96 protein-coding genes, 2 tRNA genes, 2 other RNA genes and 1 pseudogene (2 of these 101 running past the window's edge) are annotated in these 115,343 nt (G+C 65.6%); 32 read left to right on the plus strand and 69 right to left on the minus strand.

Translation table 11 applies throughout. The features are described from left to right. The 21 genes from infB to tpiA all read right to left on the minus strand — a co-directional run. On the minus strand, positions 1-1,570 hold the 5' portion of the coding sequence (infB, locus tag HG421_RS10905) for a translation initiation factor IF-2 (protein ID WP_169706391.1). Its footprint begins 1,145 nt before the window's first position; the window shows 1,570 of its 2,715 coding nt (coding positions 1-1,570); its start codon is at positions 1,568-1,570; its stop codon lies beyond the left edge, outside the window. 95 nt (positions 1,571-1,665) lie between these two features. Continuing rightward, a complete protein-coding gene (gene nusA / locus HG421_RS10910; RefSeq protein ID WP_169706392.1) occupies positions 1,666-3,177 on the minus strand; it encodes a transcription termination factor NusA in 1,512 nt (503 codons plus the stop codon). Positions 3,178-3,181: 4 nt separating this feature from the next. Next, a complete protein-coding gene (rimP, locus tag HG421_RS10915; RefSeq protein ID WP_064508062.1) occupies positions 3,182-3,772 on the minus strand; it encodes a ribosome maturation factor RimP in 591 nt (196 codons plus the stop codon). A gap of 197 nt (positions 3,773-3,969) precedes the next feature. Continuing rightward, a tRNA-Met gene (locus HG421_RS10920) sits at positions 3,970-4,046 on the minus strand. Positions 4,047-4,252: 206 nt separating this feature from the next. Further along, a complete protein-coding gene (gene nuoN / locus HG421_RS10925; RefSeq protein ID WP_169706393.1) occupies positions 4,253-5,713 on the minus strand; it encodes an NADH-quinone oxidoreductase subunit NuoN in 1,461 nt (486 codons plus the stop codon). Between the two features lie 35 nt (positions 5,714-5,748). Next, positions 5,749-7,251, minus strand: coding sequence for an NADH-quinone oxidoreductase subunit M (locus HG421_RS10930; protein ID WP_169706394.1), 1,503 nt, complete (start codon positions 7,249-7,251; stop codon positions 5,749-5,751). Positions 7,252-7,271: 20 nt separating this feature from the next. Further along, positions 7,272-9,416: an NADH-quinone oxidoreductase subunit L gene (gene nuoL, locus HG421_RS10935; RefSeq protein ID WP_169706395.1), complete on the minus strand. Its 2,145-nt coding sequence runs from the start codon at positions 9,414-9,416 to the stop codon at positions 7,272-7,274. A 7-nt stretch (positions 9,417-9,423) separates the two neighbouring features. After that, positions 9,424-9,729, minus strand: a complete 306-nt coding sequence (nuoK, locus tag HG421_RS10940; protein ID WP_005914274.1) for an NADH-quinone oxidoreductase subunit NuoK — start codon at positions 9,727-9,729, stop codon at positions 9,424-9,426. Beyond that, positions 9,726-10,388, minus strand: a complete 663-nt coding sequence (locus tag HG421_RS10945; RefSeq protein ID WP_211161842.1) for an NADH-quinone oxidoreductase subunit J — start codon at positions 10,386-10,388, stop codon at positions 9,726-9,728. The genes nuoK and HG421_RS10945 overlap by 4 nt, the downstream gene beginning before the upstream one ends. Before the next feature lie 4 nt (positions 10,389-10,392). Next, on the minus strand, positions 10,393-10,881 hold the full coding sequence (gene nuoI / locus HG421_RS10950; protein WP_014508211.1) for an NADH-quinone oxidoreductase subunit NuoI: 489 nt from the start codon (positions 10,879-10,881) through the stop codon (positions 10,393-10,395). Positions 10,882-10,884: 3 nt separating this feature from the next. Continuing rightward, complete coding sequence (nuoH, locus tag HG421_RS10955) at positions 10,885-11,976, minus strand: NADH-quinone oxidoreductase subunit NuoH (protein ID WP_169706396.1); 1,092 nt, start codon at positions 11,974-11,976, stop codon at positions 10,885-10,887. Beyond that, the gene (gene nuoG / locus HG421_RS10960) at positions 11,973-14,207 is read right to left on the minus strand and encodes an NADH-quinone oxidoreductase subunit NuoG (RefSeq protein WP_169706397.1); all 2,235 of its coding nucleotides are present in this window, start codon (positions 14,205-14,207) and stop codon (positions 11,973-11,975) included. The genes nuoH and nuoG overlap by 4 nt, the downstream gene beginning before the upstream one ends. Next, complete coding sequence (nuoF, locus tag HG421_RS10965; protein WP_169706398.1) at positions 14,204-15,538, minus strand: NADH-quinone oxidoreductase subunit NuoF; 1,335 nt, start codon at positions 15,536-15,538, stop codon at positions 14,204-14,206. The genes nuoG and nuoF overlap by 4 nt, the downstream gene beginning before the upstream one ends. A 3-nt stretch (positions 15,539-15,541) precedes the next feature. Further along, positions 15,542-16,069 (minus strand): NADH-quinone oxidoreductase subunit NuoE, encoded by a 528-nt coding sequence (gene nuoE / locus HG421_RS10970; protein WP_011037655.1) that lies wholly within the window; start codon positions 16,067-16,069, stop codon positions 15,542-15,544. Beyond that, the gene (locus HG421_RS10975) at positions 16,066-17,373 is read right to left on the minus strand and encodes an NADH-quinone oxidoreductase subunit D (protein ID WP_169706399.1); all 1,308 of its coding nucleotides are present in this window, start codon (positions 17,371-17,373) and stop codon (positions 16,066-16,068) included. Before HG421_RS10975 ends, nuoE begins: the two co-directional genes overlap by 4 nt. After that, entirely contained in the window at positions 17,370-18,122 is a 753-nt protein-coding gene (locus tag HG421_RS10980; RefSeq protein WP_169706400.1) for an NADH-quinone oxidoreductase subunit C, read from the minus strand. Before HG421_RS10980 ends, HG421_RS10975 begins: the two co-directional genes overlap by 4 nt. Positions 18,123-18,158: 36 nt before the next feature. After that, positions 18,159-18,713, minus strand: coding sequence for a NuoB/complex I 20 kDa subunit family protein (locus tag HG421_RS10985; RefSeq protein WP_016944318.1), 555 nt, complete (start codon positions 18,711-18,713; stop codon positions 18,159-18,161). After that, a complete protein-coding gene (locus tag HG421_RS10990; protein ID WP_003485539.1) occupies positions 18,704-19,060 on the minus strand; it encodes an NADH-quinone oxidoreductase subunit A in 357 nt (118 codons plus the stop codon). The genes HG421_RS10985 and HG421_RS10990 overlap by 10 nt, the downstream gene beginning before the upstream one ends. Before the next feature lie 105 nt (positions 19,061-19,165). Next, positions 19,166-19,250 (minus strand) — tRNA-Leu (locus HG421_RS10995). A 49-nt stretch (positions 19,251-19,299) separates the two neighbouring features. Continuing rightward, positions 19,300-19,776: a preprotein translocase subunit SecG gene (gene secG, locus HG421_RS11000; RefSeq protein ID WP_169706401.1), complete on the minus strand. Its 477-nt coding sequence runs from the start codon at positions 19,774-19,776 to the stop codon at positions 19,300-19,302. A 33-nt stretch (positions 19,777-19,809) separates the two neighbouring features. Continuing rightward, positions 19,810-20,565 (minus strand): triose-phosphate isomerase, encoded by a 756-nt coding sequence (gene tpiA, locus HG421_RS11005; protein ID WP_169708162.1) that lies wholly within the window; start codon positions 20,563-20,565, stop codon positions 19,810-19,812. Between the two features lie 112 nt (positions 20,566-20,677). Between tpiA and HG421_RS11010 the strand changes: the two genes are divergently transcribed. Beyond that, positions 20,678-21,478 (plus strand): SDR family NAD(P)-dependent oxidoreductase, encoded by an 801-nt coding sequence (locus HG421_RS11010; protein ID WP_169706402.1) that lies wholly within the window; start codon positions 20,678-20,680, stop codon positions 21,476-21,478. A gap of 93 nt (positions 21,479-21,571) precedes the next feature. Next, positions 21,572-22,969, plus strand: a complete 1,398-nt coding sequence (locus HG421_RS11015) for a hypothetical protein (RefSeq protein ID WP_248279370.1) — start codon at positions 21,572-21,574, stop codon at positions 22,967-22,969. Positions 22,970-23,025: 56 nt separating this feature from the next. Here the strand turns inward: HG421_RS11015 and HG421_RS11020 are convergent, their stop codons facing one another. From HG421_RS11020 to trpB, 10 genes are all read right to left on the minus strand, one after another. Beyond that, the gene (locus HG421_RS11020; protein WP_169706403.1) at positions 23,026-23,454 is read right to left on the minus strand and encodes a group I truncated hemoglobin; all 429 of its coding nucleotides are present in this window, start codon (positions 23,452-23,454) and stop codon (positions 23,026-23,028) included. Then, positions 23,454-24,326: a DUF3034 family protein gene (locus HG421_RS11025; protein WP_169706404.1), complete on the minus strand. Its 873-nt coding sequence runs from the start codon at positions 24,324-24,326 to the stop codon at positions 23,454-23,456. Before HG421_RS11025 ends, HG421_RS11020 begins: the two co-directional genes overlap by 1 nt. After that, positions 24,326-26,689, minus strand: a complete 2,364-nt coding sequence (locus HG421_RS11030; RefSeq protein WP_169706405.1) for a putative bifunctional diguanylate cyclase/phosphodiesterase — start codon at positions 26,687-26,689, stop codon at positions 24,326-24,328. The genes HG421_RS11025 and HG421_RS11030 overlap by 1 nt, the downstream gene beginning before the upstream one ends. Continuing rightward, a complete protein-coding gene (locus tag HG421_RS11035) occupies positions 26,686-27,369 on the minus strand; it encodes a methylamine utilization protein (RefSeq protein WP_169706406.1) in 684 nt (227 codons plus the stop codon). The genes HG421_RS11030 and HG421_RS11035 overlap by 4 nt, the downstream gene beginning before the upstream one ends. Positions 27,370-27,608: 239 nt before the next feature. Beyond that, positions 27,609-28,547, minus strand: coding sequence for an isopenicillin N synthase family dioxygenase (locus HG421_RS11040; RefSeq protein ID WP_169706407.1), 939 nt, complete (start codon positions 28,545-28,547; stop codon positions 27,609-27,611). A gap of 113 nt (positions 28,548-28,660) precedes the next feature. Further along, a complete protein-coding gene (gene glmM / locus HG421_RS11045) occupies positions 28,661-30,010 on the minus strand; it encodes a phosphoglucosamine mutase (protein WP_169706408.1) in 1,350 nt (449 codons plus the stop codon). Between the two features lie 136 nt (positions 30,011-30,146). Then, entirely contained in the window at positions 30,147-31,031 is an 885-nt protein-coding gene (gene accD / locus HG421_RS11050) for an acetyl-CoA carboxylase, carboxyltransferase subunit beta (protein ID WP_169706409.1), read from the minus strand. Between the two features lie 339 nt (positions 31,032-31,370). Then, positions 31,371-32,177, minus strand: a complete 807-nt coding sequence (trpA, locus tag HG421_RS11055; protein WP_169706410.1) for a tryptophan synthase subunit alpha — start codon at positions 32,175-32,177, stop codon at positions 31,371-31,373. Between the two features lie 43 nt (positions 32,178-32,220). Continuing rightward, a complete protein-coding gene (locus HG421_RS11060) occupies positions 32,221-32,601 on the minus strand; it encodes a hypothetical protein (protein ID WP_169706411.1) in 381 nt (126 codons plus the stop codon). 44 nt (positions 32,602-32,645) lie between these two features. Then, a complete protein-coding gene (gene trpB / locus HG421_RS11065) occupies positions 32,646-33,863 on the minus strand; it encodes a tryptophan synthase subunit beta (protein WP_169706412.1) in 1,218 nt (405 codons plus the stop codon). Positions 33,864-33,970: 107 nt separating this feature from the next. Between trpB and HG421_RS11070 the strand changes: the two genes are divergently transcribed. Beyond that, positions 33,971-34,882 (plus strand): LysR family transcriptional regulator, encoded by a 912-nt coding sequence (locus HG421_RS11070; protein ID WP_169706413.1) that lies wholly within the window; start codon positions 33,971-33,973, stop codon positions 34,880-34,882. 149 nt (positions 34,883-35,031) lie between these two features. Here HG421_RS11070 and HG421_RS11075 read toward each other — a convergent pair whose 3' ends face one another. From HG421_RS11075 to prmB, 8 genes are all read right to left on the minus strand, one after another. After that, positions 35,032-35,700: a phosphoribosylanthranilate isomerase gene (locus tag HG421_RS11075; RefSeq protein WP_064508041.1), complete on the minus strand. Its 669-nt coding sequence runs from the start codon at positions 35,698-35,700 to the stop codon at positions 35,032-35,034. Continuing rightward, on the minus strand, positions 35,697-36,470 hold the full coding sequence (truA, locus tag HG421_RS11080) for a tRNA pseudouridine(38-40) synthase TruA (RefSeq protein ID WP_169706414.1): 774 nt from the start codon (positions 36,468-36,470) through the stop codon (positions 35,697-35,699). Before truA ends, HG421_RS11075 begins: the two co-directional genes overlap by 4 nt. A gap of 196 nt (positions 36,471-36,666) precedes the next feature. Then, positions 36,667-37,050, minus strand: a complete 384-nt coding sequence (locus HG421_RS11085) for a VOC family protein (RefSeq protein ID WP_169706415.1) — start codon at positions 37,048-37,050, stop codon at positions 36,667-36,669. Next, the gene (locus tag HG421_RS11090; protein ID WP_169706416.1) at positions 37,047-38,984 is read right to left on the minus strand and encodes a FimV/HubP family polar landmark protein; all 1,938 of its coding nucleotides are present in this window, start codon (positions 38,982-38,984) and stop codon (positions 37,047-37,049) included. Before HG421_RS11090 ends, HG421_RS11085 begins: the two co-directional genes overlap by 4 nt. Positions 38,985-39,285: 301 nt before the next feature. Continuing rightward, entirely contained in the window at positions 39,286-40,311 is a 1,026-nt protein-coding gene (locus tag HG421_RS11095; RefSeq protein WP_169706417.1) for an aspartate-semialdehyde dehydrogenase, read from the minus strand. An 84-nt stretch (positions 40,312-40,395) separates the two neighbouring features. Further along, positions 40,396-41,454: a 2-hydroxyacid dehydrogenase gene (locus HG421_RS11100; protein WP_169706418.1), complete on the minus strand. Its 1,059-nt coding sequence runs from the start codon at positions 41,452-41,454 to the stop codon at positions 40,396-40,398. Next, positions 41,447-42,550 carry a chorismate synthase gene (aroC, locus tag HG421_RS11105; protein ID WP_169706419.1) on the minus strand — a complete coding sequence of 368 codons (1,104 nt, stop codon included), beginning with the start codon at positions 42,548-42,550 and terminating at the stop codon, positions 41,447-41,449. Before aroC ends, HG421_RS11100 begins: the two co-directional genes overlap by 8 nt. Before the next feature lie 10 nt (positions 42,551-42,560). Further along, complete coding sequence (gene prmB / locus HG421_RS11110; RefSeq protein ID WP_169706420.1) at positions 42,561-43,487, minus strand: 50S ribosomal protein L3 N(5)-glutamine methyltransferase; 927 nt, start codon at positions 43,485-43,487, stop codon at positions 42,561-42,563. 80 nt (positions 43,488-43,567) lie between these two features. On the opposite strand from prmB, the gene HG421_RS11115 reads away from it, so the two are divergent. Continuing rightward, a complete protein-coding gene (locus HG421_RS11115; RefSeq protein WP_169706421.1) occupies positions 43,568-44,218 on the plus strand; it encodes an SCO family protein in 651 nt (216 codons plus the stop codon). Further along, on the plus strand, positions 44,215-45,063 hold the full coding sequence (asd, locus tag HG421_RS11120) for an archaetidylserine decarboxylase (protein WP_169706422.1): 849 nt from the start codon (positions 44,215-44,217) through the stop codon (positions 45,061-45,063). The genes HG421_RS11115 and asd overlap by 4 nt, the downstream gene beginning before the upstream one ends. A 380-nt stretch (positions 45,064-45,443) precedes the next feature. On the opposite strand, the gene HG421_RS11125 is transcribed toward asd, so the two are convergent. Then, on the minus strand, positions 45,444-47,027 hold the full coding sequence (locus tag HG421_RS11125; protein WP_169706423.1) for a transglycosylase SLT domain-containing protein: 1,584 nt from the start codon (positions 47,025-47,027) through the stop codon (positions 45,444-45,446). A 282-nt stretch (positions 47,028-47,309) separates the two neighbouring features. Between HG421_RS11125 and HG421_RS11130 the strand changes: the two genes are divergently transcribed. From HG421_RS11130 to HG421_RS11140, 3 genes are all read left to right on the plus strand, one after another. Beyond that, the gene (locus tag HG421_RS11130; RefSeq protein WP_169706424.1) at positions 47,310-48,815 is read left to right on the plus strand and encodes a helicase HerA-like domain-containing protein; all 1,506 of its coding nucleotides are present in this window, start codon (positions 47,310-47,312) and stop codon (positions 48,813-48,815) included. Positions 48,816-48,841: 26 nt separating this feature from the next. After that, a complete protein-coding gene (locus HG421_RS11135; protein ID WP_169706425.1) occupies positions 48,842-49,363 on the plus strand; it encodes a hypothetical protein in 522 nt (173 codons plus the stop codon). Positions 49,364-49,482: 119 nt separating this feature from the next. Next, positions 49,483-49,553, plus strand: a non-coding RNA gene (locus HG421_RS11140) — sX9 sRNA. A 147-nt stretch (positions 49,554-49,700) separates the two neighbouring features. On the opposite strand, the gene nudK is transcribed toward HG421_RS11140, so the two are convergent. Next, complete coding sequence (gene nudK, locus HG421_RS11145) at positions 49,701-50,300, minus strand: GDP-mannose pyrophosphatase NudK (RefSeq protein ID WP_169706426.1); 600 nt, start codon at positions 50,298-50,300, stop codon at positions 49,701-49,703. A gap of 425 nt (positions 50,301-50,725) precedes the next feature. On the opposite strand from nudK, the gene HG421_RS11150 reads away from it, so the two are divergent. Next, positions 50,726-52,000, plus strand: a complete 1,275-nt coding sequence (locus HG421_RS11150) for a DUF4013 domain-containing protein (protein WP_169706427.1) — start codon at positions 50,726-50,728, stop codon at positions 51,998-52,000. Between the two features lie 103 nt (positions 52,001-52,103). On the opposite strand, the gene HG421_RS11155 is transcribed toward HG421_RS11150, so the two are convergent. Continuing rightward, positions 52,104-53,570, minus strand: a complete 1,467-nt coding sequence (locus tag HG421_RS11155) for a rhomboid family intramembrane serine protease (RefSeq protein ID WP_169706428.1) — start codon at positions 53,568-53,570, stop codon at positions 52,104-52,106. Positions 53,571-53,680: 110 nt separating this feature from the next. On the opposite strand from HG421_RS11155, the gene greB reads away from it, so the two are divergent. Next, positions 53,681-54,196, plus strand: coding sequence for a transcription elongation factor GreB (gene greB / locus HG421_RS11160; RefSeq protein ID WP_169706429.1), 516 nt, complete (start codon positions 53,681-53,683; stop codon positions 54,194-54,196). A 201-nt stretch (positions 54,197-54,397) separates the two neighbouring features. On the opposite strand, the gene rimO is transcribed toward greB, so the two are convergent. Then, positions 54,398-55,771 carry a 30S ribosomal protein S12 methylthiotransferase RimO gene (rimO, locus tag HG421_RS11165; protein ID WP_169706430.1) on the minus strand — a complete coding sequence of 458 codons (1,374 nt, stop codon included), beginning with the start codon at positions 55,769-55,771 and terminating at the stop codon, positions 54,398-54,400. Between the two features lie 182 nt (positions 55,772-55,953). On the opposite strand from rimO, the gene HG421_RS11170 reads away from it, so the two are divergent. From HG421_RS11170 to HG421_RS11185, 4 genes are all read left to right on the plus strand, one after another. Further along, positions 55,954-56,616, plus strand: a complete 663-nt coding sequence (locus HG421_RS11170) for a dienelactone hydrolase family protein (protein ID WP_169706431.1) — start codon at positions 55,954-55,956, stop codon at positions 56,614-56,616. Continuing rightward, positions 56,613-57,041: an HIT domain-containing protein gene (locus HG421_RS11175; RefSeq protein WP_169706432.1), complete on the plus strand. Its 429-nt coding sequence runs from the start codon at positions 56,613-56,615 to the stop codon at positions 57,039-57,041. The genes HG421_RS11170 and HG421_RS11175 overlap by 4 nt, the downstream gene beginning before the upstream one ends. Positions 57,042-57,069: 28 nt before the next feature. Next, positions 57,070-57,237 (plus strand): LiaI-LiaF-like domain-containing protein, encoded by a 168-nt coding sequence (locus HG421_RS11180; RefSeq protein ID WP_003486900.1) that lies wholly within the window; start codon positions 57,070-57,072, stop codon positions 57,235-57,237. A gap of 389 nt (positions 57,238-57,626) precedes the next feature. Continuing rightward, complete coding sequence (locus HG421_RS11185) at positions 57,627-57,812, plus strand: LiaF transmembrane domain-containing protein (RefSeq protein WP_169706433.1); 186 nt, start codon at positions 57,627-57,629, stop codon at positions 57,810-57,812. A gap of 22 nt (positions 57,813-57,834) precedes the next feature. On the opposite strand, the gene dcd is transcribed toward HG421_RS11185, so the two are convergent. Both dcd and apbC read right to left on the minus strand, forming a co-directional pair. Beyond that, positions 57,835-58,404 (minus strand): dCTP deaminase, encoded by a 570-nt coding sequence (gene dcd / locus HG421_RS11190; protein WP_169706434.1) that lies wholly within the window; start codon positions 58,402-58,404, stop codon positions 57,835-57,837. 97 nt (positions 58,405-58,501) lie between these two features. Further along, positions 58,502-59,353 carry an iron-sulfur cluster carrier protein ApbC gene (gene apbC / locus HG421_RS11195; protein ID WP_169706435.1) on the minus strand — a complete coding sequence of 284 codons (852 nt, stop codon included), beginning with the start codon at positions 59,351-59,353 and terminating at the stop codon, positions 58,502-58,504. 277 nt (positions 59,354-59,630) lie between these two features. Here apbC and HG421_RS11200 point away from each other — a divergent pair. Then, positions 59,631-60,044, plus strand: a pseudogene (locus HG421_RS11200) (TonB-dependent receptor); the annotation flags it as partial. A gap of 373 nt (positions 60,045-60,417) precedes the next feature. After that, positions 60,418-63,495: a TonB-dependent receptor gene (locus tag HG421_RS11205; RefSeq protein WP_169706436.1), complete on the plus strand. Its 3,078-nt coding sequence runs from the start codon at positions 60,418-60,420 to the stop codon at positions 63,493-63,495. A 115-nt stretch (positions 63,496-63,610) separates the two neighbouring features. Here HG421_RS11205 and HG421_RS11210 read toward each other — a convergent pair whose 3' ends face one another. Continuing rightward, positions 63,611-65,206 (minus strand): phytoene desaturase family protein, encoded by a 1,596-nt coding sequence (locus HG421_RS11210; RefSeq protein WP_169706437.1) that lies wholly within the window; start codon positions 65,204-65,206, stop codon positions 63,611-63,613. 211 nt (positions 65,207-65,417) lie between these two features. On the opposite strand from HG421_RS11210, the gene HG421_RS11215 reads away from it, so the two are divergent. Both HG421_RS11215 and HG421_RS11220 read left to right on the plus strand, forming a co-directional pair. Next, positions 65,418-67,520, plus strand: coding sequence for a M13 family metallopeptidase (locus HG421_RS11215; protein ID WP_169708164.1), 2,103 nt, complete (start codon positions 65,418-65,420; stop codon positions 67,518-67,520). Positions 67,521-67,770: 250 nt separating this feature from the next. Then, on the plus strand, positions 67,771-69,786 hold the full coding sequence (locus HG421_RS11220; RefSeq protein ID WP_169706438.1) for a M13 family metallopeptidase: 2,016 nt from the start codon (positions 67,771-67,773) through the stop codon (positions 69,784-69,786). Between the two features lie 171 nt (positions 69,787-69,957). On the opposite strand, the gene HG421_RS11225 is transcribed toward HG421_RS11220, so the two are convergent. The 7 genes from HG421_RS11225 to HG421_RS11250 form a co-directional block, all read right to left on the minus strand. Beyond that, entirely contained in the window at positions 69,958-70,647 is a 690-nt protein-coding gene (locus HG421_RS11225) for a rhomboid family intramembrane serine protease (protein ID WP_169706439.1), read from the minus strand. Between the two features lie 40 nt (positions 70,648-70,687). Further along, positions 70,688-71,095: an MGMT family protein gene (locus HG421_RS11230; RefSeq protein WP_169706440.1), complete on the minus strand. Its 408-nt coding sequence runs from the start codon at positions 71,093-71,095 to the stop codon at positions 70,688-70,690. A 299-nt stretch (positions 71,096-71,394) separates the two neighbouring features. Beyond that, positions 71,395-72,765: a glutathione-disulfide reductase gene (gorA, locus tag HG421_RS11235; RefSeq protein ID WP_169706441.1), complete on the minus strand. Its 1,371-nt coding sequence runs from the start codon at positions 72,763-72,765 to the stop codon at positions 71,395-71,397. Continuing rightward, entirely contained in the window at positions 72,762-74,012 is a 1,251-nt protein-coding gene (locus HG421_RS11240) for an NAD(P)/FAD-dependent oxidoreductase (RefSeq protein WP_169706442.1), read from the minus strand. Before HG421_RS11240 ends, gorA begins: the two co-directional genes overlap by 4 nt. A gap of 6 nt (positions 74,013-74,018) precedes the next feature. Next, positions 74,019-75,263, minus strand: coding sequence for a DUF418 domain-containing protein (locus tag HG421_RS11245; RefSeq protein WP_169706443.1), 1,245 nt, complete (start codon positions 75,261-75,263; stop codon positions 74,019-74,021). 233 nt (positions 75,264-75,496) lie between these two features. Next, positions 75,497-75,575: non-coding RNA, sX9 sRNA (locus tag HG421_RS21615), on the minus strand. A gap of 55 nt (positions 75,576-75,630) precedes the next feature. Beyond that, on the minus strand, positions 75,631-76,110 hold the full coding sequence (locus tag HG421_RS11250) for an FKBP-type peptidyl-prolyl cis-trans isomerase (RefSeq protein WP_169706444.1): 480 nt from the start codon (positions 76,108-76,110) through the stop codon (positions 75,631-75,633). 110 nt (positions 76,111-76,220) lie between these two features. On the opposite strand from HG421_RS11250, the gene HG421_RS11255 reads away from it, so the two are divergent. Together HG421_RS11255 and HG421_RS11260 are read left to right on the plus strand one after the other, a co-directional pair. After that, a complete protein-coding gene (locus HG421_RS11255; protein ID WP_169708165.1) occupies positions 76,221-76,763 on the plus strand; it encodes a C40 family peptidase in 543 nt (180 codons plus the stop codon). Between the two features lie 109 nt (positions 76,764-76,872). Next, positions 76,873-77,622 (plus strand): C40 family peptidase, encoded by a 750-nt coding sequence (locus tag HG421_RS11260; protein WP_169706445.1) that lies wholly within the window; start codon positions 76,873-76,875, stop codon positions 77,620-77,622. A gap of 228 nt (positions 77,623-77,850) precedes the next feature. On the opposite strand, the gene HG421_RS11265 is transcribed toward HG421_RS11260, so the two are convergent. The 3 genes from HG421_RS11265 to HG421_RS11275 all read right to left on the minus strand — a co-directional run bounded on the left by HG421_RS11265 (position 77,851) and on the right by HG421_RS11275 (position 80,783). Next, a complete protein-coding gene (locus HG421_RS11265) occupies positions 77,851-78,342 on the minus strand; it encodes an acyl-CoA thioesterase (protein ID WP_169708166.1) in 492 nt (163 codons plus the stop codon). Between the two features lie 263 nt (positions 78,343-78,605). Further along, positions 78,606-79,433, minus strand: a complete 828-nt coding sequence (locus HG421_RS11270) for a class I SAM-dependent methyltransferase (protein WP_169706446.1) — start codon at positions 79,431-79,433, stop codon at positions 78,606-78,608. Positions 79,434-79,442: 9 nt separating this feature from the next. Next, the gene (locus tag HG421_RS11275; protein WP_169706447.1) at positions 79,443-80,783 is read right to left on the minus strand and encodes a dicarboxylate/amino acid:cation symporter; all 1,341 of its coding nucleotides are present in this window, start codon (positions 80,781-80,783) and stop codon (positions 79,443-79,445) included. Positions 80,784-80,930: 147 nt separating this feature from the next. Here HG421_RS11275 and HG421_RS11280 point away from each other — a divergent pair, with 147 nt between their 5' ends. From HG421_RS11280 to HG421_RS11300, 5 genes are all read left to right on the plus strand, one after another. Continuing rightward, complete coding sequence (locus HG421_RS11280; RefSeq protein WP_169706448.1) at positions 80,931-82,631, plus strand: alkaline phosphatase; 1,701 nt, start codon at positions 80,931-80,933, stop codon at positions 82,629-82,631. A gap of 203 nt (positions 82,632-82,834) precedes the next feature. Then, positions 82,835-84,133 (plus strand): tRNA lysidine(34) synthetase TilS, encoded by a 1,299-nt coding sequence (gene tilS / locus HG421_RS11285; protein WP_429001874.1) that lies wholly within the window; start codon positions 82,835-82,837, stop codon positions 84,131-84,133. 31 nt (positions 84,134-84,164) lie between these two features. Beyond that, positions 84,165-84,428 carry an exodeoxyribonuclease VII small subunit gene (locus HG421_RS11290; protein WP_104540163.1) on the plus strand — a complete coding sequence of 88 codons (264 nt, stop codon included), beginning with the start codon at positions 84,165-84,167 and terminating at the stop codon, positions 84,426-84,428. A 1-nt stretch (position 84,429) separates the two neighbouring features. After that, a complete protein-coding gene (locus HG421_RS11295) occupies positions 84,430-85,305 on the plus strand; it encodes a polyprenyl synthetase family protein (RefSeq protein ID WP_169706450.1) in 876 nt (291 codons plus the stop codon). 419 nt (positions 85,306-85,724) lie between these two features. Further along, positions 85,725-86,822, plus strand: a complete 1,098-nt coding sequence (locus HG421_RS11300; RefSeq protein WP_169706451.1) for a M35 family metallo-endopeptidase — start codon at positions 85,725-85,727, stop codon at positions 86,820-86,822. Between the two features lie 69 nt (positions 86,823-86,891). Here the strand turns inward: HG421_RS11300 and HG421_RS11305 are convergent, their stop codons facing one another. Next, the gene (locus HG421_RS11305) at positions 86,892-87,278 is read right to left on the minus strand and encodes a DUF4870 domain-containing protein (RefSeq protein WP_169706452.1); all 387 of its coding nucleotides are present in this window, start codon (positions 87,276-87,278) and stop codon (positions 86,892-86,894) included. 225 nt (positions 87,279-87,503) lie between these two features. Continuing rightward, positions 87,504-88,871 (minus strand): metalloprotease PmbA, encoded by a 1,368-nt coding sequence (pmbA, locus tag HG421_RS11310; protein ID WP_169706453.1) that lies wholly within the window; start codon positions 88,869-88,871, stop codon positions 87,504-87,506. A gap of 199 nt (positions 88,872-89,070) precedes the next feature. Between pmbA and yjgA the strand changes: the two genes are divergently transcribed. After that, positions 89,071-89,649 (plus strand): ribosome biogenesis factor YjgA, encoded by a 579-nt coding sequence (gene yjgA, locus HG421_RS11315; RefSeq protein ID WP_169706454.1) that lies wholly within the window; start codon positions 89,071-89,073, stop codon positions 89,647-89,649. A 263-nt stretch (positions 89,650-89,912) separates the two neighbouring features. On the opposite strand, the gene tldD is transcribed toward yjgA, so the two are convergent. Beyond that, a complete protein-coding gene (gene tldD / locus HG421_RS11320; RefSeq protein WP_169706455.1) occupies positions 89,913-91,358 on the minus strand; it encodes a metalloprotease TldD in 1,446 nt (481 codons plus the stop codon). 99 nt (positions 91,359-91,457) lie between these two features. On the opposite strand from tldD, the gene HG421_RS11325 reads away from it, so the two are divergent. Further along, a complete protein-coding gene (locus HG421_RS11325) occupies positions 91,458-92,213 on the plus strand; it encodes a DUF6065 family protein (RefSeq protein ID WP_169706456.1) in 756 nt (251 codons plus the stop codon). A gap of 138 nt (positions 92,214-92,351) precedes the next feature. Here the strand turns inward: HG421_RS11325 and HG421_RS11330 are convergent, their stop codons facing one another. From HG421_RS11330 to HG421_RS11340, 3 genes are all read right to left on the minus strand, one after another. Further along, positions 92,352-96,251 carry a YhdP family protein gene (locus HG421_RS11330; protein WP_169706457.1) on the minus strand — a complete coding sequence of 1,300 codons (3,900 nt, stop codon included), beginning with the start codon at positions 96,249-96,251 and terminating at the stop codon, positions 92,352-92,354. A 169-nt stretch (positions 96,252-96,420) separates the two neighbouring features. Further along, positions 96,421-97,920, minus strand: a complete 1,500-nt coding sequence (gene rng / locus HG421_RS11335; protein ID WP_169706458.1) for a ribonuclease G — start codon at positions 97,918-97,920, stop codon at positions 96,421-96,423. Next, positions 97,920-98,492, minus strand: coding sequence for a Maf-like protein (locus tag HG421_RS11340; RefSeq protein ID WP_169706459.1), 573 nt, complete (start codon positions 98,490-98,492; stop codon positions 97,920-97,922). Before HG421_RS11340 ends, rng begins: the two co-directional genes overlap by 1 nt. 129 nt (positions 98,493-98,621) lie before the next feature. Between HG421_RS11340 and HG421_RS11345 the strand changes: the two genes are divergently transcribed. From HG421_RS11345 to HG421_RS11360, 4 genes are all read left to right on the plus strand, one after another. Further along, positions 98,622-99,356 (plus strand): SIMPL domain-containing protein, encoded by a 735-nt coding sequence (locus HG421_RS11345; protein WP_169706460.1) that lies wholly within the window; start codon positions 98,622-98,624, stop codon positions 99,354-99,356. Between the two features lie 710 nt (positions 99,357-100,066). Beyond that, positions 100,067-103,138 (plus strand): TonB-dependent receptor, encoded by a 3,072-nt coding sequence (locus tag HG421_RS11350; RefSeq protein WP_169706461.1) that lies wholly within the window; start codon positions 100,067-100,069, stop codon positions 103,136-103,138. Positions 103,139-103,262: 124 nt separating this feature from the next. Beyond that, a complete protein-coding gene (locus HG421_RS11355; RefSeq protein ID WP_169706462.1) occupies positions 103,263-104,828 on the plus strand; it encodes a tetratricopeptide repeat-containing sulfotransferase family protein in 1,566 nt (521 codons plus the stop codon). A 338-nt stretch (positions 104,829-105,166) separates the two neighbouring features. Further along, positions 105,167-105,841, plus strand: coding sequence for an energy transducer TonB (locus tag HG421_RS11360; RefSeq protein WP_169706463.1), 675 nt, complete (start codon positions 105,167-105,169; stop codon positions 105,839-105,841). 126 nt (positions 105,842-105,967) lie between these two features. Here HG421_RS11360 and rlmH read toward each other — a convergent pair whose 3' ends face one another. Next, positions 105,968-106,438 (minus strand): 23S rRNA (pseudouridine(1915)-N(3))-methyltransferase RlmH, encoded by a 471-nt coding sequence (rlmH, locus tag HG421_RS11365; RefSeq protein ID WP_169706464.1) that lies wholly within the window; start codon positions 106,436-106,438, stop codon positions 105,968-105,970. A 120-nt stretch (positions 106,439-106,558) separates the two neighbouring features. Here rlmH and HG421_RS11370 point away from each other — a divergent pair, with 120 nt between their 5' ends. Continuing rightward, positions 106,559-108,094, plus strand: coding sequence for a PhoX family protein (locus HG421_RS11370; RefSeq protein WP_169706465.1), 1,536 nt, complete (start codon positions 106,559-106,561; stop codon positions 108,092-108,094). Positions 108,095-108,392: 298 nt separating this feature from the next. Here HG421_RS11370 and HG421_RS11375 read toward each other — a convergent pair whose 3' ends face one another. The 6 genes from HG421_RS11375 to leuS form a co-directional block, all read right to left on the minus strand. Then, positions 108,393-109,535 carry a J domain-containing protein gene (locus tag HG421_RS11375; RefSeq protein ID WP_169706466.1) on the minus strand — a complete coding sequence of 381 codons (1,143 nt, stop codon included), beginning with the start codon at positions 109,533-109,535 and terminating at the stop codon, positions 108,393-108,395. 9 nt (positions 109,536-109,544) lie between these two features. Beyond that, positions 109,545-109,955, minus strand: a complete 411-nt coding sequence (gene rsfS, locus HG421_RS11380; RefSeq protein WP_169706467.1) for a ribosome silencing factor — start codon at positions 109,953-109,955, stop codon at positions 109,545-109,547. A gap of 56 nt (positions 109,956-110,011) precedes the next feature. Further along, a complete protein-coding gene (gene nadD / locus HG421_RS11385; RefSeq protein WP_429001875.1) occupies positions 110,012-110,923 on the minus strand; it encodes a nicotinate-nucleotide adenylyltransferase in 912 nt (303 codons plus the stop codon). Beyond that, the gene (holA, locus tag HG421_RS11390) at positions 110,920-111,948 is read right to left on the minus strand and encodes a DNA polymerase III subunit delta (RefSeq protein WP_169706468.1); all 1,029 of its coding nucleotides are present in this window, start codon (positions 111,946-111,948) and stop codon (positions 110,920-110,922) included. The genes nadD and holA overlap by 4 nt, the downstream gene beginning before the upstream one ends. A 168-nt stretch (positions 111,949-112,116) precedes the next feature. Further along, on the minus strand, positions 112,117-112,758 hold the full coding sequence (gene lptE, locus HG421_RS11395; protein WP_169706469.1) for an LPS assembly lipoprotein LptE: 642 nt from the start codon (positions 112,756-112,758) through the stop codon (positions 112,117-112,119). Positions 112,759-113,132: 374 nt separating this feature from the next. Further along, positions 113,133-115,343 carry the 3' portion of a leucine--tRNA ligase gene (gene leuS / locus HG421_RS11400; protein ID WP_169706470.1) on the minus strand. It continues 432 nt past the right edge of the window, so 2,211 of the gene's 2,643 nt are visible here — the last part of the coding sequence; the start codon falls outside the window, past its right edge — the gene reads right to left on this strand; it ends in the stop codon at positions 113,133-113,135.

Consider the following 115,343-nt stretch of genomic DNA (forward strand, 5'->3'; position numbering starts at 1 on the left):
CCCGCAACGGATCGGCGCCGGTCTTGTCGATCTTGTTCACCGCCACGATCAACGGAACACCCGCCGCCCTGGCGTGCGCCACCGCTTCCTTGGTCTGCGGCATCACGCCGTCATCGGCGGCAACCACCAGCACCACGATGTCGGTGATCTTGGCGCCACGCGCACGCATCGAGGTAAACGCGGCATGGCCGGGCGTATCCAGGAAGCTGATGACGCCACGGCCGGTTTCGACGTGGTAGGCACCGATGTGCTGGGTGATGCCGCCGGCTTCGCCGGAGGCGATCTTGGTGCGGCGGATGTAATCCAGCAGCGAGGTCTTGCCGTGATCGACGTGACCCATGATGGTCACCACCGGCGGACGCGGCGTGGCCTCGCCCTGCGCGTCTTCGGCATGCGCCAGCAGCGCATCCTCGAAGTCGGCATTGTCGGCGCGCACGGCCTTGTGGCCGAGCTCTTCGGTCACCAGTGCCGCAGTGTCGTGATCGATGGTCTGGGTGATGGTCGCCATGACGCCCATCTTGAACAGCGCCTTGACCACGTCGCCGCCCTTGAGCGCAAGCTTCTGCGCCAGATCGGCCACGGTAATGGTTTCGCCGATGGCCACTTCACGCACCACCGGTGCGGTGGGACGCTCGAACCCGTGCGGACCGGTGTTGCCCTGGTTACCACCACGGCCACCGTCATTGCCGCGACGCGACGACGACGAACCCGGACGACCAGTTGGCTTACCACGCACATTGGAACGGCGCGCACGATCGGCTGCAGACAGATGCAGCTGACCGGCAAAGCGCTTGGTCGCATCGTCGTCCTCGACGCCAGCCACCATGACGTGCGAGCCGCGCGTCTTGTGCTTGGCGGCATTGCTGCGGTCGTCCGCACGTGCCGGCGCTGCCGGACGCGAGGCCGGGGATGCGCCGGCCGGGCGCGCCGCACGCGGTGCGGACGACGGCGAAGCAGCAGAACGTGCAGCTGGCGCCGCGGCAGACGGCGTCGGCGCGTCAGCAACCGGGGCCGGCGCACTGGCAGCCGCAGCGGCTTCCTCGGCAGCCTTGCGCTCGGCTTCTGCACGGTCCTTGGCGGCCTGCTCTTCCTCGCGCTTGCGCTGAATCGCTTCGTCGCGCACACGGTCGCTTTCCGCCAGGCGCTGCTGCTCTTCGAGGTTGCGCTGACGCGACTCCTCGAGCTTGCGCAGGATATCGGCGCGCTCTTCGTCCGGTGTCATCGGCGCGGCGCGGCCGCTGCCTTCGTTCTCGGACTTCACATAGGTGCGCTTCTGCCGCACTTCCACATTGACCGTGGTCTTGGTGCGGCCGGCGTTGACAGTGACTTCCTGCAGCTTGCGCCGATTGAGCGTGATTTTCTTGGCTGCTTCGCTCGCCGCTTCGGCAGGCGTGTCGGCCTTGCCATGCGTGCGACGCAGGAAGCCAAGCAGTTTCATCTTCTCGGTGCTGGTCACGACCTGGTCGGGACCGCTGAACTTCATTCCGGCCTCGGCCAGTTGAACCAGCAGTTTATCGACCGGCGTATTGACCAGTTCGGCAAGCTTGCGGATGGTGGTTTGCTGCGACATTCGGATCCTATGATCTGGTTGGCGCCCCCTCGCCCAGAGCAAGGGATACGCTGATTCTAAGCCCTGATGGGGTCAGGGCGCGGTTCATTGCCGGCTCATTCGCCGCGCTCCAAACGGGCGATCTCCTCGGCGCGGGCCGCCAGGATCAGCGCCGCGGCGCGCTCCTGGGTCATGCCCTCGATGCCGAAGTCGACGATCTCGTCCGCGGCCAGGTCGGACAAGTCCTCGCTGGTACGCACGCCGTGCTCGGCCAGAGCAAAGGCCGTCTCCTCGTCCATCCCCTCCAGCGCCAGCAGGTCCTCGGTGGGCTGAGTTCCTTCCAGGCCTTCTTCCTCGGCCAGCGCGGCGTTGAGCAACGCATCGCGGGCGCGGGCACGCAGTTCTTCGACGATGTCTTCGTCGAAGCCTTCCACCGCCAGCAGTTCGCCAACCGGGACGTAGGCGATTTCTTCGACCGTGTTGAAGCCTTCGGACACCAGGATGGCGGAGATTTCCTCGTCCACTTCCAGGCGATCCATGAACAGCTGGCGCGCCGATGCCTGTTCAGCCTCGGACTTGGCGGCCACTTGGTCGGCGGTCATCACGTTGAGCTGCCAGCCGGTCAGGCGGCTGGCCAGGCGCACGTTCTGGCCGCCCTTGCCGATCGCCTGGGCCAGGCGGTCTTCGGCCACGGCCAGGTCCATCGAATGCTTTTCTTCGTCAACGATGATCGACTGCACTTCGGCAGGCGCCATCGCATTGATCACGAAGTTGGCCGGATTTTCGTTCCACAGCACGATGTCCACGCGCTCGCCATTGAGCTCGTTGGACACCGCCTGCACGCGCGAACCACGCATGCCGATGCAGGCGCCGATCGGATCGGTGCGGGTGTCGTGCGCAATCACCGCGATCTTGGCGCGATCGCCCGGATCGCGTGCGCAGGCCTTGATCTCGACCAGGCCCTGCCCCACTTCCGGCACTTCCAGCTTGAACAGCTCGATCATGAATTCGGGCGCGGCGCGGCTGATGAACAGCTGCGGACCACGCGGCTCCGAACGCACTTCGGCCAGGTAGCCGCGCACGCGGTCGCCGGGGCGCAGCACGTCGCGCGGAATGCCCTTGTCCTTGGGAATGAAGGCTTCGGCATTACCGCCCAGATCGACAAAGATATTGCCGCGCTCGGCGCGCTTGACCACACCGGTGATCAGCTCGCCGACACGATCCTTCCACGCATCGACCACCTGCTGCCGCTCGGCCTCGCGCACGCGCTGCACGATCACCTGCTTGGCAGCCTGGGCGGCGATACGACCGAAATCCGGGTTTTCGATCTGTTCTTCGATGTAGTCGCCCACTTCCACGCCATCGGCTTCGTCGATGGCATCCATCAGGCGCACCTGGCGGTCCGGCGACTCCATCACCACGTCGTCGGCCACCACTTCCCAGCGGCGGAAGGTCTCGTAGTTACCGTCCTTGTGATCGATGGTCACGCGGGTCAGCACGTCCTGGTCGGGATAGCGCTTCTTCGCTGCGGAGGCCAACGCGGCCTCGATCGCTTCGAAGATCACTTCGCGCGGCACGCCCTTTTCGTTGGCGACCGCATCCACTACCAGCAAAAGTTCCTTGCTCATTTCGTCACTCCGCGCGCGGCTTGCCAGCCGCCGACTCGTTGGATGGTTTCTTCTTGTCGTGCCCGGGTTTTTTCGGGCCGGGCTTATTCGGTTTTTGCGGTGCCAGACCCAGCGCAACCCAATCCGGCACGATGCGCGCCTTGTCGATGTTGTCGAAGCCGATCTGCACGTCCTTGCCATCGATGGCGAACACCACCGCGTCCGCGGCGGGCTCGATCCGCACGATCTGGCCCTGGAAGCGGCGCCGACCATCCTGCGCCAGCTTCAACACGATCTTGGCCGACTCGCCGGCATGGCGGGCGAACTGCTCGAGAGTGAACAAGGGGCGATCGACACCCGGCGAGGACACTTCCAGGGTGTAGTTGCCGCTGATCGGGTCTTCGACGTCGAGCTGGGCAGACACTTCGCGGCTCACGCGCTCGCAGTCGTCGACGTTGATCACGCGCTCGGGCTGTTCGGCCAGCGGCACATCGATGTAGAGACGCAACGTGGCGCCACCTGGAGCGGGAAGATATTCCACGCCCAGCAGTTCCAAGCCCAGGGACTCAACCGTTGGACTCAGCAGATTCGCGATTTCAGTCGCTTTTTCGCTCACAGACTGCCCTGATCAGATGATTGCCAGTAAAACCCCGGCAACCGGCAGCAAACTTTCCGGTTCCGGAAAAAACAAGGGGCCCGATGGGCCCCTTGCGTGAAAAAAGCCCGACCTCGCAGGGTCGGCGTAAAGACGGGAACATGCGTCCTTACGATCCAAGAAGTTGAATCACTGCGGCAAAGCAACAATTCGAAACTTGGTAGCGGGGGCAGGATTTGAACCTGCGACCTTCGGGTTATGAGCCCGACGAGCTGCCAGACTGCTCCACCCCGCAGCAGAAGCGGAATTATGAAGAACTTGAGCGGCAATTGCAAGCCCTAGTTTTTCATCTATTGAACACCGTGGTGGCTGTTCAACGTCGCGGCGAATGATAACCGCAATGCAACAAAAACGAAACACTAATCACAACATTCATTCAGTGGGCCGCGTATCGGCCCGGTACGACGTGCCCGCAGGATGCGCAGGCACGCAACTTACAGCTTAGGCCAGGCCCGCAAACGCGCGCTGGCACCACACCATGATCGGATTCCACGCCACGCCCAGTGCAAGCAAGGCCAGTGCATTGACGCCCAGCACGGTGCCCAGCACGCGATCGTCGTTGGCCGGCAGCGGCTCGCCGACCGGCTCATCGAAGTACATCACCTTGATGACGCGCAGATAGTAGTACGCGCCGATCACTGCACAGATCACGCCGACCAGGGCCAGCCACAACATGTCGCCACGTACCGCGGCACCGAGCACGGCCAGCTTGGTCCAGAAGCCGAGGAACGGTGGAATGCCTGCCAGCGACGCCATGATGCACAGCACCAGGCCGGCCATCCAAGGGTTACGCGCGTTGAGGCCCTTGAAATCGTCGATGTTCTCGGCCTCGAAGCCATTGCGCGACAGCGCAATGATGGCGCCGAACGAGGCAGTCGACATGATGGTGTAGCTCACCGCATAGAACATCGCGGCCGAATAGCCCTCTTCCCCGCCACCGGCTACGCCCATCAGCAGGAAGCCGATGTGGGACACCGTCGAGTAGGCCAACATGCGCTTGAGGTTGCTCTGCGCAATGGCCATCAGGTTGCCGATCACCAGCGACACTGCCGACAGACCGCCAATCAGCAGATTCCACTCCGGCGACAACGGACCCATGCCCACTTCAAGCAAGCGGTACGCCATACCGAATGCAGCCAGCTTGGGGGCCGAGCTGATGAACAGCGCGATCGGCGCTGGCGCCCCCTGGTAGACATCGGGCAGCCACATATGGAACGGCGCGGCGCCCAGCTTGAAGGCCACGCCGGCGATCATGAAGATGGTGCCGGTCAGCAGCAGCGTGCGCTCGCCCGAGCCTTCGATGGCATCGTGGATGCCGGCCAGGCTCAAGGTACCGGTGGCGCCGTAGACCAGCGACATGCCGTACAGCAGCAGACCCGACGCCAGCGAACCCAGCACGAAATACTTCATCGCCGCTTCGGTCGCCAACCCGTTGTCGCGGTTGGATGCAACCAGCGCATACGAACACAGCGCCAGCAACTCCAGACCCAGATACACCATCAACAGGCTGCCGGCCGAGGCCAGCAGCATCATGCCGGCGGTCGCGAACAGCACCAGCACCGGGATCTCGCCCTGATAGAGACTGCGCTCGCGAAGGTAGGTCCAGCCATAGACCAGACTCAACCCGCTGACGAGCACGATGACGGTCTTCATCACGTCGGCGGCGGTATCACGCACGAACATGCCGCTGAAGATCTCGCCCTGCCCGCCTGTTCCGGTCGCCAGCAACGCCAGTACCACGGCCAGGACGGCGACGGAGAACAGGTGGGTCCAGACCTTGTTCCGCTGGCTCACGAACAGGTCGAGCAACAGCAGGGCAAAGGCGCCGCCGATCAGCACCAGCTCCGGTACGAGCGGAGCCAGGTCAGCGGTGGTCAACGGCGCGAGCGTTGGCGTGGTCATCATCAAATCCTGAATTCAAAACGGACGGCAAGCCGTTACAGCTTGGTCGCAGCAATCTGGGTCGCCAGCTTGGCGATCGACGGTTCCATCAGATCGGTCAGCGGCTTCGGATACAGGCCCAGGGCCAGCACGCCAGCGGCGAACACCCCCAGCACGAAGGCCTCGCGGCCATTGATGTCCTTCAGCTCAGCCACATGCGCATTGGCCACTTCGCCGAAGAACACGCGCTTGTACAGCCACAGCGTATAGGCAGCAGTGATCACCAGCGTGGTGGCGGCGGCAAAGGCGACCAACGGGTGTTTCTGGAAGCTGGCCAGGATCACCATGAACTCGCCCACGAAACCGCTGGTACCCGGCAAGCCGGCATTGGCCATGAAGAACAGCATGGCGAAGGTGGCGAACCACGGCATCACGTTGACCACACCGCCGTAATCGGCGATGCGACGAGTGTGCATGCGGTCATACAGCACGCCAATGCAGGAGAACATCGCGCCGGAGACGAAACCGTGCGAGATCATCTGCACCATCGCGCCCTGCAGGCCCAGGCGGGCAGCATCGGTGCTGCCGTAGTCGCGCACCAGGGTGAAGGCGATGAAGGTGCCCAGGGTGACGAAACCCATGTGCGCGATGGACGAATAGGCCACCAGCTTCTTCATGTCGTCCTGGACCAACGCCACCAGGCCCACGTAGATCACCGCGATCAGCGAGAGCGTAATCACCAGCCAGGCGAACTCATGGCTGGCATCCGGCACGATCGGCAGGTTGAAGCGCAGGAAGCCGTAGCCACCGATCTTCAGCGCGATCGCGGCCAGGATCACCGAACCGGCGGTCGGCGCTTCCACGTGCGCGTCCGGCAGCCAGGTGTGCACCGGGAACATCGGCACCTTGACCGCGAAGGCGATCAGGAACGCGAAGAAGATCCAGGTCTGTTCCTTGGCGGTCAGTTGCAGCGCGTACAGGTCGGCCAGCTGGAAGCTGCCACCCTTCAGGTACAGGTAGACCAGACCCACCAGCATCAGCACCGAGCCGAGGAAGGTGTAGAGGAAGAACTTCATCGCCGCGTAGATACGCCGCGGGCCACCCCAGACGCCGATGATCAGGAACATCGGAATCAGCATGGCTTCGAAGAACACGTAGAACAGCATCGCGTCGGTGGCAGCGAAGATACCGACAGTGACGCCTTCCAGAATCAGAAACGCAGCCACGTACTGATTGACGCGCTTGTCGATCGAACGCCAGGCGCCGATCAACGCCAGCACCGTCACCAGCGTGGTCAGCACGATCAAGGCGACCGCGATGCCGTCCACGCCCAGGTTGTAGCCGATGTTGTAGGCCGGAATCCAGGCATGCAGTTCGATGAACTGCATCGCGTCATTGGCCGTGTCGTAGCCCAGCAGCGGCAGACTCAGCACAAAGGTCGCCACCGCCACTGCCAGCGATGCCCAGCGGGCAGTCTCGGCGTTGCGCAACGCAAGGATCAGGGCGCCACCGATAATCGGCAGCCAGATCAAGATAGACAGTAAAGGCCAGTTCGACACGTTTTCTTATTCCGTACAGGTCAACGCCAGAAATGCATCAGTACCGCCAACAAGGCGATCAAACCGATGATCATTGCGAAGGCGTAGTGATAGAGGAAACCGGATTGCGTGCGACGCAGCAGATTTGCAGCCAGGTCGATCAGTCGGGCAGAACCATTGACGACCGCACCGTCGACCACATGGGTATCGACTGCACGTGACGCCTTGCCAAGGACGACGCCGCCACCGGCGAAGCCATTGATCCACAGCTTGTCGAAGCCGTACTTGTTTTCCAGCAGCCACACGATCGGCGCGAACGCCTTGCGCGACTTGGTGGCCAGCTCCGGCTTCCACAGGTAGAACAGCGCGGCGAGCAGCAGACCGGCGACGGTCAGGAAGAACGGTGCTGCCATCATGCCGTGCAAGGCAAACGCGACCGGGCCGTGGAACTCTTCGGCCAGGGCGCCGACGGTATCGCGCGCCGGGTCGTAGAAATCGACGATGCCGGTGAAGAACGAGACCGCCTGGCCCTGCAGCGCATGCGCGGCGTGGTGGCCCTGCCAGTCGGTACCGAACAGCATCGGGCCGATGGTGAAGAAGCCGATCGCCACAGACGGGATCGCCAGCAGGATCAACGGCAGCGTCACAACCCACTTGGACTCATGCGGCTCGTGCGCACCGTGGTGGCCATGGCCATGATCGTCGTGGCCATGCGCATCGTGCGAGTGAACCTGCGCTTCGGCATCGGTATGCGCACTGTCGTGATGCGCATGCGCGTCGTGCGCACGGGCGTCGCGGAAGCGCTCCTTGCCGTGGAAGGTCAGGAACAGCAGACGGAAGCTGTAGAAGCTGGTCACCAATACGCCGCCAAGCACCGCCCAGTAGCCATAGGTTGCGACCCAGCCATGCGACTCATGCGCGTGGTGCGCAGCGGCTTCGATGATGGTGTCCTTCGAGTAGAACCCGGAGAAGAACGGCGTACCGACCAGGGCCAGCGTACCGATCACGCTGGTCCAGTAGGTCACCTTCATGTACTTGCGCAAACCGCCCATCTTGCGCATGTCCTGCTCGTGGTGCATGCCGATGATGACCGAGCCGGCCGCCAGGAACAGCAGCGCCTTGAAGAAGGCGTGGGTCATCAGATGGAACACTGCCGCCGAATACGCCGACACGCCCAGCGCCACGGTCATGTAGCCCAGCTGCGACAGCGTGGAATACGCGACCACGCGCTTGATGTCGTTCTGCACGATGCCGATCAGGCCGGTGAAGAAGGCCGTGGTCGCGCCGATGAACAGGATGAAGTTCAGCGCGGTCTCCGACAGCTCGAACAGCGGCGACATGCGCGCCACCATGAAGATGCCGGCAGTGACCATGGTTGCGGCGTGGATCAGCGCCGAGATCGGGGTCGGGCCTTCCATCGAGTCCGGCAGCCACACGTGCAGCGGCACCTGCGCCGACTTGCCCATCGCACCGATGAACAGGCAGATACAGATCAGCGTCATCACGCTCCATTCGTGGCCAGCGAGCAACTGCACCTTGGCGCCAGCCATGGTGGTCGCGTTGGCGAACACGGTGGAGTAATCCAGCGAACCGAACCACAGCAGCACACCGGCAATGCCGAGGATGAAGCCGAAGTCGCCGACACGGTTGACCAGGAACGCCTTCATGTTGGCGAACACCGCGGTCGGACGCTTGAACCAGAAACCGATCAACAGGTAGGACACCAGGCCCACCGCTTCCCAGCCGAAGAACAGCTGCAGGAAGTTGTTGCTCATCACCAGCGTCAGCATTGAGAAGGTGAACAACGAGATGTAGCTGAAGAAGCGCTGGTAGCCCGGATCTTCTTCCATGTAGCCGATGGTGTAGATATGCACCAGCAGCGACACGAAGGTCACCACGACCATCATCATCGCGGTCAGGCGATCAACCATGAAACCGACATGTGCCGAGTAGTTGCCGACGTCGAAGAAGGTGTAGAGGTTCTGGTTGAACGGGCTGGCGCCCTGCTCCACCAGTTGGTACAGCGTCAGGCACGACAGTACGCAGCTGACCGCAACACCAAGGATGGTGACGTACTGTGCGCCCTTGCGCCCCACCTGACGACCGAACAGGCCGGCGATGATGCTGCCGACCAGCGGTGCGAGCACCACTGCGATCAGCAGACTCTTGGAGAGAGTGATTTCCATCTACGGGTCAGCCCTTCAACGTGTCGACTTCGGCCACATTGATCGTGCGGCGCGTACGGAACAGAGTCACCAGGATCGCAAGACCGATGGCGGCCTCCGCGGCGGCAACGGTCAGGATGAAGAACACGAACAACTGACCGGCGGTGTCGCCAAGCTCGCGCGAAAACGCAATGAAGTTGACGTTGACCGACAGCAGCATCAACTCGATCGACATCAGCAACACGATGACGTTCTTGCGGTTGAGGAAGATGCCGGCCAGGGAGATGCAGAACAGCACCGCGCCCAGTCCAAGCAGGTGGCCCAAGGTAATCAAGACTTTGCCTCCTGTCCGTCGACCGCATCCGGTTGCGGCGCGACCTGTACCGGCGTTTCAACCGCCATTTTGACCATGCGCAGGCGATCGCCAGCCTTGACCCGCGATTGCTCGGATGCATTCTGCATCTTGACGCCGGTGCGCTTGCGCAGGGTGAGCATCACCGCCGCCACCACCGCCACGGTCAGGATCACTGCCGCAAATTCGAACGGCAGCAGGAACTCGGTGTACAGGCTCTTTGCCAGCCAGGTCAGGTTGGAACTGTCGGCGGCCTGCGCCGCCGCGTTGTCGGCCGGGAACGGCGTGGTGCTGCGCGCCTTCACGCCGATCAGGGTGACCATCTGCGCCAGCATCGCCACGGCGACGATGACGCCGACCGGCATGTACTTGACCCAGCCCTCGCGCAGGCGACTGGTGTCGATGTCAAGCATCATCACCACGAACAGGAACAGCACCATCACCGCGCCGACGTAGACCAGCACCAGCGTGACGCCAAGGAACTCGGCACCCACCAGCAACCAGATGCAGGCCATCGAGAAGAAGGTGAGGATCAGGCACAACACGGCGTACACCGGGTTGCGCACGCTGATCACCGCGCCGGCGGAAACGACCGCGATGGCGGAGAAGGCGTAGAAAGCAATAGAGACCCAGTCCATCATGACCTCAACGGAAGGCGGCATCGGCAGCGCGACGCTCGGCGATCTCGGCTTCAAGCCGGTCTCCGATCGCCAGCAACTGCGGCTTGTTGACAATGTTCTCGCCACGCTTCTCGAAGTGGTACTCGAGGATGTGCGTCTCGACGATCGAGTCCACCGGGCAGCTTTCTTCGCAGAAGCCGCAGAAGATGCACTTGAACAGGTCGATGTCGTAGCGCGTGGTGCGGCGGGTGCCGTCTTCGCGCTTGGCCGAGTCGATGGTGATCGCCAGTGCCGGGCAGACCGCTTCGCACAGCTTGCAGGCGATGCAGCGCTCTTCGCCGTTGGGGTAACGACGCAGGGCGTGCAAGCCACGGAAACGCGGCGACTGCGGGAACTTCTCCATCGGGTACAGCACGGTGTACTTGGGCTTGAACGTGTATTTCAACGTCAGCCACAAACCGCCGAGCAATTCGAGCAGCAGCAGGCTCTTGAAATAATGGGTGATCTTGTTCATCGGTTACACGCCCTTCTGGATCACGCCGTAAAACACCATCAATGCCGTCACTGCAATCCACACGATCGTGAGCGGAATGAACACCTTCCAGCCCAGACGCATGATCTGGTCGTAGCGGTAGCGCGGGAAGCTGGCGCGGAACCAGATGTAGGCGCTGGCAAAGAAGAACACCTTCATCAGCAGCCACGGCCAACCGCCCTTCCACAGCCAGTCGATCCACGGCGAGACATCCGCAGTGACCCAGCCCTGGATCGGGCTCAACCAACCGCCGAGGAAGAAGATCGAGATCAGGAAGCTGACCAGGATCATGTTGGCGTATTCGGCCAGGAAGAACAGCGCGAAGGCGCCGCCTGAGTATTCCACCATGTGGCCGGCGACGATTTCCGATTCGCCTTCCACCACGTCGAACGGCGCGCGGTTGGTCTCGGCGACGCCGGACACCCAGTACACGATGAACAACGGGAACAGCGGAATCAGGAACCAATCGAGGAATCCGGAGTTGCCTGCCTGCGCGAACACGATCTGGCTGAGGTTGACGCTGCCGGAGGCGATCATCACGCCGACCAGCGCAAAGCCCATCGCGATTTCGTAGCTGACCACCTGCGCGGCCGAGCGCATCGCACCCAGGAAGGCGTACTTGGAGTTGGATGCCCAGCCCGCCAGGATGATGCCGTACACGCCCAGCGAGGTCATCGCCAGCAGATACAGCAGGCCGACGTTGGCATTGGACAACACCAGCTGCGCATCGAACGGCACCACCGACCAGGCGGCGAACGCCGGCGCCAGCGTCAGCAGCGGCGCGATGACGAACATCGCCTTGTGCGAGCTGGCCGGCTGCAGGATTTCCTTGAACAGCAGCTTGAAGACGTCGGCGAAGGCCTGGAAGATGCCCATGCCCACGTACATGGGCCCGTGGCGCACATGCATCCAGCCGATCAGCTTGCGCTCCCACACCACGTAGAAGGCCACCGCCACGATCACCGGCACGGCAATCAGCAGGATCTTCAGCACGGCCCAGAGCACCACGCCTCCGTCGCCCAGCCCGAGAAACCACTGGTGCAGGGGGTCGACCACGTTCAACAGCAATTCGTTCATGCAGCCACCACCGTTACGCGACCGGCACCGAGCGGCGCGGTTGCGCCATGGCCGGACTCAATCCACACCGTGCCCGGTGCAACGCGCTTGTCCAGCACCACCGGCAACGTCGCCTTGCCCGCGTCGGTACCAACCTTGACCATCTGCCCTTCGCCGACCTGCAACTGCGCGGCCTGTTCCGGATGCATCGCCACGCACGGGGCGATGTTGAGCGGGTGCGATTGCAACGCGGTAGCGCGGCGCACGACGGCATCGGTGCGATAAATCGCCGCGGTTGCCGCCACTTCCAGACCTGTGCCGGAAACAGCTGGCTGCGCCGAAGCGACCGGGCTCACCGTGCGGTTCTGCATGCCGGCACGCAGGCCGACCAGATCGATGAATTCGAAACCGGCCAGGCCCAGCTCACCGCCGAGCGCGCGCAGTACACGCCAACCCTCGCGCGCTTCGACCGGCAGGCGGCCTGCGGCACGTGCGGTCTGCACGCGGCCGTCGAGATTGGTCAGCGAGGCATCGATTTCCGGCAATGCGCCGATCGGCAGAATCACGTCCGCCACATCGCGCGTGGACGCACAGGCGAACTGACTGAAGGCAACGACCTTGGCACCGGCCAGCGCGCTGCGGGCAGCGGCGGCGTCGGCAAAATCCAGGCCCGGCTCGATGCCGTACAACACGTAGGCCTGACGCGGTTGCGCCAGCATGCCGGCCACATCGCGTGCGGTCGGCAGCACTCCTTGCGACACCAGGCCCACGGCGTTGGCACCCTGCGGGATGCGGCACAGCGAGGCGCCGGTTGCAGTAGCGAATTCACGTGCAGCTGCACGCAGCGCCGCAGCCTGCGGATGATTTTCGGCCAATGCGCCGACCACGATCACCGCGCGTGTCGCACCCTTGACGGCGTCACGCAGGGTGGCGTCGTCGAGCGCAGCTGCCAGCTGCGACGGCGCGACCACGGTGCGGCTGGCCTGGGTGAAGGCGAAATCGAAATCGACCGGATTGACCGAATGGATCTGCGTGCGGTTCTGGATATGCGCCTTGCGCAGGCGTGCATGCAGCAATGGCAGCTCATGCCGCACATTGCTGCCGAACAACACGACTACGTCGGCCTGCTCGATCTCGGCCAGCGGCGTTGCAAACGGCTCGGCCACCGCCGCGTCGGAGAAGTCGCGGTTCAGCAGACGGTGATCCAGATTGCCGCTGCCCAGCCCTTCGGCCAGACGGGCAAGCAATGCGCCCTCCTCGTTCGAGGTGGACGGATGCACCAGCATGCCCAGCTGATCGCCGGCGTTGTCGCGCAGGATCTGGGTCGCGGCAGCCAGACCTTCGGCCCAGCTCACCTCGGTCCACTGCCCGTTGATCTTCTTCAGCGGCTTGACCGCACGGTCTTCCGAATACAACCCTTGATGCGAGTAACGATCGCGATCGGACAGCCAGCATTCGTTGACCGCCTCGTTCTCGCGCGGCACGGCGCGCAGCACTTCGCCGCGACGCACATGCAGGAACAGGTTCGAGCCCATCGCATCGTGGTAACCCAGCGATTCGCGCGCCATCAGTTCCCATGGACGCGCACGGAACTGGAACACCTTGTTGGTCAGCGCGCCCACCGGGCACACGTCGATGACGTTGCCGGAAATTTCGGTGGTCAGCGGCTTGCCGTCGTAGGTGCCGATCTGCAGGTTCTCGCCGCGATACATGCCGCCCAGCTCGTAGGTACCGGCAATGTCTGCAGTGAAACGCACGCAGCGGGTGCACTGGATGCAGCGGGTCATCTCGGTGGCGACCAGCGGCCCGATATCCTCGTCCGGCACCACGCGCTTGCGCTCGTTGAAGCGGCTCACCGAGCGACCGTAGCCGAGCGAGACGTCCTGCAGCTCGCACTCGCCGCCCTGATCGCAGATCGGGCAATCCAGCGGGTGATTGATCAGCAGGAATTCCATCACGCTGCGCTGGTACTTCAGCGCCTTTTCGCTACGCGTGGTGACCTTCATGCCATCCATCACCGGCGTTGCGCAGGCAGGAGACGGCTTGGGAGACTTTTCGACATCGACCAGGCACATGCGGCAGTTGGCAGCGATCGGCAGCTTTTCGTGGTAACAGAAGCGCGGGATCGGAATGCCGGCCTTGTCGGCGGCCTGGATGATCATCGAGCCCTTCGGTACGACCAGGCTCTGGCCGTCGATCTCGACGGTGACGTGATCCGGCGGCACGTTCGGGTTCATTGGTTGGGCGCTCATGCGGCCACTCCGACTTGCGTGTCGACGATCGAACGACCGTTGACGATGTAGTACTCGAACTCGTCCCAGAACTGGCGCAGGAAGCCTTGGATCGGCCACGCCGCCGCTTCACCGAACGCGCAGATGGTGTGGCCTTCGATCTGGCCGGCGACGGTGCGCAGCTGATGCAGGTCTTCCATCGTGGCCTTGCCGGCAACGATGCGCTCCAGCACGCGGTGCATCCAGCCGGTACCTTCGCGGCACGGGGTGCACTGGCCGCAGGATTCCTTGTGGAAGAACTGCGAGATGCGGCAGGCGAAACGCACGCAGCAGACGCTATCGTCCAGCACCACGATGGCGCCCGAACCCAAGCCGGTGCCCAGCGCACGCAAGGTGTCGTAATCCATCGGCAGGCCAGCGACCTGGTCGGCCTTCAGCACCGGCATCGACACACCGCCGGGCACCACGCCCTTGAGGGTGCGACCCGGGCGCAGACCACCGGCCATTTCCAGCAGTTCGTCGAAGGTGGTGCCGAGCGGCACTTCGAAGTTGCCGCCCTTCTGCACGCAGCCGGACACCGAGAAGATCTTCGGGCCGCCGTTCTTGGTCTTGCTCAGGCCGAGGAACCACTCCGGGCCGTTGCGAATGATCGCCGGCACCGACGCATAGGTCTCGGTGTTGTTGATGGTGGTCGGCTTGCCGTACAGGCCGAAATTGGCCGGGAACGGCGGCTTGTAGCGTGGCTGGCCTTTCTTGCCTTCCAGCGATTCCATCAATGCGGTTTCTTCGCCGCAGATGTAGGCGCCGGCGCCCAGCGCACCGTAGATATCGATATCCACGCCGCTGCCGAGGATGTTCTTGCCCAACCAGCCATTGGCGTAGGCATCGGCCAGCGCCAGCTCGAAGTGCTCGAACGGCTCATGGTGGAACTCGCCACGCAGGTAGTTGTAGCCCACGGTCGAACCGGTGGCGTAGCAGGCGATCGCCATGCCCTCCACCACCGAGTGCGGGTTGTAACGCAGGATGTCGCGGTCCTTGCAGGTGCCCGGCTCGGATTCGTCCGAGTTGCACAGGATGTACTTCTGCATCGTGCCCTTGGGCATGAACGACCACTTCAACCCGGTCGGGAAGCCCGCGCCGCCGCGGCCGCGCAGGTTCGACGCCTTGACCATCTCGATGACGTCGGCCGGCGGAATCTTTTCTTCCAGGATCTTGCGCAGCGCGGCGTAGCCACCGGTCTTGAGGTAGCTCTCGTACGACCACGGGGTGTCGTAGTGCAGGGTCGTGTAGACGACCTGATGCGGCAACGGCGCCGGACCGACCGGACCTGTAGGTGCGTGATGATGTGCCATGTCTTATTCCAGCCCGTCCAGCAGCGCGTCGACCTTCTCTTTCGTCAGGTGCTCGTGGTAATGGCCGTTGATGACCATCATCGGCGCTGCGGAGCAGGCCGCCAGGCACTCTTCTTCGCGCTTGAGGTAGACGCGGCCATCGGCCGTCGACTGACCCAGCTTGCAACCCAGCTTCTTTTCCGCGTGCGCCAGCAGATCTTCGGCGCCGTTGAGCCAGCAGCTGATGTTGGTGCAGAACGCCACATTGTGGCGGCCGACCTTTTCGGTCTCGAACATCGAGTAGAAGCTGGCGACCTCGTAGGCCCACACCGGCGGCAGTTCCAGGTACTTGGCCACGCCGACGATCAACTCGTCGGTCAGCCAGCCCTGGTTCTGTTCCTGCGCAGCGTGCAGGCCCTGCAACACGGCCGACCGCTTGCGGTCGGGCGGGAACTTGCTCAGCCAATGATCGATGTGCGCGCGCGTCTTGTCGCTCAGCACCACCTGCGGATCGACGTCGCGCGCCGCTTCGAAATTACCCGTCGCCTTCATCGGTCAACCTCACCGAAAACCAAATCGTAAGTACCGATCATCGCCACGACGTCGGCCAGCAGATAGCCACGCACCACCGCGTCCATCGACGACAGATGCGCAAAGCCCGGCGCGCGCAGATGCACGCGGAACGGCTTGTTGGCGCCATCGGACATCAGGTAGCAGCCGAACTCGCCCTTGGGCGCTTCGACCGCGCTATAGGTTTCGCCGGCCGGCACGCAATAGCCTTCACTGAACAGCTTGAAGTGATGGATCAGCGCTTCCATGTCGTCCTTCATGCCTTCGCGGCTGGGCGGAGCGACCTTGAAATTGGGCACCATGACCGGGCCGGGGTTGGCCTTGAGCCACTTCACGCACTGCTTGATGATGCGGTTGGACTCGCGCATCTCGGCCACGCGGACCAGATAGCGGTCGTAGCAGTCGCCGTTGGTGCCGACCGGGACATCGAACTCCACTGCGTCGTACTTGGCGTATGGCTGCTTCTTGCGCAGATCCCATTCGATACCCGAACCACGCAGCATCGGACCGGTCATGCCCCAGGCACGCGCCAGATCCGGGCTGATGATGCCCACATCCACGGTGCGCTGCTTCCAGATGCGGTTGTCGGTCAGCAGGGTTTCGTATTCGTCCACACGCGACGGGAAGGTGTTGGTGAACTCCTCGAGGAAGTCCAGCATGCTGCCTTCGCGACCGGCGTTGCGCTTCTTCAGCGCCCCGCCCTTGTGCCAGCGCGATTCCTTGTACTGCGGCATGCGATCGGGCAGATCGCGGTAGACGCCACCCGGGCGGTAATAAGCCGCGTGCATGCGCGCGCCGCTGACCGCCTCGTACACGTCCATCAATTCTTCGCGCTCGCGGAATGCGTACAGCATCACCGCCATCGCGCCCAGATCGAGTGCGTTGGAACCGACCCACATCAGGTGGTTCTTGATGCGGGTGATCTCGTCGAACATGGTGCGGATGTACTGCGCACGCTCGGGCGCTTCGATTCCCATCAGGGACTCGATCGCGCGCACATAGGCGTGCTCGTTGCACATCATCGACACGTAGTCCAGACGGTCCATGTATGGCACCGACTGGTTGAACGGCTTTGACTCGGCCAGCTTCTCGGTGCCACGGTGCAGCAGGCCGATATGCGGATCGGCACGCACCACGGTTTCGCCGTCCATTTCCAGGATCAGGCGCAACACACCGTGCGCCGCAGGATGCTGCGGGCCGAAGTTCATCGTGTAATTGCGGATTTCCTGCTTGCTTTCGACAGGATTGCTCGCGAAGGCATCGGTTGCCTGGCGGAACTCACTCACTTGGCAGTCTCCGACTTGCCCACTTCACCGGCGGCAGTCTCATAACGGGCGTCGTCGCGGATCACGCGCGGCACGCCGACGCGTGGCTCGACCGAGGTCACCGGCTCGTACACCACGCGCTTGCGCTCTTCGTCGTAACGCACTTCGACGTTGCCGATCAGCGGGAAATCCTTGCGGAACGGATGGCCGACGAATCCATAGTCGGTCAGGATGCGGCGCAGGTCCGGGTGACCATCGAACACGATGCCGAACAGGTCGAAGGCTTCGCGCTCGAACCAGTTCACGCCCGGCCAGATGTCGGTCACCGACGCCACCACCGGCACCTGCTCGTCCGGTGCGTAGCAACGCACGCGCAGACGTTGGTTGTGCTGGTAGGAAATCAGCTGCGCGACCACCGCGAAGCGCTGCTTGGGCAGCTGCTGCGGCTGCGCGCCGTCGGAGCTTTCCTGGCTGGGGAACTCACCCCAGGCAAAACGGCCGACCGCCTTGCCTTCGACGCCGCGGCTGAAGCCCTGCGAGGACACGTCGGCGGTGTCCCACTCGGCACTGCCATAACCCAGGTAATCGACGCCGCACAGGTCGCTGAGCTGTTCGAAACCAAGCTCGTCGCGCAGCGCAAGACAGGTGGCGTGCCAATCGGCGGCAGCGACTTCCAGCGTCACTTCGCCGCGCGGCAGGGCCACGGCGATCTGCGCACCAGCGAAACGTGCCGCAAGTCGGTCAGTGAAGGAAGATGCTTGCTCTGCCATGGGGGCTTGGCTGCTCTCGGTAGGAGAAGACGGGTGTCAGCGTGCGATCGTCTGGGTTCGCCAGATCTTCTTCTGCAGCTGCAGGATGCCGTAGACCAGCGCCTCGGCGGTCGGCGGGCAGCCCGGGACATAGATGTCCACCGGCACGATGCGGTCGCAACCGCGCACCACCGAATACGAATAGTGATAGTAGCCGCCGCCATTGGCGCAGCTGCCCATCGAGATGACCCACTTCGGATCCGGCATCTGGTCGTAGACCTTGCGCAGCGCCGGGGCCATCTTGTTGACCAGCGTGCCGGCCACGATCATCACGTCGGACTGGCGCGGCGACGGGCGGAACACCACGCCGTAGCGGTCGAGGTCCAGACGCGCGGCGCCGGCATGCATCATCTCGACCGCGCAGCACGCCAGGCCAAAGGTCATCGGCCACATCGAGCCGGTGCGTGCCCAGTTCAGCAGCGCGTCGACACTGGTGGTCACGTAGCCCTTTTCCAGCAGCGGGTTTTCGCCTTCCGGGCGCAGGATGTCTTCCACCCGGCCTTCCGGCATCGGGTTGGTCATCAGACGATCCAGGGTCTGAATCACTCCCATTCCAGCGCTCCCTTCTTCCACACGTAGATAAAGCCGAGGAACAACATGCCGACGAACAGCCCCATGGTGACCAGCGAGCGTGCGCCGATCTCCATGAACACCTGCGTCCACGGCACGATGAAGATGATTTCCAGGTCGAACACGATGAACTGGATCGCAATGAGGTAGTAGCGCACATCGAACTTCATGCGCGCGTCTTCGAATGCCTCGAAGCCACACTCGTACGGCGAGAGCTTGCGCGGGTCCGGGCTACGCGGACCGAGGAATCGACCGACCAACATCAGCACGATGCCGATACCGGTGGCGACGATCAGAAACAGCAGACTCGGCAAATATTCGGCCAGCACAGCGATTCTCTCTTGCCTCTGCCCGCACGCGCCGCGTGCCGGCATGGGGTATAGGCAGGCCCCGCGCGCGGCAAACCGCAATGCGCAGGAACTGCAGCCAAACAATGGTGCCCAAGAGGGGACTCGAACCCCTACGACCTAAGTCGCTACCACCTCAAGGTAGTGCGTCTACCAATTCCGCCACCTGGGCATACGTTGCGCCGCTGGGCATCCCAGTGCGCAGCGTATTGTAACCGGCTTCAGCGTTTTTGTGCTGGTTCTGAAGCGTTTTCTTCGCTTGCCGCAGGCGCCGGCTGCGTGGCCGCTGGCTGGGCCGGCGTTGCGGCCGGTGCCGCGACGGGCGCGGGCTGCGACGGAGCGGTCGGCACTGCACCGCTGGCGGGCGCCTGCGGCAGCGGCTGGGCCAGCTCACCAGCAGCGGCGGCCGGTGCGGGGGTTGCCGCCTGCGACATCACGCCCAGGTTCTGGTCGGTGGGACGGGCGCCATGGGTGGCGTACCAGGCCATGAACAGACTGATGCTGAAGAACACCACGGCCAGCCACTTGGTCGACTTGGACAGGAAGTTCGACGCACCCTGCGACCCGAACACCGTACCCGACGCACCCGCGCCGAAACCCGACCCGGCCGCAGCACCGGCACCGCGCTGCATCAGGATCAGCGCAATCATCGCCAGCGCGACCAGTACGTAGACCACATTGAGGATCAACATCAGCATTTCGAAATCCGTCCCCGGACAAAACTTAATGGGTTAACGAGCGGCCGCCGCACGCGCGATGGCCAGGAAGTCTTCGGCAACCAATGATGCGCCACCGACCAGCCCGCCATCGACGTCGGGCTGCGCGAACAGCTCGGCCGCATTGTCGGGCTTGACACTGCCCCCGTACAGGATGGGCAGGGAATCGGCGATTCTAGCATCCGCCTTCGCGACTTCGCCACGCAGGAAGGCGTGCACGGCCTGGGCCTGGGCGGGACTTGCGGTGCGCCCGGTGCCGATCGCCCAGATCGGCTCGTACGCGAGCACGGCCCGTTCGAAGCCCTGGCTACCGACCAGGGCGATCACCGGCTCGAGCTGGGCACGTAGGATTGCCTCGGTCTGACCGGCTTCACGCTGTTCCAGCGATTCGCCCACGCACAGCACCGGGATCAACCCGGCATGGATGGCGGCGGCGAACTTGCGCGCCACCAGCTCGCTGCTCTCCTGGTGGTACTGGCGGCGCTCGGAATGGCCGACCAGGCCGTACTCGGCGCCGACATCCACCAGCATCGTGGCCGAGACCTCGCCAGTGTAGGCGCCCTTCTCGTTACTGCTGACGTCCTGGGCTCCGAAGGACAGGTGGTTGGCCTCGAAATCCTCGATCAGGTCGCCGAGGTAAGGCAGTGGCGGCAGGATGACGACATCGACACCCTCCAGGGGCATGTGCGCGGCGACCTTGGCCACCAGGTCGGTGGCGAAGGCGCGGCTGCCATGCAGCTTCCAGTTTCCAGCAACGATTTTGCGACGCATCAGGCGCAGGTTCCTGAGTTGAAGACGGGCGACAGAATAGCCCATGCCCTGTCGGCAACCGGCACACTTGTGTCCTGCAACTGTCCTATGCCTCCCTCAACAGGAATCCGCCATGTCCGATTCGCCTGTCTTCGCGCTGATCACCGGCGCCTCCAGCGGCATCGGCCGCGAGATCGCACGGGCGTATGCCAGACGGGGCGTACCGTTGATCCTGACCGCGCGACGGGTGGACCGGCTGCAGGCGCTGGCCGCCGAGCTGGGCACGCGGGTACGCGTGGAAATCCTGCCGGCCGACCTGGCCGACCCGGACGCGGCGCAGATGCTGGTTGCGCAGATCCAGCGCGCGGGCTGGACGGTGGGCACCCTGGTCAACAATGCCGGCTACGGCGTGCCGGGCCGGTATCTGCGCAACGATTGGGCCACGCATGCGCGCTTCCTGCAGGTGATGATCGGCGCGGTGTGCGAACTCACCTGGCGGTTGCTGCCGATGATTCGCGCCAGCGGCCAGGGGCGCATCCTCAACGTGGCCTCGTTCGCCGCGCTCACGCCCAGTGCCGATGGGCAGACCCTGTATGCGGCCAGCAAGAGCTTCCTACTGCGCTTCAGCGAATCGCTGGCGCTGGAAAATGCCGACTGCGCGGTAAAGGTCTGCGCGCTGTGCCCGGGCTTTGCATGGTCGGAATTCCACGACGTCACCGGCACCCGTGCAGCGATGTCCACCCTGCCCCGCTGGGCCTGGCTGCAGGCCGATGCGGTGGCCGAGTACGGCATTGCCGCGCTGGAGCGTGGGCAGGTGCTGGCGGTGCCGGGCTGGCGCTATCGCCTGGTCAATGCGGCATTGCGGCTGTTGCCGCACGCGCTGGCCTTGCGCCTGATGGCGCGCGGCTCGCATCGGGTACGGCCGCGGGACTGAGCACGCATGCATCATCAGTAAGAGACGCTAAAGCGACACGCACGGCCGAAAGCCGTTGCATGACATCACCATCAAGGACACAAGCAAAAAGCGATGACCAGATTCGACACAACATCAGCGCATGCACAAGAGGTAACGCGCAATGACGCAAGCGCACTTCCATTCATTGTTGCTGCAGCGATCTTTCTCACAGTTCAACTAATCAGTGATGCCAGGGACTTCACGGGCGATGCTGGCGCTTACTGGGCAATAAGCTCAGCCATCATCGAGGGCACCTTTCCGCAAACGATCAGGGGCTACGCTTACCCGCTCTTGCTGACCCCTTTCAGGCTTGTCTTCGATCACTCGGAGCCCGCAGGGCTACTATTCCTAAAAATAGGGCAATCGATCGGATATGCCTACGCATTTTCCATATTGCTTCCGAATCTGTACAGGTCGATATTTGGTGGAAAGCTCTCTACAGCAAGAAGGCTTATCCCATCGATCCTGATTGCATCAGTATTCCCAGGGTTGATTTCCTATCCTCTGAGCGATGCGCCATCACTTGGACTGATGGTATTAGCCCTGTGCATCACGGTAAATTCGATCAGGTCAAAGTCGTTCTACGGCTTGTTCGCCGCGGGGGTGATCTGCTATTTGACATACAACATCAGAACCATCTATCTTTTTTCATTCATTGCCCTCGCCATCCTTGCCACAACTCTTTTTGCCAAGGACATTCGACGCAGGGCTTTTGCGCTCACAACTTTTTTAGCGGGCTCACTGGTAGGCGCCTTGCCGCAGATGGCAATCAACTACACACACCACGCCACAATATCGCCGCTTGTAGTGACCGATGTCCGCGGCGCATCACTTTTTGCCAGGCAGCTGACTTGGGGCATGGTCGTTGACAGGTATGAGACCTACATTGACCCAAACACTGGACAGGCAACCCCGACCTTCTACGCCAACAAACGCGGCGCGGCGGTACTGCAGAATAATGGCGGATTTGTCGCCAACCAGTCTTTCACGAAGATACTGGCGATGATAGCGGACCACCCAATCACGTTCGCTGAAATCTATCTGCGCCATGTCGCCTCAGCGCTTGATGCTCGGGATGGAGAAGTCTATACCAAGCGACCATCTGACGAAAAAAATCCACGCTCGGTCCTTTTTCTTATCATCGTCACCTTCGGCATCACTCAGTTGGGCAAGGCTATCTTTATTGTGTCACCTCAGAAGTCAGTAAGCGTCAGGATGCTATACACCTTGACCTTGCTCGCACCTTGTATGGCCATCATCCCTGGCGCAATCGAGACGCGATTCTTTCTACCCCTCTATTGTTTGGCTTATTGCGCATTGGCTATTCAAGAAATCAGCAGGAGGGCACTCATCATCCAACTGGGGTTGGCGGCGATCCTGACGGCGGCCATTTATTCCTTCGTTGCAGACTCCGTCAAAAGTCCGATTCATGCCAGGCCCGAGTCATACATCCTCGGCAACCCGGGTTGAAACCGCCATGATCGCCAAGCGATGCGACGCGCAGCATCGCTCTCGCCAAATGCCACTCAGTGATTGACGATCTCCCCGTGCATCGCGGCCAGCCGCGCCAACAAGCGGTTCTGGGTGCGACGCGGGATCTTGCGTTGATCCATCGCCCAGTTCAGATCTTCCACCAGGGCGTTGAAGTCCCCTTCGCGGATGGCCAGATGCTGGTGCGCCTGCTGCATCGACTTGGCGGTATCCGGGCACGGGCCATCGGCAACGTGACAGAACTTCTGCACCAGGCGGGCGTTGAGCATGACGATGTTGACGCGCGCGAACTTGTCGACGATGCGCTGGTCGTCGGCGACGCGCGACAACATGGTCTCCACCAGGGCCTCGATGCCGGCCTGCCCGCCAAGCTCGTCGTACAACGTCGGCGGTGTGCGCGTGGTGGCGCAGGCGCCGAGCAGGCACAGCATGCACATCAGGCAACCACGCAGCCATCGATTCATCAGAACGCCACTTGCAGGGAGAGATAGGGGCCGCGCTGATCGGTCAACGTGGCGATGTCGCCCAGATCGGCCCAGGCTGCGGTGAGCGAGACATGCTTGTTGGGAAACCAGGCCACGAAAGCGTCCGCCCAGGCCTGTTCGCGCGCAAAGCCCAGGTTGTCCGGCTTGTCGCGATACTCCACCCCGACCGCCCACGACGGCGAAAGCACGATGGCGGCGCTGGCTTCGGCGACCAGGCGGTAACTGTCGCGACGATCGCCGCCAAAGCCGAGCAGACCGGTCTGGTTGGCGCGCGTCGCACGCAGCGTGCCGTTGAGCAGTAGCTGGTAGCCGCCAGCGCCTTGCAGCAACAAGCGGCTGGCACTGACGTAGACGTCGGTACCGTGGTCGTCGCGGGCACCGATCGCCAGTGGCAGCGTGCCATCGCGCAGACGCTTGTACTGCACGCCCACGCTGACCTGCGGGCCGCGGCCGTAAACCAGATCGCCGGACACGCGCAGCTTGGCGCCGAATACATCCTGGCCCAGCGCATTCCACGGCAGCGCCAGACGATCCTGCAAGGTGCCCAGGTCCAGGCGCTGACGCGCAAGCGACAGCTCCAGCCGGTTGCCGACGGTCAATGCAGCGCCCTGTACATCGAGCCGGTAATCGCCGCTGTCGACATGGGTGGCGAACAGCACGGTGCCGAGCTCATCGCGGGTGCCGTAGCCGGACAATGTCGCCCACGGCACGATGCCGCCACCGCTGCTGCCTTCGATCATCGATACGCCACCGGTGGCCAGCAGGCGCCCCTCTCCGGCGGCGGCCAGTGCCGGGATCAGCGCGACACCGACCGCCGCAACGATGACCGGGCCACGGATGCCGAATGTCATCAGTGCGCTCCTGATTGCGCTGGCGAAGACGTGCCGAGTTGACGCATGCACCACGCCACCAGCGGCGCCTGTTCCAGCGGCGGCGCGTACAGATAGCCCTGCACCATGTCGCAGCCATAACCGCGCAGCAGCTCCAGTGCGGCCGCGTTCTCGACGCCTTCGGCGATCACGCTCAGACCGAGGTTGTGTCCCAGATCGATGGTACTGCGCACGATGAAGGCGTCGTCGGTACCCTCGGCCAGTTGCATGACGAAGCTCTTGTCGATCTTCAATTCGTTGACCGGCATGCGCTTGAGTTGGGCCAGCGAGGAATAGCCGGTGCCGAAGTCGTCGATGGACAGGCGCACGCCGACGCTGCGCAACTGGTGCAGCATGTGCAGCGCAGATTCGACGTCGCGCATCAGCGCGCTTTCGGTCAATTCCAGGGTGACCGTCTGCGCCGACGCCGCATGCTGCTCCAGGCGCGCGCGCACGTAATCCGGCAGGCCGGGATCGGACAGATCCAGCGCAGACAGATTGATCGCCATGCCCAACTCCAGCCCCTGCGTGCGCCACTGCGCCTGACAGCGCAGCGCCTCGTCCAGCACGAAGCGGGTCAGCGGATGGATCACCCCGGAATGTTCGGCCAGCGGGATGAACTCGTCCGGACCGATCGGGCCCAGCGTGGGGTGATGCCAACGCACCAGCACCTCGACCTGCTCCACCCGATCGCTGCGCAGGCAGAGCTTGGGCTGGAAGCGCAAGGTCAACTCATTGCCACCGATGGCCTGGCGCAGATCGCCGGTGAGTCGCAGCCGCCGCAGATGCTGCTCGTCCTGCCCCATGCGGTAGACGCTGGCGCCAACGGTGGTGGCGTCGCCCAGCTGACGTCGCGCAATGTCGGCGCGGCGCAACAAGGTGTCCGGGTCGGCGCCATGCTCGGGAATCAAGGCGATGCCGATGCTGGCTTCGAGCTGGATGCGCGCCTGCGGCAACACCAGCGGACGACGCAGCTGCAGCAGCAGGCGCTGCGCGTCCTGCTGCACGGTCGAGGCATCGGCCTGCGCCACCACCACCATGAATTCGTCGCTGCCGAGCCGGCCCACCAGATTGGGCGCCTGCACCACATCGGCCAGGCGCTGCCCGACTTCGACCAGCACCTGGTCGGCGAAATCGTGGCCGAGGCTGTCGTTGAGTTCCTTGAACCGCTCCAGATCCAGGATCAGCACTGCCGCCGTACCGCCCGAGGCCACCGTCTGTTCCACCACGTCCTTGAGTCGCTCCAGCAGCCAGAGGCGGTTGGGCAGACCGGTCAATGCATCGTGCCGGGCCTGGTGCAGGATGTGCTGCTCGCGGCTTGCAATCTGCTGCTGCATGCGCCCGAAACTATCGGCCAGCTCGGCCAGCTCACGGCCCGGCGGGACCTCGACCGCGGTCTGGTAATCGCCTTGCTGGATGCGTCGCGCCGCCTGCACCAGTTGCGCCACCGGCTTGCTGACGCCACGCGCCAGAAACAGCGCCACACCCAGGGCCGCGGCCGTGGCCAGGCCGGCAAGCAGCAGGATGCGCAACTTGAGGATGCGGTACGGCGCCACGGCGCGATCCAGCGATGCCTGCAGCGCCACCCGCACATGACTGTCGCCCTGGATCGATTGCAGCTTGACCAGGTAGCGCGACTGGCCCAGCGTCAACGGAATCGCCGCCACCTGCGTGCGCTCGGCCGCCGGCAATTGCTGCGCAAATTCGTTGCGTGCGGCCGGCTCCAGGGTGGATGCCAGGACGCGGATGGGTGGCCCATCGGTATAGAACGTGGCATCCAGCCCGGTCGTCGTGCGGAAATCCTGCGCCAGGCCTTCGCCGGATTCGTTGCCGATCGCAATCCAGCCCACGCGGCTTGGCGCCAGCACCTGCACCACCGCCAGCCGCACGATCTGCCGATCCAGCGCGACCACGCCGACGGCGCGCCCGTCCCGCTGCGCCTGCTGCAACAAGGCCTGTACTGCGCGCAATTGCTCGGCCTGCGGAAGATCGGCCAAGCCGGTCAGAAATTCGCCATCCGGCGAGAGCAACAGCGCGGTCTGCGCGGACATGCGCGCCGCATGATTGCGCAGCGCCGATTGCATGGTGGGGACATCGCCACTGGCCACCGCGGCGCGAAATCCGAAGTCGTCTGCCAGCACCGATGCCGACTGCAGCAGCTGTTCGTCGCGGCGCAGGTTGATGCGCTGCCAGACGCGCTCGCCGATCTGCAGCTCTTCGCCAAGTTGCGCCTTGACGCTGCGCTCGGTTGCCAATTGCACCGCGATGAAGGTCAGCGCCTGCGTGGCGAGCACGACCAGCACCAGCAATGCCGCAATGCGCGTATGCAGCCGCATCGCTTTCATGGGTGCGGCTTCTTGGGCTCGGCGCGGCGGAACTTGTCCTGCAGCGCGCGCACCCGATCGTCCACCGGTGCCACCGCCGGGGCAGCGCCCGTGGTCTGCAGGGTGACGCGGCGCTGCACCGCATCGCGTGCGACCTGCAGCGGCTCGGTGGCCGCTGCGCCCTTGATGCGCGGATGCCAGACGCGCAACGTGTACGCACCTGCCGGTGCATCGAGCTGCACGCGGCCATCGCTACCGGTCTTGCCGAAATACGGGGTATCCAGCACCACGATGTAGCCCAGCATCCAGTCGTGGATGTTGCAGCCCACCGTCACCAGACCCGCTTGATCGAACCGTACCGGCGCCGCCGTGGTGCCCTGGAACAGCGGCAATTCGAAGCGCTTGGCGGGAGAGAACGAATAGACCTGATGGCGGATCTGATCGTTGTTGGGAAACCGCACCGCGGTCCCGGCGCGTATGGCCAGCACCGCAGGCACGAACTGCGAATTGACCTGATCCATCTCAACGGTCTTGCCGGCCGTGGCAGCAGCCGGACGCGCCAGCTCCAGGCTGACCACCGCATCGACCAGGACACCATTGGCATCGGTGACGGTCACGCTGACCGGCGTTGCCGCCACAGGCGCCATCACGCCACAGAGTGCAAGCGCCGATACCGCACCTGCTTGTTTGATCCACCGCATCCGTATGCGCCCCCCTTACCTCATGCAATCGGCAGCGGGCGCCAGGCGAGTCCGACGTCGCGCTAGCGATCAGACTGATTTATCGGCGCGAGTGAACGCAAGCTTTAACCAGACGCGAGCAGAATTTTATGAATGGAAGTGTGGCCCGTGTCATGGCTGTGTTGCAGGCGCGGCAATGCATCGCAGCGCCCTCGACTGCTGGCAGCAATGGCACCGCAGACGCCACGACGCCGCCGCGATTACTTCAGCTTGATCTCGCGCAGGCGCTCTTCCAGGAATCCGTGCGCGGTGATCGGCTCGGGATAGCGGCTGGGGTTGTCGGCGCTGATGCACGAGGGCAGCACGTCGATCAGGAAATCCGGATTGGGGTGCAGGAAGAACGGCACCGAATAGCGCGGCTTGCGCGCGGCTTCGCCCGGGGGATTGACCACGCGGTGGATGGTGGACGGGTACACGTGGTTGGTGAGCCGCTGCAGCATGTCGCCGATATTGACCACGATGGTGTCGGCGTCTGCGGTGAATGGCACCCACTCGCCATCGTTGGAGCGCACTTCCAGCCCGGCGGCACTGGCACCGACCAGCAGGGTGATGAAGTTGATGTCGCCGTGCGCACCGGCCCGCACGTTGGGAATGTCGTCGCTGGTGATCGGCGGGTAATGGATCGGGCGCAGGATCGAATTGCCGTTGTTGGTCTTGTCGACGAAATAGTCCTGCGGCAGGCCGATATGCAGCGCCAACGCCGAAAGCACGCGCGAGCCGAGCTGGTCGAGCTGCTGATACAGCTGGTAGCCACGCTCGCGGAAGCCGGGCACTTCGGCCGGCCACAGGTTCGGCGCCATCACCTCGCGGTACGGCGAATCGTCGGGAATCTCGCGGCCGATATGCCAGAACTCCTTCAGATCGAAGTGTTTGGAGTCCTTGGCAGTCTCCACGCCAAAGGCGGTGTAGCCACGTGCGCCACCGCTACCCGGCACGTGGTAGCGGCGCTTGACCTCTTCCGGCAACGCAAAAAATGCCTTGAACACATCGTAGGCCGCATCGATCTCGCTCTGCGCGATGCCGTGATTGCGGATGCCGGCAAACCCCCACTGCCGATAGGCCGCACCGAGCTCGGCGACGAAGGCGTCGCGGTCACTGTCGAAACGGGTGATGTCCAGGGTCGGGATGCGGGCGCTCATACGAATGTCTTGGTCGAAGTAAGGGAAGGCCTGCCGATCAGATCAGCAGGCGATACAACAGGTAGAACGTCGCGGCCTTGGCCACGACCACGCACACGCCAATGATCAGCGACTCACGCCGCGTCACGCACCGCTCCGGAAAGACGGTCGAGCGTGGCCTGCATCAGGCCGGCATCGTCGGCTTCCACGGTCACGCGCACCACCGGTTCGGTGCCCGAGGGGCGCAGGAAGGCGCGTCCGCGCCCCTGCACCGCCGCCTGCGCCTGCTGCAACGCCTGCTGCACACCGGGCGCCTCCACGATCGCCTTGGCGGCGCCGCCATCCAGACGCACGTTCACAGTCTTCTGCGGCACCTTGACCAGATCGCGCAGCGCTTCGCGCAGGCTATGCCCGTCGCGGCCCAGCGCTTCGAGTACCTGCAGCGCGCTGACGATGCCATCGCCGGTGCTGGCACGGTCCAGGCACAGCAGGTGGCCGGAGGTTTCCCCGCCCAGCGTGCCGCCGCCTTCGACCAATGCCTGATGCACGTAGCGGTCGCCGACCTTCGCGCGCTGGAACGGGATCTGCAGCGCGGCCAGCGCCGGTTCCAGCCCGTAATTGGTCATCAAGGTGCCGACCACCGTGCCGGTGAGCCGGCCACTGGCCTGCCACGACCGTGCCAGCACGTACAGCAGGTCGTCGCCGTCGACCGGGTTGCCCTGGTCGTCGGCCATCAGCACACGGTCGCCATCGCCATCGAAGGCAATGCCCAGATGCGCCCCGCTCTCGCGCACCTTGGCAGCGAGATTGTCGATATGCGTCGACCCAACGCCATCGTTGATATTGAGCCCATCCGGTGCGGCGCCGATCACCACCACCTCGGCGCCCAGCTCGCGGAACAGCATCGGTGCGATGTGATAGGTGGCGCCATGCGCGCAGTCCAGCACCATCTTCAGTCCCTGCAGGGTGAACCCGCGCGCCACGCTGGCCTTGCAGAACTCGATGTAGCGGCCGATCGCGTCGCGGGTGCGGATCGCCTTGCCCAGGCGCTCGGATTCCACGGTGTGGAACGGCTCGTCCAGGGCGGCTTCGATCGCCGCTTCGGTGGCGTCGTCGAGCTTCTCGCCTTCGGCGGAAAAGAACTTGATGCCGTTGTCGTAGTGCGGGTTGTGCGAGGCACTGATCACCACCCCGGCATCGGCGCGCAGGGTGGTGGTCAAAAACGCGATCGCCGGTGTCGGCATCGGCCCGATCATCTGCACGTCGGCACCGGCCGCGACCAGGCCGGCCTCCAACGCCGCTTCGAACATATAGCCGGAAATGCGCGTGTCCTTGCCGATCAACACCAGTGGACGCCTGCTGCGGCCCTGGGTGAGCACACGACCCAGCGCATTGCCCAGGCGCAGCACGAAATCGGCCGAGATCACGCCCTGCCCGACCCGCCCGCGGATGCCGTCGGTACCGAAATATTTGCGGGCGCTCATGGAGCTGGGACCGAAGAAGCCGGGATCGGGGACCGGGGACCCGGGACCCGGGAAAAGCGCGGCCTTCTAGCTGTGGACGTCCGAGGACTGCTTCTTCCGGGTCCCCGGTCCCGGGTCCCGGGTCCCGTCCCCGCCTTCACGCCAGCGCCTCCTGCGGGCGCGCCTGCCGCATCATCATGGCGGTGAGCTCGGCGATGCGGTCGCGCATCTGGCGACGGTCGCAAATCTGGTCGATGGCGCCGTGGTCGAGCAGGAATTCCGAGCGCTGGAAACCTTCCGGCAACGTTTCGCGCACGGTCTGCTCGATCACGCGCGGGCCGGCAAAGCCGATCAGCGCATGCGGCTCGGCGATGTTGATGTCGCCCAGCATGGCAAACGATGCCGACACGCCACCGGTGGTGGGATGGGTCAGCACCGAGATGTACGGCAGGCCGGCTTCGCGCAGGCGCCCGAGCGCCGCAGAGGTCTTGGCCATCTGCATCAGCGAGAACAGGCCTTCCTGCATGCGCGCACCGCCACTGGCGGAAAAGCACACGAACGGGCAACCCACTTCCAGCGCCACTTCGGCCGCACGCGCAAAGCGCTCGCCGACCACCGACCCCATCGAGCCGCCCATGAAGGCGAAGTCGAAGGCGGCGGCGACTAGCGGATTACCCTTGAGCGTGCCGCGCATGGCGATCAGCGCGTCGTATTCGCCGCTGGCCTTCTGGCTGGCCTTGATGCGTTCGCCGTAACGCTTCTGGTCCTTGAACTTGAGCACGTCGACCGGGCCCAGCTGGGCGGCGATCTCGGTGGTCGCGGTCTCCGGGTCGAACAGCGAGTTCAGCCGCGCGCGGGCGCGAATGGCCATGTGGTGGTCACACTTCGGACACACCTCCAGGTTCTCCTCAAGCTCCGGGCCGTACAGCGCGCTGCCGCAGTTGCTGCACTTTTCCCACAGACCCTCGGGAACGCTGCGCTTCTTGGCCGGGGTGTTCTCGGTGCGGATGCCGGAGGGCATCAATTTGCTGAGCCAACTCATGCGTGTATGACAATCCATGCAGGGCGGCCTTGCGGGCCGCAGAGGGGCAACAGTCTAACGCAGCGCCCCAGGCTGGTGCAGCGCGCGCCCGACACGGCGGGTTGCCGTTGCGGCGCAGCGTTGGGGTACAGCGCTGTGGTGCAGGCTGTCGGGCGATGTGCAGCAGGTTGGCTTGCTGTGGGATGCCGTGTGTCGATAGCCGTCATCACCTTCGTTCAGCAAGGCGCTGCTTCGCCCGTACCCTCACCCCAACCCCTCTCCCGCAGGAGAGGGGCTTTGATTCCTTCCCCCGTCGGGACATTGGCCTACTTCATGTGGGAGAAGGTCCTTGGCCTGGCGTCAGCGGCGATCCAGCGCCTGCCGAAGCGGGGCCAGGAAGGCTTCGGCGCGTTCGCGGGCGCTGCGGACATCGCCCGCTTCGGCCAGGGCCGCCACCAGGGCGCTGCCGACCACCACGCCGTCGGCATCGACGGCCATCGCGGCCGCGCTGGCAGCATCCTTGATGCCGAAGCCGGCCACCACCGGCGCACCTGCGCGCTGTCGCAACTGGCGCAGGCGATCGCTGGCGGCGTGGGTATCGAGCCGGTCCGAAGCCCCGGTGACGCCTGCGAAACTGACGTAGTACAGATAGCCCTGCGCGGTACTGCACAGCATGTCCAGGCGCTGCTCGCTGGTGGTCGGCGAGGCCAGCGCGATCAGGGCCAGCCCGACGTCGCTGAAGATGTCGCGGGTTTCGTCGGCTTCCTCCGGCGGCAGGTCGACCAGCAGCAGGCCGTCCACGCCAGCGGCGACCGCGGCTTCGGCGAAACGCCGGGTGCCGTGGATCTCGATCGGGTTGAGGTAACCCATCAGCACCACCGGGGTGGTGGCGTCCTCGCGGCGGAATTCGTGCACCGCTTCCAGCACGTAGGCCAGGCCGGCGCCACGCCCCAGCGCACGCTCGGAACTGCGCTGAATGGTGGGGCCGTCTGCCATGGGGTCGGAGAACGGCACGCCCAGTTCGATGACGTCGGCACCGGCGCGCACCAGCGCATGCATCACCGGCACGGTGGCTTCCAGCGATGGGTCGCCGGCGGTGATGAAGGGGATCAGTGCTTTGCGCCCATTGGCACGCAGCTCAGCGAAGCGGGAATCGATACGACGCATGAAATCACTCGAACAAGGGGGGGAAACCAGCCGCCATGGAACCTCAGGTGGCAAAGAAATACCGCATCAACGCAAAGCACAGCGCAAACAGGTAGCCATAGGAAAATCGATCGATACGGAACACCGGGTCGCCGCGCCGCGCTCGCCACGCACCAAGCGCGGCCATCAGCCCGCCGGCGACCAGTGGCGCGATCACTACCGCTGCCAGTCGCGCGCCGTGGGTCGCCGTGAGGTGCTGGGGCAGCAGCCAGAGACTGACACCGCCAAGCAGTGCACCCAGGATGGCGTAGCCCACTGCCGCCAGCCATGGCGAGGGCCTACGCTCGAACGACTCGGCGACGGAATGCAGGCCGAGTTCGATCAGCATCTCGGCCAAGGCCTGCAGCAGCACCTCGGCCACCAACTGGATCAGTCCTTCGAGCATCGCCTCGTCCCTGCATCCGGATAGAGCGTTAGCCACAGCCGCGCCTAGAGCGCGATTCCCTCGCGCGCGGCGATGGTGTGCACATCCTTGTCGCCGCGCCCGGACAGGTTGCACAACACCAGCGCATCCTTGGGCATCTCGCGTGCCAGCTTGATCGACTGCGCCACCGCATGGCTGGACTCCAACGCCGCCAGAATGCCCTCGGTGTGCGCCAGCAGGTGGAAGGCGGCCATCGCCTCGTCGTCGGTGATGCCCTGATACACCGCGCGGCCGCTATCGGACAGGAAAGAGTGCTCCGGCCCGACGCCGGGGTAATCCAGGCCGGCGGAGATCGAGTGGGTTTCAGTGATCTGGCCGTCGTCGTCGCAGATCACGTAGGTGCGGTTGCCGTGCAGCACGCCCGGGCGACCTGCGGCGATGGATGCGGCATGCCGGCCGGTGGCGATGCCGTCGCCCGCCGCCTCGGCGCCGTAGATCTTGACGCCGGGGTCGTTGAGGAAGGCGTGGAACAGCCCGATCGCATTGCTGCCGCCACCGACACAGGCGCTGATCGCATCCGGCAGCCGGCCGTAGTCCTGCAGCATCTGCTCGCGTGCTTCGCGGCCAACGATGGCATTGAAGTCGCGCACCATGCGCGGATACGGGTCCGGGCCGGCCACGGTGCCGATGATGTAGAACGTGTCGCGCACATTGGTCACCCAGTCGCGCATCGCCTCGTTGAGCGCATCCTTGAGCGTGGCAGAGCCGGAGGTCACCGGGATCACCGTCGCGCCCAGCAGCTTCATGCGGTAGACGTTGATCTTCTGCCGCTCGATGTCGGTGGCGCCCATGTAGACCACGCACTCCAGGCCCAGCCGCGCCGCCACCGTGGCACTGGCCACGCCGTGCTGGCCGGCGCCGGTCTCGGCGATGATGCGGGTCTTGCCCATGCGGCTGGCCAGCAGGGCCTGACCGATGGTGTTGTTGATCTTGTGCGCGCCGGTGTGGTTCAGGTCTTCGCGCTTGAGCAGGATCTGCGCGCCACCCACTTCACGACTGAGCCGCTCGGCGTGATAGATCGGGCTGGGCCGGCCGACGTAGTGCTTGAGGTCCTTGTCGTACGCGGCGATGAAGCCCGGATCCTGGCGCGCCTGGTCGTAGGCGGCAGCCAGTTCCTGCAGCGGGCCGATCAGGGTTTCGGCGACGAAGCGGCCGCCGAACTTGCCGAAGTGGCCGGCAGCATCCGGGTAGGCGTAAAAGTCACTGATGGGCTGGGCCGACATGGGAATCCTCTGCAGCAATGCGGTCATACGCGAAGCCGCAACTCTACCGCAGGCCGGCAGCGCGATAAATCGATAAGATGGCCGCAACCTGTGATCTGGACTCACACATGACGGTATCGCTCCCGCCGCTGGCCGCCTTGCGCGCCTTCGAGGCCGCCGCCCGCCTGCAGAGCGTCAGCCGGGCCGCACAGGAGTTGCACGTGACCCATGGCGCCATCAGCCGCCATGTGCGTTCGCTGGAACAGGCACTGGGCGCGGCCTTGTTCGCCCGCCAGGGCCGCGGCCTGATCCTCACCGCCGCCGGGACACGGCTGCGCGACGCCACCGGCGAAGGATTTGCCCTGATCGGCGATGCCTGGGCGGCGCTGCGTCACCCGGCCAGCGAGGCGCCACTGGTGTTGGGGTGCTCGGGCAGCCTGCTGGCGCGCTGGGTCATTCCCCGCCTGGGCCGGCTGCAACGCGACCTGCCCGACCTGCGCCTGCACCTGTCGGCCAACGAGCAACCACCTGGCCCGGACCTGGACGGCCTGGACGCGGCCCTGCTGCTGGAATCGCCACCGTGGCCGGGCGAGTGGCAGGTGCACGAGCTCGGCGTGGAATGGATCGGCCCGGTGCTGAGCCCGCAGCTGGCAGCGACCTTGCAGCTGGATCACCAAAGCCCTGAGGCACTGCGCGATCACCCAGTCCTGCACACGCGCTCGCGCCCGCAAGCATGGCCGGAATGGGCCCAGGCGCACGACATGGCGCCCGACATCTTGCGCCTGGGCACCGAATTCGAACATCTGGTCTATCTGCTGGAGGCGGCCGCCGCCGGCCTGGGCGTGGCGATCGCCCCGCAACCGCTGGTGGCCGCGGACCTGGCGGCCGGACGCCTGCTGGCGCCGTGGGGATTCACCCCAACCAACGGACGCTGGGTGCTCTGTGCCGCAAGACGCAACCCGGACCCCCGCATCGCGCGACTGGCAAACTGGCTGCGCACCGCACTTGCCGAGGATCAGCACGCGTCACTGATCACCTGAGCGCCATCCTGTGGCCATCCTGATGCTGGATGCGAGCTCAGCGCCGCTAGAAACATCAAAGTCTCAAGCCTTCTGATCGCCCACTGGAAAAATTCGCCAACGGCGCCCACCGCTTTTCGATTCCCAATTCCCGATTCCCGATTCCCGACTCACCCCAACTCGTGACAGTCGGCGCGGCGCACTTCTTCGACGAACTTGCGCATCTTGTGGCCGTCCTTGATGCCGGGGGCCAGTTCGACACCACTGGACACATCCACGCCCCACGGCAAGGTGGCGACGATGGCATCGAAAACATTGTCGGCATTGATGCCGCCGGCGAGCAGGAACGGGCGGTGCAAGCCGGTGGGCAGGCGCGACCAGTCGAAGGTCTTGCCGGTGCCGCCGCCAGCACCCGGCGCATGGCTGTCGAACAGGAAACCGGCGGTATTTGGATAGGCCAGCTGCAAGGTGCGTGCGTTGGCATCTTCGCCGTTGACGCCAGCGCTCCCCATCGGCACCGCCTTGAGATACGGCAGGTTGAAGCTGCGGCAGAACGCGTCGTCTTCCTCTCCATGGAATTGCAGCAAGGTCGGGCGCACGGTGCGCACCACCTCGCGCACCTCTTCCTTGGAATTGTTGCGGAACAAGGCCACCACATCGACCATCGGCGCGGTCGCCTGGCGCATCGCGCGTGCCTCGGCCGGCGCCACGCGGCGCGGGCTGCCGTGCGCAAAGATGAAACCTACCGCGTCCACACCCAGCTCCCCGGCCAGTCGGATATCACCGGCGCGGGTCATGCCGCAGAACTTGATACGGGTGCGGTACAGCGATCGATTCATTGGGTCACCTCGGCAGGCAGATGCCACTCTGCAGGATACAGAGGCCCGATAAACACCAGGCCTTGTGGCGGCGCTGTCGGGCCGGCAACCGTGCGGTCGCGTCCGGCCAGCAACGTCGCGATCCAGTCGGCCGGTTGCTCACCGGACCCGACCAACATCAGCGAGCCAACGATATTCCGCACCATGTGATGAAGGAATGCATTGGCCTGGACCTCCACTTCCACCACCTCGCCATCGCGCCGCACGCTGATCGCCTGCAGGTTGCGACGTGCATGCAGCGCCTGGCATTGCACGCTGCGGAACGCGCTGAAGTCGTTCTCGCCCTGCAGCGCCTGTGCGGCGAGATGCATGGCGTCGGCGTCGAGCGGGCGACGCTCCCAACTCAGGGTCTGCCGATGCAGGGCTGGACGGATCTGGCGATTCAGCAGGCGGTAGCGGTAGCGCCGCGCGCGCGCGGAAAAGCGCGCATGAAAATCGTCGGCGGCCGGCACGCACCAGCGCACCGCGACCGATGCAGGAAGCCGCGCGGTGGTGCCCAGCGTCCAGCCACGCGGCTCGCGCCGCGCATCGCTGTCGAAATGCACCACCTGGCATTGCCCATGTACGCCGGCATCGGTGCGGCCGGCACACACCACCTGGATCGGCGCATCGGCCACCGACGACAAGGCCGCCTGCAGGCTGGCCTGCACGCTGGGCCCGCCGTGCTCGCCCAGCTGCTGCCAGCCCTGGAATTCGCTGCCGTCATACTCCACGCCCAGCGCGTAACGCATCGGTACCTACCTGTGTGTTCAATCGGTCAACCTGCCGCACGTGCGGCAAACGCAAGCTGACCGGGGTCAGTTCGCAGCAACCCGGTTAGCAGCAACATCGCTGGAGCGCCAGATGCCTGGCATCAACGTCCAGCCTGCACTTCGGTCTGCGCGCACGCCTGGCCATTCCAACGGCGCAGCACCGCAGTGACCTGCCCTACGCGACGGACCGCTCCGACCACACCGCCAGCGTGGAACCGCCCGGCTCGCGGAAATGGAACCGGCTGCCACCCGGGAAACCGAACACCGGCTTGACGATCTCGCCGCCGGCCGCGCGTACGCGTTCGAGCATCGGCGCCAGATCGTCGGCATACAGCACCACCAGCGGGCCACCCTCGGCAGGGGCCGGGACCGCAGTGCGGTAGAAGCCACCGTCCAGGCGGCCGTCGTTGAAGGCCAGGTAATCCGGCCCATAGGCCTGGAACTGCCAGCCGAATACGGCCTCGAAAAAGGCACGACTGGCGTCCGGATCGGTCGAGCCGAACTCCACGTAGTCGATACGGCGCTCGCGCACGGCCATGCTGTCCATGGCCGGGCTCATGCCAGGCGCTCCAGCAGCTGTGCCGCTTCGGCGCGGGTGGCGTCGTCGCTGCTGGCGGCGACCTCCAGCAGCAGCCCGCGCGCAGTGTCCTTGTCGCCCAGGTCCATGTAGGCCACCGCCAGTTCCAGCCGATCGCGTCCGGCCGAGGCGAACTGCCGGTCGGCGACCGGATTCGGCGCGGCGACCGGGGTTACCGGTGCCGGCTCGAAATCCAGCTGGCTTTGCGGCGCGTGGTGTTGCGCCGCGTGATCCGGATCCACGCGGCTCTCATCGGCGCTCGGCGCCGCTGACGCGGGCACAGGCTCGGCGACGGCCGGATGCGCAACGTCGCGCTGCGTGTCGGATGGCCCGGCTGCCGACTCGGGCTCGGGCTCGGCCGGCGGCGTCGGGGCGGCACGCAGCGCGCGCCACTCATCGCTGTTGACCACCACCGGCGCAGCCACCGGTTCGGCCCACTGCGGCTCGCGGCGCAGCACCTCCGACAATGGCGGCTGCGGCGCGGGGGCACGCTCGTCCTCGCGCAGATCGGCCTGTTCGAACTCGGTCTCAGGCAGCACCTCGCGCTCGCTGGGCTCGGTCGCCAGCGCATCGTCCTGTGCGGCGCCTGCAGCGACCGCTGGGGCGGGCGGCATGAAGTCGAACTGGCGCCGGGGCAACGGCGGCAGCGGCGAGGGTTTGCGGCGCCGCGCGGCCAGCCACGCGACCACTGCCGCCACGATCAGCACCAGGCCACCGATCAACCACAGCGGGAAACCGCCGCCTTGCGGCGCGGCCTGCGGCGCCTCGGCCAGGCGCTTCTGCGCCGCGGCCAGGTCGGTGTCCTTCATCGCGATCAAGGCTTGCTGCTGCTGCTTGAGCTTTTCCAGATCGGCCACGCGCGAGCGCAGATCCTGCAATTCCGCATCGCGGGTGGCGATGTCTTCCTTGGCCTGTTGCAACTGTTGATTGGCCGCCATCTCGCCCTCGCCTTCGGCACTGGTGCCGGACGTTGCGCCGGCAGTATTGGTCTGACTCGCCACTGCCGGGGCGATTTCGAGCCGCGCGCCATTGCCGGCGGCAGGTGTCGCCGGGGCCGGCGTCGCTGCAGCGGCAGCACCGGCGTCGGCCGGCTGCGGAATGGCCGAGCGCGCCTGCCGCCACTGCGCGGCCTGCTCGCGCACCATCACGGCCGCTTCTGCGGCACCGACCTGCGCCAACGCATCTTCCTGCGGCGTGCGCAGGACTGCGCCCTGCTTGAGGCGGTTGATGTTGCCGTTGATGAAGGCGTCGGGATTGGTGCGCAACAGCGCCAGCATGGCCTGATCCAGCGAGTGCCCGCTGGAGCGCGCCACGGATGCGGCGATTTCGGACAAGGTCTGGCCCGCGCGCACCGCCGGCAGCGTATCGCCGGCAGCCGGTGTGGCCGCAGCCGTACCGGCCGCCGGGCGCGCAGGGGGCGCGGCGGTGCCGGCATCGGTGCCGCTGCGCTCGCCTGCCGCCACGAGTGCGGCAGCAGGTTCGCGGGCGATGGTATTGCTGGCGCCGGCCTGCGGCGCGTCGATGGCCGGTTCGGCGATGGCTGCAGCGGTATTGGGCGCATCCACCAGCGCCGCGTATTCGCGCACCAGGCGGCCCTGGGCCCACTCCACTTCGATCAGGAAGTTGATCGCCGGCCGGTCCACCGGCTGGCTGCTGGTGACGCGGATCACCGCGCGCCCGCGCGCATCCTGTGCGAACTGGAACTGCAGGTTGCTGACCAGCCCCTGCGGCCGCTCCAGGCCGACACGCGCGAAGGTGGTGGCCGAGGCCAGCGCCACGCGTGCATTGTCGAGCTCGCCCGGCTCATTCGAGATGACCGGAATTTCTGCCACCAGCGGTTGCCCGGGCTTGGACAGCACCCGGATATCGCCCAGCCCCAATGCCATGGCTGCGCCGCTGCATGCCATCAGCAGCAACGCACCTATCCCTTGTATCGGACGCATCGCGCCCCTGCCCCTATGTTTCATGGGCATCAATATAGCCGCTGGATGAGCGAAAAAGTCGCTGCGGTGCCATGCGACATCACGCGAATGGCACGCTGCCGATAGAACCGACCAAGCTGCGGCCCGACGTATGGCCGCGGCATGCAGCCGGCGGCGCGCGCCCTATGCGAGCCGGCCTTGCGCGCACGCGCGCGTAGGAGCGCGCCTGAGCGCGATGAGGCGTTATCGGTAACGCCCGTCGCGCTCGGCGCGCTTCTACGGGTGAACCGCTGGCTCAGCCTTCCTGCGCCACCAGTTCGGCCAGCTGCACGGCGTTGAGTGCGGCGCCCTTGCGGATGTTGTCGGCCACGATCCACAGGTTCAGGCCACGCGGGTGCGAGACGTCTTCGCGGATGCGACCGACGAACACCGCATCCTTGCCTGAGGCATGCGTGACCGGGGTCGGGTAGCCGCCGGGGGTGCGCTCGTCCACCACTTCCACGCCGGGCGATGCTTCCAGCAGCGCACGCGCCGCTTCCACGCTGATCTTGTCGCGGGTCTCGATCGCCACCGCTTCGGAGTGGCCGTAGAACACCGGCACGCGCACTGCCGTCGGGTTCACCTGGATGCTGTCGTCGCCGAGGATCTTGCGGGTTTCCCAGACCAGCTTCATCTCTTCCTTGGTGTAGCCGTTGTCCTGGAAGTCGTCGATGTGCGGGATCAGGTTGAAGGCGATCTGCACCGGAAAGCGCTGCGGGTCGATGTCCTGGAAGCTCAGCAGCTCGCTGGTCTGCTTGCCCAGCTCTTCCATCGCCGAACGCCCGCCGCCGGAGACCGACTGGTAGGTCGCCACGTTGATGCGCTCGATCCCGTAGGCGCGGTGGATCGGGCCCAGCGCCACCAGCATCTGCATGGTCGAGCAATTGGGGTTGGCGACGATGCCGCGTGGGCGCTGCTTCAGCGCTTCCGGGTTGACTTCGGAGACCACCAGCGGCACGTCGTCGTCGTAACGGAAGGCCGAGGAGTTATCGATCACCACCGCACCTGCCGCGGCGAACTTGGGGCCGTACTCCTTGGACACGCTGCCGCCTGCGGAGAACAGCGCGATGTCCACGCCGGTGGGGTCGAACTCGGCCAGGTCCAGCACATCGACCTTGCCGCCGTTGAATTCCACCTGCCCGCCGGCCGAACGCGACGACGCCAGCGCATACAGGGTGGCGACCGGGAACTGGCGCTCGGCCAGGATGCTCAGCATGGTCTCGCCGACAGCGCCGGTGGCGCCCACGACCGCGACGTTGAAACGACGGTTTTCGTTGCTCATGAGATTGTCTTTATCGAAGGGGGAAAGAAGGGGAGCACTGCGCGCTGGGTTCGGGGAACCTCCAAAGCTGGCCGCGGAGGTTCCCTATCGTTTGATCGACACGGTTTTTTTCGCGCCCAGGATCGCGCCGCCGTGTTTGGCAGCGGCAATCGCATCGGCATTGAGCGCGCTCGGCGGATGCCCGGCCTGCGGGCCCTTGCCCAGGGCGGCGATCAGGTTGTCCACCGCCAGTTGCACCATCGCGCGGCGGGTGGCCAGGCTGGCGCTGCCGATATGCGGGGTGAGCACCACGTTGTGCAGCGCCAGCAACTCCGGACGCACACGCGGCTCGCCTTCGTAGACATCTAGGCCGGCACCGGCCAGGCGGCCGTTGGCTAATGCATCGGCCAGCGCCAGCTCATCGACGATGCCGCCGCGGGCAATGTTCACCAGCGTGGCGGTGGCGCGCATCTTGCCCAGCGCCGCGGCATCGATGATGTGGTGTGAGTCCTTGGTGTACGGCAGCACCAGCACCAGGTGATCGGACTGCGCCAGCAACGTCTCGAAATCGACGTACTGCGCGCCCAGCGCCTGCTCGGTGGCGGCCGGCAACTGGCTGCGGTTGTGATAGAGCACGCGCATGCCGAAGCCGTGTGCGCCGCGCCGCGCGATGCCCTGCCCGATCCGGCCCATGCCCAGGATGCCGAGCGTGCTGCCGTGGATATCGGCGCCGAGCATGGTCTTGAACGACCATTGCCCCCACTGCCCATCGCGCAACCAGCGCTCGGATTCGGTGATGCGGCGCGCGGTGGCCATCAGCAGCGCGAAGCCGAGATCGGCAGTGGTTTCGGTGAGCACGTCCGGGGTGTTGCTGGCCAGGATGCCGGCCGCACTCAAGGCGTCGATGTCGAGATTGTTGTAGCCCACGCCGACATTGGCGACGGCGCGCAGCTGCGGTGCGGAGGCGATTTCTGCCGCACCAACCCGCTCGTTGAGCGTGATCAGCGCGCCGTCCAGCGATGCCAGCCGCGCGGCCAGCTCGGCCGGCGACCAGGCGGTGACACGCTCGGTGGTGGTCAGCTCGAAATGCTCGCCCAGTTGCGCAACCACGTCGTCGAACAGCGGCTGGCTGACCCACACCCTGGCGCGACGCGAGTCAGACATCGACCTGACCGGGAATGCGCGGCGCCACCTCACCGACATCGCCGCATTGCGCACGGTGACGCAGCGCCTGGTCCATCAGCACCAGCGCCATCATCGCCTCGGCGATCGGGGTGGCGCGGATGCCTACGCACGGGTCGTGCCGGCCGGTGGTGATCACATCGACCACGTTGCCGTCGGCATCCACCGTGGCGCCAGGCAGGCGCAGGCTGGAGGTCGGCTTGAGCACCATCGAGGCGGTGACCGCCTGGCCGGTGGAAATGCCGCCGAGAATGCCGCCGGCGTGGTTGCTGAGAAAGCCTTCCGGGGTGATCAGGTCGCGGTGCTCGGTGCCTTTTTGCGCGGCACTGGCGAAGCCATCGCCGATCTCCACGCCCTTGACCGCATTGATGCTCATCAAGGCAGCGGCCAGTTCGGCATCGAGCTTGCCGTAGATCGGCTCGCCCCAGCCTGCGGGCACACCGCCGGCCACCACGTCCACGCGCGCGCCGACCGAATCGCCGGACTTGCGCAACGCATCCATGTAGCTTTCCAGCTCCGGCACCTGTTCGGCATGCGGCCAGAAGAACGGGTTGTCTTCCACCGCATCCCAGTCGAAACCGGTCGGGCGGATCTGGCCCAGCTGCGACAGGAACCCGCGCACCAGCACGCCATACCGCTGCTTGAGCCACTTCTTGGCGATCACGCCGGCGGCCACGCGCATGGTGGTCTCGCGTGCCGACGAGCGACCGCCGCCGCGTGGATCGCGAATGCCGTATTTCTGCCAGTAGCTGTAGTCCGCATGGCCGGGGCGGAACTGCTGGGCGATGTTGGTGTAGTCCTTGCTGCGCTGGTCGGTATTGCGGATCAGCAGCCCGATCGGCGTGCCGGTGGTGCGGCCTTCATAGACGCCGGAAAGGATCTCGATTTCGTCCGCTTCGCGGCGGGCGGAGGTATGCCGGCTCTTGCCGGTGGCGCGCCGCTGCAGATCGTGGGTGAACTCTTCCGGCGCCAGCTCCAGGCCTGGAGGGCAGCCGTCGACGACGCAGCCGATCGCCGGCCCATGCGACTCGCCGAAGGTGGTGACGGTGAACAGCTTGCCGAACGAATTGGCACTCATGCGCGCAGCCTCATCGCTGCGCGGCCAGCTCGCCGATGCGCGCGTGGTGTGCGATCAGCTCGCGGCATTCCACCGCAAAGATGCCCATCTGCCCGACCTTGAACTCGACCCAGGCCAGGTCCACTTCCGGCAGCAGCTTGATCAGGTGCTGCTCGGATTCGCCGACTTCGCAGATCAGCAGACCGTCTTCGCTCAGGTGCTGCGGCGCATCGCGCAGGATCTTCAGCACCAGGTCCAGGCCATCGTCACCGGCACGCAGCCCCAACTCCGGCTCGTAGGAGTATTCCTGCGGCAGCGCGTCGGTCTCCTCGTTGGTGACGTACGGCGGATTGGTCACGATCAGGTCGTACTGACGCCCGCCCAGGCCGGAGAACAGATCCGACTTGAGCAAGCTGACGTTGTCGGCATGCAGGCGCGCCTTGTTTTCGGCGGCCAGCGCCAAGGCGTCATCGCTGATATCCACGCCATCCACATCCCACTGCGGGTTGTAGTGGCCCATGGCGATCGCAATGCAGCCCGAGCCGGTGCACAGGTCCAGCGCACGGGTCACCTCGCGGCCGCCCAGCCACGGCTCGAAGCCGGCCTCGATCAGCTCGGCGATCGGCGAGCGCGGCACCAGTGCACGCGCATCGCTCTTGAAACTCAGGCCGGCGAACCAGGCCTCGCCGGTGAGATAGGCCGCCGGCACGCGTTCAGTGATGCGACGCTCGAACAGGCCCAGCACCCGCTCTTTTTCCTCACGCAGCAGCCGTGCCTGGCCATACGCCGGGCCCAGGTCGTGCGGCAGGTGCAGGCTGTGCAGCACCAGCTGGGTGGCTTCGTCCAGCGCGTTGTCGTAGCTGTGGCCGAAGGTCAGACCGGCTTCGTTGAAACGGCTGGTGCCGTAGCGGATCAGGTCGATGATGGTGTGCAGTTCGTCGGCCGCGGCGGCAGTCATGGCAACAACTAAAAAGGAATCGGGCCCCGATTATAGAGGTCGGATCGGTATCATGAGCGTCCGTTGCACTGGAAACCGCCATGTTCAATCGCAATACCGGCATCGTGCTGCTGGTGGCGCTGGTCGCCGGCCTGGGGCTGTTGCTGGGCCAGAAGTTTTTCGGCAGCGCGCCCAGCTCACCGTGGCCGCCCACCCGGACCATCACCTTCTATCCGCAGCCGCGCCCGCTGCCGCAGTTCAGCCTGCGCCAGTCCGACGGCACCCAGCTGGTGCCCGGCGAACTCAACGGCCACTGGACCCTGGTCTTCCTGGGCTTCACCTTCTGCCCGGATGTCTGCCCGACCACGCTGACCGATCTGGCGGTGGCGCAGCAGCAGTGGGAAAGCATTCCTGATGGGTTGCGCCCGCGGGTGCTGTTCGTGTCGGTGGACCCGCAGCGCGACCCGCCGGCGCGGCTGGGCGAATACGCCCACGCCTTCCACAAGGACACCCTGGCTGCCACCGCTGACGTACCGGCGCTGCAGCGCTTTGCCACCGCACTGGGCTTCGTGTTCCAGAAGGTGCCGGGAAAGGGCTTCGAGCAGAATCCCAACGACTACAGCATGGATCATTCGGCCGGCATCGCCGTGCTCGATCCGCAGGGCCGCCTGGCCGGCCTGATCCGTCCCCCGCTCGATCCGAAGGCGATTGCCGCCGACCTCCAACAGCTGACCAAGGTAACCGCTCCGTGAGTTTCGTCACTTCCCTGACCTACGTGCTGCCGCATCGGTTGCTGTCGTCGATGGCGCGCGCGCTGGCGTACTCGCAGACACCGTCCACCAAGCAATGGCTGATCGATACGGTGACGCGCAAGTTCGGCGTGGACCTGAGCGAGGCGCAGGAACCCGACCCGCGCGCCTACCCCACCTTCAACGCCTTCTTTACCCGCGCCCTCAAGCCCGGCGCACGCGTGCCCGACCCGGACCCGGCCGCCTTGCTGATGCCGGCCGATGGCCGCATCAGCCAGCTTGGCCCGATCGAGAACGGCCGCATTTTCCAGGCCAAGGGGCAGTCGTTCACCGCCGCCGAACTGCTGGGCGACGAGGAAGCCGCAGCGCCGTTCAACAACGGCCTGTTCGCCACCGTGTACCTGTCGCCGAAGGACTACCACCGCGTGCACATGCCGTGGACCGGCACCCTGCGCGAAACTGTGCACGTCCCCGGCCGGCTCTTCAGCGTGGGCCCGGATGCGGTGCGCAATGTGCCGCGCCTGTTCGCGCGCAACGAGCGGCTGGTGTGCCACTTCGATACCGAATTCGGCCCGATGGCGTCGGTGATGGTGGGCGCGCTGCTGGTGTCCGGCGTGGAAACGGTGTGGAGCGGCGTGGAGATTCCACGCTATGGCGATCGCATTACGCGCAAGGATTATCGCGGCAAGGGCATCGTGCTGGAGAAGTTTGCGGAGATGGCCAGATTCAACTACGGCTCGACCGTGATCGTGCTGCTGCCGCCGGGTGTCGCCCAGCTCGATGGCGGACTTGCGGCAGAGACATCGGTGCGGCTGGGTCAAGCGCTCGCACGTCGCCAGATGAGCTGATCACCGCGGCACGCTGACAATCCCCCGCGTCGGTGCGCATGACGACAGAGCTGTGTCGTGGCGGGTCTTCCGGTGATTGGACGTTCTCGATAACGCCTCGCGCGACAACGCGCGTCGTGCCCAATCCGGCAATCGGCCAACTGTGGCGGCATGCAGCGACGCAGCTGCAGGAGCGGACCTGGCCGCAACAGGGCGTTCTCGATGGCGCTTCGTGCGCAGGCGCGTGTCGCACTCCCAGCTTTCGATGTAGACCCAGCCTTCGACGTAGAGCGCCCTCGCTTACGCAGGAGCTAGCGGGATCGCTTCGTCGCGGCCAGGTCCGCTCCTACAGGAGCGCGACCCGGCTCGGGGCGTGCCGACGCGGCACCGCTTGACGCAAGTCAGCGATCGCAACCGGCCAGCTTGATGCTCTGCCCCGGCTTGAGCGCATACGACGGTGCCTTCAGGCCGTTGGCCTTGGCCAGCTCCTTGATCTCGCACTGGTACTTGTTGGCGACGCGGCCCAGCGTGTCGCCCTTGGCGATGGTGTAGCTGCGCACCTGCCTGGCCTTGGGCTTGGCGACCGCCGGCTGGCCGGTGGCCACGGTGGTCGGCACGCCGGCCATCGGGCTGAGGTCGCCCACCGCCACGCTAGGGGTGTATTCGGGGGCGCTGCTGCTACGGACGATTGCGCTGTTGAGATCGGCAGTGACCAGGGTGCGCGCCAGGTCCGCGCGCGGGCCGTTGACGCAGTAACGCGTGTACAGGCTGGCGATGCGGTTGGTGGCATTGATCACGGTGCCGGCCGGCATCCAGCCATCGGGCTCGTAACGCGGATTGAGATTGCGCAGCGCGCGCATGTAGCCATCGCGCGTGCCCATGCTGCCCAGGCAAATGGTGAGCTCGTAGATGGAGCTCGACTTGGCCAGCTTGATGGTGGCCGGTTGCGCGTCGAGCTTGGCAAAGTCCACGCCGTACTGGCGCGGGTGCAGGAAGATCCACGCCGCGGCGATCACCATCGGCACGTAGTCCTTGGTTTCGGCCGGGAACTGGTTATAGACGTCCTGCTCCCAGAAACCGCGTCCGCCGGACTGCGCGAACACGCGCGCCGCGCGACCTTCACCGCCGTTGTAGGCAGCCAGTGCCAGCTCGATGCTGCGGTTGAGCCCGGCCATGCGCTCGTTGAGATAGGCGGCGCTGGCTTCGGCCGCGCTACGCGCGTCGAAACGAGTGTCGAAGCCGGTGCCATCCGGGCCCAGTCCGAAGCGCCGGCCGGTGGCGGGCATGAACTGCATCAGCCCGGCGGCGCCGGCACGCGAGTTGGCGTGCACCTTGCCGTTGGATTCCTTGGCCATGATGCCGAACAGCAGCGCCTCGGGCAGGCCGCGCTTCTGCCATTCCGGCCACATCACCCCACGCAGGTTGCTGTAGTTCTCGTAGCTGGTCATCAGCGCCGGCCGCATGTCGGTCAACCAGCGACGGATGCCGGCCTGCACGGCCGGGTTGTATTGCACCATCTTGTCGAAGGCGTGGCGCTGGTCGTTGAGCAACGAGGCGGCACGTGCGGCCTCGGGCACGCCGTTGGCAGCCGGGCCGAGATGGTCGGGGTCGGCCTGCAGCAAGGTGTCGTCGTCTTCCGGGTCCTCTGCGGCCTGCGCCTCTGCGTCGGCGCGCGCCTTCAGCAACCGCTTGTATGTCGCCAGCTGGTTGGAGACCAGGCAACCGCGCTGCTTGATGCAGGCGTCGATGACATCCTCCATGTCCTCCAGCGCGGCGTCGCCTTCGGCGGTGCCCTTGGGGTCGGCGTTGTTCACCAGCACCAGCGCGTCGCGGTAGCGCTTCTCGGCGGCGGCCATGCGTGCGTCCAGCGCGGCGACCTTTTCGGTATCGCGCTTGGACAGGGCCTGGGCGGAAGGAGCGAGAGACAACAGCGCCAGCACGGCCAGAACAGGCCATGGGCGCAAACCAGAATGAGCGAGCGGCATCGTCGGCAGTACAGCGGAAAGGCAGGCAGGGTAGCCGCCGGGGCAACACCGGGGCAAGGCGCGGCAGCCGCCAGGGTCAGTGGCCCGTTAGCTTGGCGAGCATCCCGGCCGCGACGATCGTCTGCAGATCGGGGTATTTCGACGCGCGGCGGGCAGGTCGATGGACCCGCTGCCCGGGTCTGCTCCTTCGTCCGCACATTCGGGCGAGTCATGGGTGGCCCGTCCGGCTGGCCTGCCACCGTTGCCCGCTAGAATCCGGTCTTTCTTCACCGGATCAGTGCAATGGCCTCGTTCCTGCTCGGCAAAGGCGTCACCGACGACATCCCGGTCATCCTGGAAGGCCGCTTCGGCAATCGGCATGGCCTGGTGGCTGGCGCCACCGGCACCGGCAAGACGGTGACCCTGATGACCCTGGCCGAGGGCTTCTCGCGGCTGGGGGTACCGGTGTTCCTGGCAGACGTGAAGGGCGACGTGGCGGGCCTGGCAGTGGCCGGCGACGGCGCGCGCGGCGTGCTGCAGCGCGCCACGGATGTGGGCATTGCCGACTACGCGCCGGCCGCCAGCCCGGTGGTGTTCTGGGACCTGTATGGGCAGCTCGGTCACCCGGTACGCACCACCGTGAGCGAGATGGGCCCCACCCTGCTCGCGCGCATCCTGGAACTCAACGACACCCAGTCCGGCGTGCTGGACATCGTGTTCAAGCTCGCCGACGACCGCGGCCTGTTGCTGCTGGATCTGGACGACCTGCGGGCACTGCTGGCGCTGGTGGTGGAAGAACGCAAGGAGTTGTCCACCAGTTACGGGCTGGTGTCGGCGCAGTCGGTGGCCGCGATCCAGCGCGCACTGTTGCGCCTGTCGCAAGACGGCGGCGAGCAGTTCTTCGGCGAACCGGCGCTGGAGCTTGCCGAGCTGATGCGCGTGGCACCGGACGGCCGCGGCGTGATCGGCATCCTGGCGGCCAACCAATTGGTGCTCAAGCCCAAGCTGTATTCCACGTTCCTGCTGTGGCTGTTGTCCGAGCTGTTCGAAGGCTTGCCGGAAGTGGGCGACGTGGAACAGCCCAAGCTGGTATTCGTGTTCGACGAGGCGCACCTGCTGTTCGACGATGCGCCAGCCGCGCTGGTGCAGCGCATCGAACAGGTGGTGCGGCTGATCCGTTCCAAGGGCGTGGGCATCTATTTCTGCTCGCAGTTTCCCGACGATATTCCCGACACCATCCTCGGCCAGCTCGGCAATCGCGTGCAGCACGCACTGCGCGCCTACACGCCGCGCGACCAGAAGGCGGTCAAGACGGCGGCGCAGACCTTCGTGGCCAATCCCAGGCTCGATGTGGCCTCGGCCATTTCCAGCCTCGGCACCGGCGAAGCACTGGTTTCGCCGTTGCAGGGCAAGGGTGTGCCGGCGCCGGTGCAGCAGACCCTGATCGCCCCGCCGCGCTGCCGCATGGGTGCCATCAGCGCGCCCGAACGCGCACAGGTGCGTGCGGCCAGCCCGGTCGGCACGCGCTACGACACGGCCATCAACCGCGAATCGGCCGCCGAACTGCTGGCACGCCGCGTCGAACAGGTCGCGGAGCAGACTGCCGCCCCGCCTGCCCGCACCCGCGAGGACGAGGAAACGCAGGACAGCGGTTTCGGAAAAGCGGTCAAGGACGCCGTGTTCGGCACCGGACGTCGCCAGGGCATGCTGGAAACGATGGCCAAGCAGACATCGCGCACCATCGGTAGCAAGATCGGCCAGCAGATCGTGCGTGGCATTTTTGGAAGTATTTTTGGTGGGAAGCGTTGAGTGCGACACTGAGAAGAGGAAGCGCCATGAGCAAGGATGCAATGAAGACCTTACTGGCTTGCACGATCGCCACCGCAATCGGCGTCGCCAGCACGGCCTCAGCTGAACAGACAAACCCGAATGACCTGTGGCCTCTACAGCGTCAGCAGCTGCTGACCGGTACGTACATAGGGAAACTCAGCTCCTACACGCAAGACTGCCAGACTGTCAGCGCCGAGCTTTTTCTTTCGATGCCGACGCCGAGCAGAGACATGCAGCGCTATACGTTGAAAACCATCTGCATCGCTGGCGGCCAATTGAATGATCCACCGCGGACGATTACCGGCTTCTGGGACCTGGACGAGAACAGCGGTAGCTGTCTGACACTTAACTTCATGGACGTCAACGATCCGATGGTCGGACCGAACATTTACGGGTTTGCCGTTGAAGAAGATCAACTCACTTCAGACCATAAACACCCCATATATCTTCTCGCTCAGGACGGCAATAACTGCCACAGTGGCAGATCACCAGAATACGACGACAAGGTGCTTAGAAAAGTGCACTAATTACGACGCGCCTTCTATTTGCGCGAAGGACTACGGCAAGTGACAAGCGTGCCTCTTTGAGCATTTAACAAAACTACTGCGCCGCCGCCAGGCGGGCGCGGTGGGTGCTCGGGATCGGCATGTACCACTTATGCACTCCGGCTCCTCCACGCCGCCCTACCTGACGACCGCTAGCGACGTTTTGTTAGCCGTGCTTAGTGGCTTGGCCGTTACAGTTCCACTTCTACGGATCTGCCACTGTGACACGCAACGCCCGGGATTTAGCAGCGCTTACGGGCGCCAACGCAGTACACGCACCGTCTAGCAACGCTGCGCTCAAAGGATGCGCATACGCTGCCTATACCAGCACCCCGTGCAACTTGGCGTATTGCAGCAGCATGATGGTCTTGGCATCGGCAATCTCGCCGGAGCCGATCATCGCCAGCGCATCGTCGAGTGACAGTTCCAGCACCTCGATCTCCTCACCGTCCTCTTCGACGCCGCCGCCGTCGCTCACCTTGTCCCCGTCGAAGTATTCGCCGACGAAGAAATAAAGCCGCTCGGTGACTGAGCCCGGGCTCATGAAAGCCTCAAAGACCTTGCGCACGTTGTCGATGCGGTAGCCGGTTTCCTCTTCGGTCTCCCTGCGGATACAGGTCAACGCATCGTCCTGATCGAGCAGGCCGGCACAGGCTTCGATCAACATTCCGTCCGGGTTGCCGTTGAGCAGCGTCGGCAGGCGGAACTGCCGTGTGAGCATCACCGTCTGCCTGGCGCGGCTGTAGAGCAGGATGGTGGCGCCATTGCCGCGGTCGTAGGCCTCGCGCGACAGGGTCTGCCAACGGCCGTCCTTGCGCTGGAAATCGAAGGTGACCTTGCGCAGCACATACCAGTTGTCGGACAGCACATCGATGCTGCGCAGGCGGACCTGGGGGTTGCCGGTAGCGGTGGGATCCAAAAGAGACTCCTTGTGGAACTAAGTGATTGTCGTGCGGCGCGGCAATATTGCTATCGCGCCGACCGCGACAACTGTTGAGAGAAACGTGCCATCGCCGGCAGATGCGGCACGGCACCAAGGAGGGAGTTTACGTGGGCCATCGACCCACCCGCGTCGGCCACAACAGGGCGCGCGACGGACAGGCTCGTCCTCGCAGGCCGCCCAGGGACGTGCAATCTCGGCGAAACTGCCCTGCCGGCGGCCGCCGCACCGGTCTCCGGGCACCAGGCAACCCGGTTTCCAACTAGGTCGAGCGCTGCCGCAGCCAGCGCGCCGCTGCCAGTTCCGGGCGTCACCAAACTCCGCCGTCCGCGGCGGCACGCTCCAATTGCATGGCGCCACGCGGCACCGCACAATCCCTTCACATCACACGCTTGGGGAGCGTCATGGAAGATCGTTTTCGCGCACGCACGGTTGCCGCGCAGGCTGCGCCCGCACCGTTCTGGACCCGCATTCCGTCCATCGCCACCTACCCGCTGCGTGGCTCGGCGCTCTACGCGTTGATCGCGCTGACGCTGTGCAGCGCACTGCTCGTGCTGCCGGGCATCCTGACTCTGGTGGTCATGGGCGTGCTGGGCATGGCGACCTACACCTACGCCTTCGACATCCTGCGCCATACCGCCGACGGTCAGCCCGACGCCCCCAGGCTCGGCTACGACAGCTTCGACAGCGCGGTGCTGCGCCTGATCCTGCTGGCCATCGCACTGGGCGTCGTGATCGGCGTGGCCGCCGCAATCGCCGGCCCGTTCGGGCTGACCCTCGCCTATCTGGGCACCATCCTGCTGTTGCCCGGCATGCTGATCTCGCTCGCCATCGACGGCAGCCTGCGCCGTGCACTCAACCCGGCCGTCTCGATCGACATGGCGCTGCGCATCGGCTGGCCGTATCTGGCTGCCTACGGCCTGCTCTACGTGATCCAGGGCAGCGGCACGGCTGCGGTGTTCTTCGCACTGAAATTCCTGCCCCCGCTCGTGCGCGAGGCAACCGTGATGATGACCTCGATCTGGGCCCTGTTCGCCAGCTTCCACCTGCTGGGGTATCTGGTGTACCAGTACCACGAAGAGCTGGGCTACGTGCCCAGCGGCGGGGCTGCGCACGAACGCACCGACCCGGACCAGCGCCTGCTCGACGAGGCAGACCAGTACCTGCGTGACGGCCATTCCGACGAAGCCTTCCAGGCCTTGCGCGGTGCGGTGCGCTCGCGCGCAGTGAGCCTGGCAGTGCACGAGCTGTATCAGCGCCTGCTCCGTCAGCATCACCGCAACGACGAGTTGCGCGAACACACCCGCCAGTACATCAACCGCCTGCTGCAGGAAAAACAGGAGCGCCGCGCGCTGGCACTGCAACGCGAGGCGCTGGATCTGGATGCAACGTTTACGCCGTTGACGCCGGAGCAGGCCACCCTGCTGGCCGAGCGCGCCAAGATGGCCGGCCAGTTCCAGCTGGCCACCGATGGCCTGATGGCCGCCATCGCCGCCTGGCCGCGCGAGCGCATGCTGCCGGCCTGGTCGCTGGACGCAGGCCTGATGCTGGCCGAGCGTTTTGGTCGCGACGAGCAGGCACGTGCGGTGCTGCAGCAGGCGCTGGAACAGTGCGACGACGCTGCCCAACGTACCAAGCTGGAAGCGGCGTTACGTGCGGTGGCCATCCAGCCGGCGTGATCGGTCAGTTCGATTCGCAACCAGCCAGCAGGGTGCGCGCAGCGTTGTGACCGCAGCACGCTGCAGGGGCTCGTCTACGCTTCGCCCTTGCAGCGCCGCCGGCTCAGCCGTTTTCCAGCAGAAACCGCGCCTTGCTCGCCTGCCCCTGTTCGGGAAATTGCTCCAGCACCAGCCGTAACAACCGTGCGCGCTGTTCGCCAGCCTGCAATTCGCCGTGGCGCAGCGCCAGCACGAACCAGCGCTGGGCAAGCTCGGCGCGCGGCGCGGTGCTGTCGCACTCCTTCAACAGGCGCTCGGCATCGGCCAGCAAGCCGTTGCGCAGGCAGGCATCCACCAGCGCCAGGCGCGCCGGCAACTCCAGCTCGGCGCGGTCCTTGCCGAGCTCCGCGGCCACGCCCAGTTGCAGGCGTGTCTGCTCGGCAGTGTGCGTGGGCAGGCACATCAGCATGTGCGCGTGTCGCACGGCTTCCTGCTGGCGGCCGGCATTGCGTGCCACGCGATAGCGGGCCAGCGCGATCTCCAGACTCTGCGGGCTCTCGCCGGCCAGCTCGGCCAGCAGGCGTTCGGCCTCCTGGTTTTCCATGCGTCCCAGATGCCGTTGCGCGCGCTCCCAACGGTCGTCGCGCTGCGCGGCATCCTGCTCGTCCATGAAAGCCGGCCGGGTCTGCCGCACCGCGACCAGCACCGCACCAAGCAATGCACCGCTGACCAGGCCGCCGGCATGCGCTTCGAATGCGACCCCCTCGCTGCCGCTGCCCAGCAGGCTGTACAGCTCCCAGCCCAACCACAGCGGCAGCAGCAGGATGGCCGGCCCGCGCACGTAGTTGAACACCACGAAGAACCAGTAGAAGAACCGTACCCGGCGCCGCCCCCAGACCACGCAGAACGCGCCCATCAGGGCGGCGATCGCACCAGATGCCCCTAGCCCACCACCGGGCTCGCCCCAGCGCCACCACAGGCTGGCCGCACTGGCGCCGAAGCCGCCCAGCAGATACAGCAGCAGGAACCAGCCGCTGCCGATCGCCCCTTCCAGCAAGGTGCCCAGCGCCAGCAGGAACACCATGTTGCCGAACAGGTGATCGGCGTTGGCATGCAGGAAGGTGGCCGAGAGCATCCGCTGCGGCGACCACTCCGAACTGCGTTGCAGATGGCGCAGGGTGAACACCCGCGCCAGGCGCGCGTCGTAGGGCGCACGCAGACCGCGCCACTCGCGCCGCTGCTCGTCGTCCTTGAACAGCGTGCCTTCGCGCAGTGCCTGCCCGAAGGCGACATCGTGCAGGGTGAGGTGCGCCAGGTAGGCGACACGCTGAGGTGCGGGCAGCGCCTCCAGCCTGGCCTGGCGCGCCGTGCGCAGCCTGGCATCGGCGGTGCGCTCCAGGTAGCGCGCATGCGCCTGCGCTTCCAGCGTGCCCAGCCCGGAGTCGACGTAATACCGCACGGCGTTCTCGACCAGGTCGTCGTCCTTGCGCTGATAGCCGACATAGACGACGACATTGATCAGCACCAGCAGCAGCGTCACCCACGGGATGTTGTGACGCGACCAGGGTTTGTGCAGCGGCATGATCACCATAACGACGTCCGTGTCTTGAGAATGGCGCAAAGCTTCGCCGTGCGGCGACAGATGCGCAAGTGGAGCATGCGCGCTAGCATCGCGCCCCTCCCTTCCCCCCAAGCCTGCCCATGAGCCGCTGGCGCCCGCCCGCTGAAAAAAGCACTGCGCTGATCACGCCCGAAGGACATGCGCGCCTGAAGGTCGAGCTGGAGGAGCTGTGGCGCGTGCGTCGGCCGGAGGTGGTGCGCGCCCTGGCGGCGGCGGCCGCCGAGGGCGACCGCTCGGAAAATGCCGAATACACCTACCGCAAGAAGCAGCTCGGCGAGATCGACCGCCGGGTGCGCTACCTGAGCAAACGCCTGGAAGCGCTGCGGGTGGTGGACACCGCGCCCACCGACCCACAGGCGGTGTTCTTCGGTGCGCAGGTGGAGCTGGAAGACGCCGACAGCGGCGAGCTGCTGCGCTATCGCATCGTCGGCCCGGACGAAACCGACGCCGCGCGCGGCTGGATCAGCATCGATTCGCCACTGGCCCGCGCGCTCCTCAAAAAACGCGTGGACGACGAGTTCGAGGCGCAGTTGCCGGCGGGCAAGCACACGTTCGTGGTGGTGGCAGTGGAGTACGCGGCGCTTCAGGGCGGTTGAGAAAACGACTGCGCTGACCGCCACGCGAGCGCGGCCGGCGCCGGGAATCGGGGTGTACGCCTCACTCCGGTTCTGCGTAGCAAGCCCCGTCGCGCGCAGGCACGCTCCTGCGGGCTGACGTGCCCATGCAGCGTATGCGCCGATGGCTCTGCACCCACGAGAGCCTTGATCGCCCGGCCCGCCGCTGGCAGGCCACGGGGGCTAGACCATTTGCAGGTTCAACGCGCGGCCTGGCTGCACCGCACGATCCGACGGCAGCGCATCGCCAAACAGGTCGTGCTCGTCGCTGTCGGTGATCTCCACATCGACCAGGTCGCCGACCTTCAGGCCAAGCTCGCCGCCGTTCTGGATATGCACCAGGCCATCGATCTCCGGCGCATCGGCGCGCGAACGCGCCACGGCGATGTCGTCTTCGATCAGGTCGACCAGGCATTGCTGCACGCTGCCGATCTTGGCTTCCAGCCGCGCGGCGGAAATCTCCGCCTGCCTGGCCATGAAGCGCGCCAGCCGCTCCTGCTTCACCTCCTCCGGCACCGGATCCGGCAGCGCATTGGCACTGGCGCCATCCACCGGCGAATACGCGAACGCGCCGACGCGATCCAGCTGTGCGTGATCCAGGAACTCCAGCAGCGATTCGAACTCGGCATCGGTCTCGCCAGGGAAGCCGACGATAAAGGTCGAGCGCACGGTGATCTCCGGGCACATCGCCTTCCAGCGCTGCACGCGCTCCAGCGTCTTTTCCACCGCGCCTGGGCGCTTCATCAACTTCAGGATGCGCGGGCTGGCGTGCTGGAACGGGATATCCAGATACGGCAGCAGCTTGCCTTCGGCCATCAGCGGGATCACGTCGTCCACGTGCGGGTACGGGTAGACGTAATGCAGGCGCGTCCACACGCCCAGTTCCGACAGGCCTTCGCACAACGCCTTCATGCGGGTCTGGTACATGCGGTCGCGCCACGGGCGCTCGGCGTACTTAAGATCCACGCCGTAGGCAGAGGTGTCCTGCGACACCACCAGCAGTTCCTTGACCCCGCCACGCACCAGCCGCTCGGCCTCGCGCAGCACCTCGTCCACCGGGCGCGAAGCAAGGTCCCCGCGCATCGAGGGAATGATGCAGAAGCTGCAACGGTGGTTGCAGCCCTCTGAAATCTTCAGGTAAGCGTAATGCCGCGGGGTCAGCTTGATGCCGTAGTCGGGCACCAGATCCACGAACGGGTCATGACGCGGCGGCAGCGCCGCGTGCACCGCTTCCATCACGCTCTGGTAGTCCTGCGGGCCGGACACCGCCAGCACCTGCGGGTAGGCCTCGCGAATCCGCTCCGGGCGCTTGCCCAGGCAGCCAGTGACGATCACCTTGCCGTTGGCATTCATCGCCTCGCCGATGGCGTCCAGCGATTCGGTCACCGCCGAATCGATGAAGCCGCAGGTATTGACCACCACCACGTCGGCGGCGTCGTAGCTGGGCACGATGTCGTAGCCCTCCACGCGCAGCTGGGTGAGGATGCGTTCGGAATCGACGAGCGCCTTCGGGCAGCCAAGGCTGACGAAGCCGACTTTGGGGTTCAGCTGGGACATGGAAGCAGGAGCCTGGGAGTGGAGCGGCCTGGGGCCTGGGCAAAGCCAATTATAGCGGCGTGCGGGCAGCGCCCTGAACCGCCGCGCCGCCCCAGCCCTGCCGGCTTTGCGAAACCCTCACTTTTCACGATGCCGGTCCGGTCGATAATGCGCGCCTCCCTCGCTGCACATCAGGAATCCCCATGGGTCACTGGACTACGCTCGACACCCCCGACGGCCAGGTCGCCGCCTGGCACGCCACCCCCGCCTCCAGCCCGCGCGGCGGCCTGGTGGTCATCCAGGAAATCTTCGGCGTCAACGAACATATCCGCGCGGTGGCCGACGACTATGCCGCGCGCGGCTACGAGGTGCTGGCGCCGGCCTTCTTCGATCTGGAAGAAAAGGATGTGCAGCTGCCCTACGACCAGCAAAGCCTGCAGCGCGGCCTGGCACTGGCCAATGCGGTCGGCCTGGAGCGGGCTGTGGAGGTGGTGAAATCCGCCGCCACCCTGCTGACCCGCGCCGGCAAGGTGGGCACGGTGGGCTACTGCTGGGGCGGCTCGGTGGCGCTGCTGTCGGCCATCCGCCTGGGGCTGCCGTCGGTGAGCTACTACGGCGGCCGCAACACCCAGCTGCTGGACGAAACCCCCAAGGCACCGGTGATGTTCCACTTCGGCGAGCGCGATGCCAGCATCCCGCCGGAGGCGATCCAGGCGCACCGCGAAAAACTGCCGCAGATGGAGACCTTCGTGTATCCCACCGGCCACGCCTTCAACCGCAGCATCGACCCGAACCATTACGACGCCGACAGCGCCGAGCGGGCACTGGAGCGCACGCTGGGCTTCTTCGCGGCGCACCTGGGATGAGCGAGCCGTCGCCGGCGGCCACCGGTTTCGAGCTAGATGCACGCCTGGCGGCCGACAGCGTGTTCGTCGCCGACGGACCGCTGTCCCAGGTGCGGCTGATGGACGACGCCCGCTTCCCCTGGCTGGTGCTGGTGCCGCGGGTGGCCGATGCCAGCGAGTGGATCGATCTGGATGGCGGCCAGCAGCGTTTATTGCTGGCCGAAATCAACCAGCTCTCGCAGTTGCTGCGCGCCGAACCTGCGGTGAGCAAGCTCAACATCGGCGCGCTGGGCAATATCGTGCGCCAGCTGCACGTGCACCTGGTCGGCCGTCATCCCGACGATGCCGCCTGGCCGGGGCCGGTGTGGGGCAGCGGCAGTGCGCAGCGCTTCGACCCCGACGCCCTGCAACAGCGTGTCGCTGCGTGGGCGCAGCGGCTACGATAGGCGCCCGTTCGCCACCTGCCTCTCTCGCATGAAATCCAACGTCGTTGCCGCGCTGATCCTGATCCTCGTCGGCCTGCTGTTCCTGGCCAACAACCTGGGCTGGACCAACCTCAGTCTGGGCCGGCTGATCGCCACGTGGTGGCCTGCCGCGCTGGTCGCCTGCGGCATCGGGATGCTGTTCGGGCGCGGGAAGTAGGTGGGGCTGGGATTCGGGAGTCGGGATTGGGGAGTCGCAAAACAGTGGCGCCTAGGTGCTGATGGCTAGCGTGACCGTTCTGCGGCAGCGACATGGCGCCTGCCCTTCTCCCCTCGGGAGAAGGTGCCCCGCAGGGGCGGATGAGGGTACGGGCGAAGCCTCGGGCATTTACCGACGGCCAGTCTGAGCCGACACTCCCGGCCCCGCCCAACATAACCGAACACCGACAGCCCAGACCCGCATCGCCTGCCCTGATCACGCATCACCGCACTTGAGGCGCTCACTGGCGAGACAACATGACGACTGTCATCTGCAACTGTTGACTTCCGGCACCTGATTGACGGGCGCCGCGGGCGCAGCATGGCCTCACACCAACCGAGGATGTCGCCATGAACTACCGTCTGATTCCTGCCCTGTTCCTGATCGTCCTGGGCGCGTTGTTTCTGCTGGACAACCTGGGGTTGGCGCAGTTGGATGTGGGCAACCTGATCGCGACCTGGTGGCCGGTGTTCCTGATCGCCGCCGGTGTGCGCCAATTGCTGCGCTACCGCGAGAAGGCGGCCGCGACCTGCTGAAGGCCACGGCCGCGCCAACCCGTCAGGTCCGCGGCAGGGTCACGCCGGTCTGGCCCTGGTACTTGCCGCCGCGATCCTTGTACGAGGTTTCGCACACTTCGTCGGACTGGAAGAACAGCATCTGCGCCACGCCCTCGTTGGCGTAGATGCGCGCCGGCAGCGGCGTGGTGTTGCTGAATTCCAGGGTCACGTGCCCTTCCCACTCCGGCTCCAGCGGAGTCACGTTGACGATGATGCCGCAGCGCGCGTAGGTGCTCTTGCCCAGGCACACCACCAGCGTATCGCGCGGGATGCGGAAGTATTCCACCGTACGTGCCAGTGCGAAGCTGTTGGGCGGGATGATGCACACATCCGATTCGATATCGACAAAGCTGCCCGGATCGAAATGCTTCGGGTCGACAATCGTCGAGTTGATATTGGTGAAGATCTTGAATTCGCGCGAGCAGCGCACGTCGTAGCCATAGCTGGACGTGCCGAAGCTGACGATGCGCTGCCCGGCGGCATCGTGCTTGATCTGGCCGGGTTCGAACGGCTCGATCATCGCGTGCTGTTTGGCCATGCGCTTGATCCAGCGGTCGCTCTTGATGCTCATGCGGTGTTCCTTGAAGACGGAAGGCGGCAGGCCGGGCGGCCCGCGCGAAAGACGGCGAATTCTAGCAAGCGGCCGGCATCGACGGCCGGCCGGCGTACTACAGCAGCGAGGCCGAAATCGGAATGCTGGCGCGCGGGCGCTTGCCCAGTTCCTCAGCCAGGCGCGTGGCAGCGGCCAGGTAAGCCTGCGCCGCGACCGACTCCGGCGCCGCCACCACGATCGGCCGGCCCGCATCGCCCTGTTCGCGGATACCGATCTCCAGCGGCAGCGACCCCAGCAACGGCACGCCGTACTGCGCCGCCATGCGCTCGCCGCCGCCTTCGCCGAACAGATGCTCGCGATGCCCGCAGTTGCTGCAGGTATGCACCGCCATGTTCTCGACGATGCCCAGCACCGGCACCTCCACCTTTTCGAACATCTTCAAGGCCTTGCGCGCATCCAGCGTGGCAATGTCCTGCGGGGTGGTGACGATCACCGCTCCCGCCACCGGAATCTTCTGCGACAGCGTCAGCTGGATGTCGCCGGTGCCCGGGGGCAGATCGATCAGCAGGTAGTCCAGATCGTCCCACAGCGTGTCGTTGAACAGCTGGGTCAAGGCGGACGTGGCCATTGGTCCGCGCCAGATCATCGGGGTGTCCTGATCGACCAGCAGGCCGATCGACATCGCCTCGATCCCGAACGCGCGCAGCGGCTCGATCGACTTGTTGTCCGGGCTGTCCGGTCGCCCGCTCAGGCCCAGCATGGCCGGCACGCTGGGACCATAGATATCGGCATCCAGCACGCCCACGCGGGCACCTTGCCGCTGCAGGGCAAGCGCCAGGTTCACCGCAGTGGTCGACTTGCCCACCCCGCCCTTGCCCGACCCCACCGCAATCACGTTGCGAATGCGCGGATGCGGCGCCAATGCGCCCTGCACCGCATGCGCGGGAATCCTGCGTTCTGCGCTCATGCGCCGCCGTCCTGCGCGCCGCCGGCGCGTGGGCACGCTTGGTTTTCGATCATCGTTGCCATTGCTTATCCAGTGTCTTCGTAGGCGGTTGCGAGGGATGACGCCCGTGGGTGCACCCGCGACGCCTCCCAGTTTACCGGCTTGAGTCCACGCCCCGCCCTCTCGGTACCGCCGCAGGCCAAAGCCGCTCATTGCCGCGTCTCGACGTATTTCGCAAATGCGGACGTGATTAAAGTGCTTGGTAAATTCGAGACCTGGTTCAGCCGCTACTCAGCGAACGCAACTGATCGATCCAGTGCGCAACTGGGTCTTCCAGGACTTCCCGGCCGAGTACGAGTACGTGACCTACGTGACCGACCCGCGCTGGCGTGCGCAATTCCAGACCAAGTACAACTGGAACGCATGGCGCGCCTCCTGGGACATGAACTATGTGGACGGCAACCTGCGCGTGACTCCGGAGAGCTACAACAGCAACCCGGGCTCGGCCAGCCCGATCAAGAACGGCTCGTACACCTACCACAACTTCCAGTTCGGCTATCGGTTCCCCGGCTCGAAGATCGATGTCTACCTGGGCATCGACAACGCCTTCGACAAGGATCCGCCGCGCAACTACTTCGGCTCGGACTTCACTTCCGCGCTGTACGACAACGTTGGTCGGTTCTTCTATATGGGAACCACGGTCAGGTTCTGATCTGCGCATGATGGCCCTGGAAGAAGCCCCGCTGGTCGGGGCTTCTTCTTTTGTCCGGGCCCGAATGGCCTTGAGAGGCCGCATGGATGTCGACCTCAGGAAGTGCAGGATTCGCCTATTTAGTTTCAACAAAACCACAATTTTTCGTCTCATGGAGCCCGTGCTGCCACCCATACGGCAGCGGTCGCTTTCATGCAGATCGATTGCACGATGACTGTGCGGACTTCCGCACTTCTCGTGCGGATCGCACCTAATTTGTGAATGAATAGCCATAACTGCTTGCGGCCAAAAGCACATTTTCATTACGTTCGAGTTAAGGCCATCCATCACCCCGATGACCGTCCCTTAACTGGTTTCACTCGAAAGGTCAGTAATGAGCAAGCAATTTCGTCGCCATGTTCTCAAACGCACCGCCCTCGCCGCCGTTCTCGGCGCCTGCCTCAGCAATGGCGCGGTCTATGCACAGAGCACCACCGGCAGCATCTACGGTAGCGCTCCCTCTGAGGCCGGTAGCACCATCGTTGTGCAGAGCGACACCGGCCTGAGCCGCACCATCACCGTCGATGCGAATGGCCGTTACAACCTCGGCTCGCTACCGGTGGGCGCCTACACCGTCATCCTCAAGCGCGGCGACCAGGTCATTGATACCCGCAAGAATGTGCAATTGCGCGTGGGCTCCGGCACCGAAGTCTCGTTCGCTGACGCCAGCGCAGCGGGCAGCAATGCCGATGCAACCACGCTCGGCGCGATCACCGTCACTGCCGCCAACGAACCCAAGATCGATGTCAGTTCCACCAGCTCGCGCTCGGTAATCACCTCCGAACAGCTGGCGACACTGCCGCTTGGCCGTAGCGCCGAAGCGATTGCGTTGCTCGCGCCGGGCGCAATTTCCGGAAGCGGCGCCTTCAACAATGGCTCACGCTCCACTATCTCGTTCGGCGGCGCTGGCGTGACAGAAAATGCCTATTACATCAACGGCGTTAACGTCACCAATCCTTTCAACAACCTTGGCGGGCTAAGTCTTCCGTACGGCGCGATCGACCAGCAAGAAACCTATACGGGTGGCTATAGCGCGAAGTACGGCCGCTCGACCGGCGGCGTCATCAGCCAAGTGGGCAAGCGCGGCACCAACGAGTGGCATTTCGGAGCGCAGGCGGTATGGGAGCCGAAATCGCTTGCGAGCTCACGCGGCGATGCCTGGTATCCAAATAGCCAACTTCCGGCGAACTACGGTTATGAAGATGATGATCTGCCCGGTACGATCTATCGTCGTGGTAAGGGCGACGTGCAGAACAGGACCGTTTACAGCGCATACGCAGGTGGCCCACTGATCGAAGATCGGTTGTTCATTTTCGTGGCAGGTGAATCCGACAAAGTCGACGGAGCAACCACCAATATCGCGACTGCGGCCCGCGATCAGGGACGGAGCCATTACGAAAATAGTTCGCCAAAGTTCTACGGCAAGCTGGACTGGAATATCAACGATAGCAATATCCTCGAATATACGCGCATCCAGAACAATGACAGACGCTCGGGCGTGTACAACAATTACGACTATGCGTCGTATACCGATCAGGGTCCGTCCGGGCTGTTCACCGATACGTACAAGCTGAAAGACAGTGTCGATATCCTGAAGTTTACCAGCTATATCACCGACGACCTGACCTTGAATGCGACCTGGGGACGCGACACCCAGCACAACCAGCAATGGAACCCCGGAGCGTCGGATCTTCCCAACATCGCCAATCCGACTCTGCAGGATCCGTCAATCACTGGTGGCAGGCGCATTACCAACGGGCAAGCCACGACCTCAGTCAAAGCGAGCGATCCGATCAACAAGAGCCGCAACCTTCGGCTGGAATTGAACTACCGCTTGGGCGACCACGACCTCACCGCTGGCGTAGACAATATGTACTTCAACGCCTACGACGAAGGTGTCTTTACTAGTGGACCGGGGTATCGTTGGATCTACGGAAGTCAGGACGATCCAAGCGAACCAATCAACGGCGCGCTTGGTGTTGGCCCATCCGGTGGCGACGGCTACTTTGTAAACCGCCGCATCCTCACGACGGTAACCAGCATGTCCGTCGAACAAAAGGCCTACTACCTTGAAGATCGTTGGCAGGTCAGCGACAACTGGCTCCTGACGCTGGGTATTCGCAACGACAAGTTCACCAACTACAACAGCGACCACGTGGCCTATGTGGACAGCGGCGACCAGTGGGCCCCGCGCCTTGGCGCAAGTTGGGACGTCTTTGGCGACTCTTCTTTCAAGGTGTTCGCCAACATCGGCCGCTACTATCTGGCTTTACCCAATCAGGTGGCCATCCGCGGAGCGTCCGCTTCGACATTTACAAACGAGTACTTCACCTACTCGGGGATCGATGCCAATGGTGAGCCGACCGGCTTGACTGCACTCGGCCCCGGCCCGGTGTCCTCCAATGGAGAGTATGGCCAGGCGCCCGATCCGAATTCATTCGCACCGAGCGATCTCAAGTCGCAATATCAGGACGAATTCCTGATCGGATTCGAAAAAACACTCGGCGAGAAATGGAATTCGGGCGCCAAGGTCACCTATCGCAAGCTGCAAACTGCAATCGATGACGTCTGCGATCCAGGCCGTATGTCCGATGCACTCACCGCAGCGGGGGGGGATGCCAGCAGCGTGACTATTCCGGGTTGCGTGATGTTCAACCCAGGCGAGACCAACACCTACAACCTTGCCAACAACGACGGCTCTGGCTATACCCAGCTGCGTATGTCGCAGTCCGACTGGGGCTTTACAGACAAGGCCAAGCGTAATTACGTCGCCGTGGATCTGTTTATCGAGCATCCCTTTGACGAAAAGTGGTATGGCCGCGTCGACTACACCTGGTCGCACCTGTACGGCAACACCGAAGGACAGGTGAAGTCGGATCTTGGGCAAGCAGACATTTCCAAAACCCAGGACTGGGATGCGGCGCAGTTGATGTACTACGCGGGTGGCAACCTGGCCAACGACCGTCGGCATCAGTTGAAGGCATTTGGCGCCTACCAATTCACTCCAGAGTGGCTGGCGTCTGCGACGGTGCGGGTGATGTCCGGCACGCCGAAATCCTGCCTGGGCTATTACGCAGGACCTAACGCAGAAGAGTTGAGTTACGACCCGGTCGGTTATGGGTCTTCGTATCACTACTGCTACGGGCAACCGGTTCCAACAGGCAGCGTCGGCGAGACCCCTTGGATCAAGAACCTGGATCTGGGCGTCACCTATCGGCCAGCATTTGCCGATCACAAGCTGGCATTTGCATTGAATGTGTTTAACGTGCTCAATGACCGCTCGGTCAATCGCGTGTCCAGCACTAACGAAGTCAGCCGCCGGACCGTGTCCAACATCTATGGGCTTGGCACCGAAGCTTGGAGCTATAACCAGCCGCGCTACATGCGTCTGACTGCGTCGTACGACTTTTGATTGCACGGGTATCGAAGGCGGCCTCGTCTCTTCGATACCGCGCTCAGCCACGCACAGGCCCCGGCTCGTCCGGGGCTTTTTGTGCTGCCCTGACGCAGCCTGCCCTGCCCCTGCATCACCCGCCCAAAATCACCCGCGCCGCATTATGCCCAGGCGCGCCGGTCACCCCGCCGCCCGGATGCGTGCCGGACCCGCACAGATAGAGCCCGGGAATCGCGCCGCGGTAGGCGCCCTGCCCCAGCAGCGGGCGTGCGCTGAAGAGTTGATTGAGGCTGAGGGCGCCGTGGAAGATGTCGCCGCCGATCAGCCCGAAGGTCCGTTCCAGGTCGAGCGGGCTCAGACTTTGTCGGCCCAGTACCGATGCGGCAAAGCCGGGCGCGTAGCTTTCGACGGTTGCGATCATCAAATCCGCTACTTCCTCGCGATGGTCGTCCCAGTGCCGCCCGTCCGGCAGCACCGGTGCCACGTGCTGGCAGAACAGGCTGGCCACGTGCTGGCCCGGCGGTGCAAGGCTGTCGTCCAGGGTGCTGGGGATCAGCAGCTCCACCACCGGCTCACGCGACCATCCCGATGTCCGCGCGTCGTGCCAGGCGCGGTCCATGTAGTCCAGGCTCGGCGCCAGGATGATGCCGGCGGTGAGATGGTCGCCCTCGCCCGGCAGCGCGGTGAAGTCCGGCAGGCGCGACAGCGCGACATTCATGCGAAAGGTGCCCGAGCCGCAGCGGTAATGCGCAATGCGCTCGCGCGTGTCGTGAGGCACGTCTTCGGTGCGCATCAGCCGCTGGTACAACAGTTTCGGATTGACGTTGGCCACCACGCACGCCGCGCGGATGGTCTGGCCATCGGCGGTGACCACGCCCACTGCGCGGCCGCGTTCCACCAGTACGTGGTCCACCGCGCACGCCGTGCGGATCTGCGCGCCGGCTGCACGGGCGCTGGCCGCCATGGCCTGGGTGATCGCACCCATCCCGCCGATGGCATGCCCCCAGGCGCCCTTGACGCCATTGCTTTGACCGAACACATGATGCAACAACACGTACGCGGTGCCCGGCGTGTACGGACTGGCGTAGTTGCCGACGATGCCGTCGAAGCCGAACAGCGCCTTGATCGGTGCGCTCTCGAACCAGCGATCCAGATACTCGGCGGCGGAGACGGTGAACAGGTCGAGCAACTCGCGTCGTAGCGCCAGCGGCAACCCCTGCAGCTGCAGTCCGACCTTGCCGGCGCGCCATAGCTGCGGCAATGCCTGCAACCAGCCGCCCTCGGTCACATCCGGCGGTGCCTGCAGGGCCAGGGAACGCAGGACATCGGCCAGTTGTTCCAACCGCGCTTCGTAGGCAGGCAATGCCGCTGCATCATGCGCAGAAAACTTGGCGACTTGCTGCGCCGTCCGCCCCGCGCCTGCCAGCAGATAGCGGCCATCGGGGAGCGGCAGGAAGTTGTTGATGCGTCGCGGCACCACGCGCAAGCCGTGCCGTTCCAATGCCAGTTCGTCGATGACCCTGGGTTGCAGCAACGACACCGTGTACGCCGCGACGGAATTGCGAAAGCCGGGATGGAACTGCTCGGTAACCGCCGCACCGCCGACCACCTCACGCGCCTCCAGCACCAGCACGCGCTTGCCGGCGCGCGCCAGGTAGGCCGCGCATACCAGGCCGTTGTGACCGGCGCCAATGATCAGCGCATCCAGGGATGGGTCGCGGGTCGACATACCCTTCTATATAGCATCGCGACTTCCCGCGGGCCACGCGTCGGATCTGGATCCTCCCGGGCAAAGATGGGCTCCACCACCGGCATCCATGACCTTCGACACCCATGCGCCGAATCGTACAGAACGGTAGAGTGCCGTCACGGCTCTGTGGTGACGGAGCCCCCAATCGACTGTTGCTCCTGGAGCCTTTGTGATTCGAACACCTCATCTATTGACGCTGACCCTGGCCGTGGCCGCCGCGCTGAGCGGTTGCAAGAAGTCCGACGACACGGCAGCTACCGCCCCTGCGGGAGACGCTGCGGCCACCACGCCTGCCGCGCCCAAGACGCTGACCCTGGACCAGAGCAAGCTGCCGGCGGTGAACCAGTTCACCGCGGCCGATCTGGACGCCAACGGCAATGCCTGCACCGACCTCAATGCCTACGCCAACGCCAAGTTCCTGGCCGCCAACCCGGTGCCGGGCGACCGCACCAGCTGGGGCGCGTTCGAAATGCTCGACGAGCGCTCCAATGCGATCCAGCAGCAGCTGGCCGAACAGGCCGCCGCCGATACCGGCGCCACCGGCGTGGAAAAGATCGTCGGCGACCTGTGGTCCACCGGCATGGACGAAGCCAAGATCAATGCCCAGGGCATGGAGCCGCTGAAGCCGGAACTGGCCGCCATCGACGCGATCAGCGACCAGGCCAAGTTGGTGGACTACCTGCGCAGCAGCGCCGCCAAGGGCAACAACGATCTCTTCAGCTTCGGTGCCGAGGCGGACTTCAACAAGTCCAGCCAGAACATCGCCTACGCCATGCAGGGCGGGCTGGGCCTGCCGGATCCGGAGTACTACACCAGTGCCGGCAACAAGGCCAAGCTGGAAGCCTACCAGGCGCATATCGCCAAGGTGCTGGAGCTGTCCGGCGTGGCCGCGGCCGATGCCGCCACCCAGGCCAAGCAGGTCGTGGCCTTCGAGACCCGCCTGGCCAAGGTCTCCAAGACCAGCACCGAAATGTCGCGCGACGCCAAGCTGGCCTACAACCCGGTCACCCCGGCCGAGGCCGACAAGCTGACCCCGAACTGGTCGTGGACCGAGTTCTTCACCTCGCAGGGCGTGGCCACGCCGGAGATGTTCTCGCTGGCCATCCCGGCCTTCCACCAGGAAGTGAGCAAGATGATCGCCGATACCGACCCGGCGATCTGGCGCGCGTACCTGCGCTTCCACACCGTCGATGGCGCCTCGCCGTTCCTGAGCCAGCCGTTCGTGGATGAGAACTTCGCGTTCTACAACAAGACCCTGCGCGGCCAGAAGGAAATCAAGCCGCGCTGGAAGCGCGTGCTGGCCACCATCAATGGCCAGGCCGGCGAGACGCTGGGCCAGATGTACGTCAAGGTCGCCTTCCCGGCCGATTCCAAGGCCAAGATGGAAACCCTGGTCACCAACCTGCGCACCGCGCTCAAGGCCCGCATCGAAAAGCTGGACTGGATGAGCCCGGAGACCAAGGCCAAGGCGATCGCCAAGTGGGAAAGCTTCACGCCCAAGATCGGCTACCCGGAAAAATGGCGCGACTGGAACGGCTTGAGCACCGGCCGCGATAGCTACCTGGGCAACGCGCTGGCTGTGCAGGAATTCAACTACAAGTGGAACCTGTCCAAGATCGGCAAGCCGGTGGACAGGACCGAATGGGGCATGAGCCCGCAGACGGTCAACGCCTATTACAGCCCGCTGCAGAACGAGATCGTGTTCCCGGCCGCCATCCTGCAGCCGCCGTTCTTCGACCCGAACGCGCCGGAGGAAATGAACTACGGCGGGATCGGCGCGGTGATCGGCCATGAGATGACCCACGGCTACGACGACCAGGGCAGCCGCTTCGGTGCCGATGGCAACTTCATCGCCGATCCGGGCTGGTGGACGCAGAAGGACCTGGACGCATTCAAGGCCCGCACCGGCAAGCTGGTGGCGCAGTTCGACAGCTACCGCACGCCGGCAGGCGACAAGGTCAAGGGCGACCTGACCCTGGGCGAGAACATCGCCGACCTGGGCGGCCTCAACACCGCCTATGACGCGATGAAGGCCGCCACCGCCGGCAAGGACGATCCCAAGACCGACGGCATCACCCGCGACCAGCGCTTCTTCCTCAACTGGGCCACGGTGTGGCGCCGCAACTTCACCCCGGAAGAACTCGTTGTGCGCCTGAAGACCGACCCGCATGCGCCGGCCAACTTCCGCGCCATCGGTGCGCCGTCGAACATGCCGGCCTTTGCCGCCGCGTTCTCGTGCAAGCCGGGCGATGCGATGGTGCGTCAGGGCGACAAGCAGGTGGTGATCTGGTAATTGCGCATTGGCTGTAAATGATGCGGGCGGCGATCGAAAGATCGTCGCCCGTTTTTTTGCAGGCAATATGGCGCTCGATAAGCGGCTGCAAGCGCTTCCAATGCGACAACACCGGACAGGCCCGCACGCGCGGGCCTGTCACGTTCATGCAAACGGCCGTTGGCGAGGACGAAGGGCAGCAGGCGCCTGCCTGCACGGCCCCCGGCCTTGCTAAACTCCGCCGACTTTACTCTGGCCACCCTTCGTCTCGATGCCCACCATTCGTCCGCTTGCCCTCGCTCTTGGCTTCAGCCTGATCTCGCTGCTGTCCGCCCCCGACGCCGACGCCGCTCGCAAGAAGAAGGCCGCAGCGCCCAAGGCTCCGGCTGTCTCGGCGGCCTGCACCAATTTCTACGACTACGCCAACGCCAGCTGGCTCAAGTCCAACCCCGTGCCGCAGGCCGGCGCCGTCACCGCGCTGGGTCAATTGTCCGAGCGCGCCCTGCAGCAGCAGCGCGAGTTGCTGGATGCATCGATGAAGGCTCCGCAGGGCAATGTGCAGAAGTTGCTCGGCGATTTCTGGGCCAGCGGCCTGGACGAAGCTGCCGTCGAAAAGGACGGCTCCAACCCGATCGCGCCTCTGCTCTCGCGCATCGACGCGATCAAGAAGGCCAAGGATGTGCCCGCCTCGATCGCCGCGCTGCACCAGGTCGGTATCCCGGTCGGCTTCAACTTCGGCCCGGACGTGGACCTGAAGGCGCTGGACCGCCATATCGGCTACTTCATGCAGGGCGGCATGGGCCTGCCCGACCCGGCCTTCTACACCCGCACCGACGCCGACACCCAGGCGCTGATGGGCCGCTACCGCGCCTACGTCAAGCAGATCCTGGCGCTCACCGGCACCGCCGCCGACAAGCTCGACGCCGATGCCGCTTCGGTGCTGCAGATCGAAACCGCACTGGCACGTAGCGCGCAGTCGGTACAGGGGATCAACAACCCGTTCAACAACTACGCCCCGATCGCCACCAAGGAACTGACCAAGCAGTACAAGAACCTGCGCCTGGCCGATTTCCTGGAAGCGCAAGGCGTCAAGGACGACCTGGTATCCATGGCCGACCCGGCCATGTTCAAGCAGCTCGACAGCATGATCGTCAGCATCAAGCCGGAACAGTGGAAGGCCTACCTGCGCTGGCGCGTGGGCGATGCCATGGCGCCGTACCTGTCCAAGAGCTTCCACGACGCCGAATACCAGTTCCGCGGCCGTCTGCTGCGTGGCGACGCCGTGCCGCCGCAGCGCTGGCAGCAGGTGCTGGACGCGATCAACGTGGCCGCCGGCCCGATGCTCGGCCGCGAATACGTGGCGCGTTACCTGAGCAGCGATACCCGCCGCCAGGCCGAAGCCATCGCCGACCAGGTGCGCGATGCGCAGCTGGCCGCGCTGGACCGCACCGGCTGGGGCAATGGCCAGGCGGTTGCCGAAGCCAAGGCCAAGCTGGCCGCGACCAAGATCGAAGTCGGCGCGCCGCGCCGCGACCTGGACTACACCGTGCAGCCGATGGGCCGCGGCAGCTTCGGCGGCAACATGCTGATCGCCTCGACCTGGCGTCACCGCGAGGAAATGAAGCGCATCGGCAAGGGCAACGCCGACCGGCGCTGGGACGTGCTGCCGCAGCAGCCCGCCGTGGCCTACGACATCGCGCAGAACCGCCTGATCGTCACCGCTGCGGTCCTGCAGGCACCAGTGCTGGGCGCCGGCAGTACGCCGGCCGCGCAGTACGGTGCCTACGGCGCACTGGTGGCGCACGAACTCACCCGTGCCATCGATGCCAAGGGCGCACTGGTCGATGCCAAGGGCGAACTGCGCAACTGGTGGACCCCGGCCGAGAAGGCGCTGTGGACCCAGCTGACCGGCAAGGTGGCCAACCAGTTCGCCGCCTATCCGTACCCGGGCGTGCCCACTGCCAAGGTCAATGGCACCCAGACGGCCGAAGAGAACCTGGCCGACCTGGCCGGCGTCGAACTGGCCTGGCAGGCCTTCAGCAAGGCGCAACCCGCCACCACCGAGGCCGACAAGCAGGCCTTCTTCACTGCCTGGGCCGGCCTGTGGGCCCAGCAGCTGTCGCCGAACGAGGCGGTGCAGCGCGCCAGCGCCGACATCCGCGCACCCGGCCAGTGGCGCACCAACGGCCCGCTGTCCAACCTGCCGGAATTCGGTGCAGCGTTCAGCTGCAAGGCCGGCCAGCCAATGCAGCGCGTGGACGCGGACCAGATCAAGATCTGGCGCTGATCATCGCGCTGGTAGTAATGAAAAAGAGCGCGGAACCCGCGCTCTTTTTTTGTCCACTGTCTGCCCGATCCTGTAGGAGCGGCCCCGGCCGCGACAGCAGCACCGATAACGCCCATCGCGGCCTGGGCCGCTCCTGCCGATGAAGCATCTCCGCCACCGTGCCGCTTGACCTCAGCGCACCACGCGCAGCGGCGGCTTGCGCCCCTTGTGGCCGCCCTTGCCACCACCGAACGGCGGCTGGCCACGCCAATAGCGGATCATCAACCAGCCGAACAACATGCCGCCCAGGTGCGCGAAATGCGCCACGCCCGGCTGCCAGCCGGTTGCGCCCAGGAACAATTCGATCGCACCGAACACGATGACGAAGGTGCGCGCCTTCATCGGGATCGGTGGGAACAGCAGCATCACGCGTTGATTGGGGAACAGCATGCCGTAGGCCAGCAGCAGACCGAACACGCCACCGGATGCTCCGACCACCGGCGCACCGCTCTGTGTAAACCACGCCATCAGCAGTTGGCACACACCGGCGCCGGCCACGCTCACCAGGTAATAGGTCAGAAAGCGCTTCTGCCCCCAGGTCTGCTCCAGCGGCGCACCGAACATGAAAAGCGCCAGCATGTTGAAGAACAGATGATTGAAGCCGCCATGCAGAAAGGCGTAGGTCAGCAACTGCCATGGCATGAAACTGGCGCCCGGGGAGAACGCATCGAAGCCGTTGGACAGCGGCCACAGCATCAGCCATGACAGGACGCTATCGGATGGCAGCACGCCGGCGCCCAGGTCGCCCACCGCCCATTGCAGCAGGAACAAGCCGATGTTGGCGATCAATAATGCTTTGGTGACGGGCGGCAGTTGAGGCATGGCGGCATCCTTCGGAATGCTACCCATGATACCGGCAGGCTTATGAAGGTCCCCACACGGCCGCATCCAACCGCTGCGCGGCCGTGGCACGCCGCACACGCCCCTGCACCACTGGCACGCCTTCGGCACGCAGGCGCTGGCATTGCTCATCGTAGCCGGGCGAGTCAGGCGCAAAGGCGATCCGGCCATCACTACGCAGCACCCGGTGCCAGGGCAACTGCGGGTCGTCGTTGCCGCTGAGCACGCGTGCCACCAGCCGCGCACGGCCCGGCAGGCCGGCGCGCTGAGCAACGTCCCCGTAACCGGCGACCGCGCCCGCCGGAATCGCGTGGATCACCTCGAGAATTCGCAGCCGCGCCTGCTCGCCGGACAGTGCCTCTCCCTTGGAAGCGACTCGCCTGGCAGGGCTGGCAGATGGGGGCGGCATGGAACGGCGAGACTTCGACATCGCGCAAGCATGCCAGCTGACGGGCATGGGTGTGCGTATCGAATCCTTCCAAGCGAAGGGAAGTGACAAGCCTCGCAACGGAAAAACTACAAGCCCCTCTCCCCCACGGGAGAGGGGTTGGGGTGAGGGTACGGGCGCAGCCACGCAAGCCACAATCACCTGGATGCAGCGGCCGATGAGGGCGTCCGGGGGGCAACATCAGCTCAAGGTTGACCGACCCATCGCTTGGATACCGACCCCCACCCCAACCCCTCCCCCGCAGCGGGAGGGGCTTGACTCCGGCTACCGTCTACACTCACTCACTGCATCAACACGATCTCTTCGGACGAGGTGGGATGGATGGCCACCGTCTCCTCGAAGTCGCGCTTGGTCGCGCCCATCTTCACCGCCACCGCAAAACCTTGCAGCATCTCGTCGGCGCTCTCGCCCAGCAGGTGCACACCGACCACGCGCTCTTCCTCGCCCACACAGACCAGCTTGAACAGGCTGCGCTGCGGCGCGTCGGCCAGTGCATGCAGCATTGGACGGAAGTTGCTGCGGTACACGCGTACCGCACCGGGGTAACGCGCGCGCGCCTGCTCTTCGGTCAAGCCAACATGGCCGAGCGGCGGATGCGAAAACACCACGCTTGGCACATTCTCGTAATCCATGCGCGCATCGGGCTGGTTGCCGAACAGCCGATCCATCAACTTGCGCCCCGCCGCGATCGCCACCGGCGTCAGGCCGACCTTGCCCGCCACATCGCCGATCGCGTGGATATTCGGCACGTTGGTGGTCTGCGCGTCGTCCACCAAGACCTCACTCTTGTCGCCCACCCTCACGCCAACGGTCTCCAGTCCCAGGCCGGCGGTATTGCCGCGCCGGCCTACGGCGAAGAACACCTTGTCGAACACGTCGTTGCCCTGCTCGCCGGGGTGCACGGGATGGCCATGCACGCGCAAGCCGCCCTGCGCATCGCGTTCCAGGCCGGTGGTGGTGAACCCGAAGTGCAGGCGTACGCCCAGGTGGCGCAGATTGTCGGCCAGTTGCAGGGTGAGTTCGGCATCGAAGCGCTCCAGCAAGCGCTCACCCTGCACGTAGAGATGCACACGACTGCCCAGGGCCTGCAGCAGGCCGGCGATTTCCACCGCGATGTAACCACCGCCGATGATCGCCACCTGCGCCGGTGCATGGCAGAGATTGAAGAAGTCGTCGGACACTTCGCCGTGTTCGGCGCCGTCCACGTCCGGGCGCATGGGATGCGCGCCGGTTGCGATCACGATGTGCTCGGCAGTCACTGCGATGCCATCGCCGCCCATCACCGTATGGCGGTCCTGCAGGACGCCGCGTTGCGGGATCAGCACCACGCCGTCGTCGTTGAGGCGGCGCCGATAACTGGCGTGGATGTTGGCGATATAGCCCTGCCGATGCGTGACCAGTTCTTTCCACGCCAGTGTCGGCCGCGGCACGTCGAAGCCGAGTGCGCTGGCCAGTTCGATCTTGCCGGCCAGGTCTGCGGCCAGCCACATGGCCTTTTTCGGCACGCATCCGAGATTGACGCAGGTGCCGCCCAATTCCCCCGGCTCCATGATCGCCACACGTGCGCCATGCTTGGCAGCGCGAAATCCTGCGGCCAGGCCGCCGGAGCCGCCGCCCAGAACCAGCACGTCGTAGTCGTAACGTGCACTCATGCGTAGCGCTCCGCCCGGTAGGGATGCGGGTCCAGCGCAGGTGCGCGGCCCGTGATCAGGTCGGCCATCAATTGTCCACTTGCAGTGCTCATGCTGATTCCGAGCATGCCATGTCCGGCTGCGAGCCAGACGTGAGGACGGCCCGGTATTGCGCCCAGCACCGGCACATCGTCCCAGGTCATCGGCCGCCATCCATACCAACGCTCGATCAGCGCCGGCCCGCGGGGTGCATGCAGATACTCGGCCGCCGCGCGCTCCAGCGCTGCCAGGCGGGTGGGATTGAGCTGCGTGTCGTGACCGGAAAATTCCATCGTGCTGCCGATCCGCAAGCGGTCGCGCCAGGGCACCACGAACACCCAGCGATCCTTCAGCACCACCGGGCGACGCGGCATCAGGGCTGGCGCGCTGTAGGTGATGGAATAGCCCTTGCCGGCCTGCACCGGCAGACGCAGGCCGAGCTGTGCCGCCAGCAACGGCGACCATGGCCCGGTGGCGATCACCACCTCGCGTGCGTGCAGCGTGCCATGTGCGGTGCGCACGCAGACCGCCGAGGGCTCGGCGATCACCGCCTCCACGCGACAGTGCGCATCGAGTTGCGCACCTTGCGCGCGCAATACCCTGGCCAGTTCGGCGGTATAGCGCTCCGGGCGCAGATGCGCGTCGCCCGGAAAATGGATGGCACCGGCAATCCCCTCGCGGAACGCCGGATCCTGCCGCGTGTACTCTGCGCCTTCGATCACCTGCGCCTGGATTCCCCACTGCGCCAGCAGCGCGCATTGATCGCGGTACTTCGCAAAGCCGCGCGCATCGCCGAAGACATAATCCAGCCCGTCGGTGCGGAACTCGCACTCCAATGCATAGCGCGCCACCCACTCGTCCAGGCGCTGGCGCGCATCGTGCAGCAGGGCCGCACGCGCCTGCGCACTGGACTGCCAGTCGCGTGCATTGCAGCGCCGCGCAAACCGCAGCAGCCAGTGCCACAGCGCCGGGTCCAGACGCGGCGGGATGTACAGCGGCGCATCCGGTGTCAGCATCCACTTCAGCGCCTGCGCGATCATGCCCGGTGCCGCCAACGGCGGCGCATGGCTGGGCGTGATGGTGCCGCAGTTGCCATGCGAGGTGGCAGCGCCCAGCGCTCCGGCATCGACGACACGCACCTGCCGGCCCGCCTCCAGCAACGCCAGCGCCGTGGCCAGCCCGATCGCGCCGGCGCCGATCACCACAACATCCTCGCGCCCGCCAGCCACTGGGCGCTAGCGGCCGCGCGCGTTGCCGCGCCGCATCGGCGGCACCCGCAGATAGGTTGCGCTGCGCCACACCCATTCCACCGGACCGAAACGGAACCAACGCAACCACGCCTGGCTCGCCACTACCTGCAGGGCGAACAGCCCTAGCGCGAACGGCAGCTGCCACACGCGCGGCAGCCGTTCGAAATAGCCCAGCCCGTAGCCGTAGAAGATCCAGGTGCACAGCAGCGACTGCAGCAGATAGTTGCTCAGGGCCATACGCCCGGCAGGCGCAAGCCAGGCCAGGTGCGATGCAAACCGGATGACCCACGCGGCGTAGCCAAGACTCATCAACGGCCCGGCCACCAGCGCCAGCGCGAACGCTGCGCAGACACGCATGCCCAGATCCGTCGGGTCCATCCACGGCGCCAGCATGTAGCTCAGCAGCATCACGCCCAACCCGAGCGGCAAGGCGCCGTAGCGCAACGCGCGGAACAGACGTGGAAAACGCGCGGGCGCGGCGATCGCACCACTGCGCACGAACCAGCCGCCCAGCAGAAACATGCCGAGCATGGCCGGGCCGTTGATGCTGAGCCCGCTCAGCGCCTGGCGCAGGTCGTGCCAGCGCTGCGCGGTGGCCTGCAGATAACTGCCGCTACCGAAGGCGGCGCGTTGCGCCTGCACATTGGCCGCGCTCTGCTGCGCCACCTCCGCCATGGCGGCCTTCCATTCCACCGCCGATGCCGGGTCGGCGTGCAACATCGCACTGACCAGACCGGACACCAATGCCAGCGCGGGCGCGCAGGCGTAGACCAGCGCGGCCAGCCACGGCAGTGCCACTGCCGGCGCGCTGCGCGTGCCCAACAGCACGACCGCCAGCAACGCATAGGTCACCAGGATGTCGCCGGACCACAGCAGCAGCGCATGCACAAGGCCAATCACCAGCAAGCCGACGGTGCGGCGCAGATACATCGCGTAGAAGCCACGCCCGGCCTGTTCGGCACGCTGCGCCATCAGCGCAAAGCCCATGCCGAACAATAGCGAGAACAAGGTGTAGAACTTGCCCTGCACGAAGATGTAGACCAGCGCGTCGGCCATGCGGTCGGCGCCATGCCAGTGCGGCTCCACGCCACCGATGGCCAGATCCAGCGGACCGACGAAGGCTTCGATGTTCATCAGCAGGATGCCGAGCAGCGCAAAGCCGCGCAGCACATCCAGCACGGCGATGCGCTCGTGCAAGGCAATGGGGAACAGCAGGTCGCGTGACGTCATCGCAGCTCAGACATTCGGACACAGGTGGCGCCGCGCGCAATGCAAACGGCCCGCCAGTCGGCGGGCCGTCGGAACCATGGCTGCGACCGGCGACGCTCGACCAGGCATGACGCAACGGATGGCAGGCACCGGCCACGTCGGAACGCCTGCGTGCAGCCGTGGTGCAGGCAACACCAGATCCGCCGCCGCCCCATGAGTGGCTGCGCAAGCGAACTGTTCGTGGTGTCTGAGGTTGCTGACAAAACGTGGCGAGCGGTCTGCAAATGGGTGTGGGCGGCGCACAGGAACCGGCATGGACACGGCACTGCCGATTCCGCGCACCGGCCGCGTCCTCCTGGCGGCGGCGCAGCCGTCCTGATCGCCGCTGTTAGTGGTGATGCCCGCCGTCGCCGTGGACATGTCCATGGTCGCGCTCTTCCTGCGAGGCCTCACGCACGTCGATGATCTCCACGTCGAAGTGCAGGTCCTTGCCGGCCATCGGGTGATTGAGGTCGACATCGACCACGCTCATGCCGACCTTCTGCACGGTGACCGCGCGCGGGCCGAAGTTGGTCTGCAGCACCACCTGCGTGCCCGGCACCAGCTTGGTGGCACCGAAGTGCTTCTTGGGCACGCGCTGGCTCAGGCCTTCGCGGTATTCGCCGTAGGCCTCGGTGGCCTTGACGTCGACGCCGAAGCTTTCGCCGGCTTCCTTGTCCATCATGGCCGCTTCCAGGCCGGGAATGATGTTGCCGTGGCCGATCAGGATCGCCAACGGATCGCGTTCCTTGGAGCTCTCGATCGGCTCCTGGCCGATCTCCGAAACGGTGTAGTGGAAGCGGACGACGCTGTCTTTTTCGATCTTCATGCGTAGCTCTGAATGAGGCTGCCCGGTGGCAGAGGGTGGAGGACGGCTTGTCGGCCGCCGGGTGCGCCGCCATCATGGCGACCTTCCGAACCGCCCATTATCCCGGCTCCATGCATATCACGCCAGTTTTCGCCGTCCGCGCGCATCGCGCGACGGCCTGTTTGCTGCTGGGCCTGCTCCTGCTGGGCGGCTGTTCGACCAAGCCCCCGGCGCGCCGCCCGTCCGCCCCGCCTCCGGCGGCGCGGGTGTGGCCGCAGGTGCCACCAGCCGACCCGGCTGCCGCCAACAATATCCTGATGCGTGCGCTTGGCCTGGTTGGCACGCCCTACCGGTACGGCGGCAACACGCCGGACACCGGTTTCGACTGCAGCGGCCTGGTCACGTATGTCTATAAGGACGTCCTGTCGCTGTCGCTGCCGCGTACCTCGCGCGAGCTGGCCGCCATCCAGGGCCCACGGATTTCACCCGAAAAGCTGGCGACAGGCGACCTGGTGTTTTTCAGCTCGGGTGGGAGTGTGACCCACGTCGGTATTTATGTGGGGGAAGGCCGCTTCGTGCATGCCCCGACCACCGGCGGCACAGTTCGCTTGGATTTCCTCGACGGGGCCTACTGGCGTGACCATTATTCAGGTTCGAAGCGGGTTTTGCACTGAAATGTGATGCTCATCACAAGTAATAAAACGGAAAGTTAACTTTTTTTGAACGTAACGAATCGTTCACCAGGGCATCATCCCGCATCGACAGCAGAATTGTGATTCCCGCGTGACGAACGACGAACAGATCAAGCCTGGCGCCGCCCCGCTTCCGCTCCGGAAACCGCTCCGCCTGCTTTGCGCTACCGCCCTCTGGATTGCCGCACTGCCCGCGCTGGCGCAAACCGCCGCTGGCGCCCCATCCGCTCCGCAGACGACCACGCCAGACAGCGCCGTCGCCGCCGAGAAAGCCGCTACCCGCAGCCGCGCCGACGCCGCTGCCACCGCTACCCTGGCCGCCCTGCTTCCGCACCTGGCTGCCAATGACGCCATTCCGCTGATGGACCGCTCGGCGATGTTCGCCGGCGACCTCAGCCGCCTGCTTGCCAACTACGACGTGTCGCAGAGCGCGGCCAATGCTGCGCAGAACGCCGTGGCCGACAGCCGCGTGCAGGTGATCCTGCAGCGCGCCATGGCGCTGCTGGGCACCCCGTACGTCTGGGGCGGCGAATCCACCGAAGGCTTCGACTGCAGCGGCCTGGTGGGTTACGTGTTCAAGACCGCGCTCGGCATCGACCTGCCGCGTGTTTCGCGCGACATCGCCCGCGACGAATCGGCCGAACTGATCAAGGACCCGAACGCACTGAAGGCTGGCGATCTGGTGTTCTTCGGCAGGCGCGGCCGCATCGATCATGTCGGCCTGGTGGTCGGCGACGGCAAGTTCCTGCATGCCCCCAGCCGCGGCAAGGACGTGCGCGTGGATTCGCTCGCCAGTGGCTACTGGAGCGAGAAGTTCATCCAGGCGCGCCGGGTGCTGTAACGTCCCCGGGTACCCTGCGTCGATGACAAAAGGCCGCGGCATTCCCGCGGCCTTTTTATGCGTTGCGCAATGCAGGCGGGCCACTGGTCATGTGACTGACATTTGGCGCCCCCTCCGACATCTGCTGGCGCCCCAGCTGCCAGCCCGGCAAGGCGAGCCGAGCACCACGCGATGTATCCCCACTGGCCCGCCGACGGCCGGAGGATTCCTGGCCGCGCAACCTGTCGATCACCGCGAGGTGTCGGCCTTGTAATGGGCCATGGTGTCCTCGATACCCTTGCTCAGCTCCATCACCTTGAGCGCATACTCGGCCAGGCGCTGGTCTTCGGGCGTATCCGGCCGCCAGGAAGGCACTTCCACCGGTGTGACGCCGTCCGGATCCATCGCCACGAACACGATGATGCAGTGGGTACACAGGCGCGAGTCGCCGCCCATCGGGCTGCGCGCACGCACATCGATGGCGAGATGCATGCTGCTGCGGCCGGTGTAGACCAGCTTGGCCGACACCGCGACCAGATCGCCGATGCGCACCGGTGCCACGAAGCGGATGCCGCCCACCGCAACGGTCACGCAGTAATGTCCGCTCCAGCCACTGGCCGCGGCAAAACCGACCTGGTCGATCCATTTCATCACCACCCCGCCATGCACCTTGCCGCCGAAGTTGACGTCGCTGGGCTCGGCCAGGAAACGAAATGTCAGATCACGCTGTTGGCCAATCACTGCACGCTCTCGCTGGGGGATGGGCGGGAAGTGTGCCATGCGCGCGCTGTCCGGCCCACGCGTCACGCGCAATGCAATCGCAGTGGTCGAGGAACGGCTCACGGCGGACACCGCGGACTGCGGCTCGCGCAGCATCTTCCATGCAGGCATTCGGAGCGCCAGTGCGCTTCCGCCTTTGCCATTACAGGCGAGGATCTCTGCAGTGCCGGGCCATACACCACCGAGCGAGGCCCGGTCAGGGTGTGGCCGCCGCGATCAGCGAGCTACCGCCCCGGGTTGTCCTGCTTGCGAAGACACAGCCAGGGAAAGTGCGGCTGTCGCCGCCTGAGCACTCGCCCAAGTCGCGCGGCGGGCCGACGCGGATCGAATAGCCAGCGCACCTGGAACGGGTCGAAGATGGCGTAGGTGTGCTGGTGATATTGCTCGGCCAACGCAGGCACGCCCAGCCCGGTGAAATAGCGCAGGCTGCGCGCGGCGCTGTCGGCGGCGCGTTGCCGGTCCGCGTAGAGAGGGCTGTCGAGAATATGCAGTTCGCCGTCATCGCGCAGTTGGGCCAGCAGGTGACACACCAAGGCGGCCGGATCCTGGAAATACTGGATGCAGGCAGGCACCACGATGACATCGAACACATCGCGTGGCAGCGCCAGGGTGTGGATATCGGCGGCGACGAAACTGAGGCGTTGCTCGTGGCCGAATACGCGTGCGGCCTGGGCAAGTTCGGTGCGGTTGACGTCGATGCCGCAGACATCGCGTTGCAGCGCCTGTGCCAGCAGGTGCGACAGCCAGCCGTTGCCGCAGCCCAGTTCCAGAATGGCGCCCTCGCCCGCCCGCGTGTGCAGGTGTTGCACCAGCAACGCGCTGGACAGCGCGCGCACCTGCCATTCGAGGCTGGCGCCCAACGCGCCGCCAGGATGCGGCAGGCTGCGGACCTGGGTATCGGTATACATCCGGCCTTCCTGCCGCCGCACCTGCAGGTAGCGGTCCTCGAACGGATCGGCGGCCAGGCTGCGCTGCACGAACACCCCGTCGACGGTCTCCAGTTCGGACAATTGCGCCAGGCGCTCGCGTAACACAGCAAATCCAACCGTCATCGGCCGCGCTCAGCGAAGCGGCTTGGCGCTGTCCGCCGGTGGATCTTCCAGCCCGACATTGGTGGACGCGGCGTCGTACACCGTCTTGTCCAGCAGGCCGGTTTCCTTGGCCACCAGCACCGGCACCAGCATCTGCCCGGTCACATTGGTCATGGTGCGCATCATGTCGAGCACGCGATCGATGGCATACAGATAGCCAATCACTTCCAGCGGCAAATTGGCCGCGCTCAGCACCACCGTGGCCATGATCACCGCCGTGCCCGGCACGCCGGCGGTGCCGAAGCTGCCCAGCACCGAGGCGATCAGCACCACGAAATACTGGTTGGCGGTCAACGGTACGCCGGTGTACTGGGCGATGAACACCGCGCACAGCGCCGGGAAGATCGCACCGCAGCCATCCATCTTGATGCTGGCGCCCAGCGGCACCGCAAAGGCCGCGTAGTCTTTGCTCACGCCCAGGTTATGCGTGATCGAACGCATCGCCACCGGCATCGCGGCAAAGCTCGACGAACTGACGAACGCCACCTGCATGCCGGGTGCGGCGCCGCGGAAGAACTTCCACGGGTTCAGCCCATGCACCAGCAACAGGCTGCTGTAGACCACCACGATGTGGATGGCGCAGGCCAGATACAGCGCCAGCACGAAACTGCCGAACGGCAGCAGTTTCTGGAAGCCGTAGCTGCCGACCAGGCCGGCGATCAGGCCGAAGGTGCCGAGCGGGGTCATCTCCAGCACGAAGCGCGTGACCTGGATCATGATCTCGCTCATCTGCGCGGTGAGCTTGCGTGCCTCGGCCACGCGCTCGCCGAGCTTGACCATCGCAAAGCCGAGCAAGGCGGCAAAGAAGATCACCGGCAGGATCGAGCCGCGCCCGGCCGCCAGCACGGTTTCACCGGCGGCGTTGGTCTTGGTGCCGATGCCGGTCAGCGCATAGAACGGATTGGACGGCACCACGTCCAGCAGCACCTTGATCGGGCTGGGCACATCGCGCGGTTTCCAGCCGGAGTCCACGCTCAGATTGAAGTGGCCGGCGCCCGGCTGCAGCAGCGTGCCCACCGCCAGCCCCACCCCAACGGCCAAGGCCGCGGTGATCACGAACCACACGAAGGTACGCCCGCCCAGCGCAGCCACCGACTTCTGCCCATGCAACGAGGAGATCGCATTGATCACCGCGAAGAACACCAGCGGCACGGCGATCATCTTGATCAGGGTGACGTACAGATCGCCCAGCGGACCGAACCACACCTCGGCCGCCGGCCCCATGGCCCAGCCAGCCAGTGCGCCCAGGACGAAGCCGGCCACCACGCGCTGCCAGAACGGAATGCGCAACCAGGCCGCAACCAGTCTCATGTCGTCGAATCATCCGGGGGAGAGTGCATGCACCTTAGCGCAGGGGCGCGCAACCGGCGAGGCCACGACTGGAACAGCGGCGTGTCATCTGTGCGACGGGCGCCGGCCGGCATAATGGGCACTGATTCAGCCACGAGTTCGAACCCGATGCGTTATCGCCTGCCTGCCCTCGCCGCCCTGACCACGCTGTGCGTGGCCGCCTGCGCCTCCACCTCCGGCACCACCGCCCCTGCACCTGCTGCGGTCAAGGTGGACGTGCCGCCAGTGGCGCATCCGGCCGGCGAGACCCCGCAGTGGTGGTACCGCTCCGGCGCGGCGCGTGCGGCCGGCAATGGCGCCATGGCCGGAAAGGCGCGCAACGTGATCCTGTTCCTGGGCGATGGCATGAGCCTGACCACCGTGGCCGCTGCGCGCATCCTGGATGGCCAGCGCAAGGGCGGCCCGGGCGAAGAAAACCTGCTGTCGTGGGAACAGTTCCCCGCCACCGCCTTCAGCAAGACCTACAACACCGATTCGCAGACCCCCGATTCGGCCGGCACCATGACCTCCATCACCACTGGCGTGAAGTCGCACATGGGCGCGATCGGCGTCGGCAGCGGCAGCCGCAGCGATTGTGCCGACAGCCTGGGCAAGGGCCTGCTGAGCTGGCTGCAGCTGGCCGACAGCGCCGGCATGGCGACCGGTATCGTCACCACCACCCGCATCACCCACGCCACCCCGGCGGCCACCTACGCCCATTCGCCGGAGCGCAACTGGGAAAACGACACCGACCTGCCCGAGGCCGCGCGCGCTGCCGGCTGTCAGGACATCGCCCAGCAGTTGCTGTCCACCGCCCGCTATGGCCGCGGCCCGCAGGTGGTGCTCGGCGGTGGCCGTAGCCAGTTCCAGACCGTGCAGGAGCGCGACCCCGAGTACGACGACAAGGTCGGGCTGCGCCTGGACGGGCGCGATCTGGTCGCCGAATGGAAGCAGGCGCACCCGCAGGGCGCCTATGTATGGAACCAGCAGCAGCTGCAGGCCGCAGCCGGTGCACCGGCATTGCTGGGGTTGTTCGAGCCCGATCACATGCAGTTCGACCATGATCGCAACCGCAGCCCGCAGGGCGAGCCCAGCCTGACCGAGATGACCCGCACCGCCATCCAGTCGCTGTCGCGCGACCCCAACGGCTTCGTGCTGATGGTCGAAGGCGGCCGCATCGACCACGCCAACCATGCCGGCAATGCGTATCGCGCACTGGACGAAACGGTGTCGCTGTCCGATGCGGTACGCACTGCCGTGCAGACCGCACCACCGGACACGCTGATCATCGTCACCGCCGACCATTCGCACACGCTCAACTTCGTCGGTTACCCGGTGCGCGGCAATCCGATCCTGGGCAAGGTGCGCGGCACCGGCGGCGAGGAAGGCGACCGCACCCAGCTGGCCACCGACATGGCCGGCCAGCCCTACACCACGCTCAGCTACGCCAACGGCCCGGGCTACACCGGCGCCAGCAACGCCCAGCCGGCCGGCAGCAAGAAATTTCCGCATGAGCCCAGCAGCAGCGAGCCGGCCGCAGGCCGCCCGGACCTGACCCACGTCGATACCGAAGCGCCCGGCTACATGCAGGAAGCGCTGGTGCCGACCAAGTCCGAAACCCACGGCGGCGAAGATGTCGGCATCTGGGCCACCGGCCCGGGCAGCGCGGCGTTCCGCGGCACGCTGGAAGAAAACGTCATCTACCACGTGATCGTGCAGGCCACCCCGCGGCTGCGCGAGCGCCTGTGCAAGGCCGGCACCTGCGATGCCGCCGGCGTGCCGGTGCAACTGCCCGAGCCGGCCGCGTTCGAGGCGGCGGACAGGCGCTGAGATGCAGGCTGGGGGGCCACGGCGGTGGACTGAAAGGCACGATGGGCGCGGCGATGCAGGGCTGCGGGCAGTTGCCGGCGCGCCGCCGGCGCACGCCTTGGCACCGCGGATGCGCACCGCCCGCCAGCGCGCAGAATGCATTCGCTCGTCTGATAGCAGCGCATTGACTGCACCATTGGATCATCGCGGATCGTGAGACCTTGATGACTGCCGCGCCCTTGCTGCCTGCCACACCACCGGGCCCGGTGCTGGTCGCCTACAGCGGCGGCATGGACTCGACGGTGCTGCTGCATGCCCTGGCTGCCGCGCAGGCCTATCGCGACCATGGCCTGCGCGCGGTGCATGTGCACCATGGCCTGCATGCCGATGCCGACGCCTGGGCGGCGCACTGCCGGCAGACCTGCGAGGCATTGGGCGTCCCGCTGCGGACCGTGCATGTCCAGGTCGCACGCGACAGCGGCCTGGGGCTGGAAGCGGCTGCCCGCCAGGCGCGCCACGCCGCCTTCGCCGACGTGCTCGCCAGCGGCCAATGGCTGGCACTGGCGCATCATCGCGACGATCAGGCCGAAACGTTCCTGCTGCGCGCCCTGCGTGCCTCCGGCCCGGATGGGCTGGCGGCCATGCGCGTGCAGCGGCCATTCGCCGCCGGTACCTTGTGGCGCCCGTTGCTGGCGCACGCACGCGACCAGTTGCAGACCTACGCATACGCGCATCGCCTGCAGTGGATCGACGATCCCAGCAACGCCGATCCGCGTTACGACCGCAATTTCCTGCGCACCCACATCCTGCCGTTGCTGCAGCACCGGTGGCCGCAGGCCAGCGAGGCCCTGGCACGCAGCGCGCAGCTGAGCGCCGACGCCGGCGACCTGCTGCTGCACCATGATCTGGCGCTGCTGCCCGCCCTGCTCACCCGACGTGGCGCGCTGGATCTGCAGTTGCTCGCAGCGCAGCCCAGCGCACGACAGCCGCGCCTGCTGCGCGCCTGGGTCAACGCAGCGCATGCGCCACCGCTCCCCGCGCAGGGTGTGGCAGCGTTGCTGCGGGAGATCGACATGCCCGCGTCCGACCGGCAGGCCTGCTTCGCCTGGCAGCAGGTGCAGGTGCGACGCTGGCGCCAGTGCCTGTACCTGCTCCGCACCACGGCAGCCTGGCCGGCGGCGTGGTCCGCGCACTGGGACGGCGCCCGGCCCTTGCAGCTGCCCGATGGTGCAACGCTGGCCCTGCACGCGCCGCAGCAGCTGCACTTCGCCCACCCGTTGCTCGTGCGTGCACGTCACGGCGGCGAGCGCATCGTGCTGCCGCAGCGCAGCCACTCGCATCGGCTCAAGCACCTACTGCAGGCCTCGGACCTGCCGCCGTGGGAGCGCGACCGCCTGCCCATCCTGTGGGACGGCGCACAAGTGCTGGCCGCCGGCGATCGCATCGTCTCGGCCCCCCTGCACGCCTGGCTGCAGGCCAATCACGCCAGCCTGCACTGGCAGGCAAGCAGCCCGGCGAATTGACCGCCCTGGCTGCGCCCCGCACACTTCCACGATGGCCAAGAAGTCCTTGAACGAAACATCCCCGGTTGCCCGCTTTGAACAGTCGCTGGAAGAACTCGAGCAACTGGTGCAGAAAATGGAGGTCGGCGACCTGAGCCTGGAGCAGTCGCTCAGCGCCTACGAACGCGGCATCGGCTTGTATCGCGATTGCCAGCAGGCGCTTGAACACGCCGAACTGCGCGTGCGCATGCTGACCGACCCCGCGCGTCCCGAGCTCGCCGAACCCTTCGAACCGCCCGCACAGGACGGCGGCTGAGGTGAGTTCCAGCGTGTTCGACCACTGGATCGCTCGCACCGAGCGCAGTTTGGACGCCTGCCTGCCCATCGCAACGCGACCGCCGCAGCGTTTGCACGCGGCGATGCGGCACGCGGTGCTGGGCGGTGGCAAGCGTATGCGGCCGCTGTTGGTGTACGCCAGCGGCGCACTGTTCGGCGCTGCGGAAGACCTGCTGGATACGCCCGCCGTGGCGGTGGAGCTGATCCACGCCTATTCGCTGGTGCACGACGACCTGCCGGCCATGGACGACGATGCCTTGCGCCGCGGCCAGCCCACCGTGCACATCGCCTTCGACGAAGCCACCGCGATCCTGGCCGGCGACGCCCTGCAGGCCCGTGCGTTCGAACTGCTGGCCATGGCACCGGTGGATGCCGCGCTGCGGGTCGGCTGGTTGCAGAGCCTGGCCACCGCCGCGGGCGCCGCCGGCATGTGCGGCGGCCAGGCGCTGGATATCGACGCCACCGGTCAAGTGCAATCGCTGCACGCACTGCAGCGCATGCATGCGCTCAAGACCGGCGCACTGATCCGCGCGGCCGTGCGCATGGGCGCCCTCGGCGGTGCAGCTGCGCCGGCCGACCAGCAGCGCCTGGACGACTTTGCCGAGGCGCTGGGGCTGGCGTTCCAGGTCCGCGACGACATCCTGGATGTGGAATCGAGCTCGGCGCAGTTGGGCAAGACCGCCGGCAAGGACGCCGCGCAATCCAAATCCACCTACCCTGCCTTGCTCGGGATGGATGGCGCCAAATCGAAACTGGCCGAACTGGCCACCCGCATGCACGACATCCTGCAGCCCTACGGCCAGCCCGGCGAAACCTTGGCAACGCTGGGCCGGTTTGCAGTAGACCGCGTGCACTGAGCGCGCGGACACGCTGCCGCCTGCGCGGCGTGCCTTGGTGAGCGAGGGCGAGCCAAACGCTGCCAACCTTCCGCCCTGCCACCTGCACCATCTCCACTGCACAGGACCCGCTTCGCGCACTCCGTGCGCCAGCGCACGGTTGGGGATTCAGGCGTCGTTCCGGGACCGGAGAGGCCGGTCACAAAACGCAACTTTCTTCATCGCGATTTGTGTCAACGACTGACACACGCGAAAGCAGCATTCATGACATTCATCACACTTTATTGCTGAATTATCGACATAGGTGATGGTTTAGCGGCCAGTCGGGATATCAAACAAGTAGAAATATCGCTAATTGCACGACTTGTCGCGCCCGCTCGCTCTGCCTAGGTTTGGATCGCCCGCATTCGCGGGCATCCCCCGACCAAGGAGAGTCACTGGTGAAGAATGTTTTTCTTGCATCGTTTGCAGCAGGCACGCTCGCCGTTGTTGGCGTACTCGGTTCGGCGCAGGCGCAGTCATTGCGCGGCCCGGTTCCGTTGACCATCGAACTGTCGCCAGTGGCCGACCAGGCCGGGCGGCATCAGGGCAAGATCGCCGTCACGGTCACCAACAACGGCAGCAAGATCGCCCGCGTGCCGACCTATCAATTGCCGCTGAAGTCGCTGGACAACGGCATCCTGGAGGTCAGCCGTGATGGCGCGCCGGTGAAGTACACCGGACGTCTGGTCAAGCGCGGCCTGCCCAAGGCCGCGGATTTCACCATTCTGCAGCCGGGCCAGAGCGTCAAGGGCGAGGTCGATCTGGCCGGCGCTTACGACCTGTCCACCAGCGGGAACTACACCATCCAGGTGCGCTCGGCGTTGCAATACGCCTCGCTCTCCGACGGCAGCCTGATGAAGGCCGCCAACGGTGAGCCGGCCGTGGCCACCAGCACCCCACTCACCGTCTGGCTGGACGGCGTCAACCGTGGCGTCCAGCGCCAGCTGGCGATCGGCCCGACCGCCGTGGTCAACGGCATCAACTACCTCAACTGCAGCACCACCCGCACCAACCAGGCCGCCAGTGCCGTCACTGCCGCGCGCAACTACTCGCAGAACGCGCGCAACTACCTCAACGCCGGCAGCACCGGCGCGCGCTACACCACCTGGTTCGGTGCGTACAACGCCTCGCGCTATAGCCGGGTCAGCTCGAACTTCGTCAACATCGACAACGCGCTGGATCAGAACAACGGCCAGCTGACGATCAACTGCAGCTGCGAGGCGGATCTGGCCGATGCCTTCGCCTACGTCTATCCGAACCAGCCGTACGAGATCCACGTGTGCAACGCGTTCTGGAGTGCGTCGACCACCGGCACCGACTCCAAGGCCGGCACCCTGGTGCATGAAACCAGCCACTTCACCGTGGTGGCCGGCACGCAGGACCGCGTCTATGGTCAGTCCGGCGCACGCAGCTTGGCCCAGAGCAATCCGGCCCAGGCGATCACCAATGCCGACAGCCACGAATACTTTGCCGAGAACACCCCGGCGCAGAACTAAGCGCGGCATCGTCTGAAACGACAAAGGCCCGGCAGCGATGCCGGGCCTTTGCTGTGCGTACCGTGCCGATTACTTGATCAGGCGCAGCGCGAACGGATAGCGGTAGTGTTCGCCATTGTTGGCCTTGACCGCGGCCAGGATGCAGAACACCAGGCTGCCGATCAAAACCAGGGTGGGCAGGAAGAACAGGATGCCGAACGACACCATGGCCAGGATCACCGCCACGATCATGGCGAGCGTCACCGTGATCTGGAAGTTCAATGCTTCCTTGGCCTGATCGGTGGCAAAAGGCTTGGAGGGGTTGGCGTCCTTGCTGATCAGCCAGATCACCAGCGCGCCGACGAAGTAGGTCACGATGCCCAGCAGATGTGCAGCCAACGCGAGGGTGCGCTCTTCCGACGGGGTGCTGGTGCCGATCGGCGGCGGCGGTGCGGCGTGCGTATCGAATTCGCTCATCTGTCTCCCCAAACATGATTGTGGTGCGGCGGACTATAACAACGATTCAGCCAGTCACCAGTGCGGGAAGACATGGTCTCGCACGTTCACCAGGTCCGGTCCGTGCAGTGCGTACCATCCGGCGCCGACATCCAACCCAACCACATGGCCAGCCAGGCGTCTGCATGCATCGAGCGCCACTGCGCCCGAGTGCGCTCAGCGCGCCGGCCTGCAGACGATCCGCACTCAGCTATCGCCCGCCACGGTCATGCGGTTGACCAGCACCGAGCCGATCTTGACGTGCGAGCGCGGGTCCACGTCGCTGCCTACCGCTTCGATGCCGGCAAACATCTCGCGCAGATTGCCGGCGATGGTCAGGCCATCGACCGGGTAGGCAATCGCGCCGTTCTCGATCCAGAAGCCGCCGGCGCCGCGCGAGTAATCGCCGGTCACCGGGTTGACGCCATTGCCCATCAGTTCGGTGACCAGCAGGCCGCTCGACATGCCGGCAATCATCGATGCCAGATCGCCGGCGTTGGCGCTGACCTGCAGGTTGTGCACGCCGCCGGCATTGGCGGTGGTCTGCAGCCCCAGCTTGCGCGCCGAATAACTGCCCAGCACGTAGCGCTGCAGCACGCCGTCGGTGATCAGGGCCGAGCGCCGCGTCGCCACGCCTTCGCCATCGAACGCGGCCGAGCGCAGGCCGCGGCGCAGGTGCGGCAGTTCCTCGATATTGAACCAGTCCGGGAACAGCTTGGTGCCGACGCTGTCGAGCAGGAAGCTGGCGCGGCGATACAGCGCGCCACCAGACACCGCCCCGAGCAGATGCCCGACCAGCGAGCGCGCCACTTCCGGGGCGAACAACACCGGCAACTGGCCGGTGGGCAGCGAACGCGGCGCCAGGCGTGCCACGGCACGCTCGGCGGCATGCCGGCCGATGGCATCCGGCGCCTCCAGGTCTTCGCGCGCCAACGCGCTGCTGTACCAGCCATCGCGCTGCATGCCATCGCCCTGCCCCGCGATCAGCGCACAGCTGATCGAATGATGGGTGCCGCGCTCGCGGCCCACGAAGCCATGCGAGTTGGCATACACCGACAGGCTGAGCCCGGTGCTGGCCGAGGCGCCGTCGGAGTTGCTGATGCGCGCATCGGCATCGCGCCCGGCGGTTTCGCAGGCCAAGGCCAGGTCCACCGCCGTATCGGCATCCAGCGCCCACGGGTGCCAGCTGTCGAGCTCGGGAAACGTGTGCGCCATCAGCTCCGGGTCGGCCAGGCCAGCTGCCGCGTCGTCTTCGGTATAGCGCGCGATCGCGCAGGCCTGCGCCACCGTGGCTTCCAGGCTCGCCTCCTGCAGATCGGCGGTGCTGGCGCTGCCCTTGCGCTTGCCGAAATACACCGTCACCGCAATACCGCGGTCGCGGGTGGATTCGACGGTTTCCACCTCGCCCAGCCGCACGTTCACATCCAGGCCGCGCTCTTCGCTGCAGCTCACTTCGGCCTGGGTGGCACCGGCGGCGCGGGCACGCTCGAGCAGGCGCTGGGAGATGTCGGTCAGCGCATCCAGGCGCTGCAGGCTGTCGTCGGTGACACGGGTTTCGGAGGAGAGTGCGTTCAATGCTTTATCCTTTGGATGCGGATCCGTCCGCAAGAACCCGGCCATCCTTGGCCGGACTGTCTGATTTGGATGCGGATCCGTCCGCAAGAACCCGGCCATCCTTGGCCGGACTGTCTGATTTGGATGCGGATCCGTCCGCGAGAATCCGGCCGCTCATGGCCGGAGATGTTTATCAACCAAGTTTCGGGATGTAGTGGCAATGCGCGGACGCGATGAAGAGACCGGTGAATTCCGCGGCGCCAGCCGCAGCCAGCAGCGGCGCGAAGCGCTGGAAATCTTTGCGCTGGGCGAAAAGCTGGTCGCGCTCACGCCGGCCCAGCTGGCCAAGCTGCCGGTGCCCGAATCGCTGATTCCGCATATCGAAGAAAGCAAGCGCATCACCTCGCACATTGCCCACAAGCGGCAACTGGCGTTTCTGGCCAAGCATATGCGCCGCGAGGACGACCAAACCCTGGATGCGATCCGCGATGCGCTGGATGCCAACAGCGACACCGCGCGCCGCGAAGTGGCCGCGATCCACCGGGTCGAGCGCTGGCGCGAACGCCTGCTCGCCGAAGGCGACACCGCGCTGGCCGAGCTGCTGGAAGCCTACCCGGACGCCGACCGCCAGCAACTGCGCCAGCTGGTGCGCAACGCGATCCACGAACGCGCCAAGAACAAGCCCCCGCGCGCCTACCGCGAACTGTTCCAGGTGCTGCGCGATCTGTCTCAAGCGCAGGGAGTGGAGAGTGGGGATTCGGAATTGGAAGACGACCAGGATCTGGAAGACGACGAATAGCACCTGGCGGCCGCAATCGCGGAGCCGCTCAACCAACGCCTCCGCCGCAGCCAACCGCGGCAGCATGCGTCCAACATCAGCAACCTGGGTAGGCGACACCTGAGCGCCAAGAACGCTACGCGCCCCTACCGCTACGCTTCCCGATGCTCCGATCCCGATTCCCGGTATCAGCCCCGACGCAGCACAAGGCTCAGACACGCGATACCCCGCTCCTGCACTTGCGATTCCCGATTCCCGATTCCCGATTCCCGATTCCCCGCATCTCAGGCCTGCGTCCCACCAACGGTGATGCCGTCGATCAACAGCGACGGCTGGCCCACGCCCACCGGCACACTCTGGCCGTCCTTGCCGCAGACGCCCACGCCTTCGTCCAGGGCCAGGTCATTGCCGATCATGCGTACCTTCTGCATGGTTTCCGGGCCGTTGCCGATCAGCGTGGCGCCCTTCACCGGCGCGGTGACCTTGCCGTCTTCGATCAGGTAGGCCTCGGTGGCCGAGAACACGTACTTGCCGCTGGTGATGTCGACCTGACCGCCGCCGAAGTTCACTGCATAGATGCCCTTCTTGACCGAGCGGATCATTTCTTCCGGGTCGTGCTGGCCGGCGCGCATGTAGGTATTGGTCATGCGCGGCATGGTCAGGTGCGCGAACGATTCGCGGCGGCCGTTGCCGGTCGGCGCCACGCCCATCAGGCGGGCGTTGTGGCTGTCCTGCATATAGCCCACCAGCACGCCGTCCTCGATCAGGGTGGTGCACTGGCTGGGCGTGCCTTCGTCGTCGATGTTGAGCGAGCCGCGACGCCCGTCCAGGGTGCCGTCGTCAACGATGGTCACGCCCGGCGAGGCCACGCGTTCGCCGATGCGCCCGGCGTAGACGCTGGTGCCCTTGCGATTGAAATCGCCTTCCAGCCCATGGCCGACCGCCTCGTGCAGCAATACGCCGGGCCAGCCCGGGCCGAGGACCACCGGCATCACGCCGGCCGGTGCGGGGATGGCATCCAAATTGACCAGCGCCTGGCGCAACGCCTCGCGCGCAAAACCTTCCGGGCGGCCATCGGCGAACAGTTCGGCATAGCCATAGCGGCCACCACCGCCTGAGTAACCGGACTCGCGGCGGCCGCTGTGCTCGACGATGACCTGCACGTTCAGACGCACCAGCGGGCGCACGTCGGCCGCCAGCACGCCATCGCTGCGCGCGATCAGCACGGTGTCCACGCCGCCGGACAGGCTCACCATCACCTGCTTGACGCGCGGGTCGGCGGCGCGCAGGAACTGGTCGATGCGGCGCAGCAGGTCCACCTTGGTGGCGCTGTCCATGTCGTCGATCGGGTCGGTGGCCGGGTACAGCGCACGGCCATTGCCACGCACCAGTGCGCGGCTGGGGTGCGCGCCGCCATCGCGCGAAATGGCGCGTGCCGATTGCGCCGCTTCCAGCAGGGTGTCGCGCTGGATATCGTCGGAGTACGCAAAGCCGGTTTTTTCGCCGGAGATCGCGCGCACGCCCACGCCTTGTTCGATGGAATGCGCGCCGTCCTTGACGATGCCGTCTTCCACGCTCCAGCTCTCGCGCCGCGAATGCTGGAAATACAGATCGCCGAAGTCGATACCGGGGCCCAGCAAGGCGCCGAAGGTGCGGTCCAGATGGCCGGCGTCCAGGCCGGAAGGAAGCAGCAGCCGGGTTTCGGCCAGAGTGAGAGCGTTGTCGGTCATGCGATCAGGATGGGGCCCGCGCGCCGGGGAGACAAGTCGTCCGGCTGAATCGGGCGCGCCGTTATCATGGCTGCATCGTTTTCTTTGCCGCGCCTGCGCATGAAGCTCATCGCCCACGTCCTGGACGGCCACACACTGGACATCCGCCCTGCCCCGCACGCGCGCGACTGGATGGATGCCACCGACCAGCGCTACGCCTACCGCTGCCTGCCGCTGGCCATTGCCAATGCGCATGGCTGGGAGCTGCTGTGCCAGTCCGGTTTCGAGGCGCAGTGGGATGGCAGCGATGGTCTGGACGCCATTGCCATCAGCGCCGATGCCGGCACTGTGGCGCCGGCGATCAGCCACTTCGGTTATGGCGTGCTGACCTTCCATGTGCCCTGCCTGTTCCGCACCGACAGCGGGGTCGATCTGTTCGTCACCGGCCCGTTGAACCGCCCCAAGGACGGCATCGGCGCGCTGAGCGGCATGGTGGAAACCGACTGGAGCCCGTCCACCTTCACCATGAACTGGCGGTTTACCCGACCCGGGCGGGTGCGCTTTGCCGCCGGCGAGCCGTTCTGTCACCTGTTCCCGCTACAGCGCCAATTGATCGAGCAGGTGCAGCCGCAGTGGAAGCCGCTCTCCGAGGCGCCGCAACTGGCGCAGCAACATGCCGACTGGACCCAAAGCCGCACGCGCTTTCTGGATGAACTGCCCGATGCGAAATCGGCGGCGGCACGCGAAAAGTGGCAGCGCGGCTATTTCCGCGGTGTCACCGGAGCAGACCAGACGCCGCAACCGGGCCACCGTGCCCGCCTGCGCCTGCCGATGTTCACGCGCGCCGGCAGCGACGAGGACGCGACAGGCGGCTGAGCACAAGCGGCGCCTTGAGCTGCGTGCGAAGCGGCCTGTGGCGGACTGGTCGGCCGTTGGTGGCAACCGGGCGCCGCATCGCTGAGCAACACTCCTGTCAGACCATCAGCGCGCGGTGCACCACAGCGCAAAGTGGCGTCAGCGCGCCGGTGTAGCAGGCGTCTTGGCAGCGGGGGCCGGCTTGCTCGGCGCGCGCTCGCGTTCGACCACATCCACCTGCGGGTCTTTCCACGGCCCGGTGACGTGATAGGTCTTGGCGCCGATCGCACCCAGCGGCTTGCCGAGCACCGCATTGGCGGCCGCGCCCACCGCCGCGCCCACCGGGCCGCCGGCCACCGCGCCAACCACGGTCAGCAGGTTGCCGGCCTTGGGGTTGACGTCCACGGTCTGGTCGAAGGTCTGCGCGCGCAGGTCGGTCTGCCCGCGGATGGCGATATCGGCGGCCGGGCCGGCGATGCGGATGGCATCGGTCCGCGCGAAGCCCTCGCCAAAGCGCACCTCGCCATCCAGCGTGTTGAAGGCCAGCCCCTTGGAGAAGAAATCGCGGAAGTCGAACATCAGCCGGCGCGGCAGCTGCGCCACGCTGAGCAGGCCGAGCACACGCCCGGCACCGGGCTCCACTTCCAGCAACTGGCCATTGCGGATGTCCACCTTGAGGTTGCCGTCCAGCGAGCCGAGCGCGAAGCCGGTCGGCGAACCCTGCCAGCCGGCGTTGAGTTCGAGCTGGCCTTCGCCGCCGCGCAGCTGCCCGCCCAGGGTGAGGTTCTGCAGCAGGTTGCCCAGGTTGCGGCTGTCCACGCGCGCCGACAGCCGCGTGCTGGCGGCCTCGCCCTTGCCGCGCCACGCGCCGGTCAGGCCGATGCTCTGGTCGTCCGAGCGCAGCTGCAACTGATCCACCTGCATGCCGTCGGTCAGCCGGCTGCTGCGCAGGATCGCCGCGCCCAGGGTCATCTTGCCGACCCGCAGATCATCGATATCCAGCGCCAGCGGCGGGATCGAGACCGGGTCGAACTCGGCCACCGCGCGGCGCGCCGGTTCCGGCAAGGCACCGGCCAGCGGGTCGCCCGGCTCGGGCGCGGCGGGTGTCGGCGCATCGGCCACCGGCTGCCAGCGCACGGTGCTGAGCTTGCCCTGCACCGTGCCGCCCTCGGCATTGGGCACGGTGAGTTGGCCGGCCAGCGAGGGCCCGTCCAGGGTCACCGCCACCGCATCGCGGGTCGGGCGCAGCCGTAGCCGCGTCTGCGGGAACACGCCACCGATCATCAGCAGCTTGTCGGCCTGCACGTCCACCTGTTGCAACGGTACCGCGTCTTTCTTCGGCGGTGCCGGCTGGCCCGGCAGCGGTGGCATGTCGGGATCGCTGCTGCCACGCGCCAGGCTGATCCAGTCGATCGCATCCAGCGAGGCGGTGCGGCCGGTGACCACCAGTCCATTGGCGGGCGGGCGCTCGGTCACGGTGTCGGTGCCCATGACCACGCGTACGCCGGTCTGGTTGCCCTGGCTGCTGGCCTTCAACGCCACCAGCTTGCCGAAGGCCACATCGATGTCGCCATCGCCCACCGGCAAGGCCACCTTGACCTGGGTGTCCAGCGCACGGGTCGCCGGCTTGTCCAGGGGCGCCGGCAGATCCAGCGTGGTGCCGAACAGGTCCGAGCGCAGCGTCAGCAGCGCCTGCGCATCCGGCTGGCCCGGCGTGGGCAGCGGCACGTCCACCCCCACCTGCCATGGCGCACTGCCATGCACGTAAGGGCGCAACCATTCCATCTGCGGCGCCCGGTCGAACAACTCCTTGGCGTCCAGGGTGGCGTTGAAGCGTGCTTCGAAGGCTTGCGCCGGGTCCTGCACGAAGCCACCGGCACGCAGCGCCAGCTCGCCGGTGCGGCCCTGGTGCTGCACGCTCAACCGCTCGGCCGCAAAGCCGCTGTCGCGGTACTCGGCCTGCCCGCTGACCTGGTCGAAGGCCAGGTTCCAGCGCGCATCGGCCAGCTTTGCGCCCTGCAGCGCAACCGTGCCCTGCAGATGGCCGCCCACGCCCTTGGTCCGCAACGGGCGCAGCAGGTCGAAGCTCACCGCCGCCGGGCCGGACACGGTGAGGTTGCGCAAGGTGTCGCCATAACGGCGCTCCAGCGGACTCTGGCGCAGCATGCCCAGCAGCTGTGCCGCGTCGGCCTGGGTGGAGGCGCGCACGTAGAGCTCGGAGGTGGTGAAGCTGGGAATCCCGGCCTCCAGCTGCGCGATCGGGGTGTCGGCGAGATCGCCCTGGCCCTGCAGCGAGAAGCCGTTGCCGATGAAGCTCAGATCGGCCTGCACCTGCTCCATCGCCGGCCAATCCGGCTGGAAGCGGATCACGCCATCGCGGATGTGCCCGAACGCCTCGAAGCGCCCATCGTTGTTGTCGAACGGCCAGTCGTCCAGATCGCCACTGACCAGGCCGGTGCCACCGGTGACCACGCCGCCGGCCACGGCCATGTCCAGCCAGTCGATGGCGGCCTTGCTCATCTTGGAGCGGATCCAGAACTTGCGCGCCACCGGCAGCGCTACATCGTCCAGCTGCGCGGCCAGTTGCATGCGCGGGCGGCTGCCGTCGTTCTGGAACCACAGCCCGCCGCGCACGTTGGCGCCGTAGTCGCTGGCCTGCACGCGCAGGGCCGGGGTGGCGACCTGCCAGCCGGCACCTTCGCGCCAGCCGACGATCTTGCCGGCCAGCTGGATCTGATGCACCACGCCAAAGCCGGTGGGCCAGTCGAAACGCACCGTGGCGTCCGCTGCGGTGTCCAGTTCGCCGCCCTGCGCGTCGCCGTCGATGCGTCCGCGCAAACCGCTGATCCCCGGCGCATTGCCCACCGGCAGGAAACCGAGTTCTTCGATCTGCCCCTGCGCACGCACGGCGCCGCCCTGCTCGCCAGCAATCTGCAGATCGGCCACGCGCAGCTGCGGTCTGGACAGGGTCAGCCAGCGGCGCAGCCCAGGCGAGAGTTGATCGCTCAATGCGGCAGCGGCAATCAGGCCGGAGACATCGCCCTGTTTGGCGGCCACCGCATAGCGACGCCCGCCGGCGATGCTGAGCCCATCCAGCCGCTGCAGATTTGCCGCATCGCCCAACCGCAGCAGCGGCGCATCCAGCCGCCAGCCGCCGTCGATGGTCTGCCAGCGCGCGCGCGCCTGCAGCCGCTCCCAGCGCAGCGTGCGGCGTGCGGTTTCATCCGGCAGTGCGGTGCCCGACAATTGCAGTTGGGTGAGATCGGCATCCACGGTGACAGCGCTCACCCGGCGCGCGCGCAGCTGCGCCCAGGCCTGCAGCCGCCCGCCGCCGCCGTCCAGGCGCATGCCGCCGACCTGCAGCAGCGACGCCCAGGCCGCCAGATCGGCCGGGTCGGCCTGTGCATAGGCGCTGCCGTCGCCGCTGTTGCGGTCGAACTCCAGCACCGCGGTCAGCGGCGCGCGCTTGAGATCGATCCAGCTACGGCTGCCGACCTTGAGCGTCGAACCGCTCACGCGCAGGCGCAGATCGATCCGCGGCAGCGTGGTGTCCAGGCCGATCGAGGGCGCGTTTACCTTCAGCCGCGCCTCGGCCAGCTGGATCTCGCCCAGCCGACGCAGCGCGTCCAGCGGATCGGAACGCTTGCCGCTCGGCAACCCCTGCACCGACCACACGCCGTCGTCGCCGCGTTGCAGGGTCAGCGCCAGCCCGCGCAGACGCACTTCGGTCAGCGAATGACCGGGCAACAGCCCGGCATACATCGCCAGCAGGATTTCCGCCTGCCCCACCTGCACCTCGCCATGCGGGCCGATCCGCAGGCCATCCAGCCGCAGCAGCGGCCCGCGCCGTGTCCACTCGGTGTCCAGCCGATCGAAGGCGATCGCCTGCCCGGCGCGCTGGCTCAACCAATCGGCAACCTGCTGCGGATGCTCCTCCGCCAACGGCAACGCCTGGCTGGCCGCCCCGACCAGCAACGCGATCGCCACCACCGCCAGCGCGGCGGCAGTGATCGCATAGCGGCGGAACAGCCGCAGACGGCGGCGCAGCGGGGTGGGCATTAACGGCGGGGAATGGGGAATGGGGAATGGGGAATCGTAAGAGCACCAGCGCTGGCGTGTGGACGCTTAGCCGTCTGATGGCGCAACGACGTTGAAGGGATGACAGAAGCGACGTGGAGCGGCTGTTGCTCCACCCCGATTCCCCACTCCCGATTCCCGATTCCCGGCCTCACAGCAGCACCACATCGAACTGCTCCTGCAGATACTGGTCGTCGGACTGGAAGCGGATGCTCTTGCCGAGGAACTCTTCGAGCTCGGCCACCGCCGCCGACTCCTCGTCGGTGATGCGCGCCACCACCTTGGACGAGGCGATCACCAGCAGCCGGGCGGCATCGAACTGGCGTACCGCGCGGGTGATCTCGCGGAAGATCTCGTAGGTCACCGTTTCGGCAGTCTTGATGGTGCCGCGCCCGCCGCAGTGCCCGCAGGTTTCCGACAGCTGCCGCTCCAGGCTTTCGACGGTGCGCTTGCGGGTCATCTCCACCAGGCCCAGTGGCGAGAACTCGTACACGGTAGTCTTGGCGTGGTCGCGTGCCAGCGCCTTTTCCAGCGTGCGCAGCACCTGCCGGCGGTGCTCCGCATCGTCCATGTCGATGAAGTCGATGATGATGATGCCGCCCAGGTTGCGCAGCCGCAGTTGCCGCGCCACCGCCTGCGCCGCTTCCAGGTTGGTGCGGAACACGGTTTCTTCCAGATTGCGCTGCCCCACGAACGAGCCGGTGTTGACGTCGATGGTGGTCATCGCTTCAGTCTGGTCGATCACCAGGTAGCCACCGGACTTGAGCGGCACCTGCTTGTTCAATGCGCGGCCGATCTCGTCTTCCACGCCGTACAGGTCGAAGATCGGCCGGTCGCCGGTATACAGCTCCAGCCGCTCGGCCAGCACCGGCATGTACTTGGCCACGAAGGCCTGCAGCTGCACGAAGGTCTCGTTGGAATCGACCTTGACCTTTTCCACGTCCTTGCGGATCAGGTCGCGCACCGCCCGCAGCGGCAGGCTCAGGTCTTCATAGATGATGCTGCACGGCGGCGCTTCGCGGCCGCGCCGCTCGACCACGTTCCAGACCCGCGACAGGTAGGCGATGTCTTCGGCCAGCGCCTCGGCCGGCTGGCCCTCGGCGTTGGTGCGGATGATGTAGCCGAAGCCGCCGTGCTGGGCAGAGACCTCGCTGACGATGGTCTTCAGGCGCAGCCGCTCGGCCTCGTCCTCGATCCGCGCCGACACCCCGACGATCTTGGACTGCGGCAGCAGCACCAGATAGCGCGAGGGAATGCTGATCTGGGTGGTCAGGCGCGCGCCCTTGGTGCCGATCGGGTCCTTGACCACCTGCACCACGATGTCCTGGCCGTCGCGCAACAGCTCGACGATGGGAACCGAGGCGGCTGGCGGCGGCGGGAGCGGGGTTTCTTCGGTGTCGACCACACTGGCCGGTGCCGGCACCGGGCGCACCACGTCGTTGGCGTGCAGGAACGCGGCGCGCTCCAGCCCGACCTCAACGAAGGCCGCCTGCATGCCCGGCATCACCCGCTGCACCTTGCCCTTGTAGATATTGCCCACCACGCCCCGGCGCCAGCCGCGCTCGATATGCAGTTCCTGCAGCATGCCGTTCTCGATCACCGCCACACGGGTCTCGCGCGGGGTGACGTTGACCAAAATCTCTTCCGACATCAATGCGCTCCAAAGGCTGTGAGCAACTGCGAGGTATGAAACAACGGCAACCCCATCACGCCGGAATAGCTACCGGACAGATGGCTGATGAAACGCTCCGCGCGCCCCTGGATCGCATACGCGCCGGCCTTGCCCATCGGCTCGCCACAGGCCGCGTAGGCCGCGATCTGCGCCTCGTCGAGCGTGTCGAACGTCACCTCCGACACCACCACCGCCTGCGCCGGGGCGCGCCGTGCGCAGACTAGGACCACCGCCGTGAGTACCTGGTGGGTACGCCCGGACAACGCGCGCAGCATGGCGATCGCATCGTCCACATCGGCCGGCTTGCCGAACACCCGCTCGCCCAGTACCACCTCGGTATCGGAGCCCAGCACGATCGCATCGGGGTCGCCGGCCTGCACCTGCGCCAGACCGGCACGCGCCTTGTCCAGCGCCACGCGCTGCACATAGTGCTCGGGCGATTCGCCCGGCGCGCGCAGCTCGGGCACGTCCAGTTCCAGGGTCTGGAACGGCACGTCCAGACGTTGCAGCAGTTCTTGTCGACGAGGCGAACGGGAGGCGAGATAGAGCATCCGCCCAGCATACCTGTTGCCCGTACTCGCCCGCTTGCTTCACGCAGGCGTGTCGCCACTGTGCCGCGCGCGACTCACAACATGTTCATCGACCTCCCAACACGCTCGCTGCACAGACAAGGAGATCCCATGCGTACCACCCTCAAGCCATTGCTGCTGGCCCTGTCCCTCGCTGCCGGAACCGCCATGACCGCCCACGCCCAATCCGCGCCGAGCTACGCCCTTTCCACTGACGGCACCCTGCTCAACATCTCGGCCGAGGCCGAGGCCAAGCGCGTACCGGACATCGCCACGTTGTCGGCCGGCGTGGTCACCCAGGCCACCGACGGCAACGCCGCGATGCGCCAGAACGCCGAGCAGATGAGCAAGGTCATGAGCGCGGTGAAGGCCGCCGGCATCGCCGACAAGGACGTGCAGACCAGCGGTATCAATCTCAGCCCGCAGTACACCTACAAGGAAAACGAGGCACCGAAGATCAACGGCTACCAGGCCAGCAACACGGTGAGCCTGAAGGTGCGCGACATCGCCAGGCTGGGCAAGGTGCTCGACGCCCTGGTCGCCAATGGCGCCAACGACATCAACGGCCCCAGTTTCTCGATCGACCAGCCCGAACCGGTCTACGACGAGGCACGCGTGGCCGCGCTGAAAAAGGCCCAGACCCGCGCCGACACCTACGCCAAGTCGCTGGGCCTGAAGGTGCGCCGCATCGTCAGCATCTCCGAAGGACGCAGTGGCGGCGGTGTGCGCCCGATGATGATGGCCGCCTCGATGCGCTCGGCCAAGGCCGAGATGGACACACCGGTGTCTCCGGGCGAAAGCACCCTGTCGATCAACCTGGATGTGACGTTCGAGCTGGGGCAGTAGCATCGCCAGAGCGTTCGGTGACCTGCGCACTCGCTCACGCCGCCCTCCGCCGTACCAACACCCGCTCAGGCATCCACCGCTCCAGGAAGCTGCCTTGTGCACGGCCGGGCATGAATCGACAGACACCGATCTGCCAGGCAGCGGCCAAAGCATGCAACCACTGCATGGCCTGCCATCCTGATGGCAATACTGACATGCACTTCTGATCGATAGAGACCGCTCGCCATCAGTCCCGCGCCCACCGTCCCGCGAGCATGCGCTCGGATCCGCTCTCCACCCAGCGGCAGACGTCCACGGCGGGGCTGACAAATGAATCCCGCCGCCCCGATTGCCACAGCCGGTCACGTTCCCTGCCGACGGAAGCGTCTGCCGCCAGTGCCGGTCAAGGCGTACTCCCTGCCGGGGAGGCGGGCCGGCGAGGGCCTGGGTGGCTCGCTTCCTACGAAACCCGGCAGACAGCGCTGAGTGCGGTGGACAAAACCACCTGCACACAAGCTGCAAACGCCTTCATTTCAAAGAAGATCAAAGGACTTGACGTCTTTTTAGCCTTCTTGAGGTCTTCGGCATGCGGCGAGCAGGTACGCCCGCCTCTGCCTCGTTAATTTTTCGTGACAGATGAACCAGGATTAAGTAGATTCGTGCAACGACTCTCGAATTGACCTTCGAGGGTTGACTTCGCGGTATTTCCCAAATCTGTCAGGAGAGAGGCAGTGCGCACCAAGAGCCGTTCACGACGTGTCATTCAGAAATCCGCCTTGAGCCTGGCGCTCGGGCTCTGCGTATCCACGGCTGCACTTGCGCAGTCGAATACCGCCGGCTCCATCTTCGGCCAAGCCGAGCCAGGCGCATCGATCCAGATCCAGAATCTGGACACCGGCTTCACCCGCACCATCAGCGCGAGTAAAGACGGCAACTATCGATTCTCTGCACTGCCCACCGGCACTTACACGGTGATCAGTGAAGGCAGCGGAGGCGACCGTGTCGTCCGTGACGGCATTACCGTCAACGTCGGTACCGGCACATCAGTCAATTTCGTCGCCAGTAACGCGTCAACATTGGACACCATCCAGGTGCGCGCGGGCTCGATCAATCCAATCGATGTGTCCTCTGTCGAGTCGACCACGATCCTGACGAGCGAACAGATCGCCAAGCTCCCGGTGCCTCGTGATATCACCAGCGTGGCCTTACTTGCACCCGGCACCGTGAAAGGCGACTCGGCATTCGGCAACCTGGCCTCGTTCGGCGGCGCGTCGGTGGCCGAGAACGCCTATTACGTCAACGGCTTCAATGTGACCAACTCGTTCAAGGGATTGAACTTCGCCAACATCCCGTTCGAAGCAATTGGCGAATTCCAGCTCAAGACCGGTGGCTACGGCGCTGAATTCGGGCGTTCGACCGGCGGCGTACTCAACATCATTACCAAACGCGGCACCAACGAATTCCACGCCGGCGGCAACGTATTCTGGGAGCCACGCTCGTTGCGCGAAGCCAAGCCGGATCTGGTTTACCCGGACGGCCGCAGGGTCGAGGACAACTCCAAAGATCTCGGATGGGAAGCGATCGGCTCGGTCTGGGCGAGTGGTGCACTGATCAAGGACAAGCTGTTCGCCTATGCACTACTGCAGTACGGCGAGGAAAAGGACGATCAGTACCCGGAAAGCCTGGACGGCATCACCGGGGACCGAAATTATCAGGACAAGACCACCAAGCCCATGTGGCTGGTCAAACTGGATTGGAACATCAACGACAGCAACTTGCTGGCATTGACAGCCTTCTCGGATCGCCGCGACACCGACTCCAATTACTATCTGACCGACTTCGGCACCGACGCCTCGCCGTCGGTCACCCCCAGGCGTGGCGCCTTTGCGGGTATCGACAAAACCGAACAAGGCGGCAGCTTCTACTCGCTGAACTACAAGGGTTACCTCACCGACACGTTCACCCTGTCGGCCCTGGCTGGTCATGGCGAATTCAAGCGAATCAATTACGGCACTTCTGCAGCTGGCTTACAGCAGCGTTATACCGGTAATGTCGGCGGCCCCGTTTCCGGCTGCCCATGGATCGTCGATGCGCGCCCCTCCGTCGTTTCGGGGCAGAACTCTCAGATCAACGGGTGCTGGTTTGTGAGCACGCTGGGACGCGTCGATGCCAAAGATACCCGCGATCAGTACCGTATCGACGCGGAGTGGCAACTGGGCGACCACCTGATACGCGGTGGTGTGGACATTGATAACTTCGAGACCATCGATGGAACCAGCTACTCCGGAGGCGAGCAGTGGCGCTACGGGCGCTATACACCTTTCGGCGGCACCGCAGCAGACCGTACCGAAGACATTGTCCGCCGACGCGTGTTCCAGAGCGGCGCAACCGTCGAAGTTAAACAGCGTGCGTTCTATATCGAAGATACCTGGTCGATCACCGATAACTTCAACGCCTACCTGGGTCTGCGTTGGGATAGCTTCGATAACCGCAATGGCGAAGGCGACAGTTTCGTCAAGATCGACAATCAATTCGCGCCGCGCATTGGCTTCTCGTGGGACGTCAACGGCGACTCTTCGCTGAAGATTTTTGGTAACGCGGGTCGTTATGCACTTCCGCTGACAGCAAACGTCGCCATCCGAGGCGCCAGCGCATCGCTCTTCAGCGAAGAGCACTATCGCTACACCGGCGTTGACCCGGTCACCGGCGCACCAACAGGCATTACGCGAATCCCCAACGTCACCAGTGGCGAGGACACACGCTATCTCAACAACGAGTTCGGTGTCGGCAAGGATGCACGCACCATCGCTTCCACCAATCTGGAACCGATGTATCAGGATGAGTACATCCTAGGCTTCGAAACCCAGCTTACAGAAGGCTTCTCCGGCGGAATGCGTGCAATTTGGCGCGACCTCAAGACCGCTATCGACGATACCTGTGACTATCGGCCGATCTTTCAATGGGCGGAGGAGAACGGCTACCAGGTCAACGATGCCAATCCCGGCTTCCCCTATTGCCGCCTTTACAACCCTGGCAAAGACAGCATTTTCGTAATGGATGTCGACGGAGACGGAACATTCGAAACCATTCCGGTCGCCGCCAACGTGCTGGGGCCACGTGCGCAACGCACCTACAAGGCGATTGAACTATTCGCCGAAGGCCAGTTGTCGGACAAGTTCTTCCTACAGGGCTCCTACACCTGGTCCAAGAACAAGGGAAACACCGAGGGCGGTGTCAAATCCGACATCGGTCAATCCGACACCGGCACCACCCAGGACTTCGACTATCCGGAGTTGGCAGAAGGCGCCAAGGGCTATTTGCCCAATGACCGCCGTCATACGCTCAAGCTATTTGGCAATTACGAGTTCAACGACGAATGGAGTGTGGGCGCGAATCTGCTTGTGCAATCGGGCCGACCGGTCAACTGCTTCGGTTACTACATCGACCCTGCAGCCAGCGGCTACCAGAACAGCTACTTCTTCTGCGATAAGGGGGATGGCCGGGGCAGCCAGCCGTCGCCGCGCGGCAGTGCGGGTCGCACACCGTGGACGCGCACTCTGGACCTCAACGTTGCCTATCGGCCGGCGTTTGCTGACGGCAAACTTGTGGTGAAGGTCGATATCTTCAACGTCACCAATGAAGACAAGCCTCTGTCGGTCTATGAATACGGCGAGGATGCGTCGGGCAACCCACAACAAGGCGGAACAGATGCCCAAGGTAATGCATACGCCAACATCTATGGCTACCCCACGAGCTGGCAGACGCCCCGCTCGGTACGATTCATGATGCAATACAGCTTCTGATTCGATTGCAGTTCAAAGCGGCCACCCATCGGGTGGCCGCTTTCTTTTGCGACGACGGGCGAACTTGTGCTGCGCCGGCGCTATTCGACTGGCACACTGTCAATACTTCATCCGCATCACGCACATGAGCACCTCCGCGACACCCAGCTATACAGAACTGCTACTGCGTGCCGACACTACTGCGGCAGCGAAGGATTACACCAAAGCGACCGCACTCTATCTTGAAGCGCAGCGACGCGCGCCGGAAGATGCGCAGCCGCGACTGCAACTTTCTTATGTCTACTCACTGCGCGGAGAATACCGACTTGCGCGCCAGCAAGCGCTGGAAGCGCGACACAGCACGCGATTGACCACCGATCAGCTTCGCGAACTCATTGCGCGCCTGCGCACGTTCAACGAGATCCCGGCGATGCTGGCATGTATTGATCGACTCAAACCACTTTCGCGCATCCCGATCCCGCTACTGATCAGCATCGCCGCCCACCTGACCTACGTCAATCTGCCAGAACGCGCACTCACCTATCTGGACGAGGCGAAACGGGCCGATCCGAATTACCCAGTGACCTTGTTCGCGCGAGGACAGATCCTGACGTATCTAGGACGCTTTAGCGAAGCGCAGGACGACCTGAGTGCCGGTCTACGCCGCGCGCCGGAGATCGCGCAAGGCTATTGGCTGCAGTCGCAGCTCCGCACGCAGAGCCAGTCGAGCAATCACATCGACCAGATTCGCAAACAGCTGCACAAGCCGAATCGAACCGATAGAGATATTGCATTACTTGCGTTCGCCCTGCACAAAGAACTCGACGACATAGGCGATCACCCTAACGCTTGGAAGGCGTTGATGATGGGGTGCCGTTCAAAGCGCTCAACCTTGCAGTATTCAACCCGACAGAGCGCAGCGCTATTTGCGGAGCTGAGTAAATATCGCCCGCAGCCCCCAAATCGACAAACGGTTACGCCGCCGCAGACGGTGCCGATTTTCATCGTCGGCATGCACCGTTCAGGCACGACACTGCTTGAACAATTAATCTGCGCATCACCTCTGGTACACGCTGCGGGGGAACTCTATGATTTCACCACCGCGATGCGTCAGGTCACCAACCATCATTGCAAAGGTGTGATCGACCTCGAGATCGCACTACGCGCGCAGAGCAGCGACATCGGCACTGCAGGCACGCATTATTCCAGCAGCGTCCAGTGGCGCCTGGAAGGGCAACGCCACTTCACTGACAAGTTGCCATCCAACTTCCTCAATGCGGGCTACATCGCGCAGACCTTGCCGCATGCAAAGATCCTGCACATGGTGCGCGACCCAGCGGAAACCTGTTTTTCGAATTTACGCGAATTGTTCTCTGAAGCGAATCCGTACAGCTATGACATGGATGAATTAGCCGATTTTCATGATCTATACCGCCAACTGATGGACCATTGGCACCTACAGTTTCCAGGCCGCATTCTGGATGTCAGCTATTCACGCCTGACGTCCGACACTAGAGCCGTCATGCAGGAAGTTGCGACGTTTTGCGACCTTCCGTTCGACGAAGGCATGCTCCGAACCGATGCAAGCAAGCGCCCTGTCGTCACTGCAAGCGCGGTCCAGGTACGCGGAAACGTACGTGCTGCATTGGTTCCAAAATGGCAGGCCTATCGCAACGAACTGAAGCCCCTCTTAGATCGGCTTACGTCATGAGAGCTCAGACGATGCGCAATGCGCTTTTCGCTACCTTGTCGATCCAGGCTGTCTGCATCGTCGGCATTTCTGAGAGGCGCCCTGGATAAACTCCGGTTCGGGATATTGGCTCGGTAGCGTTGGGTGCCGATGCACTCAACCAATAGCTCACATGCATCAACCGATGTAGTGAGCGTTGTTGGAGAAGGTCGCCAAACAGTTGTGCTGCTCCTCTCCGCCACCACCGCCTGCCGGCGAGGCTTGCGTTCATGCAAAGGTCGCGGTAAACCTACGCTACCGGATGGTGTAGTGCGTCCGGGCCGCGCTGGTCCCTTTCCGCAGTTCCGTTCTGGAGGTGGATGATGGTTCGCACACACTCGCAGGTTTCCCTGCGTCCCACAGGCATCGATGCCTCGCGCGTTCTGGCGATGAGTACCGCGGTGGCCTTGCATTTGCTGGCCGGCGGTTTGTTGTTGATTCCGCTGTCGTATCGGGCGGTTCCGCAGCCTGCGCCGGAACCGCGCTGGGTCATGCCGATCACTATCGAGACCCCGCCGGAGCCACCAAAGGTGATTCCGGTCGAGGTGAAGTTCACTCCGAAGACGCATGTCCCGTCCACGCCGGTGACTGTGCAGGTGAAAACCCCTGTGATCAGTGAAGCGCCGGCGGTGGACACCGCATCGGTGGCACTGCCTGCCGCAGCCGACCCGGTGGGCGAGACTGCACCGGTGGCAACGACACCCAGCAGCGGACCGGTCGAGGCAGGCCAGTTGCAGTATCTGAGTTCCCCAGCGCCGAGCTATCCCGTGGCTGCACTGCGCGCAGGACAGCAAGGCACCGTGATGCTGCGCGTGTTGGTCGGGACCGATGGGCGCCCGGCCGAAGTGAGCGTGCAGACCAGCAGCGGTCATCGCGCGCTCGATCTGGCCGCGCGTAGCCAGGTGCTGCGCAGCTGGCGCTTCCAGCCGGCGATGCAGAATGGCCAGGCGGTGCAGGCTTACGGCCTGGTGCCGGTCAGCTTTTCGCTGAACTGACCGCTTCGACGATAGACGTGCAACGGATCGCGGCGGCCCCGACAAGGCAGCCGCGATCTAGCTGCGAATCCTCCAAGCCAGCGGCGATGGACGTCGCACGTGTCGACCGCAGGCCGCCATGCCGCCTCAGGCGCGATGGTAAGGGTGATTGGCCAACATGGCCGCCGCGCGGTACAGCTGCTCGGCCACGATCAGGCGCACCAGCATGTGCGGCAGGGTCAACGGGCCGATCGACCAGCTTTCGCTGGCGCTTTTCAGTACGTCCGCGGCATGACCCTCCGGGCCGCCGATCAGGAATGCCAGGTCGCGCCCTTGGCTGCGCCAGTGCTCCATGCGCTGGGCCAGCTGCTCTGAACTGAGCGGGCGGCCCGGTACGTCCAGCGCCACCACATGCGCGTTCTTCGGCAACGCCGCCAGCACGCGGCGGCCCTCGTCGTCGATGGCACGCTGCGCGTCGCGTCCCTTGCCGCGCAGGCCGGGTTCGATCTCGACCAGCTCCAGCGGCATCCAGTGCGAGAGACGTTTCTGATATTCGGCAAACCCCTGCGCCACCCACGACGGAGCGCGTTCGCCAGTGGCGATCAATCGGCATTTCATCGCTACATGATATCCGCGTCACAGCCCGGGCATCCCGCGACGGTTTGTCGTCGCGTGTCATGGTGTGGTTATAGCCGGCAATTAGTGTCGCTCGACCACCCAGCCCGCAGGAGTCGTTCGATGCCGATTTTCGATCCCGCCCGCCGCCAGGTTCTCAAGGGAAGCGCCGCCGTGATGGCCGCTGGCGCCCTTGGCTGCTTGAGCGCCTTGCAATCGCGCCAGGCCCAGGCCGCCACGTCCGCGTCGCTGCGGCTTGCGCCGGTTCCCAGCCGTTACGGCCCGCTGGCACCGGTGGCCGACCAGAGCACCGGACTGCCGCTGCTGCAGCTGCCACGCGGTTTCAGCTACCGCTCGTTCGGCTGGAGCGGCGACCGCATGGACGATGGCCAGCCCTGCCCCGACCGTCACGACGGCATGGCCGTGGTCGGCCTGCGCCGACCCGGCTGGCGCCCGGGCAGCGACCCGCTGCGCGGCCTGGAGTACGTGTTGATCCGCAACCACGAACGCGGCGCGGGTAGCGCGTTCCGCGCCCCTGCGATGTACGACACCGGCATCGTCAGCGGCACCCAGTCCGCTGGCGGCGGCACCACCACGCTGAGTTACGGCCGCCGTGGCTGGGGCAGCCTGGAACCCAGCCTGGGCGGCACCCTGGTCAACTGCGCCGGCGGCCCGACCCCGTGGGGCACCTGGCTGAGTTGCGAAGAGATCAAGACCAATGCGGTGTCCAGCACCGGCCGCAAGCACGGCTACGTGTTCGAAGTGGACCCGGACAGCCACCGCACCACCGGCCGGCCGCTGGTGGGCATGGGCCGTTTCAGCCACGAGGCGGTGGCGATCGACCCGCGCACCGGCATCGTCTATCTCACCGAGGACGACCGCAACAAGGCCGGGCTCTATCGCTTCATTCCCAACGACCGCCGTGGGCGTAACGGATCGCTGGAAAACGGCGGGCGGCTGCAGGCCGCGCGCGTGCGCGGGCGCCGCAACGCCGATCTGACCGTGGCCAGCATCGGCCAGCAGTTCCAGCTGGAATGGGTGGATATCGAAGAACCGGATCTGGACAGCATCGCCGCGCCGGCAGGCTTTGCCGATATCGGCGCCAACGACACCTTGAGCGGCCCATTCGCACAGGCCTGGGCCGATGGCGCGCTGCGCATGAGCCGCGGCGAAGGCATCTGGTACAGCTACGGCAAACTGTTCATCGTCGACACCAGCACCGGCGTGGATGCACAGGGCCGGCGCGGCTACGGCAATGGCGCGGTGTGGGTGCTGGACCTGTTCACCCAGCGCCTGAGCGCGCTGTTCGTCAGCGGCAACCAGCTGGCCGCGCACAACCCCGACAACGTCACCGTCAGCGCGCGCGGCGGCGTGGTGTTGTGCGAGGACGGCGGCGAAAGCCCGGACGAATACGGACCGGGCGCACGCCTGCTGGGCCTGACCCGCCAGGGCGAGTCGTTCTATCTGGCCAAGAACAATGTGCAGCTCACCTCGCAGCAGATCGCCGATGCCGGCAAGACCATTGCCGAAGGCGACTACCGCGACACCGAGTTCTGCGGCGCCTGCTGGGACCCGTTGGCGCGCACCCTGTTCGTCAATATCCAGACCCCGGGCATCACCCTGGCCATCACCGGGCCGTGGGAACGCGGGCCGCTGTGAGGCACTGACGCTGTCTGCAGGGCGCGCCCTGCAGACAGCGCGGCGGCTGCGGCGGCACGCGTGACGCGCGCAGTGCCGTGCCGGTTGAAGACCTCTGCTGCGTCCCTGCGCGATGCGCAGCGACACCGTCGGCCTGCGCGGTTGCCGCGCGTTGCCGTCCTCAGTCATGCCGACAATCACGGCCGGCATGATGACGCGCAGGCATCTGGCAACGCGCCCCTGGACCACGGCACGATGCCGGGTCGTCCATCCGCGAGCGCTCGCCTGACCGCCGGGGCAGCCATGGCGCAGGCCACGCTCAGTAAAACAGGAAGCGGTCGTGTTGCTGTTGCAGCTTGAGCCAGCGCTTGATCGACCGCGCATCGCCCAGCGCCTGCAACTCGCGCACCTCGTGCTGCAGCTCGCCCACCTCGTCGGACACATCCCGCTTGTAGTGGGTCAGCAGCCTGCCCAGCTGTTCCGGCTTGGGTTGCGCCGGCAGGTCCAGTCCGTACTCGTCGCAAAAATCCATCGCGTGCAGGGCCAGCTGGTGCTTGAGCTCCTTGCACTGACGGTCAAGCTCGCGGTTGTACTCCTGCAATCGAACAGGGTTGATCGCATCCACCCCCTGCGCATCCAGCAGACCGATCTCCGCCTGCAGTTCGAGCAGGCCCAGCAGATCGTTCGCCTTGTAGGCGGCATTGAGCCGCTGCATCAGCGCCGTGCGGGTGGCGTGATCGCCTGCGTCGCTGGCCCGATCCGGGTGCAGGCTGCTGGCCAGCTTGCGATACAGCTCGCGCAACGGAGGCGGCTCGGTCTGCCGCGAAGCGGCTTTTTTGCCCGAGCGGCGACGCCGTTGCTGGCCAGCCTGCTGCTTGGCCTGTTCGCGCGCGTGGTCGGCGTCTGCCTGCGCCTGATCCAGGCGCGCGTTGACCCGCTCGAAGAGCGCCTCGGGCGAATCGACCGAATCCACCTCTTCCGGGTCCAGTCCATATAGTTGACCGATGACGTGTTTCATCATCGCGTCGGACTCGTTCATTTCTTCGTCGTAGCCGATCTCGCTGTGACGCTCGTAGACGGGCTTGAGCTCGACATGGCCGGCCTCGATCAGCGGGCCGGCCAGATCGCAGATCTCGTCCGACACGAACGCAGCGTCGGTCTTGCTCAGCTTGACCGTGGCAGCGATGTTGTCCAGAAGATGGATCTGTTCGATCTCCAGCGCACGTTGTTGATCCAACAACGGCACCACCTCGGCGAGGTAGCGTGCGCGCCACTGGTCCACCGCGTCGCGCCAGGCGTGCAACTGGGCACGATGGCGCTGCAGATCGCGCAGCAGCCGGTCGAAGCGCTTGCGCGCTGGCGACATCTCCTGGCCGCCGGCCTGCCCCGGGACCAGGCTCAGTTGCTGCAGGGCACTGACGAAAGGCACCGCTTGCGAAGATGACGTGGGCTTGCGGGACATCGCGTTCAGTTACTCGGAATCGGCGACGTCACCGTCGTCCGGGCGCTGGTCGCCCACCGTCCACAGGCGCTCCAGCGCGTAGAACTCGCGCACGCGCGGCAGCATCACGTGCACCACCACGTCGCCCAGGTCCACCAGCACCCATTCGGCTTCGCGCTCGCCTTCCACGCCCAGCGGCATCACATCCAGGCGCTTGGCGAACTTGACCACTTCGTCGGCGATCGACTTGACGTGGCGGGTCGAGGTGCCGGACGCGATCACCATGTAGTCGCAGACGCTGGACTTGCCGCGCACATCGATCTCGACCACGTCCTTGGCTTTCAGTTCCTCGACGGCGTCACGCACGGTGGCCAACAGGGCCGGCACGGACGGCGGCGGATTCGGGATGGAGGTCTTGATGACTTGGGCTGGACTGGTCAAAGCGGCAACTCGATGGAATCAGCGCGAATTATAGGCCGGTCCGGGAGGCTGCGTGTTCAGCTAGCCGGGCGGGCACAACCGTAGAGGCCATGCTGGCGGATAAAGCCGGCCACGGCGGCCGGTACCAATCCCTGCCAGTCGGCGCCGCTGGCGATGCGGGCGCGCACCGCGCTGGCCGACTCGCCACGCAAGGGCTGCTGCAGCCGCCACAGTCGTCCGGCCGGCGACGCTGCCAGCTCGTCCACGCTGGCCGCCCATCGGCCCTGCACTGCGGCAGCGAGCGCGGGCGCCTGAGCCAGATCCAGCGCTGTCCCCGGGCGCGCGGCCACGACGAAATGCGCCAGCCCGAACAGCGCTTCCCATTGATGCCAATGGCTCAACTCGACGAAGGCGTCGGCGCCCAGCAACCAGGCGATCGGCGTTTGCGGGCCGAGCGTTGCGCGCAGTTCGCGCAGCGTCTCCACCGTGTAGGACGGCGCGCCGCCGGCACAGGCGCGCTGCAACTCGCGGTCATCCAGTACCAGACCGGGCTGGCCGGCAAGCGCCAGTGCCAGCATCTGCGCGCGCTGCGCGGCGGTGGTGCCGGGCGCGGGACGATGCGGCGGGTCGGCGGCCGGCACCAGATGCACCACCGCGCCGAGCTCGTCGCGCGCCGCGCAGGCGATGGCGAGATGGCCCAGGTGGATCGGGTCGAAGGTGCCGCCGTAGTAAAGATGGAGCTGGGGGAGCCGGGACCGGGGACCGGGGACCGGGGACCCGGGAGAGTCGGTTGCGGAGTCGGCAGCCGCACGCTGGTCGGGCTGCTGGTGCTGCGCTAGCCCTTGCTCGAACGGGGGCTGGGGACGGGGGACCGGGGACCCGGAGGAGCCAGGCGTAACGCCGAAGGCCGCACGCTGATCGCGTTGCGACTGCTGCCGTTGCTTCTGCCCTTCCCCGGTCCCGCCCCCCCCGGCTCTCCCCGCCCTCACGCCAGCAATCTCACCGCGCGCGCTTCGGCCACGGCGACCAGCAGGCGCTCCAGGCTCACCCAGGCGTCACCATCGGCGCGGCCCTTGGCCATGCGGTCGACCAGCCCGGCCTCGGCGACGAAGCGCTCCCAGCGGCGCGGTTCGGGGTGGCGCTGCAGCGCGCGCTTGAACGGGGCCTGGCGGGATTCCCAGATGCCCTGCGATTTCATTTCAGCGGCCAGGTTGCCGCCGTTGGCCTGCACCTTGGCCAGCGCGGCGGTGCGCAGCAGTTCCTTGATCAGGATCGGCATCAACGCGGCAACCGCCTCACCCTCGGCGCGCAGGCCGGCCAGCATGCGGATCACCGCGACCGGCTGGCCCGAAAACACGGTCTCGGCCAGGCGGAACACGTCGTAACGCGCCGCGTCGGCCACCAGCGATTCCATTGCCTCCAGATCCAGCGTCTTGCCGTCGGCCAGCAGCGCGAGCTTGTCGATTTCCTGCGCGGCGGCCAGCAGGTTGCCTTCCACCCGCTCGCTCAACCGCTGCACCGCAGCCGCGTCGGCGCGCAGGCCCTGGCTGCGCAGGCGGCGTTCGATCCAGTCGGACAGTTCGTGCGGCTTGATCGCCCAGGCCACCGCGATGGTGCCCAGACGGCCCACCGCGTCGGCCCACTTGCCCTGGTGCGCCTTGCTCCAGTCATTGGCGGTGATCAGCAGCACCACGTCCGGCGGCGGGTTGGCGCAGAAACGGGTGATGACCTCGGCGCCGTCCTTGCCCGGCTTGCCGCTGGGCAGGCGCACTTCCACCAGCCGGCGCGGGCTGAACAGGCTGGGCGCGTTGAAGCTGGCGTCGAGCTGGTTCCAGTCGAACTCGCGGCCATCGGCATCGAACACCTCGCGCTCGCTGATGCCTTCGGCGCGGGCGCGGGCGCGCACGGCGTCGGCGGCCTCGAGCACGCGCAAGGTTTCCGGGCCGGCGATCAGATAGACCGGCTGCAAGGGCTGGTTGGACTGGCCGGCCAGCTGTTCTGGGCGAAGTTCCATGACTACGAACGCGCGTGGGACTGAAACGTAACGGACAGGACTGCGTCGGCCGCGATCACCCCGGCATGGCCGCGGCGTGCGAACCGCGATCTGCGCCTGCCGCAGGCCGATGCCGGACACCGGGCGCGGCTGCCCTGCAACTGCGCGGACGGGCGGATCACCGGCTGCTCAGTTATTGGACGAGGACGCGGGCGGCAGCGACGCCGGCACGCTCGACTCGGGCGTGGACGGCTGCACCGGCGGAGTGGTGGCCTGCGGCAGCGGCGCGGTCGGGGTGCTCTCCAGACTTTCGCCGCGCTGGATACGCGCACGCACCACGCTGTCGATGCGACGCAGGATCGATGCGGACATGTCCTTGCGCAGTTCGTCGGCCAGGATCTCGCGCTCGGTCGCAGTACCGGTGGCGTCCACCGGCGGCGACACGTAGTCGCGCGACAGTTCGATCACCTGCTGCGGCACCAGCACCGAACCGTTGGCGGTGGTGAGGGTGAAGATGGCGGCGTAGCGCAGGCTGTATTCCTGTGCACGGCCCTGGCTGTCGATGGCGATCGGCAGGTCGCCCCAGCGTTCGGACAACACCTGCAGCTGCGCAAAGCCGGTCTTGGCATCTTCATCGGCCACGGTGGCACCGGCGGCCTTGAGGCCACGGCGCAGCAGCTTGGCCAGCTCGCTGTACTGCACGGCGGACTGCACCTTCACTGCCGGGGTGTCGGGTGGCAACGCAAGCGCGTTGCGCAGATGGAAGCCGCAGGCGGTGAGGCTGGAGACCAGCACGAGGGACGCAGCGAACGCAGTAGGAAATCGGATCATGGGCACAGTCTGGAGGAGCGCCCCGGCGGCGGCAACAGGCGGCTAGCCTGACGCAGCCCGCGTGAACGGGGCTTGATAAGGCGCCGCTTCAACGCGCGGCGCCCGGGAAGGACAAACGCGTCGCCACGCGTCAGTGAAACGAATGACCGGGAACCATTGCGGAAACTCCACCACGCCTCGCCACACGCCGGTGAATCGACAAACCGAACCGATGCAGTTTGTCGCCAGCACCTGCAGCGGAAACGTCGCTGATGCGTCGCTACACCAGCGCAAGCAATTGCGGGGAAACGCCGTAGCCACCCGATCGCAGCGCCCCCGCGCCGCGCCGGCGCACTGCCCGGGACGGCGAGGGCAAGCCGACGCATCAGCAATGCTTACCCCGCCACGATGTTCACGATCTTGCCCGGCACGATGATGATCTTGCGCACGCTCAGCCCTTCCAGGAACTTGGCCGCGTTCGGCTCGGCCTGGGCCAGCGCTTCGACCTGCTCGCGCGCCGCGTCCGCGGCCACCTCGATGGTGCCGCGCAGCTTGCCGTTGACCTGCACCGCCAGGGTCAGCGCGTCGCGCACCAGCGCGCTGGCGTCGGCCTGCGGGAACGGCACGTCTTCCAGCAGCGTCTGCCCGCGGCCCAGCACCTGCCACAGCGCATGGCTGGCATGCGGGGTGATCGGGTTGAGCAACAGCACCATCGCTTCCAGTGCTTCCTGGCGGACCGCCCTGCCCTGGTCGCTGGCGTCGTCGAACTTGGCCAGCGCGTTGGACAACTCCATCACCGCGGCAATGGCGGTATTGAAGCTGTGGCGGCGGCCGTAGTCGTCGCTGACCTTGCCGATGGTTTCGTGGGTCTTGCGGCGCACGGCCTTCTGTTCGGCGCTCAGGCTGGCGGCATCCAGCGCCGCTGCACTGCCCTCGGCCACATGCTTGTGCACCTGCACCCACAGCCGGCGCATGAAGCGCGCCATGCCATCGACGCCCGCCTCGTTCCATTCCAGCGATTGTTCCGGCGGTGCGGCGAACATCGAGAACAGCCGCACCGTATCGGCGCCGTACTTGGCCACCATCGACTGCGGGTCCACGCCGTTGTTCTTGGACTTGGACATCTTCTCGGTGCCGCCGATGTGCACCGGCTGGCCATCGGCAATCAGCACCGCACCGGTGACGCGGCCGCGCTCATCGCGCTGGATTTCGACATCGGCCGGATTGATCCAGTCCTTGCCGCCGTTGTCGGCGTCGCGGTAGAAGGTGTCGGCGATGACCATGCCCTGGGTGAGCAGGTTGGTCACCGGCTCGTCGCTGTCCACCAGCCGCGCGTCGCGCATGAGCTTGTGATAGAAGCGGAAATACATCAGGTGCAGGATCGCGTGCTCGATGCCGCCCACGTACAGGTCGGCCGGCATCCAGTAGTTGGCGCGGCGGTCGACCATGTCGCGTGCGTTCGGGCTGGTGTAGCGCGCCACGTACCAGCTCGACTCCATGAAGGTGTCGAAGGTGTCGGTCTCGCGCTCGGCCGGGCCGCCGCAGTCCGGGCAGGTGGTCTGGCGCCAGGTCGGGTCGGTCTTGATCGGCGAACCGGTGCCGACAAATTCCACGTTCTCCGGCAGCACCACCGGCAGCTGGTCTTCCGGCACCGGCACCGCGCCGCACTTGGCGCAGTAGATCACCGGAATCGGACAGCCCCAGTAGCGCTGGCGGCTCACGCCCCAGTCGCGCAGGCGGTAATTGACCCGGCGCTGGCCCTGGCCCTTGCGCTCGAAGCGCTCGGCCAGCGCTTCGAAGGCGCCGCCGAAATCCAGGCCGTCGAACTCGGCCGAATTGATCAGCTCCAGCGCGCGGCTCTTGTCGGTGTACCAGTCGCGCCACTGGGTGGCGTCCCAGGTCTGCTCTTCTTCGTTGCGCGGCTCGCGCAGCTTGACCACCTGCACGATCGGCAGGCCGTACTTGTTGGCGAACTCGAAATCGCGCTGGTCGTGGCCCGGTACTGCCATCACTGCGCCGGTGCCGTAGCCCATCAGCACGAAGTTGGCCACCCACACCGGCACCTGCTCGCCGCTGATCGGGTGGACCGCGGTCAGGCCGGTGGCCATGCCGCGTTTTTCCTGGGTTTCCAGCTCGGCTTCGGAGACGCCGCCGTGCTTGAGCTCTTCCAGCAGGCGCGCCAGTTCCGGGTTGGATTTGGCGGCGTGCAGGGCCAGCGGGTGCTCGGCGGCGATCGACACGAAGGTCACGCCCATCAGCGTGTCCGGGCGGGTGGTGAATACGCGCAGCGGGTCCAGTGCGGCGCCGTCGGTATCGCGCACGTCGAACTGGATCTCCAGGCCTTCCGAACGGCCGATCCAGTTGCGCTGCATGGTCTTGACCGACTCCGGCCAGCCGTCCAGCTGATCCAGGCCGTCCAGCAGTTCCTGCGCGTAGTCGGTGATGCGCAGGAACCACTGCGGAATCTCGCGTTTTTCCACCAGCGCGCCGGAGCGCCAGCCGCGGCCGTCGATCACCTGCTCGTTGGCCAGCACGGTCTGGTCGATCGGATCCCAGTTCACCACCGCGTTGCGGCGGTAGGCCAGGCCCTTGCGCATCAGCCGGGT

Origin of the sequence: Xanthomonas campestris pv. badrii, assembly GCF_012848175.1 — a bacterium.
GTDB lineage: Bacteria > Pseudomonadota > Gammaproteobacteria > Xanthomonadales > Xanthomonadaceae > Xanthomonas > Xanthomonas campestris_C.

Bases quoted from the DNA above. Each gene is read 5' to 3' on its own strand.
- yjgA (WP_169706454.1), top strand. From the start codon at position 89,071: ATGCGCGGACGCGATGAAGAGACCGGTGAATTCCGCGGCGCCAGCCGC.
- HG421_RS11170 (WP_169706431.1), top strand. From the start codon at position 55,954: ATGGGTCACTGGACTACGCTCGACACCCCCGACGGCCAGGTCGCCGCC.
- HG421_RS11135 (WP_169706425.1), top strand. From the start codon at position 48,842: ATGAGCAAGGATGCAATGAAGACCTTACTGGCTTGCACGATCGCCACC.
- HG421_RS11330 (WP_169706457.1), bottom strand. From the start codon at position 96,251: ATGCCCACCCCGCTGCGCCGCCGTCTGCGGCTGTTCCGCCGCTATGCG.
- HG421_RS11150 (WP_169706427.1), top strand. From the start codon at position 50,726: ATGGAAGATCGTTTTCGCGCACGCACGGTTGCCGCGCAGGCTGCGCCC.
- HG421_RS11185 (WP_169706433.1), top strand. From the start codon at position 57,627: ATGAACTACCGTCTGATTCCTGCCCTGTTCCTGATCGTCCTGGGCGCG.
- dcd (WP_169706434.1), bottom strand. From the start codon at position 58,404: ATGAGCATCAAGAGCGACCGCTGGATCAAGCGCATGGCCAAACAGCAC.
- tldD (WP_169706455.1), bottom strand. From the start codon at position 91,358: ATGACCGACAACGCTCTCACTCTGGCCGAAACCCGGCTGCTGCTTCCT.
- trpA (WP_169706410.1), bottom strand. From the start codon at position 32,177: ATGCGTCGTATCGATTCCCGCTTCGCTGAGCTGCGTGCCAATGGGCGC.
- nusA (WP_169706392.1), bottom strand. From the start codon at position 3,177: ATGAGCAAGGAACTTTTGCTGGTAGTGGATGCGGTCGCCAACGAAAAG.
- HG421_RS11270 (WP_169706446.1), bottom strand. From the start codon at position 79,433: ATGACGGTTGGATTTGCTGTGTTACGCGAGCGCCTGGCGCAATTGTCC.
- HG421_RS11340 (WP_169706459.1), bottom strand. From the start codon at position 98,492: ATGCTCTATCTCGCCTCCCGTTCGCCTCGTCGACAAGAACTGCTGCAA.
- HG421_RS11020 (WP_169706403.1), bottom strand. From the start codon at position 23,454: ATGAATCGATGGCTGCGTGGTTGCCTGATGTGCATGCTGTGCCTGCTC.
- HG421_RS11180 (WP_003486900.1), top strand. From the start codon at position 57,070: ATGAAATCCAACGTCGTTGCCGCGCTGATCCTGATCCTCGTCGGCCTG.
- tilS (WP_429001874.1), top strand. From the start codon at position 82,835: ATGACTGCCGCGCCCTTGCTGCCTGCCACACCACCGGGCCCGGTGCTG.
- HG421_RS11115 (WP_169706421.1), top strand. From the start codon at position 43,568: ATGTTCAATCGCAATACCGGCATCGTGCTGCTGGTGGCGCTGGTCGCC.
- rimO (WP_169706430.1), bottom strand. From the start codon at position 55,771: ATGTCCCAGCTGAACCCCAAAGTCGGCTTCGTCAGCCTTGGCTGCCCG.
- HG421_RS11325 (WP_169706456.1), top strand. From the start codon at position 91,458: ATGAAGCTCATCGCCCACGTCCTGGACGGCCACACACTGGACATCCGC.
- nuoN (WP_169706393.1), bottom strand. From the start codon at position 5,713: ATGACCACGCCAACGCTCGCGCCGTTGACCACCGCTGACCTGGCTCCG.
- HG421_RS11155 (WP_169706428.1), bottom strand. From the start codon at position 53,570: ATGGTGATCATGCCGCTGCACAAACCCTGGTCGCGTCACAACATCCCG.
- HG421_RS11305 (WP_169706452.1), bottom strand. From the start codon at position 87,278: ATGAGCGAATTCGATACGCACGCCGCACCGCCGCCGCCGATCGGCACC.
- HG421_RS11075 (WP_064508041.1), bottom strand. From the start codon at position 35,700: ATGAATCGATCGCTGTACCGCACCCGTATCAAGTTCTGCGGCATGACC.
- apbC (WP_169706435.1), bottom strand. From the start codon at position 59,353: ATGAGCGCAGAACGCAGGATTCCCGCGCATGCGGTGCAGGGCGCATTG.
- rng (WP_169706458.1), bottom strand. From the start codon at position 97,920: ATGTCGGAAGAGATTTTGGTCAACGTCACCCCGCGCGAGACCCGTGTG.
- HG421_RS11290 (WP_104540163.1), top strand. From the start codon at position 84,165: ATGGCCAAGAAGTCCTTGAACGAAACATCCCCGGTTGCCCGCTTTGAA.
- HG421_RS11040 (WP_169706407.1), bottom strand. From the start codon at position 28,547: ATGAGCGCCCGCATCCCGACCCTGGACATCACCCGTTTCGACAGTGAC.
- HG421_RS11205 (WP_169706436.1), top strand. From the start codon at position 60,418: ATGAGCAAGCAATTTCGTCGCCATGTTCTCAAACGCACCGCCCTCGCC.
- HG421_RS11375 (WP_169706466.1), bottom strand. From the start codon at position 109,535: ATGTCCCGCAAGCCCACGTCATCTTCGCAAGCGGTGCCTTTCGTCAGT.
- HG421_RS11275 (WP_169706447.1), bottom strand. From the start codon at position 80,783: ATGAGACTGGTTGCGGCCTGGTTGCGCATTCCGTTCTGGCAGCGCGTG.
- aroC (WP_169706419.1), bottom strand. From the start codon at position 42,550: ATGAGTGCCAATTCGTTCGGCAAGCTGTTCACCGTCACCACCTTCGGC.
- HG421_RS11355 (WP_169706462.1), top strand. From the start codon at position 103,263: ATGAGCACCTCCGCGACACCCAGCTATACAGAACTGCTACTGCGTGCC.
- greB (WP_169706429.1), top strand. From the start codon at position 53,681: ATGAGCCGCTGGCGCCCGCCCGCTGAAAAAAGCACTGCGCTGATCACG.
- HG421_RS11280 (WP_169706448.1), top strand. From the start codon at position 80,931: ATGCGTTATCGCCTGCCTGCCCTCGCCGCCCTGACCACGCTGTGCGTG.
- HG421_RS11345 (WP_169706460.1), top strand. From the start codon at position 98,622: ATGCGTACCACCCTCAAGCCATTGCTGCTGGCCCTGTCCCTCGCTGCC.
- HG421_RS11250 (WP_169706444.1), bottom strand. From the start codon at position 76,110: ATGAAGATCGAAAAAGACAGCGTCGTCCGCTTCCACTACACCGTTTCG.
- HG421_RS11255 (WP_169708165.1), top strand. From the start codon at position 76,221: ATGCATATCACGCCAGTTTTCGCCGTCCGCGCGCATCGCGCGACGGCC.
- HG421_RS11245 (WP_169706443.1), bottom strand. From the start codon at position 75,263: ATGACGTCACGCGACCTGCTGTTCCCCATTGCCTTGCACGAGCGCATC.
- HG421_RS11100 (WP_169706418.1), bottom strand. From the start codon at position 41,454: ATGTCTGACTCGCGTCGCGCCAGGGTGTGGGTCAGCCAGCCGCTGTTC.
- HG421_RS11070 (WP_169706413.1), top strand. From the start codon at position 33,971: ATGACGGTATCGCTCCCGCCGCTGGCCGCCTTGCGCGCCTTCGAGGCC.
- HG421_RS11225 (WP_169706439.1), bottom strand. From the start codon at position 70,647: ATGCCTCAACTGCCGCCCGTCACCAAAGCATTATTGATCGCCAACATC.
- HG421_RS11095 (WP_169706417.1), bottom strand. From the start codon at position 40,311: ATGAGCAACGAAAACCGTCGTTTCAACGTCGCGGTCGTGGGCGCCACC.
- HG421_RS10985 (WP_016944318.1), bottom strand. From the start codon at position 18,713: ATGGGAGTGATTCAGACCCTGGATCGTCTGATGACCAACCCGATGCCG.
- accD (WP_169706409.1), bottom strand. From the start codon at position 31,031: ATGAGTTGGCTCAGCAAATTGATGCCCTCCGGCATCCGCACCGAGAAC.
- HG421_RS11085 (WP_169706415.1), bottom strand. From the start codon at position 37,050: ATGAGCCCGGCCATGGACAGCATGGCCGTGCGCGAGCGCCGTATCGAC.
- trpB (WP_169706412.1), bottom strand. From the start codon at position 33,863: ATGTCGGCCCAGCCCATCAGTGACTTTTACGCCTACCCGGATGCTGCC.
- holA (WP_169706468.1), bottom strand. From the start codon at position 111,948: ATGGAACTTCGCCCAGAACAGCTGGCCGGCCAGTCCAACCAGCCCTTG.
- HG421_RS11010 (WP_169706402.1), top strand. From the start codon at position 20,678: ATGTCCGATTCGCCTGTCTTCGCGCTGATCACCGGCGCCTCCAGCGGC.
- HG421_RS11060 (WP_169706411.1), bottom strand. From the start codon at position 32,601: ATGCTCGAAGGACTGATCCAGTTGGTGGCCGAGGTGCTGCTGCAGGCC.
- nuoL (WP_169706395.1), bottom strand. From the start codon at position 9,416: ATGGAAATCACTCTCTCCAAGAGTCTGCTGATCGCAGTGGTGCTCGCA.
- nuoF (WP_169706398.1), bottom strand. From the start codon at position 15,538: ATGGCACATCATCACGCACCTACAGGTCCGGTCGGTCCGGCGCCGTTG.
- HG421_RS11360 (WP_169706463.1), top strand. From the start codon at position 105,167: ATGATGGTTCGCACACACTCGCAGGTTTCCCTGCGTCCCACAGGCATC.
- HG421_RS11025 (WP_169706404.1), bottom strand. From the start codon at position 24,326: ATGACATTCGGCATCCGTGGCCCGGTCATCGTTGCGGCGGTCGGTGTC.
- nuoH (WP_169706396.1), bottom strand. From the start codon at position 11,976: ATGAACGAATTGCTGTTGAACGTGGTCGACCCCCTGCACCAGTGGTTT.
- nuoE (WP_011037655.1), bottom strand. From the start codon at position 16,069: ATGAAGGCGACGGGTAATTTCGAAGCGGCGCGCGACGTCGATCCGCAG.
- HG421_RS11230 (WP_169706440.1), bottom strand. From the start codon at position 71,095: ATGTCGAAGTCTCGCCGTTCCATGCCGCCCCCATCTGCCAGCCCTGCC.
- HG421_RS11220 (WP_169706438.1), top strand. From the start codon at position 67,771: ATGCCCACCATTCGTCCGCTTGCCCTCGCTCTTGGCTTCAGCCTGATC.
- HG421_RS11030 (WP_169706405.1), bottom strand. From the start codon at position 26,689: ATGAAAGCGATGCGGCTGCATACGCGCATTGCGGCATTGCTGGTGCTG.
- HG421_RS11130 (WP_169706424.1), top strand. From the start codon at position 47,310: ATGGCCTCGTTCCTGCTCGGCAAAGGCGTCACCGACGACATCCCGGTC.
- HG421_RS10945 (WP_211161842.1), bottom strand. From the start codon at position 10,388: ATGATGGACTGGGTCTCTATTGCTTTCTACGCCTTCTCCGCCATCGCG.
- HG421_RS11125 (WP_169706423.1), bottom strand. From the start codon at position 47,027: ATGCCGCTCGCTCATTCTGGTTTGCGCCCATGGCCTGTTCTGGCCGTG.
- gorA (WP_169706441.1), bottom strand. From the start codon at position 72,765: ATGAGTGCACGTTACGACTACGACGTGCTGGTTCTGGGCGGCGGCTCC.
- prmB (WP_169706420.1), bottom strand. From the start codon at position 43,487: ATGACTGCCGCCGCGGCCGACGAACTGCACACCATCATCGACCTGATC.
- HG421_RS11370 (WP_169706465.1), top strand. From the start codon at position 106,559: ATGCCGATTTTCGATCCCGCCCGCCGCCAGGTTCTCAAGGGAAGCGCC.
- HG421_RS11175 (WP_169706432.1), top strand. From the start codon at position 56,613: ATGAGCGAGCCGTCGCCGGCGGCCACCGGTTTCGAGCTAGATGCACGC.
- HG421_RS11210 (WP_169706437.1), bottom strand. From the start codon at position 65,206: ATGTCGACCCGCGACCCATCCCTGGATGCGCTGATCATTGGCGCCGGT.
- nuoG (WP_169706397.1), bottom strand. From the start codon at position 14,207: ATGAGCGCCCAACCAATGAACCCGAACGTGCCGCCGGATCACGTCACC.
- HG421_RS10980 (WP_169706400.1), bottom strand. From the start codon at position 18,122: ATGGCAGAGCAAGCATCTTCCTTCACTGACCGACTTGCGGCACGTTTC.
- secG (WP_169706401.1), bottom strand. From the start codon at position 19,776: ATGCTGATGTTGATCCTCAATGTGGTCTACGTACTGGTCGCGCTGGCG.
- lptE (WP_169706469.1), bottom strand. From the start codon at position 112,758: ATGATCCGATTTCCTACTGCGTTCGCTGCGTCCCTCGTGCTGGTCTCC.
- rlmH (WP_169706464.1), bottom strand. From the start codon at position 106,438: ATGAAATGCCGATTGATCGCCACTGGCGAACGCGCTCCGTCGTGGGTG.
- HG421_RS11035 (WP_169706406.1), bottom strand. From the start codon at position 27,369: ATGCGGTGGATCAAACAAGCAGGTGCGGTATCGGCGCTTGCACTCTGT.
- tpiA (WP_169708162.1), bottom strand. From the start codon at position 20,565: ATGCGTCGCAAAATCGTTGCTGGAAACTGGAAGCTGCATGGCAGCCGC.
- truA (WP_169706414.1), bottom strand. From the start codon at position 36,470: ATGCGTTACGCGCTGGGCGTGGAGTATGACGGCAGCGAATTCCAGGGC.
- nuoI (WP_014508211.1), bottom strand. From the start codon at position 10,881: ATGAACAAGATCACCCATTATTTCAAGAGCCTGCTGCTGCTCGAATTG.
- HG421_RS11015 (WP_248279370.1), top strand. From the start codon at position 21,572: ATGACCAGATTCGACACAACATCAGCGCATGCACAAGAGGTAACGCGC.
- glmM (WP_169706408.1), bottom strand. From the start codon at position 30,010: ATGAGCGCCCGCAAATATTTCGGTACCGACGGCATCCGCGGGCGGGTC.